Source organism: Mangrovibacter phragmitis, from assembly GCF_040429585.1.
GTDB classification, from domain to species: domain Bacteria; phylum Pseudomonadota; class Gammaproteobacteria; order Enterobacterales; family Enterobacteriaceae; genus Mangrovibacter; species Mangrovibacter phragmitis.
In genome coordinates, this window is sequence record NZ_CP134782.1 from 3,509,179 (window position 1) to 3,621,865 (window position 112,687).

At 53.7% G+C, this 112,687-nt stretch carries 107 protein-coding genes and 8 pseudogenes (2 of these 115 running past the window's edge); 25 read left to right on the forward strand and 90 right to left on the reverse strand.

Features of this window, described 5'->3' with window-relative positions; genetic code table 11:
• On the reverse strand, positions 1-311 hold the 5' portion of the coding sequence (ttrS, locus tag MPHASIOC01_RS16910) for a tetrathionate respiration histidine kinase TtrS (protein ID WP_000948388.1). It extends 1,423 nt beyond the left edge of the window; the window shows 311 of its 1,734 coding nt (coding positions 1-311); the start codon lies at positions 309-311; its stop codon lies off the left edge, out of view.
• 227 nt (positions 312-538) lie between these two features.
• On the opposite strand from ttrS, the gene ttrB reads away from it, so the two are divergent.
• The 7 genes and pseudogenes from ttrB to MPHASIOC01_RS16950 all read left to right on the forward strand — a co-directional run bounded on the left by ttrB (position 539) and on the right by MPHASIOC01_RS16950 (position 8,259).
• Positions 539-1,273: a tetrathionate reductase subunit TtrB gene (gene ttrB / locus MPHASIOC01_RS16915; RefSeq protein ID WP_000378466.1), complete on the forward strand. Its 735-nt coding sequence runs from the start codon at positions 539-541 to the stop codon at positions 1,271-1,273.
• Positions 1,274-2,296: a tetrathionate reductase subunit TtrC gene (ttrC, locus tag MPHASIOC01_RS16920; protein WP_001016644.1), complete on the forward strand. Its 1,023-nt coding sequence runs from the start codon at positions 1,274-1,276 to the stop codon at positions 2,294-2,296.
• A complete protein-coding gene (gene ttrA, locus MPHASIOC01_RS16925) occupies positions 2,289-5,354 on the forward strand; it encodes a tetrathionate reductase subunit TtrA (RefSeq protein WP_000002334.1) in 3,066 nt (1,021 codons plus the stop codon). Before ttrC ends, ttrA begins: the two co-directional genes overlap by 8 nt.
• Before the next feature lie 200 nt (positions 5,355-5,554).
• A complete protein-coding gene (locus MPHASIOC01_RS16930) occupies positions 5,555-6,535 on the forward strand; it encodes an IS5-like element IS5 family transposase (protein WP_000019402.1) in 981 nt (326 codons plus the stop codon).
• Between the two features lie 145 nt (positions 6,536-6,680).
• Positions 6,681-6,830, forward strand: a pseudogene (locus MPHASIOC01_RS16935) (rhodanese-like domain-containing protein); the annotation flags it as partial.
• A 244-nt stretch (positions 6,831-7,074) separates the two neighbouring features.
• Positions 7,075-7,686, forward strand: a complete 612-nt coding sequence (locus tag MPHASIOC01_RS16940; protein ID WP_187973452.1) for a cyclopropane-fatty-acyl-phospholipid synthase family protein — start codon at positions 7,075-7,077, stop codon at positions 7,684-7,686.
• A 294-nt stretch (positions 7,687-7,980) separates the two neighbouring features.
• A complete protein-coding gene (locus MPHASIOC01_RS16950; protein ID WP_187973453.1) occupies positions 7,981-8,259 on the forward strand; it encodes a hypothetical protein in 279 nt (92 codons plus the stop codon).
• Positions 8,260-8,290: 31 nt separating this feature from the next.
• On the opposite strand, the gene MPHASIOC01_RS16955 is transcribed toward MPHASIOC01_RS16950, so the two are convergent.
• From MPHASIOC01_RS16955 to MPHASIOC01_RS16980, 6 genes are all read right to left on the reverse strand, one after another.
• A complete protein-coding gene (locus MPHASIOC01_RS16955) occupies positions 8,291-9,841 on the reverse strand; it encodes a conjugal transfer protein TraG N-terminal domain-containing protein (RefSeq protein ID WP_187973454.1) in 1,551 nt (516 codons plus the stop codon).
• Between the two features lie 10 nt (positions 9,842-9,851).
• Positions 9,852-10,190: a hypothetical protein gene (locus MPHASIOC01_RS16960; protein WP_187973455.1), complete on the reverse strand. Its 339-nt coding sequence runs from the start codon at positions 10,188-10,190 to the stop codon at positions 9,852-9,854.
• Position 10,191: 1 nt separating this feature from the next.
• Entirely contained in the window at positions 10,192-11,616 is a 1,425-nt protein-coding gene (locus tag MPHASIOC01_RS16965; protein ID WP_187973456.1) for an integrating conjugative element protein, read from the reverse strand.
• A gap of 11 nt (positions 11,617-11,627) precedes the next feature.
• The gene (locus MPHASIOC01_RS16970) at positions 11,628-12,593 is read right to left on the reverse strand and encodes a TIGR03756 family integrating conjugative element protein (RefSeq protein WP_277421885.1); all 966 of its coding nucleotides are present in this window, start codon (positions 12,591-12,593) and stop codon (positions 11,628-11,630) included.
• A gap of 2 nt (positions 12,594-12,595) precedes the next feature.
• The gene (locus MPHASIOC01_RS16975) at positions 12,596-13,003 is read right to left on the reverse strand and encodes a TIGR03757 family integrating conjugative element protein (protein WP_187973458.1); all 408 of its coding nucleotides are present in this window, start codon (positions 13,001-13,003) and stop codon (positions 12,596-12,598) included.
• Between the two features lie 177 nt (positions 13,004-13,180).
• Positions 13,181-15,592, reverse strand: coding sequence for an ATP-binding protein (locus MPHASIOC01_RS16980; RefSeq protein WP_353612962.1), 2,412 nt, complete (start codon positions 15,590-15,592; stop codon positions 13,181-13,183).
• Between the two features lie 127 nt (positions 15,593-15,719).
• Here MPHASIOC01_RS16980 and MPHASIOC01_RS16985 point away from each other — a divergent pair, with 127 nt between their 5' ends.
• Complete coding sequence (locus tag MPHASIOC01_RS16985) at positions 15,720-15,953, forward strand: PerC family transcriptional regulator (RefSeq protein WP_187973507.1); 234 nt, start codon at positions 15,720-15,722, stop codon at positions 15,951-15,953.
• A gap of 161 nt (positions 15,954-16,114) precedes the next feature.
• Here MPHASIOC01_RS16985 and MPHASIOC01_RS16990 read toward each other — a convergent pair whose 3' ends face one another.
• From MPHASIOC01_RS16990 to MPHASIOC01_RS17035, 10 genes are read right to left on the reverse strand one after another with little or no spacing between them, the layout of a single operon-like run.
• The gene (locus MPHASIOC01_RS16990) at positions 16,115-16,519 is read right to left on the reverse strand and encodes a hypothetical protein (RefSeq protein WP_007372621.1); all 405 of its coding nucleotides are present in this window, start codon (positions 16,517-16,519) and stop codon (positions 16,115-16,117) included.
• An 11-nt stretch (positions 16,520-16,530) separates the two neighbouring features.
• Positions 16,531-19,329 carry a conjugative transfer ATPase gene (locus tag MPHASIOC01_RS16995; RefSeq protein ID WP_187973460.1) on the reverse strand — a complete coding sequence of 933 codons (2,799 nt, stop codon included), beginning with the start codon at positions 19,327-19,329 and terminating at the stop codon, positions 16,531-16,533.
• Positions 19,329-19,748 (reverse strand): TIGR03751 family conjugal transfer lipoprotein, encoded by a 420-nt coding sequence (locus tag MPHASIOC01_RS17000; protein ID WP_035943490.1) that lies wholly within the window; start codon positions 19,746-19,748, stop codon positions 19,329-19,331. Before MPHASIOC01_RS17000 ends, MPHASIOC01_RS16995 begins: the two co-directional genes overlap by 1 nt.
• A 41-nt stretch (positions 19,749-19,789) precedes the next feature.
• On the reverse strand, positions 19,790-21,313 hold the full coding sequence (locus tag MPHASIOC01_RS17005) for a TIGR03752 family integrating conjugative element protein (RefSeq protein WP_187973461.1): 1,524 nt from the start codon (positions 21,311-21,313) through the stop codon (positions 19,790-19,792).
• Complete coding sequence (locus MPHASIOC01_RS17010; RefSeq protein ID WP_187973462.1) at positions 21,310-22,218, reverse strand: TIGR03749 family integrating conjugative element protein; 909 nt, start codon at positions 22,216-22,218, stop codon at positions 21,310-21,312. Before MPHASIOC01_RS17010 ends, MPHASIOC01_RS17005 begins: the two co-directional genes overlap by 4 nt.
• A complete protein-coding gene (locus tag MPHASIOC01_RS17015; RefSeq protein ID WP_013095173.1) occupies positions 22,218-22,862 on the reverse strand; it encodes a PFL_4703 family integrating conjugative element protein in 645 nt (214 codons plus the stop codon). The genes MPHASIOC01_RS17010 and MPHASIOC01_RS17015 overlap by 1 nt, the downstream gene beginning before the upstream one ends.
• Positions 22,859-23,233, reverse strand: coding sequence for a TIGR03750 family conjugal transfer protein (locus MPHASIOC01_RS17020; RefSeq protein ID WP_007372615.1), 375 nt, complete (start codon positions 23,231-23,233; stop codon positions 22,859-22,861). The genes MPHASIOC01_RS17015 and MPHASIOC01_RS17020 overlap by 4 nt, the downstream gene beginning before the upstream one ends.
• Positions 23,234-23,242: 9 nt before the next feature.
• A complete protein-coding gene (locus MPHASIOC01_RS17025) occupies positions 23,243-23,608 on the reverse strand; it encodes a TIGR03745 family integrating conjugative element membrane protein (protein WP_187973463.1) in 366 nt (121 codons plus the stop codon).
• A gap of 12 nt (positions 23,609-23,620) precedes the next feature.
• Complete coding sequence (locus MPHASIOC01_RS17030; RefSeq protein WP_007372613.1) at positions 23,621-23,866, reverse strand: TIGR03758 family integrating conjugative element protein; 246 nt, start codon at positions 23,864-23,866, stop codon at positions 23,621-23,623.
• A complete protein-coding gene (locus MPHASIOC01_RS17035; RefSeq protein ID WP_187973464.1) occupies positions 23,857-24,174 on the reverse strand; it encodes an RAQPRD family integrative conjugative element protein in 318 nt (105 codons plus the stop codon). The genes MPHASIOC01_RS17030 and MPHASIOC01_RS17035 overlap by 10 nt, the downstream gene beginning before the upstream one ends.
• A 189-nt stretch (positions 24,175-24,363) precedes the next feature.
• Between MPHASIOC01_RS17035 and MPHASIOC01_RS17040 the strand changes: the two genes are divergently transcribed.
• Positions 24,364-25,275 carry a hypothetical protein gene (locus MPHASIOC01_RS17040; protein ID WP_241189564.1) on the forward strand — a complete coding sequence of 304 codons (912 nt, stop codon included), beginning with the start codon at positions 24,364-24,366 and terminating at the stop codon, positions 25,273-25,275.
• Here MPHASIOC01_RS17040 and MPHASIOC01_RS17045 read toward each other — a convergent pair.
• From MPHASIOC01_RS17045 to MPHASIOC01_RS17235, 39 genes and pseudogenes are all read right to left on the reverse strand, one after another.
• Complete coding sequence (locus tag MPHASIOC01_RS17045; RefSeq protein WP_107146965.1) at positions 25,268-25,513, reverse strand: hypothetical protein; 246 nt, start codon at positions 25,511-25,513, stop codon at positions 25,268-25,270. The two genes, MPHASIOC01_RS17040 and MPHASIOC01_RS17045, sit on opposite strands and share 8 nt — an antisense overlap.
• A 48-nt stretch (positions 25,514-25,561) precedes the next feature.
• Complete coding sequence (locus MPHASIOC01_RS17050; RefSeq protein ID WP_187973466.1) at positions 25,562-26,323, reverse strand: TIGR03747 family integrating conjugative element membrane protein; 762 nt, start codon at positions 26,321-26,323, stop codon at positions 25,562-25,564.
• On the reverse strand, positions 26,304-28,421 hold the full coding sequence (traD, locus tag MPHASIOC01_RS17055; RefSeq protein ID WP_187973467.1) for a type IV conjugative transfer system coupling protein TraD: 2,118 nt from the start codon (positions 28,419-28,421) through the stop codon (positions 26,304-26,306). Before traD ends, MPHASIOC01_RS17050 begins: the two co-directional genes overlap by 20 nt.
• Positions 28,418-29,194, reverse strand: coding sequence for a hypothetical protein (locus MPHASIOC01_RS17060; RefSeq protein WP_063436938.1), 777 nt, complete (start codon positions 29,192-29,194; stop codon positions 28,418-28,420). Before MPHASIOC01_RS17060 ends, traD begins: the two co-directional genes overlap by 4 nt.
• A gap of 3 nt (positions 29,195-29,197) precedes the next feature.
• On the reverse strand, positions 29,198-29,572 hold the full coding sequence (locus tag MPHASIOC01_RS17065) for a hypothetical protein (RefSeq protein WP_187973468.1): 375 nt from the start codon (positions 29,570-29,572) through the stop codon (positions 29,198-29,200).
• A 14-nt stretch (positions 29,573-29,586) separates the two neighbouring features.
• Complete coding sequence (locus MPHASIOC01_RS17070; protein ID WP_187973508.1) at positions 29,587-30,231, reverse strand: restriction endonuclease; 645 nt, start codon at positions 30,229-30,231, stop codon at positions 29,587-29,589.
• The gene (locus MPHASIOC01_RS17075; RefSeq protein WP_187973469.1) at positions 30,231-30,761 is read right to left on the reverse strand and encodes an integrating conjugative element protein; all 531 of its coding nucleotides are present in this window, start codon (positions 30,759-30,761) and stop codon (positions 30,231-30,233) included. Before MPHASIOC01_RS17075 ends, MPHASIOC01_RS17070 begins: the two co-directional genes overlap by 1 nt.
• Entirely contained in the window at positions 30,758-31,369 is a 612-nt protein-coding gene (locus MPHASIOC01_RS17080) for a transglycosylase SLT domain-containing protein (RefSeq protein ID WP_187973470.1), read from the reverse strand. Before MPHASIOC01_RS17080 ends, MPHASIOC01_RS17075 begins: the two co-directional genes overlap by 4 nt.
• On the reverse strand, positions 31,348-32,061 hold the full coding sequence (locus MPHASIOC01_RS17085; RefSeq protein WP_187973509.1) for a TIGR03759 family integrating conjugative element protein: 714 nt from the start codon (positions 32,059-32,061) through the stop codon (positions 31,348-31,350). Before MPHASIOC01_RS17085 ends, MPHASIOC01_RS17080 begins: the two co-directional genes overlap by 22 nt.
• 17 nt (positions 32,062-32,078) lie before the next feature.
• Entirely contained in the window at positions 32,079-32,936 is an 858-nt protein-coding gene (locus tag MPHASIOC01_RS17090; RefSeq protein WP_187973471.1) for a plasmid transfer protein, read from the reverse strand.
• 118 nt (positions 32,937-33,054) lie between these two features.
• The gene (locus MPHASIOC01_RS17095; RefSeq protein ID WP_187973472.1) at positions 33,055-34,215 is read right to left on the reverse strand and encodes a tyrosine-type recombinase/integrase; all 1,161 of its coding nucleotides are present in this window, start codon (positions 34,213-34,215) and stop codon (positions 33,055-33,057) included.
• Between the two features lie 500 nt (positions 34,216-34,715).
• Positions 34,716-36,014 (reverse strand): shufflon system plasmid conjugative transfer pilus tip adhesin PilV, encoded by a 1,299-nt coding sequence (pilV, locus tag MPHASIOC01_RS17100; RefSeq protein ID WP_241189562.1) that lies wholly within the window; start codon positions 36,012-36,014, stop codon positions 34,716-34,718.
• A gap of 5 nt (positions 36,015-36,019) precedes the next feature.
• Positions 36,020-36,676 (reverse strand): prepilin peptidase, encoded by a 657-nt coding sequence (locus tag MPHASIOC01_RS17105; RefSeq protein ID WP_187973474.1) that lies wholly within the window; start codon positions 36,674-36,676, stop codon positions 36,020-36,022.
• Positions 36,673-37,152: a lytic transglycosylase domain-containing protein gene (locus MPHASIOC01_RS17110; protein WP_187973475.1), complete on the reverse strand. Its 480-nt coding sequence runs from the start codon at positions 37,150-37,152 to the stop codon at positions 36,673-36,675. Before MPHASIOC01_RS17110 ends, MPHASIOC01_RS17105 begins: the two co-directional genes overlap by 4 nt.
• A 4-nt stretch (positions 37,153-37,156) precedes the next feature.
• Complete coding sequence (locus MPHASIOC01_RS17115; RefSeq protein ID WP_117097761.1) at positions 37,157-37,753, reverse strand: type 4 pilus major pilin; 597 nt, start codon at positions 37,751-37,753, stop codon at positions 37,157-37,159.
• Positions 37,754-37,762: 9 nt separating this feature from the next.
• Positions 37,763-38,878, reverse strand: a complete 1,116-nt coding sequence (locus tag MPHASIOC01_RS17120) for a type II secretion system F family protein (protein ID WP_187973476.1) — start codon at positions 38,876-38,878, stop codon at positions 37,763-37,765.
• On the reverse strand, positions 38,868-40,442 hold the full coding sequence (locus MPHASIOC01_RS17125) for an ATPase, T2SS/T4P/T4SS family (protein ID WP_353612963.1): 1,575 nt from the start codon (positions 40,440-40,442) through the stop codon (positions 38,868-38,870). Before MPHASIOC01_RS17125 ends, MPHASIOC01_RS17120 begins: the two co-directional genes overlap by 11 nt.
• A 7-nt stretch (positions 40,443-40,449) precedes the next feature.
• On the reverse strand, positions 40,450-40,947 hold the full coding sequence (pilP, locus tag MPHASIOC01_RS17130; RefSeq protein ID WP_063436952.1) for a type IV pilus biogenesis protein PilP: 498 nt from the start codon (positions 40,945-40,947) through the stop codon (positions 40,450-40,452).
• Complete coding sequence (gene pilO2 / locus MPHASIOC01_RS17135; RefSeq protein ID WP_187973478.1) at positions 40,934-42,214, reverse strand: type 4b pilus protein PilO2; 1,281 nt, start codon at positions 42,212-42,214, stop codon at positions 40,934-40,936. Before pilO2 ends, pilP begins: the two co-directional genes overlap by 14 nt.
• A 2-nt stretch (positions 42,215-42,216) precedes the next feature.
• Entirely contained in the window at positions 42,217-43,890 is a 1,674-nt protein-coding gene (locus tag MPHASIOC01_RS17140) for a PilN family type IVB pilus formation outer membrane protein (protein WP_187973479.1), read from the reverse strand.
• A 19-nt stretch (positions 43,891-43,909) separates the two neighbouring features.
• On the reverse strand, positions 43,910-44,353 hold the full coding sequence (pilM, locus tag MPHASIOC01_RS17145) for a type IV pilus biogenesis protein PilM (RefSeq protein WP_187973480.1): 444 nt from the start codon (positions 44,351-44,353) through the stop codon (positions 43,910-43,912).
• Position 44,354: 1 nt separating this feature from the next.
• Positions 44,355-45,641, reverse strand: a complete 1,287-nt coding sequence (locus MPHASIOC01_RS17150; RefSeq protein WP_187973481.1) for a TcpQ domain-containing protein — start codon at positions 45,639-45,641, stop codon at positions 44,355-44,357.
• A 232-nt stretch (positions 45,642-45,873) separates the two neighbouring features.
• Complete coding sequence (locus tag MPHASIOC01_RS17155; protein ID WP_007372585.1) at positions 45,874-46,356, reverse strand: GNAT family N-acetyltransferase; 483 nt, start codon at positions 46,354-46,356, stop codon at positions 45,874-45,876.
• Positions 46,347-46,631 carry a DUF1778 domain-containing protein gene (locus MPHASIOC01_RS17160; RefSeq protein ID WP_007372584.1) on the reverse strand — a complete coding sequence of 95 codons (285 nt, stop codon included), beginning with the start codon at positions 46,629-46,631 and terminating at the stop codon, positions 46,347-46,349. The genes MPHASIOC01_RS17155 and MPHASIOC01_RS17160 overlap by 10 nt, the downstream gene beginning before the upstream one ends.
• Before the next feature lie 153 nt (positions 46,632-46,784).
• A complete protein-coding gene (locus MPHASIOC01_RS17165; protein WP_187973482.1) occupies positions 46,785-47,285 on the reverse strand; it encodes a single-stranded DNA-binding protein in 501 nt (166 codons plus the stop codon).
• Positions 47,286-47,360: 75 nt separating this feature from the next.
• Positions 47,361-47,852, reverse strand: coding sequence for an STY4534 family ICE replication protein (locus MPHASIOC01_RS17170; protein ID WP_187973483.1), 492 nt, complete (start codon positions 47,850-47,852; stop codon positions 47,361-47,363).
• Positions 47,853-48,484: 632 nt separating this feature from the next.
• A complete protein-coding gene (locus MPHASIOC01_RS17175) occupies positions 48,485-50,497 on the reverse strand; it encodes a DNA topoisomerase III (RefSeq protein WP_187973484.1) in 2,013 nt (670 codons plus the stop codon).
• A gap of 17 nt (positions 50,498-50,514) precedes the next feature.
• On the reverse strand, positions 50,515-51,237 hold the full coding sequence (locus MPHASIOC01_RS17180) for a PFL_4669 family integrating conjugative element protein (protein WP_013095151.1): 723 nt from the start codon (positions 51,235-51,237) through the stop codon (positions 50,515-50,517).
• Positions 51,238-51,483: 246 nt separating this feature from the next.
• The gene (locus MPHASIOC01_RS17185; protein WP_187973485.1) at positions 51,484-52,722 is read right to left on the reverse strand and encodes an STY4528 family pathogenicity island replication protein; all 1,239 of its coding nucleotides are present in this window, start codon (positions 52,720-52,722) and stop codon (positions 51,484-51,486) included.
• 78 nt (positions 52,723-52,800) lie between these two features.
• The gene (locus MPHASIOC01_RS17190; protein WP_063436959.1) at positions 52,801-53,031 is read right to left on the reverse strand and encodes a hypothetical protein; all 231 of its coding nucleotides are present in this window, start codon (positions 53,029-53,031) and stop codon (positions 52,801-52,803) included.
• Positions 53,031-53,630, reverse strand: coding sequence for a DUF2857 domain-containing protein (locus MPHASIOC01_RS17195; protein WP_149288269.1), 600 nt, complete (start codon positions 53,628-53,630; stop codon positions 53,031-53,033). Before MPHASIOC01_RS17195 ends, MPHASIOC01_RS17190 begins: the two co-directional genes overlap by 1 nt.
• An 84-nt stretch (positions 53,631-53,714) precedes the next feature.
• The gene (locus MPHASIOC01_RS17200) at positions 53,715-54,458 is read right to left on the reverse strand and encodes a DUF2786 domain-containing protein (protein ID WP_187973486.1); all 744 of its coding nucleotides are present in this window, start codon (positions 54,456-54,458) and stop codon (positions 53,715-53,717) included.
• On the reverse strand, positions 54,448-54,705 hold the full coding sequence (locus MPHASIOC01_RS17205) for a TraR/DksA C4-type zinc finger protein (protein ID WP_007372573.1): 258 nt from the start codon (positions 54,703-54,705) through the stop codon (positions 54,448-54,450). The genes MPHASIOC01_RS17200 and MPHASIOC01_RS17205 overlap by 11 nt, the downstream gene beginning before the upstream one ends.
• Positions 54,698-56,404 (reverse strand): ParB family protein, encoded by a 1,707-nt coding sequence (locus MPHASIOC01_RS17210; protein WP_187973487.1) that lies wholly within the window; start codon positions 56,402-56,404, stop codon positions 54,698-54,700. The genes MPHASIOC01_RS17205 and MPHASIOC01_RS17210 overlap by 8 nt, the downstream gene beginning before the upstream one ends.
• Entirely contained in the window at positions 56,401-57,765 is a 1,365-nt protein-coding gene (gene dnaB-PI / locus MPHASIOC01_RS17215; protein WP_187973488.1) for an SPI-7-type island replicative DNA helicase, read from the reverse strand. Before dnaB-PI ends, MPHASIOC01_RS17210 begins: the two co-directional genes overlap by 4 nt.
• Positions 57,758-58,642, reverse strand: coding sequence for a ParA family protein (locus tag MPHASIOC01_RS17220; RefSeq protein ID WP_115465115.1), 885 nt, complete (start codon positions 58,640-58,642; stop codon positions 57,758-57,760). Before MPHASIOC01_RS17220 ends, dnaB-PI begins: the two co-directional genes overlap by 8 nt.
• A gap of 391 nt (positions 58,643-59,033) precedes the next feature.
• A pseudogene (locus tag MPHASIOC01_RS17225) lies at positions 59,034-59,360 on the reverse strand (site-specific integrase); the annotation flags it as partial.
• A gap of 324 nt (positions 59,361-59,684) precedes the next feature.
• A complete protein-coding gene (locus MPHASIOC01_RS17230; protein ID WP_353612964.1) occupies positions 59,685-60,545 on the reverse strand; it encodes an MBL fold metallo-hydrolase in 861 nt (286 codons plus the stop codon).
• A gap of 319 nt (positions 60,546-60,864) precedes the next feature.
• The gene (locus MPHASIOC01_RS17235; RefSeq protein WP_353612965.1) at positions 60,865-61,029 is read right to left on the reverse strand and encodes a hypothetical protein; all 165 of its coding nucleotides are present in this window, start codon (positions 61,027-61,029) and stop codon (positions 60,865-60,867) included.
• Between the two features lie 228 nt (positions 61,030-61,257).
• Here MPHASIOC01_RS17235 and MPHASIOC01_RS17240 point away from each other — a divergent pair, with 228 nt between their 5' ends.
• Positions 61,258-62,055, forward strand: a complete 798-nt coding sequence (locus MPHASIOC01_RS17240) for a sulfite exporter TauE/SafE family protein (RefSeq protein WP_353612966.1) — start codon at positions 61,258-61,260, stop codon at positions 62,053-62,055.
• A 100-nt stretch (positions 62,056-62,155) separates the two neighbouring features.
• On the opposite strand, the gene MPHASIOC01_RS17245 is transcribed toward MPHASIOC01_RS17240, so the two are convergent.
• The 4 genes from MPHASIOC01_RS17245 to dsbG form a co-directional block, all read right to left on the reverse strand.
• Positions 62,156-62,620, reverse strand: coding sequence for an isoprenylcysteine carboxylmethyltransferase family protein (locus MPHASIOC01_RS17245; RefSeq protein WP_353612967.1), 465 nt, complete (start codon positions 62,618-62,620; stop codon positions 62,156-62,158).
• 82 nt (positions 62,621-62,702) lie between these two features.
• Positions 62,703-63,770 carry a TQO small subunit DoxD gene (locus MPHASIOC01_RS17250; protein WP_353612968.1) on the reverse strand — a complete coding sequence of 356 codons (1,068 nt, stop codon included), beginning with the start codon at positions 63,768-63,770 and terminating at the stop codon, positions 62,703-62,705.
• 49 nt (positions 63,771-63,819) lie between these two features.
• A complete protein-coding gene (locus tag MPHASIOC01_RS17255) occupies positions 63,820-64,161 on the reverse strand; it encodes a DsrE family protein (protein ID WP_353612969.1) in 342 nt (113 codons plus the stop codon).
• A 32-nt stretch (positions 64,162-64,193) separates the two neighbouring features.
• Positions 64,194-64,970, reverse strand: coding sequence for a thiol:disulfide interchange protein DsbG (gene dsbG / locus MPHASIOC01_RS17260; RefSeq protein WP_353612970.1), 777 nt, complete (start codon positions 64,968-64,970; stop codon positions 64,194-64,196).
• 127 nt (positions 64,971-65,097) lie between these two features.
• On the opposite strand from dsbG, the pseudogene MPHASIOC01_RS17265 reads away from it, so the two are divergent.
• Positions 65,098-65,503, forward strand: a pseudogene (locus MPHASIOC01_RS17265) (IS630 family transposase); the annotation flags it as partial.
• 287 nt (positions 65,504-65,790) lie between these two features.
• A pseudogene (locus MPHASIOC01_RS17270) lies at positions 65,791-66,045 on the forward strand (sulfite exporter TauE/SafE family protein); the annotation flags it as partial.
• A 56-nt stretch (positions 66,046-66,101) separates the two neighbouring features.
• On the opposite strand, the pseudogene MPHASIOC01_RS17275 reads toward MPHASIOC01_RS17270, so the two are convergent.
• From MPHASIOC01_RS17275 to MPHASIOC01_RS17320, 10 genes and pseudogenes are all read right to left on the reverse strand, one after another.
• Positions 66,102-66,698, reverse strand: a pseudogene (locus MPHASIOC01_RS17275) (LysR family transcriptional regulator); the annotation flags it as partial.
• A 175-nt stretch (positions 66,699-66,873) separates the two neighbouring features.
• Positions 66,874-67,170 (reverse strand): annotated as a pseudogene (locus MPHASIOC01_RS17280) (GNAT family N-acetyltransferase); the annotation flags it as partial.
• Positions 67,165-67,341, reverse strand: a pseudogene (locus MPHASIOC01_RS17285) (DUF1778 domain-containing protein); the annotation flags it as partial. The pseudogenes MPHASIOC01_RS17280 and MPHASIOC01_RS17285, both read right to left, overlap by 6 nt.
• A gap of 54 nt (positions 67,342-67,395) precedes the next feature.
• A complete protein-coding gene (gene mhpT / locus MPHASIOC01_RS17290) occupies positions 67,396-68,592 on the reverse strand; it encodes a 3-(3-hydroxy-phenyl)propionate transporter MhpT (RefSeq protein ID WP_353612971.1) in 1,197 nt (398 codons plus the stop codon).
• Positions 68,593-68,666: 74 nt separating this feature from the next.
• The gene (mhpE, locus tag MPHASIOC01_RS17295) at positions 68,667-69,683 is read right to left on the reverse strand and encodes a 4-hydroxy-2-oxovalerate aldolase (RefSeq protein WP_353612972.1); all 1,017 of its coding nucleotides are present in this window, start codon (positions 69,681-69,683) and stop codon (positions 68,667-68,669) included.
• Positions 69,680-70,630, reverse strand: coding sequence for an acetaldehyde dehydrogenase (mhpF, locus tag MPHASIOC01_RS17300; protein WP_353612973.1), 951 nt, complete (start codon positions 70,628-70,630; stop codon positions 69,680-69,682). The genes mhpE and mhpF overlap by 4 nt, the downstream gene beginning before the upstream one ends.
• Entirely contained in the window at positions 70,623-71,429 is an 807-nt protein-coding gene (mhpD, locus tag MPHASIOC01_RS17305; protein ID WP_353614951.1) for a 2-keto-4-pentenoate hydratase, read from the reverse strand. Before mhpD ends, mhpF begins: the two co-directional genes overlap by 8 nt.
• Positions 71,429-72,304, reverse strand: a complete 876-nt coding sequence (gene mhpC / locus MPHASIOC01_RS17310) for a 2-hydroxy-6-oxonona-2,4-dienedioate hydrolase (protein ID WP_353614952.1) — start codon at positions 72,302-72,304, stop codon at positions 71,429-71,431. Before mhpC ends, mhpD begins: the two co-directional genes overlap by 1 nt.
• Positions 72,305-72,321: 17 nt before the next feature.
• A complete protein-coding gene (gene mhpB, locus MPHASIOC01_RS17315) occupies positions 72,322-73,266 on the reverse strand; it encodes a 2,3-dihydroxyphenylpropionate/2,3-dihydroxicinnamic acid 1,2-dioxygenase (RefSeq protein WP_353612974.1) in 945 nt (314 codons plus the stop codon).
• 1 nt (position 73,267) lies between these two features.
• A complete protein-coding gene (locus MPHASIOC01_RS17320; RefSeq protein ID WP_353612975.1) occupies positions 73,268-74,932 on the reverse strand; it encodes a bifunctional 3-(3-hydroxy-phenyl)propionate/3-hydroxycinnamic acid hydroxylase in 1,665 nt (554 codons plus the stop codon).
• A gap of 189 nt (positions 74,933-75,121) precedes the next feature.
• Between MPHASIOC01_RS17320 and MPHASIOC01_RS17325 the strand changes: the two genes are divergently transcribed.
• On the forward strand, positions 75,122-75,925 hold the full coding sequence (locus MPHASIOC01_RS17325) for a DNA-binding transcriptional regulator (protein WP_353612976.1): 804 nt from the start codon (positions 75,122-75,124) through the stop codon (positions 75,923-75,925).
• A gap of 503 nt (positions 75,926-76,428) precedes the next feature.
• Positions 76,429-77,781 (forward strand): glycosyl hydrolase family 28 protein, encoded by a 1,353-nt coding sequence (locus MPHASIOC01_RS17330; protein WP_353612977.1) that lies wholly within the window; start codon positions 76,429-76,431, stop codon positions 77,779-77,781.
• Between the two features lie 247 nt (positions 77,782-78,028).
• On the opposite strand, the pseudogene MPHASIOC01_RS17335 reads toward MPHASIOC01_RS17330, so the two are convergent.
• Positions 78,029-79,306: pseudogene (locus MPHASIOC01_RS17335) on the reverse strand (OprD family outer membrane porin).
• Positions 79,307-79,940: 634 nt separating this feature from the next.
• Here MPHASIOC01_RS17335 and MPHASIOC01_RS17340 point away from each other — a divergent pair.
• Positions 79,941-80,108 carry a DUF4223 family protein gene (locus MPHASIOC01_RS17340; RefSeq protein ID WP_064600315.1) on the forward strand — a complete coding sequence of 56 codons (168 nt, stop codon included), beginning with the start codon at positions 79,941-79,943 and terminating at the stop codon, positions 80,106-80,108.
• Positions 80,109-80,216: 108 nt separating this feature from the next.
• Here the strand turns inward: MPHASIOC01_RS17340 and ggt are convergent, their stop codons facing one another.
• The 5 genes from ggt to MPHASIOC01_RS17365 form a co-directional block, all read right to left on the reverse strand.
• Complete coding sequence (gene ggt / locus MPHASIOC01_RS17345; RefSeq protein ID WP_064600317.1) at positions 80,217-81,980, reverse strand: gamma-glutamyltransferase; 1,764 nt, start codon at positions 81,978-81,980, stop codon at positions 80,217-80,219.
• A gap of 221 nt (positions 81,981-82,201) precedes the next feature.
• Complete coding sequence (locus MPHASIOC01_RS17350; RefSeq protein WP_064600720.1) at positions 82,202-83,002, reverse strand: ABC transporter permease; 801 nt, start codon at positions 83,000-83,002, stop codon at positions 82,202-82,204.
• 59 nt (positions 83,003-83,061) lie between these two features.
• Entirely contained in the window at positions 83,062-83,895 is an 834-nt protein-coding gene (locus tag MPHASIOC01_RS17355; RefSeq protein ID WP_064600319.1) for an ABC transporter permease, read from the reverse strand.
• Between the two features lie 66 nt (positions 83,896-83,961).
• Positions 83,962-85,086 (reverse strand): extracellular solute-binding protein, encoded by a 1,125-nt coding sequence (locus MPHASIOC01_RS17360; protein ID WP_369937221.1) that lies wholly within the window; start codon positions 85,084-85,086, stop codon positions 83,962-83,964.
• A gap of 61 nt (positions 85,087-85,147) precedes the next feature.
• Complete coding sequence (locus MPHASIOC01_RS17365; protein WP_064600323.1) at positions 85,148-86,170, reverse strand: ABC transporter ATP-binding protein; 1,023 nt, start codon at positions 86,168-86,170, stop codon at positions 85,148-85,150.
• A 156-nt stretch (positions 86,171-86,326) separates the two neighbouring features.
• Here MPHASIOC01_RS17365 and MPHASIOC01_RS17370 point away from each other — a divergent pair, with 156 nt between their 5' ends.
• The 3 genes from MPHASIOC01_RS17370 to MPHASIOC01_RS17380 are packed head-to-tail and all read left to right on the forward strand — an operon-like array spanning position 86,327 to position 88,895.
• Positions 86,327-87,091 (forward strand): ribonuclease Z, encoded by a 765-nt coding sequence (locus MPHASIOC01_RS17370; protein WP_353612978.1) that lies wholly within the window; start codon positions 86,327-86,329, stop codon positions 87,089-87,091.
• The gene (locus tag MPHASIOC01_RS17375) at positions 87,088-88,137 is read left to right on the forward strand and encodes a LacI family DNA-binding transcriptional regulator (RefSeq protein WP_353612979.1); all 1,050 of its coding nucleotides are present in this window, start codon (positions 87,088-87,090) and stop codon (positions 88,135-88,137) included. Before MPHASIOC01_RS17370 ends, MPHASIOC01_RS17375 begins: the two co-directional genes overlap by 4 nt.
• Positions 88,134-88,895 (forward strand): inositol monophosphatase, encoded by a 762-nt coding sequence (locus tag MPHASIOC01_RS17380; protein WP_064600329.1) that lies wholly within the window; start codon positions 88,134-88,136, stop codon positions 88,893-88,895. Before MPHASIOC01_RS17375 ends, MPHASIOC01_RS17380 begins: the two co-directional genes overlap by 4 nt.
• On the opposite strand, the gene mrdA is transcribed toward MPHASIOC01_RS17380, so the two are convergent.
• Entirely contained in the window at positions 88,892-90,814 is a 1,923-nt protein-coding gene (gene mrdA / locus MPHASIOC01_RS17385) for a penicillin-binding protein 2 (RefSeq protein WP_064600331.1), read from the reverse strand. The genes MPHASIOC01_RS17380 and mrdA overlap by 4 nt on opposite strands.
• Positions 90,815-91,181: 367 nt before the next feature.
• Complete coding sequence (locus tag MPHASIOC01_RS17390; RefSeq protein WP_064600333.1) at positions 91,182-91,859, reverse strand: hypothetical protein; 678 nt, start codon at positions 91,857-91,859, stop codon at positions 91,182-91,184.
• Positions 91,860-92,396: 537 nt separating this feature from the next.
• On the opposite strand from MPHASIOC01_RS17390, the gene MPHASIOC01_RS17395 reads away from it, so the two are divergent.
• Positions 92,397-94,058 (forward strand): methyl-accepting chemotaxis citrate transducer, encoded by a 1,662-nt coding sequence (locus MPHASIOC01_RS17395; RefSeq protein WP_353612980.1) that lies wholly within the window; start codon positions 92,397-92,399, stop codon positions 94,056-94,058.
• Between the two features lie 494 nt (positions 94,059-94,552).
• Entirely contained in the window at positions 94,553-95,302 is a 750-nt protein-coding gene (locus MPHASIOC01_RS17400) for a hypothetical protein (protein WP_064600336.1), read from the forward strand.
• 8 nt (positions 95,303-95,310) lie between these two features.
• On the opposite strand, the gene MPHASIOC01_RS17405 is transcribed toward MPHASIOC01_RS17400, so the two are convergent.
• The 4 genes from MPHASIOC01_RS17405 to MPHASIOC01_RS17420 all read right to left on the reverse strand — a co-directional run bounded on the left by MPHASIOC01_RS17405 (position 95,311) and on the right by MPHASIOC01_RS17420 (position 98,327).
• The gene (locus MPHASIOC01_RS17405; protein ID WP_353612981.1) at positions 95,311-95,910 is read right to left on the reverse strand and encodes a dienelactone hydrolase family protein; all 600 of its coding nucleotides are present in this window, start codon (positions 95,908-95,910) and stop codon (positions 95,311-95,313) included.
• Positions 95,911-95,920: 10 nt separating this feature from the next.
• Entirely contained in the window at positions 95,921-96,880 is a 960-nt protein-coding gene (locus MPHASIOC01_RS17410; protein WP_353612982.1) for a glutathione S-transferase family protein, read from the reverse strand.
• A 27-nt stretch (positions 96,881-96,907) separates the two neighbouring features.
• The gene (locus MPHASIOC01_RS17415) at positions 96,908-97,318 is read right to left on the reverse strand and encodes a DoxX family protein (RefSeq protein ID WP_064600342.1); all 411 of its coding nucleotides are present in this window, start codon (positions 97,316-97,318) and stop codon (positions 96,908-96,910) included.
• 109 nt (positions 97,319-97,427) lie between these two features.
• Positions 97,428-98,327 (reverse strand): LysR family transcriptional regulator, encoded by a 900-nt coding sequence (locus MPHASIOC01_RS17420; RefSeq protein WP_064600344.1) that lies wholly within the window; start codon positions 98,325-98,327, stop codon positions 97,428-97,430.
• Between the two features lie 183 nt (positions 98,328-98,510).
• Between MPHASIOC01_RS17420 and MPHASIOC01_RS17425 the strand changes: the two genes are divergently transcribed.
• Positions 98,511-99,491 (forward strand): sensor domain-containing diguanylate cyclase, encoded by a 981-nt coding sequence (locus tag MPHASIOC01_RS17425; protein ID WP_064600346.1) that lies wholly within the window; start codon positions 98,511-98,513, stop codon positions 99,489-99,491.
• On the opposite strand, the gene MPHASIOC01_RS17430 is transcribed toward MPHASIOC01_RS17425, so the two are convergent.
• The 3 genes from MPHASIOC01_RS17430 to MPHASIOC01_RS17440 all read right to left on the reverse strand — a co-directional run bounded on the left by MPHASIOC01_RS17430 (position 99,465) and on the right by MPHASIOC01_RS17440 (position 102,237).
• Positions 99,465-100,220 (reverse strand): substrate-binding domain-containing protein, encoded by a 756-nt coding sequence (locus MPHASIOC01_RS17430; protein WP_064600348.1) that lies wholly within the window; start codon positions 100,218-100,220, stop codon positions 99,465-99,467. The two genes, MPHASIOC01_RS17425 and MPHASIOC01_RS17430, sit on opposite strands and share 27 nt — an antisense overlap.
• A 1-nt stretch (position 100,221) precedes the next feature.
• Positions 100,222-101,280, reverse strand: a complete 1,059-nt coding sequence (locus MPHASIOC01_RS17435; RefSeq protein ID WP_405027779.1) for an ABC transporter substrate-binding protein — start codon at positions 101,278-101,280, stop codon at positions 100,222-100,224.
• A 75-nt stretch (positions 101,281-101,355) separates the two neighbouring features.
• Entirely contained in the window at positions 101,356-102,237 is an 882-nt protein-coding gene (locus MPHASIOC01_RS17440; protein WP_064600350.1) for a LysR family transcriptional regulator, read from the reverse strand.
• Positions 102,238-102,335: 98 nt separating this feature from the next.
• On the opposite strand from MPHASIOC01_RS17440, the gene MPHASIOC01_RS17445 reads away from it, so the two are divergent.
• Positions 102,336-102,842 (forward strand): phenolic acid decarboxylase, encoded by a 507-nt coding sequence (locus MPHASIOC01_RS17445; protein ID WP_036105768.1) that lies wholly within the window; start codon positions 102,336-102,338, stop codon positions 102,840-102,842.
• Positions 102,843-103,013: 171 nt separating this feature from the next.
• On the opposite strand, the gene MPHASIOC01_RS17450 is transcribed toward MPHASIOC01_RS17445, so the two are convergent.
• Positions 103,014-103,442, reverse strand: coding sequence for a molybdopterin-binding protein (locus MPHASIOC01_RS17450; RefSeq protein ID WP_064600352.1), 429 nt, complete (start codon positions 103,440-103,442; stop codon positions 103,014-103,016).
• A 295-nt stretch (positions 103,443-103,737) separates the two neighbouring features.
• Between MPHASIOC01_RS17450 and MPHASIOC01_RS17455 the strand changes: the two genes are divergently transcribed.
• Positions 103,738-103,980, forward strand: coding sequence for a hypothetical protein (locus MPHASIOC01_RS17455; protein ID WP_064600354.1), 243 nt, complete (start codon positions 103,738-103,740; stop codon positions 103,978-103,980).
• Positions 103,981-104,043: 63 nt separating this feature from the next.
• On the opposite strand, the gene MPHASIOC01_RS17460 is transcribed toward MPHASIOC01_RS17455, so the two are convergent.
• Entirely contained in the window at positions 104,044-105,414 is a 1,371-nt protein-coding gene (locus MPHASIOC01_RS17460; RefSeq protein WP_064600356.1) for a uracil-xanthine permease family protein, read from the reverse strand.
• A 302-nt stretch (positions 105,415-105,716) separates the two neighbouring features.
• Here MPHASIOC01_RS17460 and MPHASIOC01_RS17465 point away from each other — a divergent pair, with 302 nt between their 5' ends.
• Positions 105,717-106,142, forward strand: coding sequence for a universal stress protein (locus MPHASIOC01_RS17465; RefSeq protein ID WP_064600358.1), 426 nt, complete (start codon positions 105,717-105,719; stop codon positions 106,140-106,142).
• Here MPHASIOC01_RS17465 and MPHASIOC01_RS17470 read toward each other — a convergent pair.
• The 3 genes from MPHASIOC01_RS17470 to MPHASIOC01_RS17480 form a co-directional block, all read right to left on the reverse strand.
• Positions 106,139-107,224 carry a mechanosensitive ion channel family protein gene (locus MPHASIOC01_RS17470; RefSeq protein WP_064600360.1) on the reverse strand — a complete coding sequence of 362 codons (1,086 nt, stop codon included), beginning with the start codon at positions 107,222-107,224 and terminating at the stop codon, positions 106,139-106,141. The genes MPHASIOC01_RS17465 and MPHASIOC01_RS17470 overlap by 4 nt on opposite strands.
• A gap of 159 nt (positions 107,225-107,383) precedes the next feature.
• On the reverse strand, positions 107,384-109,159 hold the full coding sequence (locus tag MPHASIOC01_RS17475) for a sodium:solute symporter family protein (protein ID WP_064600362.1): 1,776 nt from the start codon (positions 109,157-109,159) through the stop codon (positions 107,384-107,386).
• A gap of 556 nt (positions 109,160-109,715) precedes the next feature.
• Positions 109,716-111,728 (reverse strand): heparinase II/III family protein, encoded by a 2,013-nt coding sequence (locus MPHASIOC01_RS17480; protein ID WP_353612983.1) that lies wholly within the window; start codon positions 111,726-111,728, stop codon positions 109,716-109,718.
• A gap of 459 nt (positions 111,729-112,187) precedes the next feature.
• Between MPHASIOC01_RS17480 and MPHASIOC01_RS17485 the strand changes: the two genes are divergently transcribed.
• On the forward strand, positions 112,188-112,687 hold the 5' portion of the coding sequence (locus MPHASIOC01_RS17485) for a TRAP transporter substrate-binding protein (protein WP_064600366.1). The gene runs 490 nt beyond the window's last position; only the first 500 of its 990 coding nucleotides appear in the window; its start codon is at positions 112,188-112,190; its stop codon lies off the right edge, out of view.

The window sequence follows — 112,687 nt, forward strand, 5'->3', positions numbered from 1 at the left end:
GCGCTGCCAATCACGTTACTGGTGGCTTTCCCACCACGGGTGGATCGTAACGACGCCAGCCAGCGTAGCGCTGAGCGGCTGTTAAGCTGGACAAACTGCGCCGGATTGGTGACCACAAAGTGTACCGTTCCACGATTCACCGCCTCCTGCATCTGCCGCAGGTCCAGCGGTTGAATATGAAACTGCTCACCGGGGATTTGCTGATTCAACAAGGTTTCCAGCGGCTGCCAGTGATTACGTGTAGAAACCTCCCCGCGCATCGCCAAAACGCCAATGTTCCATGTCTGCGCCCTGACCGCGCCACTTAGCATCCACAGCGACGCCAGTACCGTCAGACATCTTACTACGTTGCGTCCCACTCAATTGTCCCTGTCAATTATGTTGTTTTAGATCAACAACAAGCCGGGTATGTGGTTAACCACAATAGAGTATACCCCGTCACGATTTTTACACTGTAAATCATTGAGATTCTTTATTCATCACACGCAAATCAACGGCGTGACCAATGTTTCGTTGTTGCATCGTGACGGGAGAAAATATGGACAGCAGTAAACGGCAGTTTCTCCAGCGACTGGGCGTCCTGACCGCTGGCGCATCACTGGTTCCGCTGGCTCAGGCGCAATTTCCCTTTTCGCCTGAACGCCACGAAGGCTCACAACAGCATCGCTACGCCATGCTGGTTGACCTGCGACGCTGTATCGGCTGCCAGGCCTGTACCGTCAGTTGCGCCATTGAAAACCAGACGCCACAGGGCGAATTTCGTACCCTCGTCAACCAGTATCAAGTACAGATTGAAGGCCAGCAAAGCGTTACCAACGTCCTGCTGCCGCGACTGTGCAACCATTGTGATAATCCCCCTTGCGTGCCCGTTTGCCCGGTACAAGCCACTTTCCAACGCGAAGACGGCATTGTGGTGGTCGACAACACACGCTGCGTGGGCTGCGCCTATTGCGTGCAGGCCTGCCCTTATGATGCGCGATTCATCAACCATGAAACGCAAACCGCCGATAAATGTACCTTTTGCGTTCACCGCCTCGAAGCGGGGCTGCTCCCGGCCTGTGTGGAATCCTGCGTCGGCGGCGCGCGCATCATTGGCGATATTAAAGATCCGCACAGCCGCATTTCGCAAATGCTGCATGAGCACCATGATGCCATCAAAGTCCTGAAGCCGGAAAGCGGTACGTCTCCTCACGTGTTCTATCTGGGGCTGGATGAGGCGTTTGTTACCCCATTGATGGGACGTGCTCAACCCGCTCTCTGGCAGGAGGTTTAAATGAACCATTCACTGATTATCGACGAGGTTCTGGCCCATCCCCAGGACGTAAGCTGGTTACCCTGGGCCGTACAATATTTCTTTTTCATCGGCATTGCCGCCTGCGCCGCGCTGTTCGCATGCGTTCTCCACTGGCGCAAAAAAGAAACGGCAGACCTGGAGAATCTGACGCTGCTAATCGCCCTGACCTGCGCGATTACCGCGCCGCTGGCGCTGACTGCTGATCTACACCAAACCGCCCGCGTCTGGCACTTCTATGCGTATCCGACGCCATGGTCCTGGATGCCGTGGGGCGCGCTGTTTTTACCGCTGTTTACCGGTTTTTTAGGTCTGTGGTTTCTGGCGCAGCATGTGAAACGGCTAACGCTAAAAAGTTACAGCGTCACAAAATGGTTAGCACTTGGTAGCGCGCTGTCCGCCATCGGATTGCTGGTTTACACCGGCCGTGAAGTGTCGGTGGTACAGGCGCGTCCCATTTGGTTCAGTTACGCCTTTCCGGTTGCGATGTTCCTCAGCGCGCTGCAAACATTTCTTGCCCTGCTTATTGCCACGACAAATAGCAAGGACGCACTACCGCGTAAGCTAGCGTGGGGGCAAATGGTCACGTTGATCGCGCTGGCTATCGTGGTGGCGATCTGGGCGAGTGGGAATACGCTTTCCGGTTCGGCTATCCGTCAGTGGCTGGATGTTGCCTCTTCAGCACAACACTACGCTATCGGTTGGGTTGCGCTATGGCTTGTTTCGCTTGCTCTTTGCGGGTTGGTTGTACGTTACCCCTTATCGCTACCGCTGCGCATATTACTCGCTTTTAGCGCTATGGCGCTGTGCTGGCTAATGCGCTGGACGTTACTCATCCAGGTGCAGACCGTACCGAAATTTAACGCGCAGTTTAATCCCTATACCCTGCCCGGCGGCACCGATGGCTGGCTGGCTATTGTGGGTACCTTCGGCCTGTGGATAGCACTGATTATTATTGTTCGTGAAGCCCTGAACGCGATCGCAAGGAGAATGCAACATGGCTAATTTAACCCGTCGTCAGTGGCTTAAAGTCGGCCTTGCCGTAGGTGGCATGGTGACTTTTGGCCTGAGTTATCGGGATGTGGCAAAGCGCGCGATAGACGGTTTGTTGGACGGAACCTCGGGCAAAATTACCCGTGACCGCATTTTTGCCAACGCGCTCATCCCCGAAGCCAACGCCCGGCCTCACTGGCAGCAAAACCCGCAGCAGGTGATCTCGATGACGCAGTGCTTTGGTTGCTGGACGCAGTGTGGTGTACGGGTTCGCGTTGACACTGAGCAAGGCAAAGTGCTGCGCATTGCGGGCAACCCTTATCATCCGTTGTCGCACGAGCACCATATAGACGCCTCTGTCCCCTTTGCCACGGCAATGGAACAGTTGACCGGGGAGTCAGGTCTTGACGCACGTTCTACCGCCTGCGCCCGTGGTGCAACCTTACTCGAAGGTCTGTACAGCCCGCTACGTATTCTGGAGCCTATGAAGCGCGTCGGTAAACGCGGTGAAGGAAAATGGCAGCGCATCAGCTTCGAACAGCTGATCAAAGAGGTGGTGGAAGGTGGGGATTTGTTTGGTGAAGGCCACGTTGATGGTCTGAGAGCTATCCACGATCCCACTACACCGCTTGATGCGAAACATCCCGGCTTTGGCCCAAAATCCAATCAACTGCTGGTCACCAATACCAGCGATGAAGGACGTGATACCTTTTTACGTCGCTTCGCACTGAACAGTTTCGGCAGTAAAAACTTCGGCGCTCATGGCGCTTACTGCGGTCTGGCCTATCGGGCCGGTTCAGGTGCGTTAATGGGCGATCTGGATAAAAATACCCACGTAAAACCCGACTGGGATAACGTCGAATTCGCGCTGTTTATGGGCACCTCTCCGGCGCAATCCGGCAACCCGTTTAAGCGCCAGGCCCGCCAGCTGGCCAGCGCCCGTTTACGTGACGACTTCCGCTATGTTGTGGTGGCGCCAGCCCTGCCATTAACCACGGTGCTGGCTGACGATCGCGGCCACTGGCAGCCCGTACGACCGGGAAGCGACTCCGCGCTGGCTATGGGGATGATAAGCTGGATTATCGATAAACAACGCTATAACGCTGATTATCTCGCCATTCCCGGCGTGCAGGCCATGCAGCAGGCAGGAGAAAAAAGCTGGACTAATGCAACGCATCTGGTGATTACCGATGAAATTCCAACGCTTGCCGGACAACACCTGACCCTCGCCCATCTGAGTGCAAACGCAGCCCAGGAGCCGGTGGTCGTCAACGAGGCCGGTGAGATTGTCGCCGCCAGCAGTTGCCCGCGCGCTCAGCTGTTTGTTACCCGTGAAGTGACGCTGGCCGACGGGCAGACAGTAACGGTAAAAAGCAGCTTCCAGTGTCTGCGTGAGTCCGCAGAGAAACTGTCGCTAACGCAGTACAGCCAGCAGTGTGGGGTGTCAGAAGCAGACATTGCCGTTCTGGCCGACGCATTCACCCGCCACGGGCGTAAAGCGGCGGTGATCACGCACGGCGGAATGATGGCAGGCAATGGATTTTATAACGCCTGGTCGGTGATGATGCTCAATGCGCTTATTGGTAACCTCAGCCTTGAAGGCGGCGTGTTCGTCGGCGGCGGCAAATTTAATGGTGCCACCGACGGTCCGCGCTACAACATGGACAGCTTCGCCGGGAAGGTAAAACCGAAAGGGTTAAGCATCGCGCGCAGTAAAACCGCTTATGAGTCTTCGGAAGAGTACCGCAATAAGGTGGCTGCCGGGCAATCGCCCTTCCCGGCTAAAGCGCCGTGGTATCCGTTTGTCGCCGGTCAGCTTACCGAACTCCTCGTCTCGGCGCTTGAAGGTTACCCTTATCCGCTGAAAGCCTGGATCTCCAACATGACCAACCCGTTTTACGGCATTGCGGGGTTACGCGGCGTGGCGGAAGAAAAGCTCAAGGATCCTGCTCGTCTGCCGCTGTTTATTGCCATTGACGCCTTTATGAACGAAACCACGGCGCTGGCAGATTACATCGTGCCGGATACCCACAACTTCGAAAGCTGGGGATTCAGCGCTCCGTGGGCGGGCGTGGCCAGCAAAGCCACCACCGCGCGTTGGCCAGTTGTCAGATCGGCGACCAGCCTCACGGCTGACGGTCAACCGGCCTCGATGGAGTCTTTCTGTATCGCAGTGGCAAAGCGCATCGGGCTACCTGGATTCGGCGACAATGCAATTACCGATCCGCAAGGTAATCACTATCCGTTGAACCGTGCGGAAGATTACTACCTGCGTCTCGCGGCCAATATTGCGTTTATGGGCAAAGCTCCGGTTGCTGAAGCACAGCCGGAAGACATAGCGCTGACCGGGGTCCAGCGGATCATGCCTGTGATGACCCAAACGTTGAAAACCGATGAAATCAGCCGAGTGGCGTTTATCTACTCCCGCGGCGGGCGCTTTGCGCCGGACAACAGCGGGCGAGTTGATAACCGCGTCGGCAATGCCTGGGAAAAACCGCTCCAAATCTGGAATGCGAACGTCGCCGCGCACCGCCATGCGATTACTGGCGAGCGCTACAGCGGCTGCCCGGCCTGGTATCCATCACGTCTGTCAGATGGACGTGCGGTCGAGGAGTTGTTCCCGGAACAAGAGTGGCCGTTGAAGCTGATTTCCTTCAAATCCAATACCATGTCCAGCGCCACGGCGGTGATCCCACGCCTTCATCATCTGAAGCCGGTTAATCTGGTGGCGCTCAATCCACAGGATGGTCAGCGGTATGGTTTAGCACACGGCGATATCGTGCGTATCACCACCCCTGGTGGTCAGGCGCAAGCGCAGATAAGCCTGCTGCATGGCGTCATGCCGGGTGTCATCGCCATTGAACATGGTTACGGACATAAAGAAATGGGCGCGGCACAGCATACCCTCGACGGTGAGCCGATGGCGTTTGATGAGCAGATTAAGTCGGGGATTAATCTCAACGAATTGGGTTTTGCGGACCCAACCCGACAGGTAGCCAATACCTGGCTTGACTGGGTGTCGGGTGCGTCGGTGCGTCAGGGGTTGCCAGCGAGAATTGAGCGAGTGTAGCTCTGGTGCCGCATGGCATCGCGAACGCGTTTTACCCGGCCTACAGGACATCGTAGGCCGGATAAAGCACTGCCGCCACCCGGCAAAAAGCAGATTAGTTGTTTACCGGGATCACCGCACCTTTATATTTAGGGAAGGTGCGAACAAGTCCCTGATATGAGATCATGTTTGTCATCTGGAGCCATGGAACAGGGTTCATCATGAGTCATCAACTTACCTTCGCCGACAGTGAATTCAGCAGTAAGCGCCGTCAGACCAGAAAAGAGATTTTCTTGTCCCGCATGGAGCAGATTCTGCCATGGCAAAACATGGTGGAAGTCATCGAGCCGTTTTACCCCAAGGCTGGTAATGGCCGGCGACCTTATCCGCTGGAAACCATGCTACGCATTCACTGCATGCAGCATTGGTACAACCTGAGCGATGGCGCGATGGAAGATGCTCTGTACGAAATCGCCTCCATGCGTCTGTTTGCCCGGTTATCCCTGGATAGCGCCCTGCCGGACCGCACCACCATCATGAATTTCCGCCACCTGCTGGAGCAGCATCAACTGGCCCGCCAATTGTTCAAGACCATCAATCGCTGGCTGGCCGAAGCAGGCGTCATGATGACTCAAGGCACCTTGGTCGATGCCACCATCATTGAGGCACCCAGCTCGACCAAGAACAAAGAGCAGCAACGCGATCCGGAGATGCATCAGACCAAGAAAGGCAATCAGTGGCACTTTGGCATGAAGGCCCACATTGGTGTCGATGCCAAGAGTGGCCTGACCCACAGCCTGGTCACCACCGCGGCCAACGAGCATGACCTCAATCAGCTGGGTAATCTGCTGCATGGAGAGGAGCAATTTGTCTCAGCCGATGCCGGCTACCAAGGGGCGCCACAGCGCGAGGAGCTGGCCGAGGTGGATGTGGACTGGCTGATCGCCGAGCGCCCCGGCAAGGTAAGAACCTTGAAACAGCATCCACGCAAGAACAAAACGGCCATCAACATCGAATACATGAAAGCCAGCATCCGGGCCAAGGTGGAGCACCCATTTCGCATCATCAAGCGACAGTTCGGCTTCGTGAAAGCCAGATACAAGGGGTTGCTGAAAAACGATAACCAACTGGCGATGTTATTCACGCTGGCCAACCTGTTTCGGGCGGACCAAATGATACGTCAGTGGGAGAGATCTCACTAAAAACTGGGGATAACGCCTTAAATGGCGAAGAAACGGTCTAAATAGGCTGATTCAAGGCATTTACGGGAGAAAAAATCGGCTCAAACATGAAGAAATGAAATGACTGAGTCAGCCGAGAAGAATTTCCCCACTTATTCGCACCTTCCCTAAAGATAAAGAGATTTTTATCGGTTGTCAGAGTGGCCTGCGCGGGCATGTGGCATACCGTATTCTGCAGGCACACGGCTTCCGGGCATATAATCTGAGCGGTGGTTTTATAACCTGGAAAGCGGTTATGGCGTCGATGAATCAATAAGAGATGACGTGCCATATATGGCACGTCATCTTTCCGTATTCATTGAAAACGCATTATTACCATTGCATAAGAGAGCCTTTCAGGGCTGGGGCAACTCCAGTTTTATGGCAGTCTCATCCTCTGCATATTGCAGGAACAAATCTCTGGAAGATGTGCACAGACATCGTGCTTTTTATCGGCCCAGTCTATTGCTGGGTGATACCTGTCTATCGTGAAATGTTAGTAATAAAAAAGGAGTAGCAGAATGAATCTATGGGATGAACGTTACAGCCAGAGTGGTTATGCATATGGCACTGAACCAAGCCAATTTTTAGTTGAACAAATAAACTGGCTAAACCTGAAATCGCCACTGAGCATTCTGAGCCTGGGAGAGGGAGAAGGACGCAACGCAGTCTACCTTGCTACACTGGGTCACCATGTTCACGCTGTCGATGGTTCTGCTGTGGCATTATTGAAAGCACAAGATCTTGCCGCAAGTCGCGATGTTCGTATAGAAACTCAACTCACTGATCTCTCTAACTTCGTTATAGAAAAGCGCTATAATATAGTGGTAATGATTTTTTGCCACTTACCCTCGACTCTTCGCCATAAAATCCACAAAAAAATTGTTGATGCTCTTGCACCTGGTGGGGTGCTGATTTATCAGGCTTACTCACCAAAGCAACTTGGCTATGGAACGGGAGGACCGGAACAGCTGGATCTTCTGGTTGATATTACTGAGCTGAAAAACTGTTTTAACGGTATGGAAGTAATACATGAAAATATGTATGAAAAAGAAATTATTGAAGGTAAATATCATACTGGCCTCGCTGCAGTGACAGAGTTTGTTGCGAGACTAAATAACTTCGCAGAATAATAGATCACGTTAAGGGAACTCAGTCCGAGTTGAGCGAGCTGATCAATCGCCAAACCAACCATAATAACCAACTGGACTGAGCGATGCCGATCATAGCAGCAATTTCTAATAAAGAACGACGACTGATGCGTAAAGAAGCCCGACAAACCCGGGATAAAAATTATGCCCGGCGGATTATTGCCATGTTGATGCTACATCGGGGTATATTAATCAATAGGGAGCAGGTCACGACCATTTGCGTATTCAGATGATTTTTAGTAGCTTATTTATTAAACGAAATGAGGAGTTGTGACCATGAGTGAGGACGGTTTCAATAAAGATGACCTCAGCAGCACCTTTGCGCGATTCACCTCGAAACGCAGTAACATCGTTTATGATGAATCCAAACTGAAATTAAAGAAGACCGAACCTATGTCATTACCTAGTGCGACAAGTTCCTTAGGTGGTGCGGTACTATCAGGTGTTGCATCTGCGGTTGTTGCTGGCTCGCCTAAAAAAATTGACGACAAAGAGTTCAGGAAAGACAGGCCTTGGCTTTGGTTCAGTTGGGAACGGAGAGAGGATTTCGAATAAAAAGGAGGAAAATTTCCTCCTTTTTTTATGTTTATTTTTTTAAAGCCTGATTAACTCCAGCTTTAAGTCCACCCGATGCTGCGTCGATTGCCATTCCCTGAGCTTGTTTTCCCGCCTCAGAACCTGCCTGCATAGGCATTTTTGAAGCGTTACTCATCAAGCTTGCCATAGAACCGAGTTGAGCTCCGGCCCAACTAAACATACCAACCCAGAACATTGGGAATACCACATACATCATCCCCAGCACCAGATTCATGATCCAGCCGTCATTGGTTGAGCTGATAAAATTCGCAAAAGGTACAGAACTGGCCAGTCCCTGCTGGGCCATATTATCGTAGAGGATGGTGATCAGACGATCATCGAGCCAGCCAGCCAACTCCCACCAGAAAGTAATGAACTGCAGCGCAAACAGCGCAAATGATATGGTCACCACCGTTTTGGGCTCATAGGCACTGAACATCATCAGGACCGGTATTACCGTAATAATCATCATCTGCAGCAGTGCCTGAATCATCGGAAGCGCCTGTTTCAGCGCATCAAATCCCGGCAGCGCTTCCGCCTGCTTGAGGCCAAGCCCGATGGTGGAGGTCAGTCGTGTCATATTACCGACCACGCCGCTCACGTTATCAGAACTTCCCACAGCATACGTCGTTCCGTCTCCGGAGAGGCCGGCATTACGCGGGCTGACCAGCCAGCGCAGGGCGACCTCTTCCCACTGCGTCCCCGGGAATGATCGCTGCATCTCCTTACGCGTGTTGTCACCAAAGCTGGCCAGTACCCGCTTGCGCAGCCCGGACGAGCCATCTGACCACCACGTTTTACAGGTGGGATAGCCTCCCTGCCCGGTATCCGGATAACCGCTGTCGCGCGTGCTGTCATACGGCCACTGGCTCCGCGGTGTGGAGGCGGTGTAATAATCGTAATAGCCGGACGTATTCAGAAAATAGTCGCTGCCAATCCAGCCCACCGAGTTGATGGTGGCATCACTGAGCTGGTTGTTGCTGTTCTTGAGACGAAAGTACGCTCTGGAGTAACACTGGTTAGCAAAATCCTGTACCTCCTGAAGCAGTACCGGGTCACGCAGCTTCGTGTTCTGCACGTCAAACCGCATCTGACGCAGCTCCGTACCGCAGGGGATGGACGCAATCATCGCCTGTGTGGTGCCTTTCGACATCATATGCAGCAGATACCACCAGATGGGCACCTCGGCCGTGCGCCCGTCAAAGTCGTTCACCAGTCCGCTGTAACCGGAGTTCTGTGGCGCGGGTACACTGACACCGCACTGTTTTGCCCGGGAACTGTCGAATTTAATGGTACTGATATCCACCGGCAGCAGCGGAATGCAGCAGAACAACATCACCACAAACGACACGTAAAGCGCATGCTCGATGCGTGGCAGTGCCAGCAACCCTTTGTTGCCTTCGTCCGCGCCTTCCTCCCGGACCTTCAGCCACACACCCATCACCTTAAAGACCAGCGGCAGGGCGAACAGCCCCGTGCTGCCGAGGATGGTCCACATGGCGTTGTTCATCACCCAGCCGAACAGGATGAGAAAATACTCCAGAAAACTGTTCGCAGTCATTGTCCCCTCCTCAGGCCACGCCTGCCCAGGCCACGCACTCAGTGGCCACAATAAACAGCACGCTGAGCAGCTCCGTGCGCGGCAGGCGGGCCCGGACCTCCGGCCAGCTCGCCTGCATCTGCGGCCGGACCTTCATCCGCCAGGCTACCGCGATGCCGGCATACATGAACAGCCGCCAGGTAAACAGTGCCCAGCGGCTGTCATGCAGCCAGCGACGTGTCAGGTGGCCATCCGGGTCATACGCCATAAACACAGAGGCCAGTGCAAACATGGCCACGGTTATAAGCAGTAAGGCGGCGATCATCAGGACAATGCGGCCCGTACGACCGCGAAGAAAAGAGCGCTTCATATCACTGTGCTCCTGAGGATTGCGTCTGGTTCATCTGGCTGAAGCCCTGGTCCTGGTTGCCGGATTTCTGCTGCAACTGGTTATCCTGATTACGGGCACCCTGACGTTCCAGCGTAGTGAGCAGGCTGTTGTTGCTAATCGCCTTACGCAGCTCCATCTCGTTACGCAGGGCATTCAGTTCCCGGTCCAGGGCATCGATGCGGCGGTCACCCTCGGCAATCGCCTCTGGCTGCTCGGCGGCATTCGGTTCAGACTCACCGGTGGTCAGCATGCGGCGCATGGTGAGCGCGGTCTCGACGGTGTCGGCCATCGCCAGCTCACCCGCCAGACGCTGCACCAGAGCAGCTTTATCGGGGTCATCGCGCAGCGACTGAATGACGCCGCGTGTCACCACCAGACTGCCGGTTTTGAGCACCCCCAGATTATCCGCTGTGGGCTGGAGCTGGCCGCCGACCAGCTTATCCAGTTGTTCCAGGTTGGTTTTCGTTGCATCCTCCAGCACCGGCGAGAAACCGGTGCCGGCAACGGTGCTGCCGGGCTGATTATCCGTGCCACCACTGGTACATTCACTGGTCTCACGGCAGGTACGGATGGAGCGGTCGCCCAGCACTTTCACCACCGCAGTTGCCGCATCATCCGACGACTTCCAGCGTTGACAGACCGTGCCGTTGCAGCTGGCGGAGCCCACGCTGCTGTTGCTGGTCACCGGCAGGCTGTTCATCATGTTATAACCGGCTTTCGCCAGGTCCCGGGTGGGCTGGATAGCCTGCTGCCCCTTACCACCGCGCTTCTGGCCGCCGACCCAGGTGACACCTTCTTCACCGGTGGCCTTCTGCAATTGCTGGTCGCTGGAGACCGCATCCCCGCCGCTGGACGCCACGATATCCTTGTACTCCTCAGATACAGCAGCCTGCTGCCACTTGCTGCCCACAGTGTAATCGGCGAGTTTTTTCGACATATTCTGGCAGTTCAGCAGGGCTTTGTCGTAACTGAGCCCCGCCTGAAGCACCCCGTTGGTGAGCATTTCATACAGACCCGGGTTGGCACGCTGAATGGCCATTGCCGGCATGCTCATGACAGCCCCGGTCGCCCCCTGAATCACATTGCCCATCAGGTCTTTAAACCCACTGGTGATACCGTTAAGCTGGTTGCCCACAGTGGTTTTCAGGTCGAAGTTGCCGCACATGAGGTCACTGCTCCAGCCGCCGTTCAGCCCCAAACGCGACATGTTGCTGCGGCTTGGCGGCGGAGAAATCACTGAGCCACCACCGATGGAATAAAAAAGGCCGTCATTGATGGCACCGCTGACCGAGGCACCGTCGGACGAAAGCGCGGTATTCACGGCCAGTGCCGGCAGGGAAAGAGCGGCAAAAAGCGCCAGTGTCGCCAGTGGGCGGCGCAGCCGCTGCGGATATTGCTGTTTCATCTGCATAATCCTCATGAGAAATCGGTGCTGTAAAGGAAGGTCTGGCCACGTCGTTTGCAGCAACTGTAGGGCTGCCACAGTGCCCAGGCATAGTTGCCGTCTTCAGCCGTCAGTCCGCCGGTGTCGGGGAACACCGCGCAGCTCTGCGACAACTGCGGAGAGAGGCGCTGCCACTTGTGATTTTTCGTGCCGGTATTCTCCTGCACCGGCTCAGGTGGCCAGTACCCCGGTGATCGCTGGCCGGTAAGCGGGCTGTAAACATGCAGCTGTCCCTGGCGGGTGATGATGTCGGCCACGCGCTGCACCACGACGGCCGCCGATTTGTAGCTGTCGGTCTGGGTGACAAAGCCACTGCGGGGGTAGACATTGCCCCACATATTGCCACTGGTCGTGCTGCCGATTTCACGCTGCCCCGGGATTAACGCCTCCGGGTAGAGCGATTCCGGCACGCCGGTGCGCCAGGCCAGCGCATCGAGAGCGCTTGTGAAGTAAGGCATAAAGGGCGTGGCGGCACTGTCACAGGAATAACCCGGGACCATCCCGCCGATGAGCCTGGTGGCCGGATGGCCATAGGCGTCACCATAGTAAAAGTGCAGGTTCTGCTTGCGCTCACCCGGGGCTTTCATCTCCTGACGGCCACCGCCGGTGGCCACACCGGCCGCACTACCCAACAACGTACTTTCGGCACCGTCGGCCAGGCTGCTGACGCCGGACATCTCCGTCCAGGGATTGGCCCCCGGGCTGAGGTAGGCTGAGACCACGGCTTCAGGAATAAAATGCGTGACCTTCACTGACGTTTTTACCGAGCAGCCGAACGGCGTACAGAACAGCCAGTAACAGATACCGCTGATGCGCCAGCTGATACAGTCCGGACTGGCGGCACTGGAGAGCAGGCTGGCGGTATTGACGCTGGCCATCGTGCCCGTACAGACCATTAACGTGGCCAGCGCCAGCCGGCGCGGGCGGGAGAAAGACATTTTCACTGTGCCTTCTCCTTCCATACGTTCAGCTTCTGTGTGGCAACGCCGACGTCAGAGGTGCCGTAAACCACCCACTTATCGTCAAACACCACGGCGGGGTATTTCTCAAGACCCAGCGACCAGGCACGCGTGAGGCCGGCATAAGCCCCGGCAAGGTCCTGCTGGCGTCGCTGAAAATCCGGTGAACCGATAACCGTCCGCGCCTGCTGCTCAGCCTGCGCCGGGTCTGCCGGCAGCGGCCCGAACAGCTGCGCCTGCAGCCGGTCAGGGGCATCGAGCAGAACGACGGTCACGTCAGGACCGGGGTTGCCCGTGACCGGGTGGGTACTGTCGGTATAAATGACGGTGCCGGCACGGACGCCGGCGGTAAGGAAAAGTGCTGCGAGGCAGCAGACAGGTAATTTCATGAAGAACACTCCCTGAGTGAGTAACCCGCTCAGGGTGCGGTCAATGATACAGCTGGTCAGTAATTAACTCTGAGCCCGGTGCCGATAATTTATTATCCGTATGACTGGTTGACAGAAAGCAAAATCCACACCACCCGGCCGGCTGACAAACCCTGTATTATGCACAGTCAGGGAATGTCATCGATGGCGCTGTCGCGACGCCAGATAATCCATTTCCCGGATAAACCCGGCCGCTGCCGCGTTACGCTCTATGCTCCATCGTGTTTCGCCCTCCTGCATAAGCGGAAGCCAGTCTGCCGGGACATTTTCCCCAAGTGGCTGATCAAAATCCTGTTCATACAGGTCATCAGCCTCACTGCACGACGTGGTATTTCTGGCATACCACTGGTCACTGTTTTCCCAGGCCCGCATGGCCCAGGCGGCCAGTTCCTCCTCTTCTGAATCGGTCATATAAGCAAGAAACGCCACAGCCCTGTCATTCAGATTTTCCTCAGTTGCCCCGGGTAAAATGGACAGATAATGCAATTTACGGGACTCCAGCCACATTTGCTCTTCGGCTTCATCTGCCAGTTGCTCATCCGTCAGGATATCGGTCGCATCTTTATCTGAAGCGTACCATTCCTCCAGGGCCTGCTGCTCACGTAGCCGCGCGAGCTTATTTTCACGCGTCTGCTCAATACCTGCGGCCACCACATTGTTCCAGTCGGTCTCCGCCGGTGCTGCCGTACCCGCACCGTTCAGCTGCAGGTTGAAAAAGCGGAGCCGGGCTGCATCTTCCGGCTCAGACGGTGCGTTCACAGCGTCCTCAATGCCTTCATGGCTGATGACACCGGGAAGCCCCTTTTTCTCCCGGCCGGTACTGGCTCGCTCGGTCAGGTAACGTTCCCGCCATGCAGTGCCGTTGGCACGCTTGCTCTCCGCTTCCAGACTGGTGGTGTATTTCATCAGCCAGACGTGCATATAACGCTGCCTGTCGGGGGCGCACAGGGTACTGATGTCATGAAACCGCTGGTAAAAGGCCTCATCATGGCCACAGTCCAGGCTGTCACCCTCATGTGCCACCTCATGCTCCGTCAGGCTGAACAGCAGGCTGGCGGTACGCAGCGCATCAGGCTTCAGCCGACGCACGATATCAATGTTGTAGGCAATATAGGTTTCACCGTCCGTCCAGGCATCGGACGACGTGGACTCACCCAGCAGGATCTGGAAGCATTTGCCGTCGTAAGAACGTGACTGATAACCCGCCTCACCACCCGAACAGACGGCAGCATACTGGGCCAGGCACCATCGCAGCGCCGTCCACGCCCGCCGGGTCTCCTTATCCAGTTGTTTCTCACTGACCATCTGCGTGCTGTCGATAAAGTTTGCACTGAGCGTCTCAAAATCAACGAGTGCCAGTTCTGACAGCCAGCCGGAGCCCCATCGCTGCTCCCGGGGCAGGGGTTCCCGGTACGCCATGAGGTTTACCCGGACACGGCTCAGGCACTCCATGAACTCTTCCGGCTCATAACAGCCAAAACGGGAAAGCGTGACCGGATGCACCACCGGTGCGATCCCCGCACGGGCAATGAGTTCTCCCCGGGGCACATCACCGGCATAGCGGATGAGAGTGAAACAGTTTTTATCCACCGCAGAGGGGTAATGGCAGCATTTACGGATGAAGTGCTCCAGCGTAACATGCTGCTTTCCGGGCAGCAGGGTGATGACCTCTTCACCATTGAAAAGACTCTGCATGTCTCCCTCGCCGGACAGCAGCGATCGCGCCGTTTTCTCCCGTCGGGCTTCCGTTTTACGGTGTTTACCCTGATTGTCAGAAAAAGTGGCAGTAAGCCGGCCAAACCGGGCCGCAATCGATGTCCACACAGGGTAGGTCTTGCGCAGGATTTCGGTGCGTGAGACGTTCAGCGCGAGCGGCTTTTTACTGACGATAAGGCCACCCACGCCCCAGATATGAGCCGGGTCATGTCGTACCAGGACGCCCTGATTGTAAATGGATACGGCACCGTCTTCGCGCAGGCGATACCAGGCCTCATCGTCCTCCATATCCCACTTTTCCAGCGCTGGCTTGCGGGTAATGATGGTGCCGTTGAGATGTACCGTGACGGGCGTATAGCGCACCAGGTCGCGGATTTCCTGGAGGCAGGACATACGCTCCTGGCTGGTGAGCGGCTCATACCATTCACCGCTGATGATGCATCCCTGAATCGGCTGAGTCAGTTCTTCCAGATCATAGTGATACCCCATTTCGCGCGTATCAACCGACATCTGCCATCGCTGCGAACGCCACAGCGTCCGGGCATGTGCCATAATCTGCCCCCGCCCGAGCCGGAAACGGCCGTAAGTGGCATCGCCCTCCTGGTGCGGGGTGCCGAACCGGCCAAAGTAGCGCTTAACATCATCGTATGACGCAAAACCCCGGCCATCATCCCGGCAGGAGAAGCCTTCCGGGGTAATATCGATAATCACCGCGCCGGCGCCGGCATCGACGCTGTTCATGATGAGTTCTATCACGGCCTTGCCGATGGAACCGGCCTGGCTGTAAATGATGTGATGGATAATCTGTGGATCGAGTTCAAAGGGATAGCGCATCAGAAGTCTCCGTTATGGGGGTTCAGATGCCATTTTCCGGAAGCGCGCTGAGGGTTAAATAAAGAACTGTGATTGCGTCTGTGGAAGAATAGCCGGCAATGTCATGACTGCCTGGCGATGGAGATATATGGAACTGAAAGACAGTATTGCTGAAAGTCTGGAACACCGGGGGAAGTGGCGCCGTGCCGCCCGCCGGTGGCTGGCTGTGATGGACCTGTCGGACGACGATGCCGTACGGGAAGCCATTGTCCGTCGCAGGGAACACTGCATCAGTATGGGCGCAAACATCGCACCGGACGGACGACGAAATGAAACACGACGCCTGTATAAAATGCAGAGTCGCTACAACAATGGCTACTGACAACTCGGGACTTGCATCGAAGAGGCAGACTGTAATGTTTCAGACACGATATTCCCGAAGGACTGAAAGGCAAATCAACGCGGGCTCTTTGCCGCCCGCACCCGCAGCCTGCGTATTTGTCAGACAGCAGACTGCGCTGTCCGACAAACACGCAGGTCCTGTTAACTGCAGATTTCCCCGCCCGTAACTCTGTCAATCTCCTTCAGTACCCACAGCAGGTCGGTGGCGTCGGGTACGCAGACATTCCAGCGCAGGCCATTTCTGAACTCCGCTTCACCGGGCCACAGCGTATTGCCGGTCACGGTGATCAGAATATCCAGTTTTTTTTCATTCTCATCCGTCAGGTGTACCGCCACGCAGCTGCGACGGCCAACACGGTGCGGGTAAACCGACAGCAAAAACGGTGTTTTCAGACGTTTCAGTATTTCCCGCAGCAGCGTATCAAGCGACACGCTGTCAGACTGCCCTATCGAGGCCATACCCTGCGGCGGTACGGTAAAAATGACAGACGCAATCAGCGCTTTGTCCGCAACGACCATCGGCGGTGCCATAGTCAGTTTCTTCATGAATTCCCCTGTCAGATACTCAGTCCGCGATTTTCGTCAAGCCGGCGCGCAACATGAAACGCAGCCTCAAGTTCACTGCACTGTAATTCATTCATAATGAGGCGTCTTTCAGCTTTCTCTTCTTTTTCTGTCATACCCAGAGCAAGGTAGAGGCTCGGGGGCACGGCACGGAAAAGGGCCTGCACCTTACGTGACAAAATAACGCCTTCCGTATATTTTTTAGGAAGTTTGGTGGCAGACAACAGCATCGCCTTCTGTTCACTGTTCAGCGTTTTAAAACGCGCTATTTGCTCCACTTCATCAGGGGGCATCACCAGACAAATCCACCACTCCGCCATATTAAGCATCTTTTTGGCCGTATCCGGAAAGTCGGCCAGGTTCTGCGTGAACAGCCAGAGCCAGGCACCCAGCTTACGCCACATTTTCACAATCTTGGTGGCATAAGGCCCCATCAGGGGATTTGCGGTCACGATATGCGCCTCATCGATCGACACGATAATATCCCGGTCACTGTACTGCTCGCGCTCAGCAATATTGTTGATGGTGTTGAGCAGGGAAATCACCGCAACGGCCATCTGCGCCTCATAGCCTTCGCGCGCCAGCGTACCAAGGTCAACGATGGTCACATCAGCCTCCGGCCACGGCGTACCCGGACGGTTAAACAGCTCACCTTCAAAGCCTTCGGTAAACATCCGTAACGCTTCCGACATTTCCTCAGCACGGGCCCGGCGCGCGGCCGTACGCCTTTCGCGCCCGTCCTCACCCATCCCGGCATCCCGGGCGATGCCCTGCAGCGCAAACATCAGATCTTCAGGCAACATCTGCCGTCCGGCCTCAAACGTACTCCGCGCAGCGATCATGATGGCCTCCCGGATCATCCCGCGATCGGCGCGCGTCATTCTCTGCTCCTCCGCTGGCTCGCCGCCGGTAATCATCAGGCGTGCTGCAATCTCCATCTCACCCAGCACATCACGTTTTTCATCCTTGTCCTCATCGTCATCAATATCCGGCAGGGCGTCTTCGCTGATAATGAGTTCATCCGGTTTTTCCTGCATCAGCAGATGCGAATCGCCGAACGGCGCCAGCGAGATGGCCTTACCGGGCTTGATGCTGACACGATGAACGGTGAGCCCCAGGGACTCAAAGTAATCTCCGGCCAGCCCGAAGCTGTTACCGGCTTCCAGTAAAAAGATACGTGAACGGTAAATGGCTATCATTTGTGCCAGCTTATCAAGTGCGGTAGCCGATTTACCTGCACCGGTCGGCCCAAACAGCAGGAGGTGGGCGTTCTGCGTACGGTCATTTTTGTTGAGGGGATCGACGGACAGCGGACCACCGCCCCGGTTAAAAAAGGTAAAGCCCGGGTTGCCGGTGCCGGTATCACGCCCGTACACCGGCGCCAGGCAGGCAAAATGCTGCACGAACATCAGACGGGTATACCAGTTGTGCCGGTCCTGCTCCGGATTAAAGCACATGGGTAATGCACGCATGTAGGTGCTGAGCGGCCCGATATCATGCTCCGGGTTTACCGGCTCCAGCCCGCAGTTCAGTAGCTTACTGCTGAGGTCGAGATAGCGACTGTCCAGTGAAGGCAGGTCGTGGGCTTTAATCAGCAGGGTAATGGCCGCGCGATACAGTTTATGCTTATTACCCAGGTAAGTGCGGGCGGTGGCCGCATCCTCCCGGGCACGCAGCGAATCCACGTTCTCCCCCATCGAGTCACGACTCAGCCGGGCAAAGTTTTCCTCCAGCTTGTCCTGCGGATGGATAACCAGCGTCATGACGAGCACCGTACCTTCCGGCAGCAGGTCCATAATGGCGTTGATATTATCGCCACGGCGGACCTCGCCGGTCAGGTGCCCCGTGGTGGGTGCGCTGCGCAGACGAGCCACCGGCACCGCCCTGTGCGCCACGTCATCAAACCACCATACGCCTTTCTCCGCATCACTGCGGGGGCGGGTGAACCACAGGCTTTCACTGAAATCATTCAGCAACGGCAGTTCGCCAGGCGCGTCGTCAGTATGTCTGGCACAGCGATACAACGTGGCCTTATCCACCCACGTTGGTTCAGGGTTGAACCAGCGCAGCAGCCAGCTGTGGATCTGCTCGCCGTTCTGGCGCTGGCACTGAATACCGGCACCGCTCATAGCGGCCGTCAGGCGATCGCAGACCTGCTTCAGCAGCACCTCTGGGGCCATCGGATCACGATACGGTGACTCCACCCAGCGGTAGATGACCATACGCGTACGACGTATCTGACCGCGCCACGGCGCACCGGTGACGGCCTCATCGACAAACAGGCCCTTTTCAGTGGCCACATTCTGCAGGTGACGGGCCTGTTCCTTCAGCCAGGCGTCGGTGAAGTCGGTGCCCTGCGCCCGGGGCTTCACATATCCCCGGATCTTATCCATATACACCATCAGGTCAGACTCGTCCTGACAGTAGAACTGCACCACCCACTGATGTGTATCCAGCTCCGGCAGACTGTCCTGCAGGGCGTTTTCGACCACGTCGCGAATTTCCTCCAGGCGAGAATCCGGACGCCCCTCGGTGCCCACCGGGATGATTTCGTAAACTGCCCCGACCGACACGCCGTCATCAAGCAGGATGCACTGATGTTCAGGGAGATATTCCCCCCAGGGAATGTGATCGATGATGGACGGAGCCGTCTCATACAGCTTCGCTTCCTCGCTGCGGGTCAGACGTCCCTCGCGCGTCAGGGGTTCATGGCCGTTAACAGAAAACGGCCCGTCACCGTACTGGTGTGCTTCCTGCGCTTCAGCCCTGCGACGGAAAAGTGAAAAGGCCATTACAAATCCTCCGTGCGCTCGCCGGGCAGCGCGTACTGTACCTGGCTGTAGAAGGGAAATACGGTGCTGTAACCGGGCACCGGTGTGTTGCCGTCGGCCAGATGCGGGAAGACGTACATCACCAGGTCGGGGTTGGGCAGGCGCGGAAACGTCTGCTGGATTTCATTCTCCTGGGTGCGGCTGTAGCTGTCCCGGGTCTGCCGTGAAATAACCCGCTCACTGTCCGTAACCGGACGGCGCAGGGTGGTCCGGCTCTCACCGGTTGCATGGGTGGCTGAAGCACCATCATTCCACAGTTCCAGCATGGTGCTGTCACCCGGCGGGAGCATCTCATCTTTTGATGTGCTGCAGCCGGCAAGCAGCAGTGCCACGGCTCCGGTCAGGAAAAGCGTGACGGGACGCAGACTGCGCCACCTCATCACAGCGGTATCAGGGATATCGTTTTGCATCAGTCTCTCCGTCAGTCCATGCCCGTGCCGCTGCCGGCCAGGCTGAAATCGTATTTAACCCTGCGGCCTTTTTCCTCGTAATCGATGGCCAGCTGGCGCGTGATATGCAAAGCCACTGTCTGACCCGGCGGCACGTAGATGGCATCAAACGTCAGGCCATAGCGGGCCTTCACCCAGTCAACGGTCTCACGCATGCCGCCGGAGAGCGCTTTACCCAGTACGGCCTGACCGGCATTACCGGTGAGCGTTGAGGTCACGCCACCGTAAGCGTTGGTCTGGCCGGTACTCTGGTTTTCCGCCACGGCATCCCCCGCCGCACTGGCGGCCGCAAGTGCGGCGATGGTCGGCAGATAGGTCGAAGCATTGCTCTTGCGCGTCCCGGAGATGCAGGGAATACCGTTATCATCGGACAACCAGCCAATACTGCTGTTATTACCGCCCTGACTGTTCTGATTACTGCTGTTTCCGTTCTGCCCCTGACCGTCAGGCGAAGGCAGCGTCCTGACCGTGCCGTCGCTGAAGACAAAGGTGATGCTGGTAATGGAGCCCCGCACGCATGACAGCGTCCAGTCGCCCGTCGCCGTGCCGGAAACAATGGCCCCCTGCACGTCGGGCAGCTCAATGCCGTTTGCCGTCAGGTTGTCTTTGCCAATCATCACCTTGAAGGGATAGGGGTCGGTCACTTTGCCATCCACGGGGATACGCCCCAGCAGTGCGGTCATCGCGCGACTGCCAACGAGGGTGGAATTCTCCGGCAGCGTGTACACCGGGTCGGTGGCCTTCTGTGCATCCGTAAGCTGCGTCTGTACCGCCGCTGCGGTGTTGCCGACGGCCTGTTTACCGGCGTCAGCGGCATCAGCAAACGACGTGGCAAACGAGAAGCCGGTAGCGTTATTCCTGTTGCTGTCAGTCACCGGCCGACCGCTGGCATCCACGGAGACACCGTCTCTGGGTTCAACCCACTGCAGACCATCGGAGGAAGATGAGACACCGGAAGCGCCGCTGTTCAGCCCACTGTCATAGCCCAGCCCGATCGGAATATCACTGCCGGAGCCGCTGTTTTTTCCGGATTCCGTGCCGGCACCGCCATTCCGCAACTGGTCCATCAGCTGTTTGACCTGGGTACTGAGATCGGTGACCTCTGCACTGAGCTGCTGGCGTTTCTGCGCCTCCTCGGCACGGGCATTGCTTACTGCCTGATTAATCTGCGTGTCCACATTGCTGTTGGTGGTTTTCAGGGCTTTATTTTCGTCGCTGAGCTTTTTGTTATCGTCCGCGAGCGTATCGAGACGGTCCTGCACTTTGCGGAAATTTCCCACCACCGTGCGCAGTGTGTCCTGCGGCGTGTCACCTTCAATACCCAGCGCCTTGAGGTCTTCCGGCGACAGGTCCTTCAGCGCAACATTGCTGGCGGTATGTGGCGCAGCCGTCTGATGTTCCCCCCCCGAGCAGGATTTCACGCCCACCACCACCGCGCTGGCCAGTACCACCGGAACGGCGACTTTCACGAGAAGATTTGAGGAGGGTGCCTTCATTTTTTCGCTCTCCGTTTACGTCCGTCAGCGGGCTGCAGCGAGGGTGGCTCAGCAATGAAGGCACCCTCCGGGCGTCCGGCCGTCACCAGATAGAGGACCGTTGTATCCTCCGGTGTGCCTGCGCGCCCCAGCCAGCGGTGCTGGAAGGTGGCCGTGGTAAACTGACCTTCCAGCGCGCGGGGATCAAGAATAACCTTGCCGGCAGAACGGTTACGGACCTGCAGCGCGACGACGCTGCTGCCCTGCAGACTCCAGGCGGCCATCGGCGTGACGGTGACCGGTTCAGCAGGCATCAGTGTTGTGATGACGGAAGGCAGCTTCAGTGACACCGGGCTGATACCCGGCACCGGTTCAACCGTACGCAGCGGGCCGTACATGTTCTGGGCCGCATAGCGGGTCAGGACCACCGGCTGCGGTGCATTCAGTTTCGCGGGCTTACGGTCCGGCTTTGTGGTTTCCGTATCAGCCTGTTGAGCACTGCGGCCGGTGCTGTCACCCTCGCTGCTGACGGACTGCCTGTCACTGGCGGTTGCGGTGGCCACTTCGCCGTCATAGACAATTTTCACGGGTTCACGCGTGGTTTTTCCCGGTGCGGCTGATACATCGAGCAGAATAATTTCCCCGTTTTCCTTGTTCTGCAGCTCAAGCCGCGTCACCGGAAACGCCTCACTCGCATCGAGATACACCACGCCGCCGGTGCTCTGAATACGCAGCTTATTGTTAAGCGCGGGTGGAAAGCCGACACGCACGTTTTTATTCACAAAAACGATACGCTCCTGACCCACCGTCAGGGGAACCTGCAGCGGGATACGTTCCCATTTCATCAGCTCCACAGCGTCTGCCGCGCCCGACAGGATCAGTCCGGCGAGCAGGAGCAGACGGCATTTTTTTAACGGGTTCTTCATCACTTTTTCTCCGGCTCAGGCAGCGTGACGGCCTCCAGCCGCTGCGGGGTGGCCGCATAACAGTCCAGAGCAAGTCCGAAGGGATTGCGTTCCGGATCACCCTCCCAGCGCACCACTTTCAGCGGATAGCGGACCAGCGCACGTTTTACCGGCTCAGTGTGGTAATACTCATCCGCCACCAGATCGAGCTGTGCTATCCAGTGGTCCTGATCGAGAATGGTGACGCTGCGGCTGCTGTAGCCACGGCGCGGGATCTCATACACCACGCGCACGCGGTCCCGGAGCTCGTCGCTGTTTTTACGCATCTCCGCGTCTTTATTGAGAAAATCCTGGCAGGACGGCGTCAGGTAAGGACTCATCTGGGCAATTTTTGCCGGATAATCCACCTCGCCGTTCTTTGGCCAGGAATTGAGCTGCTGAAAGATATAGAAGGCAAAGCTGTACACGGTGGAAGGCGGCACTTCCCACCATTTACGGGTGCTGCCTGAACGCAGATCCGGCGGATTGTGGATGGTAAGTTCTGACGGTGCACGCATCCAGCCAATACCGGCCATCAGCATGCCGGCGAACAGCAGCGCACAGGCGATGCGCAGGGAGAAAATATGATTATCCCGCGCGGTCATGCCATTGCGGAAACGACTCATGACAGACCTCCGCGTTTTATCGCTGTGGTACGTTTCATCTCCCATGCCCGGCTGTTGAGGATCAGGGCACGGGACAGACCAGTACGACAGCGGATTTCCTCCAGGCGTTGCCAGATATAATTCTCCGGCTTACCGCGCTTGTAACCCGCAATCCAGCCCCCGCCGAAGAAGATGACGAACATCGGCATCAGCAGCATACAGGTGGGAAAGGCCAGCCAGCCGATAAAAGGCACCAGAGCCAGCGGCACCGCCAGCGGAATACCTGCAATGACGCCGGTGATGGCCGCCAGAAGAAATTCACCGGACGTGAAACCTTTCCACACCACAGGCGGGTTGTTCAGACGGTCAGGAAGGAAATCGATGACGGCCATAGAGTCTCCTTACAGAATGTCTGACGCTTTGGTCGCCAGAAAAATAACTACAAGGATAAGAATGATGCCCACCACACCGTAAAGCAGGAATTCCGTCCAGGAGCCTTTGCCCTTGCGGATATCATGGAAAGACGTGATGACAGCATGCGCCACGGCCAGAAATGCCCCCACACTGACAAGCAGTCCGAGTGCGAGACCGCCCATTTTTGCGTAACCCATCATGGTGTTGTACGTCCCGCCACCGCCGCCGGTCGTGGGTTGTTCAATGGGAGGAAGGTCAGCCAGCGCATTACCGGTAATAAACAGCCCGCTCAGCATCAGATGCTTTGCTCGTGTAGTCGTGGCGCGATAAAGCCTGAGTAACATGGATTTCATTAGATTGTCCTTTCAGTGGAAAAACAGAAACAGCATTGCCAGGTAAAGCACGATCAGTCGCACGGCAAGCTCATTGAACTGACGAAATGTCACGGATTTCGAGGCAACCCCGCGATAGGCCTGAACCAGCGCCCAGGCGCTGAACAGGAGGATGACGACCGCGAGCGTGCCGAGGATGAGCGTGTTCAGTTGCGAAGGCGTGAGGCTGCTGCCGGTGCCGGCGCTCCAGCCATTAAGCTGTGCACCGTTCATCGCCATGCCGGCGCCTGTGCGCGGTACTGTCCGGTGACAGAAGACGACGGTGACACAGGCTGCGCGCGGGAGGGTTCCAGATAGGTTGAGATCCCCTGCTTCATGGTGGTGATATCGCGCGTCGCCTGCTGGTAATCGAAGTAAAAGCGGGCATCCTGGGTCTGGTTCGCCACCACGCGGGCGCGGTCCAGCCCGGCCTGCACCTGGTCGAGCTGACGCATGACCAGCGCGAGTTCATCTTTCTCTGAGGCGTGGCACTGCAGCGCGGGCAGGACGGCCATCAGCAGGGCTGTGAGGATTCGGGTATGAGGCATTCTGCGGCTCTCCGGTTAACGGGTCGTCGGGAGAGTGACGCAAAGGCGTAAGTCTTACAGCAGGAAATTATTTATGCTCCAACGAAAATAACCCCTTAACGGCATCCTCTTTAATCGCAGATGTTTAAGACACCAGAACAGGTATGTTATAAAAATGAACAATATGACTGAGAAAGGACGCGCTGGAAGGTGAATGTTTATAAGCTCGATGTAAAAAAACAGGGATACTGGTTACTCGATAAAGATGGTTACGAACAGCGCACTGCTCGTCGTTCCCCCTGGTATAAAGTAAGTGATTCTGGTTCCCCCCGTTATTTTGCAGTCTGCCCGGCCTGCAATAATCCGATCCAGATAATAGGTATCTACAGGCTCCCCGCCAATGTCTCCGCTCCCTATGCAAAACACTATAATACGGCACTGCCTGGTGTAGGGATCTACGACAGGGAAGCATACGAACATTGCCCTTATGCCGACAAAACTAAGAGCTCTGGCTCAGATAAAGGCAAAAGAGCACCTGGCGCACTTTCACGGCTGATACTTCAGTTGCTTATCGAACATTTTGATAAAGTGATCTGGCTGCTAAGTAAAACTATCGGCATCAGAATTGATGAGAAACTGGCTGTGTCCATGCTTCGGCAGTACGCCCGTGAGGAAGGGTGGCTGTATTCCCGGGCAACGTTAATGAACATTCCCTGGATATTCGCGTATATGGCAGACTGGCAGGATATTTTTTACAAAAAACTGGAGAATAAGGAGATGGCTCAGGCACTGATGGTCGCTGAGCCGGAAAGGCTTTTGTTGAACGAGAATGGTTTTCTTGTCAAAGTCCCGTCCTGCATTGATTACCTGACTCTTGGGACCTATTACACTTGTCACAGCGCTGTTGTGACCAACGATGTGCTCAGCGAGACAATGGATATGGTGGTCACGCTAAAGTGTGGTTATGAAGCCCCGCGTGAAATTTACCGTCAAAAAATAGATTTCGACTTTAACTATTTCAATAATATCGTGAATTTTTCTGAGTGGGAAAGCTCAGCTGCTGGACAGAAACTTCTTGCACACGCGGCTGACATTCTGGGTCCACACCTGCTCACTAACTGATTTCAGGGTATTTGCAGTTCAGCAGTGACCACCATGCCTCAGGAATGACTGGTACCTCGCCCAGTTTCTCTGCTTCACGCAGGCATCGCAGGAGCGTTTCCAGTGGCATCAGCACAGTGTGACACCTGTCCTGAAGAACAAAGTGCATCTCCTGCATCTCTGGCGAAGGTCTGATAGCTGCCACTGGCCGGGCCTGATTCGGTTCAGACAGGTTGCCAGCATTATTTTTGTTCATCATGTGTCCTCGCAGGTATTTCCTGATACAGCTCCGTACAGCATAAAGGCGCTATAAATATTTCTTGAAGGTTGCGGTTGTGATGGCCAGAACAGCACCAACCAGCAACGCTGATGGCAGCAACAGCAGATTCGGCCATACCGCCGTGGGCCATGCCAGATAGAGCATGCAGGGGCCATACAGCGCGGGTTTGATAAAGCGTTTGGCATGGTGATAAACAAAGCTCGATTCATACCCCGCGCCGTAGCGCCGCAGGTCACGCCTGACTAGCCCGTCCACCACGCCCGTGATGACAACCAGCGCGAACAGCGGCAGGCTGAGAAAAAGGATCATCACCCGGATGAAGAAAATCAGCGTGACCCAGACCGTGGCCTGAAGGTACACACCCAGCCAGTTCACAAGCGTGGCACCGACTCCGTTCAGCGCCGGAATAAGCCCGCTGCCTTTTTCGCTCAGGGATTTAAATGACTGCAGCCAGCCACTGAACCCACTGTCCACAAACAGCCACTGCCAGGCAACGTGCACCCACCGGCTGACTGTCTCAACCGGGGCGGCCATCAGCAGGCTGCGCGTATACCCTCCCGAGAGCCAGTGGCTTTCTGCCACCATCACCTGATAGCTGTGGGCCGCGCCTTCTTCCGGCCACAACAGCGCTATACAGACATACTCGATAAGCAGGCTGACCAGGAGTGAACCGAGCAACACACCGATAAGGCCCATCGGGAAATCCCAGAGCAGCAGGCCAATCGGACCGGACTGTCGCTGTCGGGGCGTCGCGCTGCGCTGCCCGTTCTCACTGTCCTGCTGTGGCATCCGGCCCTCCTGCATACGTTATGTCACCACCGGTCCACCAGGTTTCACCGGTGTGGTAGTTTTTCTCCATGCTGTCAGCCAGATGCGTCAGGCTGGCCGGCATATGTGGGTCGTTGTTATCCGCCGGCAGCGGCATACGGATTTTCCACAACCGTCCGCCCTCCAGCAGTGCAAAGGCCTGCCCTTTCGGCAGGTTGATGATATCGGCGGGCCGTATCATCGGCACCTTCACCAGACTCACCTGGTCGTTAACGTTGCTGTTAAAGTCCGTGCCTTCCCCGGGACGCGAGACGTCGGTGACACCCGATGTCAGTGTCTTCTGGTAGACGTCCACTTCCGGGAGCTGATCGGTGAGCAGCATGGCGGTGTTTTTCTCGCGCACGCGCAGCATCACCAGAGTGTTGAAGTTACCCACCACCTGGTTCGCTTTGGCCGTACTGCCGATGCGGGCCTCGATGTCAGAAAGCGTCTGGGTGTAGGCTGTCACCTGAAAACCGGCACCACCGCCTTTGTTGATAAGCGGGATGAATTCATCCCCCATCAGCTCGTTAAACTCATCGCAGTGAAGGTTGATGGCCACCTTTGCGGATTTCCCCTCTTCCTCATCACCGAGACCGAACTTATAGATGTGGCCTCCCTCAGACACGAGGTCTGCGAACATGCTGTTTCCAACGGCGGCGGCCACCACCGGGTCGGAGAGCGCATCGAGGCCCACGTACACCACGCCGCGGGACTTGATGATATTGTGCCAGTCGAGAATCGGACGCGGATCGTCCAGGTCGGTGTAGTCTGGGGCGAGAAGCGCGGCCGTTTTGCCGGTAGTGAGTTTCTCCAGGAGCGGCAACAGGGATGCCACAATTTTATCGAAGTAGGTGCGATCGTACTGCACCGCGCTGCGCAGGCCGTCCAGCACCGGGTCCCAGAGTTTTTTCCCCTCCGGGCTGCCGAGCACCTGCTCTGACACCCAGATTTTCACGCCGTTAGGCCGCCCCTGCAGGTGACGCGGCAGGTCCTTATCGCTGATCCCGCTCTGCATCATGGCTTCCGTTGTATTCATCAGCTGCGGCGCCTTTTCGCTCAGCAGGTTATCCACGTAAGTCTCATACAGCTCACCGATATTGGTGACATACCGCAGAATGAGGCCGTAGTCCGGGCGTTGTCCGAGGGCGACCAGCGCGCGGGTGATGATATTGACGAACCGCCAGGCAAATTCACGGAATGCCGCGGAGTTACCTTCCCCCGAGAGCTGACCGGCCACGCGGGAGGCCACCTCGGAGATACGGCTGAACCGTCCGACGGCGTTATACCGGGCGCTGATATCGGGCCAGCCGAGGTGGAACACCCAGAAGTTATCCTGACGCCCCGCGCGGTGCGACTCTGCGTACATCCGCCGGAGCAGGTCCGCGTCCCCTTTGGGGTCAAACACAATGACCACCTCGTGTTCACCGGCAGCGTTTGTGCGGCGGATATCCTGGGTGATAAGCAGCTCCGCCAGTCGGGTCTTGCCCACGCGGGTCGTGCCGATAACGAGCATATGCCCGACGCGTTCGCCGAGATCGTAGGTCACCGAAGTCTCATCAGGCTCGACACCGTGATACACCGGGCTGCCCCCGACCGGGGGTAAAGGGCGAAAAGGGTTGAGCGCCGAATCCGTGCGGGTCAGCCGGCACAGCCAGGGGAGGCTGTACTCCATCTTCTTTTCCATCTCACGCGCCATGCGGTACAGCACGGAGGGCTGCACATAGATTTCGCACTCCGGTCGACGCGCCTCCATCAGCCGCTGGGTATGACGCACAGACCACTGAAAACCTTTCCCCAGAAACAGATGGTGCCGGCTGACCGGTATCTGTTCGCTGGTCAGCACATAACGGGACAGACGGCGGATATTCTGCCGGTAGCGCAGGATTTTCATGCCCTGTCGGGTGCGCTTCAGGGCCAGAACGCCGAAACCGGCGGCAGTCACCCAACTGACAGAAGGCGCGAGTGCCACCGCCCAGGGGGCGGTCAGGCAGATACAGGTCGCACTGGCCGCAACCGTTGCGGAATACAGTTCCACGGCCGGGCGCAGAAGGGATTCCATCACATAACGATCGCTCATGTACGCCCCCTGCAGGTCAGCCGGCTGAAAAATCCGGGACGTTTTGTTGCAGTACGCTTATCCCGCCATGCCATCAGAGACACAAGCAATTGCCATCCCTCATCCGGACACGAAAAATCACGCGGGGCTGCCAGTGCGCTGATGTCCAGGTTGTCAGCGTGTTCCCTGCACCATGGCCCCACACTGAAATACAGCGACGTGGAATAGATATCGGTTTTCCAGCCTGCGGTATCCTCCCGGGCGCGATGAACGCGGTTGACATTCAGGTCCATGTGAAAGCCCTGTGCCGCATGCTGGCTCAGTTCCTCACGAAGGGCCAGATACACGGCCAGCAGGGGTTCATCGAACTCATAATGGTTCAGATGCACACCGTGCAGATACGCCATTTCCCGCTCATGAAACAGAAACCGTGCCAGACCGCTGCGGTGATTACCGTCAGCACCGATATACCAGTCAATACCGTCATAGCTGTTGTAATACATGGAAGGTTTTTTACGGTCAGTCTCCAGGTAGTAACCCGGATTACGCTCCAGCATCGGAATGTTCCGGTCCATGCGCTTACCCCGGTGCAGAAACTCATGCCAGGTCAGCCCCTGATAGTCAGGATGGTCGGTGCCTTTTATGCAGAACACATTAATACTGCCCTGATCGGTCCAGTAATGCCGGCGGAGAAAACCGCCATACAGGCGCAACTTATGGTCATCCCATTTGCCGATAACGTCCCCCGCCCAGTGTGGCGGATTAGCGTCCATTCTCGCCAGAAAATCACTCATCGCTTATCTCCCTTTTCGCTGAGCCGCGTTATCCGGCCAGAAATCAGGCAGAACCGTAAAACGGCGAATCAGGTAAACCAGTTCAGACAGTGCACCGGCAACGCACAGCGGGGTATACGCCCCGGGGAGCAGGTGAATCACCCGTAAGAGGCCCTGAGCCAGCACATCCGGGGTGAACGACGGACTGATAAAAACCGCAACAGGCACGGCGGTCAGTACCGCGAGTACCATGCAGCAAAAGATAATGAGGGGACGCAGAATAAATATTCTGAGCACACACTGCACGAGAACGAAAATGACCATCGGGGCCGTTTTTACCGCCTGAGGGGTAACCAGGTCGACGATGCGGTCTGTCAGGGAATACAGCATTCTGGGCATGACAATGTTCCTTCTTAATCGCGGATGACGGGGGATGGTGCCGGTGCTTTACGTTGACTTTGTGGGGTGAGGGAGCGGTGTGGCGGTCTGGTCAGTGTGTCCATCCAGCGCCGGTCACCGGACAGCAGCCAGAGCAGACGCTGCCCGCTGATAAGGATGATGCCGTCATAGCGGCGAAAGGCTTCCCGGCTGACCTCGCCGGTCCGGCCGGTGTGAACGAACAGCCCCGGACACCCCTCGCGCTCTGTCAGTAACCCGAATGCCGAAACGTGTGCGGCACTGATGGTGGCGCTGTAACGTTTGGCCTGAATCAGCCAGCGACGACCGTTAATCCAGACCTGACCGTCTGCACCGTTATCACCGCTGTAACGGGCGTTACGCTGTATGCGCAGGCCCTGCCGGGAAAGTGCCGTCAGCAGCATTTCCTCGAACACATACGGGTTCATCTTACGCAACCAGGCTATCCTTGCCGCCTCGTCGCGCAGCTGTGGCAGGCGAAGCAGCGCCCGTGCGGCCTGTTTCTGATAGCGACGATGGCGGCGCTGACTGACAGTGCGCGGTTTTAATACCAGGAACGCCAGCACAACCGCCCCCGTCATTGCCAGGACAGACAGTCCCCTGTGCGGGTTCAGCAACTCAGCGATAAGGGAGGCCGGCATCACTGTGATATCCCCGTTGCGGTGATGAGGGCAGGATAATGCGTCAGTGCCAGGCGCCGGGCCAGGTCACCGCCGCTGACAGGTACCATTGCCACCCCCGGTGCCAGCTGACGCAGTGCGTTTAATCCCTGCTCATCCCTGACACTGATAACCATGCCGGTTGCCTGCATGCGGCTGAGCGTGGTGGCGTGCTGCGTGAGCCACTGACGGGAAGACGCATCGTCACCCAGTACAAACACCGGCGGCATACCGGGGAGATTCAGCGACCGGGCGGCGACAGCGCCTGGTGACATTTCAGGCGTGCTGACCGGCAGCATGTCGGACAGGGAAAGCGATGCCGGCGGTGTCGGGAGAACGGGCGACTCCGTTGCAGACTGACCCGGACCGGCATTGATGGCGTCAAACAGCGGCCCTGTGGATTCACCGCCGAGGTCGCCCACCACGGTCAGCGTGGAAGAGGCACTAAAGGCACTGGTCAGCAGCCCTGAAAAAAGCGTGAAAACAAGGGAATAACGAAGAATATTTTTCATTGCGGTTCAATCCAGGAAAGAGAATTTCGGGCCAGTAAACCGGGCTGGCCGACGGCCGCCGGTGTACCGGTTATGGCTATCTGACTGAGCTTGCGTCGCACAATGGTCATATAGGTTGCCGCGTGCGCACCGCCTGACGGATGGTGGTAGCAGCCCGCCGCACGAAGCCAGCTGCCGGGGCGGGCGTCATAGCAGGCCCGAAGGATACGGGCCGCTGCGCGAAGATTGGTGTACGGATCAAACGCATCACGGTACGTCGGGAAAAAATGCCCGTTCCAGCCCAGGTTCACCTGGGCCACACCGACATCAATATTTTTCAGCGGCCAGCGCTGCATAAACCCGAGCAGTGCCGTAAAGGCCTCTTCACGTGTGCTGTAATGGTAACCCCTGCCTGCAACGTTAATGGTCCAGGGCCACGGCTTCGCACCCCAGGCAGTTTTGCGGGTGCTTTCGGCCATTGCCAGCGAATACAGTGACTCCGCCGGCACCCGCTCAGCGGCGGCTATCTGCCGGTACGCATCAGGAATAACCTGCAGGTCTGTGGCGCCGGACGCCGCTGTTGCAAACAGAATCCCGGCACCCAGCATCAGAATGCGGCGAGCTGCCATCCGTTTTCCCCCTGCTGCAGAATCACCGGCATCTGGCCCTGCCCGTAGCGCAGCCACAGGCCACCGTCGTGGTTGAGCGTTATCTGGCGGCTGCGGACTTTTTCCACCGGGATGTTGTGACGGATGGCCCAGGTACGGATGGCCTCATCGCTGTTTCCGCCGACCAGATAAATATCGACGGGCCGGTCGTCGGCGAGCACGGCCGCCAGACGCGCATCGCAACGCGAGCAGTTCTCTTTCACAAACAGGGCGAGACGCCCCTGCGTGTCGTGCGCGATACCCGCCGCATTGCTGCCCATGTTGACGGCCAGCGTCTCCGGATACAGTCGCAGCCAGGCAGCATTGATTTCGCGCTGAAAGGCCAGCTCCTTTTCGCTTCGCTGGTATTCGTGCCTCACCCAGAGTTCAGCCAGGCGACGGCGTTCAGCACTGTTATCGGTTTCCACACCCAGCGCCGTCAGCGGGTCAAGGCCCGGTGACATAATGCCGCGATCCCCCTTCATCAAGGTCTGATAACGGCTCCAGTCGCTGTCAGACAGTCCCCACTGCTGCGCCTGCTGCTGCGCACTCAGCACGCCGGTGGAGGACTCCTGCAATGTGGATATGCTGCTCTGCGCGGAGGATGTCCTGACCGTGGCAGCGGAGGTCATGAGCGGCACCAGAAACAGTGAGGCCATCAGTGTTTTTCTCATCAAAGCGTTATCTCCGTTTATTCAACCTGAATCCGGTGCTCGCGGCCGTTGACCAGAAAGACAGCAGCACCGCTGCCCTCCGTTGAGCGCAGCGTCCAGCCCAGCATGGAATCCCCCGGTGAGAGCAGGCGCATGGCAGATATCTGCGAGACACCGCGGGGAATGACGACGGCGAAGGTCTGACCACCACGGCGTTCAATGCCGGTCAGCACAAACGGTGCAGCCGGCGTCACCGTACGCCTGGCTGACCGGTCAGTCTTTTTTACAGCGGCGCCCACCCGGGGGATCACTGCACCAGTGCTGGTCCGGGGCTTTTCAGGCGCCGGCGTTTTCTGCGTCAGTTCCGCCTTACGGTTAATCTCATCAAGCACGGCCCGGGACTGCTGTACATCGTGTTCAAGAGAGCCCACGCGTGACTGCAGCTGAGTCACCGCCCGGGTGTTGTCGTTGCCGGCCTCCTGAAGCTGACTGACGGATGTTCTCAGGGCGCTCTGCTGCTCATCGGCCGACTGCATGGCAGCAGGAAGTGAGGCAAGCGTGGCCGCCTGCTGTTCGAGCGTCTTCAGGCGCGCTTCCATCGCTGAAACATTTGAGGTGAGCTGGCCTATCTGGCCGCTGCGGAATGCCGCATCAAGTGTGTTAACACGTATTGTCAGGTCTGAAACCTGACGCCCCATGACAACCAGCGCGATCAGGGAACCCGTCAGACTGACAGTCAGCAAAATGATGCTGCCAGTCTGAAGAATTTTTCGGGGGCTGAACGGAAGCCGGATACGTGGCTCAACCGCAGCAGCGGACTGCACCTCCGGCGCACTGGCCTGATGTTCAGGAGCTTCAGGGAGCAGGTCATCGGGCGAGGCATGACTGAGTGACATACAGGGATTCCTTATGGCTGCACAGCAGAACGGCCATAAGGTGCTAAAACACGCCGTGAATGGCGATGATTAACTCATCAGCCATTTTTTAAAATTATTCCGGGGAGGGGATCACCGATTAAGTCCCGTTATCAGTGCCTGCTGCCTCTCCCCCTTTATGGAAGGGATTAATCAGTACGCGGTGAGCTTCCCGGACGCCAATTTCACCCGGTGGCGGAAGCCTTTTACCGGCTCGCGCTGCCAGAGCCTGAATTCGCAGAAGATGTGAGGCTGCATTTGCCAGGGCTTCATCACGATTTACTGCGGTAATAGCCGTGTGCTCCAGGTCACTGAACTGCACCCGGTACAGGCCGCCGGATTCTGAAATCTCTGCCGGATAGGGAACAAATAACGTTGCCAGCTTCTGTGCCTGACGGCGTCGGGCATCCAGTTTGCTGACCAGCTGAGAGGCCCGAAGGTGTGTATACCGTTTCAGCATATTCATACTCTTATGGCCTGAGATCGCCGCCACCTCCATGACATTCAGCGTCCCGAGCTCGAACAAGCGGCTGACCGCTTCATGACGTAGATCGTGAAAATGGAGATCATGTATCTCCAGCTCAGCCAGAAGAACCCGCCATGCGCTTTTAAAACCATTTGAGGTGTAATCAAAAACCGGCCCCGTCATCGGCCCCGCAAACTCTTTCAGGACCTGTCGTGCTTTCCATGACAAAGGCACATCACGGGCGGTGCCATTTTTCGTGAGCGGCAGGTGAGCAATACCCAGATGAAGATCCACATATTCCCAGCGCAGGGACAGAATTTCCCCCTGACGCATGGCTGTTTCCAGCGCCAGATGAAAAATGGCGAGAAGCTGTGGATTTTTCTGGCGGAGGGCGCGCGCAATCCGACGCTCTTCGGTGGAGGTCAGCCGGCGCGTACGCCCGGGGGACGCCGCAGGTTTACGAACGTGTTCGACGGGATTGTGTGAGCAGGTCCCCCATTCGATACGCGCAAGATTATACAGCGCCGAGAGTAAGGCCAGTTCAAGCCTGACCGTATTGGGGCTCACAGTACGACCTGTACGATCACTCACCGTATTCAGCCTCATATCACGGTAATCAGCGATATCCACGGAGGTAATCTCATCCATGCACTTCAGTGACAGCGCTGAACGTTTGATAACGTTGATACGGTAAAACTCCTGAAGATGACCACGTTTGTGGACAGAGACTGCACTGAAATATTTATCCAGTGCTTTTGCCAGTGGCATTTTTTTTATCCGATTCCTGAGCGCCATCGTATTCCCCTGAAAAATCAGGAAAGATATCACACTGCTGTCAGACATCACTGTCAATCCGGTGTGTGGGGAAGTAGCAAAGTCAGTACGATTATTAGACATAACTCTGGATATGAAAGCATCTCTGTTAGCTGTTCAAGTGATGAGTATTTGACCGGAGGAGGAGCTCAATGTGATCCCGGAAGTCAGGAAAGACTGAAATGGTCAAATCCAAGCGGAAATGGATGGACCGCAGCCTGTCCCCGGGAGAGCCTGACTGTGTTCGCTATATGTGCCACTAATTAACTGACAGTTAGGAGAAAGGGCAGCAGTAGGCGTCTACATGTTCATCGTCAACATAGGATGGAATCTGAAACCAACGTACAGACTGAACAATCCATCCTGTAGGACAGGAGGCTGTTTTATAACCAGCAATGTCATCATTTGCATTTGGAGCTGATACCCATTTACAGGACGAATTATTAATTTTTCCGGCCCCCGTCCACACACCGGATTGACAGTCAGTTGATGCTGCAGAAAACAGGGGTTAACCAATTCATGGAATATCCACCGGCACACCCCTCTCCCAGGGTGTTCCAGGATGACCAGTCTCCATCATGGTTAACTTTTCCAACTTCCAGCGGCCATTTCCCTCCACAGTAGTTTGCACACACCCTGAGGCCTGATCCTCCACTGGATTGCCACACACCGGATTGACAGGAAAGTATTGCGCCAGACGCATCACGGCTTACAAGCCCGTTTGGTGAACAAGTTGCACCCGCTGTGTTCACCCCATCGAGCTGCAGAACCTCACCGGTGGACAGGCGACCATCTGCCCGTACGCTACCACCGCGAACCTGACCGGCGGTGTAAATATTCTTGTTATTAACAACCCGTACCCAGTCATTATCGGACATATAAAAACCACCGCCATGTGTTTCATCCACCCAGCCTTTCCCGTCCCGCGTAATGAACCAGCCATTATTCGAACGGATATCGTTATTGGCTGTAATGGTATTGCCGGCGGTAACATTTGTCCCTGCAGCGACGTTCTGTCCCGTTACCGTGCCGTTTGCCGTCATATTGCCACCGGCGGTCACGTTGCCGCTGAACGTCCCCGTTACGGCATTGACGGTTCCGGTATTGTTGAGGTTGTTGCCGCCCATATCGATGCTGGTATGCATGGTGTTGAGATCGGGCTTGCCGGTGACCGAAAAACGGTAAAGCCGATCACTTTCACCGCGTGCCACCCCCAGTTCATCCGCAGTCAGCAGTGTGGCAATATGCCCCTGCGTGCTGCTGACACCAAACTGTGCAAGAGGAACAGTCCAGCTCCCCATTGCACCGGTGGCGATACCGGACGTCCAGATGTAGCCCCCCATGCCGGCAGAGATATCCATTGATATCTGACGCAGCGCGAGAAACGGCAGCGCAGATCCGTTCTGCGTGTAGACCATCGCCTGCAGCTGGTCGGTGTTGGTGGCATTGCGTATCACCGCAGCGGAATAAGCCTGACCGTCAAGGGTGGTCTCACTGAAGCCCTGCTCCAGAAAACCGGTATTTTTCAGCATAGCGGGGGTCACAATGACCGGCGCGGTGGTGGTGGCACTGGCGAGCAACGTATCGTAATAACGCCCGGTATAACTCTTTACGGCCTGCGTGAAGCGGGACACCTGCGCGGAGGTGTTCATCCAGGTCCGTCTCTGCATCCAGTCGCTGATAAGCGAATATCCCCATACGCTGACCAGCAGCAGGATCACTAAAGCCGCACCTGTGCTGAGAATAGCCCAGCCACGATCGGTTGTTTTTGTTACGTTCACTGGTATCACCATGTAATAAGTGGCTGATAAAGTTTAAGCAGTGTCACTGACATCGCACCGGCACACAGCCAGGGGCCCATCGGCCCGCCCTCGCGGATGCGACGCACCGTTAACTGCCACAGGACAAAGAACATCACACCGGTCAGCAGGGCATAAAGCCCGCTGGCTCCACCGAGCCATGCGGCAATGGCACCAGCCAGCCACACATCGCCAAGCCCCAGACACTCGCGCCCCTGAATCTTCGTTGAGCCATATCGCCAGCCGCCGAATATCAACATCGCGGTGACCGCAGAAAGGAGATGTTCCGTAAACCCCGGGTGCAGAAGTGCGGCAGCAAGCCCCGCAGTCAGACAGCTCACCGTCATTTCGCGGGGGAGCAGTCCCGTCAGCGCATCGGTCAGCGTCATTCTGAAAAGAAACAGGCTGAGGAAAAAGGACAGCAGGCGGAGCATCGCCGGTGCAGGCGCCAGCAGCATAACACTGACAGCAGCGGCATACAGCCAGACTATCGCCGGAGGCACGGGAGAACTGCGCCCGTTCCGGTGCCCCGATTTCACCAGGTTAATACGGACGAGGATCGCCATAACATTGAACAAACCGAGGCTCAGGGGAAAAAGGATGCCAAGCGTTGGCCACGGCATACTCAGCGTCAGCAGCGTCACAGTCTGATCCCCCGCTCTTTCAGTAAAAGGCGCCGGTAAATGGCATAAATCCGGTTGGCGTAGGATTCGCGCGTTTCATGGCGATCCTGACGAAAGCCGGCGTTGTAAGAACCCAGACAGTTCCAGCTGATACCGCATACCTGAAAATGTTTCGCCAGAATCCAGGTGCCAATCTGCACATTGAGACAGGGACGGGTCAGCAGATCCTGCGGGCTGCGGATAACCCCCTGAGCCATCAGCGCCGGGATGTGTGAGGAATTGACCTGCATCAGCCCGTAATCAGTGCCGAGCGCACGCCCGGTCTTTTTATCGCGGTTAATATTCGTAATCCCGGGGCGCAGACTGCTTTCGCCGGTGGCAATAGCCTGAATCAGCAGCGGATCGATGTGGTACTTTGCCCCGGCTGCGTCAAAGCAGAATGCCCCCGCACGGGGGCTGAGCAGGATAAACAGCAGGAGAACTGTCAGGCGCAGCATGTCATCAGCCGTTGTGCGTGAAGACCAGGGTGTTGTTACCCGTCATACCGGTGTCAGCGGTACAGGCTTTGCCGGCATCCTCGGCGCTGACCAGACCGTCGCTGTAGTCGGTGCTGTTGATGCTGATGGCACTGAACGCGCCACCGGAGCCGAGCTGGGTGGCAATGGAGATACAGTCGGCCTGCGGCACTTTCTGCGTGGTGACTGAGAAACCATTATTGAATCCGTTTGATGCAACCGGTGCCATGACAACCTGACCGCCGTAGCTGTTCCACATCGTCCCCGTGCCGGAACTGGCCGTCCCCTGAATCGTCCAGCCAGCTTTTGGCGCGCCTCCCTGCTGAATCAGCGTGCCGGTCATGGTGGTGCCGCTGGTAAAGTTATACCCGCCCTGGGTCTGCTTGAGCTGCTGGGCATTGGTCACAACGGTCTGGATATTTGAGGTTTCCACCGCAACAGACTTTTTGCCAGAGAGACTCCAGACAAGCGCCCCGACAATGCAGATGACGATAACCGTAAACAGGGCAATGCTGCCGTGCTCAAGGATACCCCAGCCCCGGTCTGGCTGGCGCTGGTGATAATGTGATGTCTGAGATGACATAGTCGTTCCTTAATGTATGTTGAAGGTGTTCATGTCCTGAATCTGCATCACCATCAGCAGGATGAGTAAGAAGAAACTCATAATCAGAACGAGAGAAAAGAGTTTGGTGACATTCGCTTTACGGGCAACGCGTGTCAGCGCCTGTTCGAGCCAGCGGTCGGCATAGTTAGTGATGAGTGACCCGGCGCTGTTCCCCTTATCCAGCAGCGAGAGGTAGTTCACCGCCTCGCGGCTGGGGAAGTCGTAACCGCTCTGGCGCAGCGCCATGCCCAGCGAGTCCCCCTCGCTCATACACTCCATTGCCGCTTCGATACGCTCCTGCAGCCAGGGCGGAGCGAACTCGTTGAGGATCTGCAGCGCCTTAAGCTCCTGCACGCCGGCCCCCAGCAGGGCCCCGATATTCATCAGGAAAACCGCCCCCTGTAGATCCTGGTAAACCGACCAGGGCATCAGAAAATCGGCAACACGACGCATCCGGCCTCGCCAGCGCGGCAATGACCAGAACGCCAGAATGACGCCCCCGACTGTCGCACCCGCTGCGGTCACCCCCCACGTATCGGTCCACTGTGCCATGCCGTTCATCAGCCCGAGTGCACCGGTCCAGCGTGCCGGGTCAGACATTTTGCTTAAGGTGGGCACCAGTGCCATGTTGTTGGCCAGCAGCAGCCCCGCGCTCAGCAGGGCCAGCGCTGACGGAAAGACCGAGGCAAAAACCACCTGACCGAGGATGCGCCGGCGGGCGACAATCAGCTTGTCAGCCTGCATCAGCGCACCGGGAATGTTGCCGGTTTCCATACCGGCGCTGATAAGCGCCGCCTCTTCATAAGGTGCCCAGGCAGCCAGCACATCCTTCAGGGAGCGGCCCTCGCGGTTGTCTTTCACACCCTCAAGGCAGTCCTGCACCAGTTCATAATAGGGGTGCCAGCGCCGGCCAAAGTCGGTATGCACCTCACCAATCATGGTCAGCGCCTCTTCCAGTGCTTTGCGATTTTCCAGCAGAAAGCGCAGGGTTTCGTAAAACGGCTGGCGATACTGTCCGGTAAACGTTGCCCTGACCACGCGATACCGCAGCTTTTCCGCCAGCGACATATCGCGCTCAGGCGAAAAACGTGTCTTAACCAACATTTGGCACCTCACACTGCATGATGTCGTCCTCGTCCAGCGGACAGATAAGATCGCCTTCCACCGGATCAACGCGCCCCTGCGCGAGATAACGCAGCAGATGCATACGGCGGGTGATACCCCCCTGGTTTACCCAGTACTGACGGGCAACGGCCGGGCCGTGAGACAACCAGAGCTGCATCAGACGGGCATCCGTTCTGACGACTTCGGCAACAGCCGTACGTCCGGTTACGCCCCGGCTGATGATGCGGCTGGTCAGCGGCACCGTCTTCTGGCAATGCGGACAGCCATTGTGATTACGGAAGAAGAGCTTGCCGGTGTCACACATACCCTCCACGGTGCAGTATTTTTCCAGGCGCGCGCGGGTTTCATCGTCGAGCTCAGGCGCTTTTACCTGCCAGGGAATACGGCATTTTTCACATAGCAGTGGGACGAGCCGCTGACCTACCAGACCCGTTACGAGTGAAGCATCTGCAAGAAGATGGCGATCAATGCCAAAATGTTCCATTCGACGTAGTGCACCTATTGCACTCTGTGTATGGGTCGTGGACAGAAGCAGATGCCCTGTTTCACTTGCATAGATGGCTGCAATGAGCGAATGCAGGTCGCGCATCTCGCCGTTCAGGATGGCATCCGGATCGAGTCGTAGTGCGGAAGCATTGGCATTATTCCAGGCGCGGCTGATGGCCTCTGGCGAGTTATCAGCCGGCATGACCGGCGTCTGGATGGCGCCGGGAATACGCCCCTCGGGCGGGTTTTCCAGTGTCAGCAGGCGCTTTTTCCCGCCGGTCAGTTTCAGCCAGATATCACTGAACACACGCAGTGTGGCGCTCTTCCCTGAACCGGTAGGCCCGGTCAGCAAAACCATGCCTTCCGGCAGTCGAAGGATCTGCATAATAAGCCTTATCTGTTCCGGCAAGAATCCCAGCTGCGGCAGCGTCGGTATGTTGTTTCCGTCGTCCGGGATAAGACGCATTACGACGATAAGGCCATCGGGTGTGGGGCGATGTTCATAACGGGCACCATACAGACCGGCACGGCGTGCGAACTTAGCATCGATGCGCCCTGACTGCTCGCGGCCGGCAAAGAATGACTGCTCGCGCACGTCGCACATGGAAAGATAAGAGGTGGATGCCAGTGTCATCCCCTCCACATCTTTCACTTCATCCACCACTTCCAGCTCGCCGTGAATCCGCAACTGGACGATGCTTAGCTTACGGTCGGCGCTGATTTCAATATGGATATCAGACGCACTGAACTCGTTTCCCAGTTTCATATAACTGATGACCTTATCCTGCGACACGCTGATATCACGGCTGTTCAGATCACTTTCACTGACGCTCTGAGAGAGGGCCAGACCGCGCTGCTCTGCCACTTCGCGCCGGCGGTTCAGCTCGCTCAGCGTCACAAACTCGGTCTTTGCCGTCGGATACTCACGGGTGACATCCATCACCCAGCGCTGTATAGCCGGTTCTTTTCGCCGGTTACCGTCTATAAGCAGTGTCACGCCGCCGGACGGATGCTGTTCGGCAAACACAAAATCCATAATGTCTTTATCGGGCGTCATCGTTGCCTCAGAAGGAAAGTTCAGAATTGTCACTGAGGCGCACGAGCGTGGACGTGACCTCCGTGACCCGTTTTGCAGTGCCGGGGATCTGGTCACCTTTCGCCACCTCGGTAACGCCCCCGTCCGGCAGCACAATGCGGGCGCGCAGCTGTGTGCCGCGACCGTAAATCTCCTGCAGGCGCACACTGCCGGCACGCTTCTCCGTGCCAGACGTAGCGGCCGATTGTGACGGGACGGGTTGCGTCATGAGCGGGGCTGACGGTTGCAGGGATGTCGCCAGATAATTACGGTCGGTACTCTGCCCGGACTGGCTTTCGCGCAGCTGCTGTTCCAGACGGGCGGTCTGGACTTTCTGCTCCAGAATCAGGTTCCTGGCCTGTGCGGCTTCCAGTTCCCCGAGGGTGACGTTCGGTGGCAGCGCATCGGCGGTGGTGGCTGACAGCGCGGGCCCGCTGAGCAGAACGGACAGCAGCAGCCCCGTCCGGGCGGGATTAATTCTGCGCATAAATGCTCCCCTTCATGGTGTATCCGAACTGCCCCTGCGGGCTCATGGTGATGGACACGCTGGTCAGGCGAAGCCCGGCGGCATCAAAATCCTGCAGCAGGCGCTCAGGCTGCAGACGCGAGCTGACGGAGAAGGTGAATTCCCGCCAGTCCTGGACGGGCGTGTTTTTTTCCTGACCCGGCGCGACGGCAGGCGGCTTCACCTCCGTGAATTTCACGTCCAGGTTGCGGCGCTGCAGGTGAGAGATAAACCGCATCAGTTGCGCATCGGCACCCGGCAGCGCTTCATCGGTGTACTCGCCTGCGAGGTATTTACGGAAGGGAATGAAAACATCACCATTTTTCCCGCCTTCCTGCAGGTTAAAAACGGCCGCATGCCCCAGCAGTTCACGGGCGCGGCGGGAGAAGTCTTCCACTGTTGAGCCGGGGGTGGCGACAAAGCGCAGCCGCAGTCCTTCCGGCACACACTCACCGTCGGTAAAACGCCAGCCGGCCACCGAGGCAAAGACCGGCTCCCGCGTCAGCCAGCAGTTTCTGAGCAGCACTGACACCGGAGGCTGTGAGGCCCACGGATGCGGTGCACGGGCCGGGAGGGCAGGTTTATCGTGTTTCGGCGCCACACGGGAGCGAGAAGCCTCCATCGCCTTATCCCGGTCTGCCTGCTGCTGCACGGTATCGTGCCAGTAAACGCCGGCAGCCGTCGCCAGGGTGAGCACGACAGCCGGCAGGATGAGCGACATCGGTGCCAGGCGTTTTCGCAGGCGGCAGCGCCTGAGCTGTGCACCACTCAGCCTGTCCGTGAGCGTGGTGGCATCGCGGCCATCCTCAGCCGTGGCCGCACAGCGCAGGCCCGGCGCATCAGCATCGTTAAAGCGCAGAAAATTCTGTGCGGCTGACTCAATGAATGCCCGCGGGCCGGTCACGTCGCCCATCACGGAAAGCTGCCCCCCACTGGCGGCAAAGAACACCCACAGGTCTTCATCGCGGCTCAGACGGTAAATGCCCCAGGCATTACCGCCTTCGGACAGCTGAAAAGCCACGGCAAGAGCATAAAGGCGGTGACGCACGCGTCCCGGGGAGACAACGCCCGCCATGGAAGCGCTGCCTCTGCCGGCCGTCACGTAGTGGGTGTCCGGCGAGGCCCTGCCCCGCAGACGAACACTGAGTACGCTGTGCTGCGGTGCCCAGTGAAGACCGGCCATCCAGTCGCGCCGGTGGTGTGTGAGACGAATACCGGTGCGGCGTGCTGTTTTTTTCTGTGATGACATCGTTACCTCAGCAGAACAGGGGTGATCATGATGACGAGCGTGGTACGGCCCCGCGAGCCGGTCTGACCGCCGCCCAGGATAAAGTTGCCCGGCGTAAAGGTGCCCTGCTTATCCGCCGAGACGTTCTGCTGTTCAGAACCGGTCAGGACCAGTGTCTGGCCCGAGCGCAGGTTGACCTTACGGGCGAGCCCTTCGGTAGAGGTGTTTGCGGTATCATTGCGGGTATTACCGTCCCGGCTGACAAAGCTTTTGATATCCGGCGGGCTGGTATAACTGAAGGCAAACTGCAGCTGCACATCACCGTTTTCCTGAATGAAGGGCAGCATGGTCATGAACAGACCGGTGGTGACGTTTGTCGTGGTCATCGTTGACGTCACCCCCACGTTGGCGGTGGCCGTCGAACTGGAGCTGGTCAGCATCCCTGTGGATTTGGAGAGCTGATAGGCCACCGGCGTCAGGTTGGCGGTCGGGTCGGTCTGGTTCAGCGCCATGCTGACGTTGCCCTGCTCAGACAGGGCATGAATGAGCAGGCTGGAGCCGGAGAATTTAGCAGCATTGCCGCTGGCCGTATCAAGAATGGAGATACCGGCGCTGGCGGCGGATGAGGAGGCGTTCGCCATTGAACCGGTCAGGCTGGCACCCACGTTCTGCAGCGATTTATAGACCAGTCCCCAGTCCAGTCCCATCTGCTCGTTACGCGTCTGGTTGACGCTGACAATCTGGATATTAAGCTGGACCTGACGGCTCAGAACCTTGTTCTGGTATTCGATATAGCGACCGATACGATTCAGAACATCGGGCGTATCCGTTACGCTGAGCGTACCGGTGGCAGACGACAGCCAGAAGCGGCCGGATTTTGGCGTCACCATCTGTTCAACCGTTTTTTTGATGTCATCGTACAGGTCGCTGTTCATGCCATAGTCGGTCTTCTGGTTCGAGCTGATGTCGCCGGTGGTCCCCCCGGATGTACCGCCACCGCTGCCGAGCTGGTTACCGGAGCCGGAGTTGATGGAGGCACTGCTGTTCACCTTCGTATTGAGGATGACGAGCTGAAAGGTACGCGTATCCTGCTGGTAGAAATACACGCCGCTGCTGTCGCTGCGCCATGACAGTCCCAGACCGCTCGCTGCCATATCCAGCAGCCCGCGGATATCGCCCTGATATTTCAGGCCCCGGATAAGCGAAGGAGATGACTGAACGGAGACGGGCTGCGCAGACGTGGTGCCCATCTGTGACAGAGGCACGCGGCCATTATCATCCGGTGCCGGCAACTGACCGTTCATCTGCGACGTCACCACGCTGCCGGTGGAAATGCTGCTCAGTGCGGCAAAGGCATCCGGCGTGATGGAAACGCGGATGCCGCAGAGCGCGGTGATACGCTGCCCCAGCTCCGGCAGCGAAATCCCCTCCGGCCGGTTAATCGTAATCTGGCAGGCGGGCAGGTTCTTCTCATCCGGCGTGGAGATGACCGGCGTGACCGGCTGCAGGTTCACCCAGGGTTTATCGGACCAGACAACGGTGGGCTGAGTCAGGGTCTGGCGACTCTGCAGTACGCGCTGAGCGGTATCGGCCTGCCCCGAGGCCTCCTTGTCCATTTTGCTGATTTCATTCAGCGAACATGATGACAGCGCCAGCGCGGCGGCCAGCGTTGTCAGGCAGAAAGGTAAACGCGGCATCCGCAGCTCCCTGATGAGGTTAGTTGAGGTAAACAATGCTGCCCTCCGTCACGCCGGACGGCAGGGGCAGGTTCATATCGGTGCCGTCCGCCATCCGCAGCCGCCCGTCGCTGACGGTCAGAGCCAGTGCCGAGGTCACGGACTGTGTACGCAGCGCCGCATACACGCCATCAGTGGCGGGCACCCAGACCCAGAGGCGTCCCCCCTGAATCACGGTCTGGATACGGCTGTCAGGCGCGGGGACGATGCCGGCCTGTGCAGGTGTCACCGTGCCGTCAGCGACCGTCCGCCCATGGCGCCAGTTGTTCACCGCATCCGCGGAGCGCAGCATGTCGGTGGCAAGCTGGTCAGGCAGGGTCTGCTGCAGCGACAGCCGGACGTGTTCAGCGGAGTGACGCTGCGCATCACCGGCCATCAGCGCAATGACCAGACAGAAAACAAAGACGGGCAGCGCATAGCCCATATCAGTGCCCTCCGCCCGTCGGGGTATCGCTCACCGAAATCAGGCACTGAATGCGGTTAGCCTCGGCAAACAGCGGTTTTTCCGCTTTGCGGTAGAGGTCAAAGACCTGTACCAGGACGGATTCGAAGTTGCCGTGAAACACCAGAGGCGCATCAATGCGGTAATCCAGTGATACCGGCCAGATGACCACCCAGTTTCCGCCATTGCTGCACGTAGCCTTTGATGCCCAGCCCGTCAGGGTCTCTTTCAGTGTGGAACCCGGTTCGGCGCGCCACGTCTGGCCAACTGGCTGAGGAGTGACCGGCGCCCCCGGTATAAATGAAGAAGCGGTCTGACCGGAGACGGGGGGAGCCGGCGGCAGTGAGGTGACGGGCCGGACGGGCACAGTCTGCCGGGCAGCGTTCACTGTAGCTGGCTGAACGGTAACCGGATGAACGGCTGTAACAGGTGTTTTCTGAGATGAGGCTGCTTTCGGTGCAGCTGCAGGTGGTGGCACCGGCGGGCGCCCGGCTGGCGACAGCGCAGCAGACTTCTGTGTTGCAGGTGTCTTCGCCACTGTCAGTACCGGTGACGGGACGGACTGGTTCTGCGCCGTAAGTACCGGTTTTTGCACGGTGCCCGGGGTGCTGTTGATACTCGTATCACCGGTAAAGGGATTACGCGGCACAGCATTGACAGTGCCGGCGGCCCCGCCAGTCCGGGTTGGCTGTATGACCGGCGGGAGACTGACGGGTGCATGCTGTGACACCAGTGAGACCGGAGCCGGCAACGGTACGGCGAAGCTGCGATACTGGTCCCGCAGTTCAAAGCAAATTTCACGGTTAACGTCATCCACCTTCAGTCGCCAGGCCGGGCCGGCCACAATCTGCAGGGCTTCACTGAGCCGGACCGGACCGATATCACGCTGAACGGCCGGCAGTGGACGGCTAAGAAGTTCTGAAAATGCGGAGGTTGTGGCTGAGCACAGTGAATATCCGGACTCCAGCAGCAGATAGCGAAAGCCCTCACCGACCGTTTTGACCAGTTGCGCCGGCATGGTGATATCGACAATCTGATTGAGTGGATCGCGCTGTGCATCGTCCGGACGCGTGCTGACCAGCGTATAACGGTCATAGCGAACCACGTCGGGGGCCCGGTTGCGGTAAATATCATCGAAGCGGGTGGGCTGCTGATAGCGGCCGTTTGCAAAGGGCGCGGGATCAGAAACGGCGCTGCTGCAGCCCGCCTGTATAACTGAACAGGCGAAGAGGGCAGCGCCCGTTGCCACACGTCTGGAAGGTACTGCCATCAGGATTCACCCCAGGATTAGTCTTAATCAGGAGTGCTATTCTGGCGGGGATGAAAAAGCGGGCAATGCGAAACTCTTTCCGGAAACTGAAGAAAAACATTGCAGAGCCGGTCAGGCTTAATCAGCTGACTAAGCCCTTCACTTTAATCTGATAAGAAAAAACGCCGGAGAACCGGCGTTGAATGTGATTTCAGGTCCATGTGTTCTACAGATGAATACCTGCATGAGACCATCATATTTTGTAGAAAAGCGTGTTAGCCGCAACTGGTGACTGCACAAAACCAAAGTATTCATAGAACGCTTTAGCCCGCTCATCAATTGCATGCACCATGATAGCCTTGATGCCGACCTGATCCGCCAGATTCGATACGCGCATCACAGCATCATTCAGCAACCATTTCCCGAAGTTATTGCCCTGAGTGGATACATCGACTGCAAGGCGGCCCAGCAAAACAACCGGTACGGGATCGGGCATATTCTGTCGCAGACTACGACTCAAGTCGACATGACTTACTGAGCCAGTCGCGAGGGAATAATAACCCACTACACGCGCAGTACCTTCAGGACAGATGACGAATGTACGGGAAGCATTAAGATGCTGATTCTTCAACGCACGCCGGCGAAGCCAGTCATCAAGTACCGCATTCCCGCAATCGAACGGATGAAGAACATGCTCCTCTGTCAGTAAAGCAGGCGCAGTGACATTTATTTCCATTCAGGTTTTACATCCATCAGTCGCTGACGACCTTCAACATTCTGCACAGGGGCTTCAAGCTGCCTGATGAACGCCTGGTAACGGGCATCATCAAGAACGAACACACGCTGATCCAGAATGATGTTCTGGGCCTCATGCACAGCCCTTTCAATGATGAAATCAGTACGGTTTTTATTAACCAGACTCGCAGCGTAATCAATCACCGCACGTTCTTCATCCGTGGCGCGGATATTGATTTGCTTGTCACGGACGGATTTACGGACTGGAGTTTGCATATTTCTTCCTCTTGGTAACAAATTGCTATACACACAGGATAGTCTGAATGGTAGCAGATTGCTATACATAGTTATTCAACTGAAGCTGAAAAAGAAAGCGCCAGAGTGAACTGGCGCATGAGGGTATATAATTATACGAATCCGTTATGTCATTCAGAACGGTATATCATCGTCAAAATCCATCGGAGGTTCATTCTGCGGATTTCGTGGCGCTGACGGTGTCTGCTGCGGTTGCTGAGGCTGGCCCCAGCCGCCCTGCTGACCTGACTGCGCATTATTTCCACTGGTGTTGGTGCTGTTATTACGGCCACCGCCCAGCATCTGCATCGTTCCGTTAACGCCCACACGGACTTCTGTCGTCCAGCGTTCGATACCATTGGTATCGGTCCACTTGCGGGTGCGCAACTGACCTTCGATATACACCTGTGAACCCTTTCTCAGGTATTCACCGGCCACTTCGGCCAGCTTGCCAAACAGCACGACACGATGCCATTCGGTATTTTCACGGTTTTCACCGGTCTGTTTATCACGCCAGGTTTCCGACGTGGCCACAGAAAGCGTGGTCACGGCCGTACTGTCAGGCATGTAACGAACTTCAGGGTCCTGACCGAGATGACCGACCAGGATGACTTTGTTGACGCCGCGTGCGGACATAATGATTTCCTCTTAAGAATGGTGTTGAGAGGAGCACACCCACCGGGGTGTGTTCCGGTGGTGTGTCCGTGACGCTTAGAACGAATTCGGATCGTACTCTTTCTGAGCCGATGAACCGGATTCCGGCGTCTGGGAAGCATTGGGTGCCTGATAAACGACGTCCTGACCTTTCTTGATAAACTCCACCTTAATCAGGCGGGCTTTCAGGGATGGGCGACTTTCACCGGCGTGATCACCCGTCTGCAGGGTAAACACATCGGCTTTCAGCCCGCTCAGCACAAAGCCAATCAGCACTTTTTCTTCTTCATCAACGGCTTTCTGACAGCGGTTGATGAGTTTGGTGGTCTCCGCACCCGCGATGGTGACATCGAAACGGGTATAAGACGCATTGTCTGTCGGACCGGTGAGGGCATTGATAACGGCGCAGGTGAATTCACCATTACCACCCTGTACATGGCGTATCGAGCTGAGATACCCGATACCATTGACGTTGAGGTTGAAAAACTCTTTTTTCTGGGAGGCAGAAGCAGAGCCGGTTGAAGCAGGGGTAGTGGTAGTTGCAGTCATGATGGTTTCTCCGGAGTAAAACTGAACGGGTTGCGGAGAAACATCTGTCCCGTACGGGAAGTGTTTCCCGCAGGGAGGTCAGCAAGGTTTGCCGACTGGCTGTAATGGTGAAATGGACCTTAACCTGGTTATCAGGTCCCTGTTTGCAAAGGTTAAACAGGTTTGAACCACCCGAAGGCGCCACTCTCAGGTTAATGTGGCATTGGCATGTGATTACCCGAAGGCGCCTGTCTCAAATCACCCAGGCATTGGCAGTTGTCGGAACGACAACGATTAGCCTCTTTATCATTCATTCAGACGCCACGGATGTCAACGCCGCAGCGTTCAAAAAATCATCAGCACACAAAAATAAAAAAAGCGGTGCCGTGCGACACCGCCTTCTGAGGTCTGCACCATCGACCTGAGGTAAACCTGCTTATCGCAGTGGCTCCGCTGGCTGAAAGGGCCCGGCACAGGTTTCACGGAGTTTTTGTGCCTTACCGTCTCCCGTTCAGGTGTGGACGGGGCCGGCCAGACTGTATTCCGGCAGCACATGCATTAGATGCTGACGAAACCCGCAGTCACGGGGTGCGGCTTCAGAGCCGGGGTCACAATAGCAGAGCCCACAACGCCCCGCAATCGGATACAGAGGATTAATTCTTCTTTGATTCAGGAGACTTAGCCCTGCGCGGTCGTTTCTTTCTGGTGCCCCCGATGTTGATGACACCTTTGCATTCCGGCCAGCGCTGGCAGCTCCAGAATTCCCCTTTCTCTCCCCTGCGCAGACGGGTTTTTCCCCCGCAGAGCGGGCAGGCGGGCGTGGGCGGAACCCGGATACGCACCTGCTGCTGTGTGCCCTGACTGACCAGGTTACGCGTCCAGCCAGTCTGCCGCTGCAGGAAGTCGTCGAGTGACATACGCCCGGCGGCGACCTCATCCAGCGCCTGTTCCCACAGCGCCGTCATGCCCGGTTCGGTCAGTTGCGGCGGCAGGGCATCAATCACATCGGCACCCAGTTCGGTCGCCATGATTTTACTGCCTTTACGCACGATAAAGTGACGGTTCAGCAGTTGCTCAACAATACCGGCGCGGGTGGCTTCGGTGCCCAGTCCCGCGTTGTCTTTCAGCACCTTGCGCAGCGCGACGTCGGTGACAAATGCTGCCGCGTTCATCATGGCGCCAATCAGTGTGGCAAAGGTATAGTGCGCCGGCGGACGGGTCATCAGTTGCACCACCTCAGCCCCCGTCACCGCGCAGCGGTCATTCTGCGCCAGCGGCGGCAGGGCAACGTCTGCTTCATCGCCGTCATCAACTTCATTATCACCAGCGTTCTCAAACAGAACCTTCCAGCCCTTTATCACCTCCGTTCGCCCGGTGGCACGGAACAGCTGCCCGCCAATGTCGAACTGCAGCCGTGTGAAATCGGACTCATGCAGGGGGAGGAACTGGGCCAGATAGTTACGGCGGATGAGCATATAGACGTTACGCTCGTTCTCCGTCAGCGCGGACAGCTGAAACGCATTGCGGGTGGGGATAATGCCGTGGTGTGCCGTAATTTTTTTGTCGTTCCAGATGCGCGAGACAAATGTTCTGTCGAGGCGAGCCAGGACCGGCGCACATTCCGGGTCGGTACGGCCGATGGCATCGAGCACACCGGAAATCTCCTCCCGCATGGATTCCGGCAGGTAACCGCAGTCGGTTCGGGGGTAGGTCGTGGCCTTGTGCTTTTCATACAGGCTCTGGGCAGTGTCAAGCACCTGCTGCGGGGACATATCCCACAGCCTGCCACAGGCCTGCTGCAGGGACCCGAGGGAAAACGCCAGTGGCGCGGCGGCTTTTTCACGCTTAGTGTCACATTCGGTCACCACGGCGTGACCTGCCTGCCGGCAGAGCTGTGCCACCTGCTGCGCGATGTTCTGGTGAACACAGCGCTTTTCCTCGTCGGTATACACCTTCGCCGGCACCCACTGCGCCGGAAAGGTGAGGTCACCGGCGGAAATAAGCGCTTTAACCTGCCAGAACGGCTTCGGCACAAATGCTGCGATTTCCCGGTCCCGGCGGACAACCAGCGCCAGCGTGGGCGTCTGAACACGCCCCACGGAGACCACGCCATCAAAACCGGACTCCGCTGCGCGCAGGGTATAAAGACGGGAGAGGTTCATACCTATCAGCCAGTCGGCCCGGGCACGCCCCAGTCCGGCGTGATACATCCCGAGCGTGGCCTGACCGGGACGCAGGTCCTGAAGCGCCGCGCGGATACTGAGTTCATCCAGCGCAGACAGCCAGAGCCGCTGCACCGGACCTTCCCAGCGGCAGTATTCCAGCAGCTCACGCGCAATGACCTCCCCCTCCCGATCTGCATCAGTGGCAATAACCACATCGTCAACCTGTCGCAGCAGCCGCTCGATGACTTTGAACTGATCCTGCGTCTCTTTTTTGACCACAACCTGCCAGGGGGCAGGCAGGATCGGCAGTGCCGAAAGTGACCACGGTTTACCGTATTGCTGACCGTACGCCTCGGGCGGTGCGGTTTCCAGCAGGTGCCCCACTGCCCAGGTGACGGTGACTCCGCTGCCGGTCAGAAAGCCGTCACCGCGCCGGGTGGCACCGAGAACCCCGGCCAGATCGCGTCCCTGCGAGGGTTTTTCACAGATATATAGCCGCATGACCAGCCTCCGGCGACTCAGACTGTCTGATAACGCAGGCGCAGCAGGTTCACGCTCGCTTCATTAACGGGAGGGGAAAATGCTGAACGTTTTTCTCCGAGCAGCACGGCACGATCGGGCTCACCCGCCTCCTGACAGGCTTTCTGCCAGACTTCATTATTCTCTGCTGCGTCCAGGCGTGTCGCATCCACCCTGCGGTAAGAAAGAACCGTCCCGTAAATCTGACGCAGAAGTCGCCCACCTTCACTGAGATAATTATCCCGGCCATTACGGGTAATCAGTCCGTAATGTGACGCCTGAAGAACCTTCTTGGCAAACTGGTCAAACCCGACCAGCAGAAACACACACCGGTATCCCAGAGGAGTACGCGTAAACACATGAATATCGAGTGGTTCGACCGAAGTAACCTCTGTCAGCGTAATACCTGCAGGAAGCATACTCATCTCTTCATCCAGTTGCTTAATAAGCCCGGTCATCGTCTCAGTTGCAGATCTCAGCTTTTCCTCCAGACGGTACATGGCTTCATCTGCCCACGGATTATTATTCAGGGAGTCCTGGTTAATCAGTGTTGCACGCACGAAGAACTGAGGCATCCCGATGATGCCGTGTTTAACAGGAGTATTGTCTTCCTGTTTCTCCCGTTTGCGACCCAGCCACAAACCAATTGCATAATTGGTATGGAGCGCAATTGTCATTTCTGACTGAAGCGAGCCTGTCTTTGTTACCTGTTTATCTGCCATCGTTGTCGTCACCTGTATTCAGTTAAGAAGAGCTCGCATAGTCCTGAATCACACGCATGACCAACAATGTGAAACTCATAATCAGCGACAGGAAATTATCCTTTGTACGTTTTTTAATCTTGCGGCCACAGGCAGCAAGGTGATTTTTTAATCAATAGTAAGAGACCCTTTTAACATGTCAGATTTTAGCTGCTCAAAAAACATACTTGCTGCCACTGGCAGCAAGCTCAAATTTTAACCACATGTTTATCTGCCAACACACTGTCGTATGCTCTCGATCATCGCCCTGACCTCATCGCGGGAAGGCCGTCTGGCAGGCTGCACGGGGATGATCGCCGCCGGTACAGCACGCGTACCGGTTGTCGGTGGATTGTTGCTGCCGGAACCGGCAGGGGCAGGTGCTGCTGCTTCCGGCAGGTTCAGCTCACCGCTCCGGGCACGCCGCAGCATCGTGAACAGCCAGCCCACCGGGTTATTCAGCCTGCCAAGCCGCAGTTGCTCACGCAGCATGTCAGCCAGCGTCTTTGCCACCGCCTCAGGCAGTGAGGCCATCTGTTTGGTCAGCATCTGCCGGTCATCGCTGTTCAGTCCGTTCACAAAATCGTCAGGCAGAAAATGTTCCCCGCCCGGTACGTACGTTTTTTTATTCACATTCTGTGTGAAAGAACGTACGTTACAGTCCGGATTCCGGACTCCGGTGTAACTCGTTGATTTCAGACTGAGTCCTGATTCCGGACTCTGTGTTTTATCCACTGACGGGGTACTGAGTCCGTTTTCCGGACTCAGTGATTCCGGGATGTTTTTGGTGCTTTTTTGACTGAGTCCGGATTCCGGACTCCGGTTCACTGCCCGGCGATGACTGACCATCTGCCTGGGTGTGGACGGCGCGCTCAGGCGACTTTCGATAAGGGCCAGGCGACTGTGACGGTGACGCATTCCGGGGTCCTGAAGTATGTCATTCACCACGGCCAGCGCGGTCATGCGGACCGCTTTATTACGGCTAAGGCAACTCTCTTCAACCAGCTTAAGCCAGCCCGGATCGAAGGTTTCGGCGTCACGGTAACCCAGCGGCTCGTCATGCTGCGCGTAAATGTTGCCCCGCACACGCCCGCGGTCATCGCGTACCCGCTTACACAGGCTGAGCCAGCCGGTCAGGCGCAGCATCAGCAGGACGCGGCTGACCGTATCCCTCGATGCCTTCTCTGAATGCGCGGAGGCAAGCTGAACCTGCAGCTCATCGTAAGTCGGGAAGATGGCTCCCTCATTCTGCTGTGCGTAAAGTCTTATCATCACCCAGGCGGTTTTATCCAGCGGTGAAAGGCGTGTATCCAGAAACAGCCTGCGCGGGAACGCATCGTGCACGTTGCCCATGAACAGCAGCCCGCTGCGCTCCTGGCTGACATCGCCGGTATCGGTGCGCCGCTCAAGATTCTGCTGCATTCTGGCGAGCGTGTGCGCCACGATGCTGTCGGCGGGAATGGTCATTTTATGCTCTCCTCTTCAGCCTGAGACAGCACAGTGCCGGGATAAACCCGGCACTGTCTGGTCATCAGCGGCAGTCCGTTACCGCCGTATTTCACGGTTGTAGGTCTCATGGTCCATCAGCCACCACTGCCGGCCGCCATCCTTACTGAGAATGCGCCAGAACGGCCCCACGTCTATCTTGAGGTAGCCGTTCATGGTCAGCCGGCGGAACACCTTCTGTCCACCGCAGGCAGCGCGGAACAGCTGCTGCGCGCGGCGGCGTACTGCCGGTGACACCTGCTGCCGGGGGGAGAAATCACCCATCTCCATCACGCCTCCTTACGCACAGGTATTTCAGACCGGCGGCCTGCGGCATTCGCCTCCCGACACCACTGGCAGACCCGGCTCCATACGGCCGTCAGTGAAAGACCCAGTTGCTCGGCCGCCAGCATCATCGCCTCCAGCGCCTGATGGGAGTCCGGTGATGACAACCCTGCCGCTTTCCACTCGGCCCAGAGCGCGGCGTCCTGTGGCTCTGTCAGGGCCTGGGTTCGGCCCTGCCGGGATTCAATGCCCATCAGACGGCGGCGGGCACTCACCTCCGAAGGAGACAGACCAAAATACCGGTCAATCAGCTCCATCGAACCGCCGAGCTCCAGTGCGCGGTCAATCATCATGAAGCGCTTCTGCTCATTGCGGGCCTGATTCAGCATCAGCCAGAAGTTTTCATGATTCAGGGTGACATCAAGAACGGAAACATGTGACTGGCTGAGGTAATGCAGTTCATCAAGGCTCAGATGACTCAGCGCACGGATTTCCTCGACCGACATACCCAGTGACTCACAGCGGCGGATATTGCCGTTTTTGACGTCCATCAGCAGTGAGGACAGAATGGCCGTGGTGGCCTGAGAAAGATTATGCTGGCTCACAGGCCACCTCCTGATATCGCCCGGTCAGCGATGAGCAGAACATCAAAAAGCCAGCCCGACAGGCAGGCACTCCATAAAAGAACGTCAGTCATGTGCATGCCCTCCCGCTGTTATCTGCCGGGAAGCCTGTGCGCCACTGAGACCATGATGGAGGTCGGTATCGCGACCTGCGAAAAAACCGGCCACCCGGGCCGTTCTGTCACCCCGGCATTTACCCGCAGACCGGACCGACATATCTTCAAGCGGCTCGCCGGCATGACGCTGAGCCAGCCAGCGCTGCAGTACGGCGTTCTCTTCCCCGGAGGGTGAAAAGGACTGCAACACCTGCCAGACGCCGGATACCCAGCCCTCACGAAACTGGTCTGCCCGGCGACGGCGCGTGCGCAGAAGAATGCGCCGATTACGGTATCCAGCCATGTGAACGTCTGTGGCAGCACGCAGCTGCCGCTGGAGAACGGTATAGATGTAGAGCGCCACCTCCGGTCGTTCGCTGAATCCATAAAAGTGCAGTGAACGGCGCACGCTGCTCACACCCTGTGGACTGACATGAATATGCCAGCCAAACCAGCAACGGCAGCCCGTGGCCATACAGACCACGGTTGCCAGCGAGCTCAGCCAGGCCGGCACCTTTTCTGCATCACTGGTCAGGCTGAAACAGACTGACTCACTGACATCACTGAGGGAAAGCATGTCCGGCGTCAGCCCGTGGCGCTGCATCAGCCGCTGTGCCAGCGCCACCGCACGCGCGGCTTCATGCGGGTTGCTGTTGCGGGTGCCCAGCGCCATCAGGCGCCGGATACGGGCAGTGATTTTTGCGTTATCCGACATGGCGCATCCCCCTGCCACCGTCAGCCCGGTGACGGTTTTTCATCTCTTTAACCTCCTGACAACCGGCACAGAGCTCCACGCCCGGAACCGCAAGCTGACGGGCAACCGGAATAGCCGCACCGCAGCATTCGCAGAACGCTTTCGACGGTGTTGCAGAGTTTACCTTTGCCCGGATGGCATCGATGCCGTGCTGGATGAACAGAGCTGTACTGGCCTGGGCCATTTCATCATTCAGATCATCAGACATTTTCCCCTCCTTTCGCAGCGAGTCGCTGCAGCTCACGCAGACGGCGGATAACGCGGATAAGGCGCATTGTTTTCACGACCGTGATATCGTCGAATACGGCCATGTCAGCCGGTGACTGAGAACCGAAGAAATTCAGGCAGAACATAAACATATTGAACTGCCTGTTGGGGAGCGAGCCGGACAGGCCCGCCAGGAAGAGGACAAATTCGCTGCCGGTTTCGGAGACGGCAAAGCCTGCTGACTGAGGGTGTTTATCCTCCCGCACATTGTCCGCGCAGCCCATCACCTCAGCAATCTCGAAGACAAGCCGGTAAGCCATATCCTGCAGGTGCTCAATATCATCCTGGAGTGCCGGGATGTGCCAGATATCACTGACGGGCTCAAGTCCTGTTGCGGCAAAGGCGACCGAACTGACGGACGCTGCCGGGGACGCATTCTCCTCGCCAAATGCTGACATCAGTGTGCCCGGGCTGAAATCAGGGAGAGAAATGCTTTCAGGGTCAGCCGTTTCACCGGAAATGACCGGCCGTCCGCCAAACAGATCATTCTGTACTTCACGACGCGGTTCACTGCCGGCTGTCACCTGCGCGTTCACAGGCAGTTCAGCGTCTGTGTGCAATTCCGGTGCCGGCTCCGGGCGTCCGGGCGTGGTCAGCGTGCCGCTGCGAAGTCCCGTGACCAGCGTTTCAGATGCAGTATCCGGAGGCAGGACAGTCATCTGCGGCTCCGGGGGTTCACGACCTGCCGCTCTTTCCGGTGGTGGTGTCATTGCTGGCAGCGGCGGCGGATCACCAAACTGTTCACGGCGTTTCTGTTCGCGGGGGTCCAGCTCAATCAGCCAGCGGTCATAGTTCAGGCTGGGATGTGGCAGCGCCTTAACCAGCTGACCGATAAACTCATCACGGAATGTCTCATATGCATAACTGTCAGGATCGTCAAACCCCTGGCAACTCGCCTCAAATACCTGATCGAACGAACACTGCGGGGAGGACTCATGCGCGAACTGCGACCAGACCTTTCCTGCCTGGGAACGGATGCGCAGCAGCGACAGCACCTGCAGACGTGCCAGACCACTGTTGAGCAAGGTTGGGAAACAGGGCCATAGATATTTTAATGTATCCTCCATCCTACTGATGGTCGAATTATCAATCGGATAACCTTCATTATTTAATAATTCTGACAGTTCTCTCAGTGTCACAGGGCGCCCCATCAGCTCTTCCTGAATGGCTCTGGCACTGTGTACACCAAACGCTTTATCTATATAGGTAAGCTCTCCACGGACCTCATTTTCTGCCAGGTGCCCGACAAGACATTTCAACCGGCCAGGCCAAGGTTTAAAAATGGTGTGAACACGATAGAAACGCTCATCACCGGTTTCCTGCCACAACTCACACAGGATCTGATACCGGGTATTGCCTCCGTCACTGAAGATATAAACGTCTTCACCGTCCGGATCGCGTGTCACCTTGGGAATGGAATCCAGTCCGCGTGCACGAACGGAGGCTTTGATCTCCTCATACCGCGGATTACGACCTTTACGCGGGTTATCCGGGTTCGGTCGCAGCTGATCGAGCGTGAGTACCATCGCCATTTCGCTGACCGGCAAGGGGACTGCGGCGGGAATCGCATCACCCTGAGCCGGGGTTTTGCCGCGCTGCAGCATGGCCGCGCCAAGATTAAGATTACGGACGTTGCTCATGCGCTCCTCCCCGGTCGGCCCGTGATGTCAGAAAAACGGGTAAAACGACCTTCATACTGCAGGCGGATCGTCCCCGTGGGTCCCTGGCGCTGTTTACTGATAATGATTTCAGCAATCCCTTTATCCTCGGTGTTTTCGTGATAGACCTCATCGCGATAAATAAAGACGATGACGTCAGCGTCCTGCTCCAGGGCACCGGAATCACGTAAATCACCGTTGTTGGGGCGCTTATCAGCGCGGCTTTCAAGCTGGCGGTTCAGCTGTGACAGTGCCACCACCGGACACATCATCTCTTTGGCCAGCGCTTTTAGTGACCTGGAGATTTCCGCAATTTCCTGCGTGCGGTTTTCCTGATCCGGGCACCGCATCAGTTGCAGGTAATCGAGCCCGATAATCGACGGGTGACCGTAGCGGCGGGCATTGCGCCGGGCGCGGATACGCAGCATCGCCGGCGTCAGTGAGCCGGTATCATCAATGATGAGACTGTCGTTGAGATCACCCATCAGCAATGCCGACGCGTCTGTTGCACGAGCCCAGTCCTCATCATCCATCAGCCCGCTTTTAAGATGCGTGAGGTCAATACTGCCAAGCGACGCGAGCATACGCATCAGGATCTGTTCGGTGGGTTGCTCCATACTGTAAAGCTGCCCCTTTGAGCCGGATTTTTTCATCAATGAGTTCAGTAGCAGGCTAATGAGAAGCGCTGTTTTCCCCATCGAGGGACGAGCCGCAATAAGTACCAGGTCACCCGCCTGGAGACCACTGGTCATGGCATCAAGTTCTTCAAAACCTGTTGGCGTACCGGTAATACCGTCAGGCACATTGCATCGCCGCTCCAGTTCTGGCAGCAGCCTTTCCATCCCTTCAAGCAGCGTGACGCCCTGCTCTGGTTCAGCGCGCTCTGCCAGACGGGTAATTTTCTGCTCGGCGGTCTCCATCACCCTGTCAATATCGGTGCCAGGTGTCCTGACTGATTCGGTGATTTCAGCGCCAATGGAGGCCAGTTGCCTTGCCCGGCTGGTTCTGGCCACAATGTCACAGTACGCAACGATATTTGCCGCACTCGGGGTGTTTTTACTGAGCTCAGCCAGGTAGGCAAAACCACCGAGTTGCTCAAGGGCATCTTTACCGCGACTTTCGATACTCTCCGAGAGCGTAATCAGGTCAAGCGGCTTTCCTGCCGCAACCAGACGGGTCATTTCCTGATAGATAACTTTATGGACTTTCTGGAAAAAATCATCAGCACTCAGACGGAGTGCCACTTCATCCCAGCGGTCGTTATCCAGCATAAGACCCCCGATGACAGACTGTTCAGCATCAGGGGAATAAATCCCCGGAATATTTCTGCGATCGTCAGACACGCTCACCTCCCTTTGCCAGCGTATCGAAAAGGCTTACCCATTCAGGGAACAGTTCGCAGGCGAGGCCATGCATAGAATCAAATGCGGAATCGCTTTTACGGCTGGTTTTCTTCTCAAGGCGGTGCACTGGCTGACCTGCTGCATGCCCCTGCTTATAAACGTCCAGGTCATAAATGCGGGTCTGGAGCATATCAATGACGATCTTATCTGCATGCTGACTGTAATCGCCGCTTACTATGATGTTTTCGGCCTGTTCAACTGTGGTTTTCGCGAGCAGCGTATAATCCATACAATTAACCAGCATATGTATGCGTGGGAGACTGATACCAAAAGCCATATAGGGGAGCAATTCTTCCATCAGAGCTACAGTTCCACGCATAAATTCACGAACATCCGGCAGAACAGGTTTAACCATCCCAATCATTTCGCCGGTAGCGGCCAGAATAATCAGTTCGGACATCACTGAACGTGAACCCTGTGAATCAATCAAAATGACGTCATACTGACTGAAAACCTGATTTGACAGTGCATTGCGAAGACGCACGCGTCCGTCAGGAACATTGAGCATATAGGTAGGTAAAAGGTTTCGGGGGTCATTGGAGACGATGACGTCAAGGTTATCGATCGTGGTGCGGGAAATAATATTTTCGGCTTTTGATAGGTCTACGGTCTGCATGAGCAGTTCGTATAGGCCGCAGGGTGCTTCATATGCTAACGGGTAGATACTGCTGGCGGTAGGCTGAGCATGGTCGCCGTCAATAATAAGGGTTTTTATGCCTGCATCGGCGAGAAAACCACCGAGATTAGCGGCCTGGGTTGATTTCCCCTCGCCACCTTTGGTAGAAACTACGGGTACAACTTTCGTTTTTGAATGCATTTCGTCACCTGAATAACATTATTCAGATGAGAACGATTGCTCACTTCACCGCTTTCCAAAAACACGGGGATTGAAAATCCCCGTGTCCTTGGTTCGATTCCGAGTCCGGGCACCACTTCTTCAGAGCCTGTTCGTTAAGAGATGAGATCCTTAACGGGCAAGACAGCGGTCCCCAGCGTGATGTTGGTACTTTGCTTACCACACCAATGTTGAACACGGGACTATTAAGTCCAGAGGATGTTACAGCACCCTCTGGACTTCTCACATCCATAAAAAACACATCATGAAGGTTTTTACCCTCAGAACATTTTTCTGTCAATCTTTTGTAAAGAATCTCCCCTTATTTTTCCTTTTTTAGAATCATCCACTTAGATTTGACTTAAGAATCATCTTAGGCTGCATCGAGCTGTTCGAGCACACTTCTGACTTTCTCTATATCACTTTCAACGTATTGCAAGGTTACTGTTGGTGTGGAGTGTCCCAGTAAGTCCTGTGCCATTTTCAGATTTCGGTCAGGCATGCTCATCAGACTGGTAGCAATGGTATGGCGGAACCTGTGAGGGCGGACCACAAAGCCACACTCGTTTGAAAGGCGCCGGAAGAAAGCACGCAACGGCGGATTGTCATAATTCTCACTGCTTTCCTTTCTACGACCGTCGAATCGCGACAAATTAAACAGTTGGTCTTCCATTGCTGCATCACGTTCAAGAGAGCGGTTAACTTTTCAGATATATGAAAAGAAAAGGCCACATCGATTCGTGGCCTTTTGTTCAGTTTGAGCTTTCATGCAACGGCTGCACTCATTCTCGTCTGCGGCAGGAAATTGGCGAATAAGATCTAGCAATTTATTACGGGAAACTTTACTGTCAGATGTAACAGTCCCATTGCCCATCCAGACTCAGAACCGAAGACAGATTTATCCAGCCAGAATGATGCCGATGACTTTTATCGCGTAAATAATGCAGTACCTCTGAAAAAAGAATACTCAGCATGAGGTTAGCAGGACTTGCGCTGAAAAAGAGACACCCATCACATCACTTGGTTACAGCCGATTTAAAGGAATTTTCAAATAACAAACGCCATTATCTTCTGCTGGCGGAAATTTACCGGCACGGATATTGACTTGAATGGACGGTAACAGAAGTACCGGAGCAGACAAGGTTTTATCCCGCGCCTGCCGAAGCGCCACAAATGTGGCCAGATCGTTTCCATCATGGACATGAATATTAGTAGCCCGTTGTGTGGCTACGCTGCTCAGCCATTGGGGTTCCCGGCCGGCTGGAGGATAATCATGGCACACATATAAACGAGTCTCCGCCGGAAAACTGAGGATCTTGCGGATGGAATGATAAAGCTGCTGTGCATCCCCCCCCGGGAAATCACAGCGCGCGGTACCCACATCAGGCATGAACAGAGTGTCACCAAGGAAAATTGCATCAGCGACCTGGAAAGCCATATCAGCTGGTGTATGGCCCGGAACCTGCAACGCCTGTATGGTAAAAGCTCCCAGCTCCAGGGTTTCACCATCAGTCAGCAGATGATCAAACTGTGACCCATCCAGTGCAAAGGTTTGTTCGAGGTTAAAAACGCGCTTGAATATCCGCTGAACCTCAACAATCTTTTCGCTAATAGCGATGTTGCCACCAATCTTCTCGCGCAAATAATGGGCTGCCGAAAGATGATCAGCATGAGCGTGAGTTTCCAGTAGCCACTTGACGGCCAGTTGTTGCTTTGCCACGTAAGCTATCAGCCGATCAGCCGAGGTTGTCTGAGTCCTGCCGGATTTTGGGTCATAGTCCAGAACAGGATCAATAATTGCCGCCGTCCCCCCTGTCCTGTCGGCCAACACATAACTGACAGTCCCGGTTGCTGGATCGTAAAAACCCTCAATAAGTGGTGTCATGGTTAACGCCTTCTTATCTGTACGCTGAATGATGTATCTTCACAGCCACTCTCTTTAATTATACAATATTATATTATATTAAAATGTAAAGTTTATCGTCGGAGTAGATCAGGATGACAAAGAGAGCTTATAAATCACGCTTATTGCCCCCCTAAAAATGCGTGATGTAGCCAGAGCAGCCGCTGTATTGCCTGCTCTGGCAAATAATGATCGCCTGATGCTGTGCCACCTGAGCAAGAGAGAAGTTTCAGTGGGGCAAATGGCATTATGACAGAAGTTGGAAGCCATTTGACGTCAGCAACTCGCCACTTCCTGTGTCCTAGGTTTCTGCTCCCTGGCCAGTTCTGATGATCACCGGGTTGCTGGTCGGGCCCGGAACCCGCTGCAGTTCGGGGTGTACCAGCGGCCATGAGGTTTGCGCTCTATCGCGTTTATCCTCCCATTCTCTGGTGGCTACGTTGACGTTTATGAGTGTTGCTTTCATAACCGCCTGGATGATGGGATTGAGGATTTAGTCAAGCCGGCTCGCACAGTAAATCGCTCAAGGGGACATGTATGAACCTGTCTTTTTCGCTGTTGGCAGGTGTGATATTCGGCGTTGGATTAATAGTCAGCGGCATGCTGCTTTTTGAACAGATTGAACGTAAACGAGCAAAGCGTCAGGCATCGTAATTCTGCTCCGGACGTTATCAGCCACACATCAGGAAAGCCTATGGTCATTTCGTTACTGTCAGGTCTGCTCGTGGGAGCAGTGCTCGGTATCACAGGAGCGGGTGGTGGCATTTTTGCCATTCCCACCCTGGTGATGGGTATGGGATGGGCGCCACAACAGGCTGCTCCGGTGGCCCTGGTCGCCGTCGCCGGGAGTGCGGCGCTTGGGACCTTTGAGGCCTTGCGCAAGGGGCTGGTGCGCTACCGTGCCGCTATTGTGATAATACTGGCGGGCGTGCCCATGACGAGCGTTGGGTTATGGGTTGCCCACCAAACTTCCCCTGCGTTGCTGAACCTGCTGTTTGCGGGGGTGATGCTAATCGTAGCGTGGCGATTGCTTCGTGCCCCCGAGATGGTTGCCAGGCACACTTATCCCGTAAAACTGGATGAACACACCGGACGATTTATCTGGGCTATAAACACATGGTTGCTGTTTCTCACGTTAGGGGCTGTGACCGGTTTTATGACCGGGCTATTAGCCGTGGGGGGAGGATTTATTATCGTCCCGTTATTGCGGCAATTTACCCCCCTGCCTATTCATAGTTGTATCGCAACCTCACTGATGATTGTTGCATTGGTAAGTATGGGCGGGATTGCCGTGGCAGTGATACAGGGTGCGACACTGCCCTTGCCTTTTACTCTCTGGTTTGTGCTTAGTACTGCGACAGGGATGTTGATTGGTCGAAGGCTAAACCAGCATTTACCTGAACATATTGTGCAGAAGGGGTTTTCCGGACTACTGATCGTCGTTGCCCTGGGGATGGCATTTAATGCCGTTATGATGAAACTAAATGGCTAAGATTAATATGATTACCGACAAAAATATCAAAACTCAAAGATAATGAATTCTTCGCTTTATTGTTTCGAACTTATCTGTCGCCTGCAATACCATGGGAACGTTATAACCAGCGACGAACCCGCTGCATATAGCATTCCCATTCCACCCCAAAACGTTTTCGAAGTTGTTTCTCTTCAATATCGATATGCAATCTGGCAACTACAAACATAAACAACGGAACAGCAAATATCTCCACCAGGCTGCCAAAGCAGAGAGCAAGGGCTAACTGAAGTCCGCTCATTCCAAGGTAAATAGGGTTACGACTCCAGGCGTAACAACCGCCAGTAACCAGCGTGGTGGTTCTATCCGCATGAAGCGGATTAAGCGTCGTGCGCTTCATCCTCATCTGCCAGACGGTATGGAGTATCATGGTGATACAAACACAGGTTAGTAACACGCTTAACCCCATATTCACAATATCGAAGGTAAAACGCGGGATTGCAGTCAACATATCAGTGACAAAAAAGAGCAATAAGATGAGTGGTGGCGGAAACCATACTCTCAATCGAGTCAGGACATTACGCATTACTACAGACCTACCTCTGAACTAAGCAGCCCGAGGGCTGCAAAATGAAAACCCAGTCCCTATTACTCGGTGAAAACCAGACTTATTTGGTTCGGGATAGCGGTGCTTTGAACTTACGCCCATCAGCGTCAATCATCATCAGGGTCATCTGACTATCAGGAAGTGTATTCGCAACGGACGGAAAAATCAGCGTGGCGGCTGCACCGACAATTGCCTGAATTCCGTAAGGTCCTGAGACGAATTTGTTATAAGCATAGTCATTATCAAAACTGTTTTTTGGTAATGCGGAGAGTTGTTCTGTATCCCAGTGTGCAATTTTATTTCCCTGAGCATCCAGCAACCATACATCCATAATATGCATGGCCGCTTCCGGAGTGCCTGCATCCAGATAGGCGTGAATGCTGACACTGCCATCTTCATGTACCTCACCGCGGCTCAGAGAGATATGGTGGATACTGGGATTCACAGGCCCCTGATGGAAAGGTGTAACGACTGACCCCCGGTAGTAACTGTAGGTCCCGACGTTAAAGATAACGACAAATGCGAGTAACCCCAGTGCCAGTTTTTTATAACCTGATGGCTGAAGCGGTACCGGCAGTGCACCACCAACCCAGCGAAACAGGGAGCTTTCTGACCAGCGGGGGTATTTTTTGAGAATGAGATTATCCAAAGCATACTGGCGGGATCCACACAAGAAGATTGTTGTTCCCATCGCCAGATTACAGGCTGCCATGGTCCATTCATCGATACAGGTTGCCCCCTGCCAGCCGAACATCAGCATTAGAAGGACAGAAAATCCCATAGTAAGAAACGCACTGAGGCGGGTAAACAGACCTAACATCAGGAACAACCCGGCAATCAGTTCAGCAGCACTAAAAAGGATCACGCCAGTGAACAGCAACCAGAAATGCTGGAGCATGAAAGATATGACCTGCTCAAATCCAAGCAGGGCACCTGGCATAGCCGTCTGAAACTTATAGGCCATCCAGTGAGGCGCTTCCGGGTTGATTTTATCCGGAGCATAAATAAACCTCCGGGAGCCCCCGCCCCAGTAAATAAATCCCTGGATAATACGTACGGCCAGCAGGCCCAGACCAGATATCCAGGCATTATCTTCTGTTACATGATGTTTTGCGGCAGTGAGACCCATACACGGTTCCTCTCAAAATGGTCAAAACTATTAAATTAAACAGCCGTCATTAAGGGCGCAGGTAAATCCAGCCTTCATTCTGCAGCGTGACCAGCGTCAGAATAGCGGAAGGCACAATGCTGATGGGCCGAATGAGGCTTTCAGGGAGAAGGCCCATCCCCCGGAGTGAATTGCTACAAACATCTAACTGAATGTTATTATGTTTTTCGGCTAAATCTTTCCACTGGTCGGCACTCTCTGTTTTGTCAACCAGGCTGTTAACGGCATTCCCATTGAAGACAATCCGGAATTTATCTGCATCCGTATCGACGGCTTTCAGGTAATTCCTGACGTTATTCAGACAGGGAGTGACACGCGATAATTCAGGAATGTGGAACAGGATATTCATCATGATGCCTTACTGATGTTGTAGTGATTATGGCGTCAGGGTTTGCTGCCCATGATAGTGTTCATAGTGTCATCATCAGGCGGTACCCCCTGCTGCTGCTGTAAACGGCCTTTAGGGTTGAGGTAATAAATAGCCGGCGTGGCGTCGCTGCCCAGGTTTTCCATCAGCTGAAGGTTACTTTTCAGTGCGCTGGCGACTTCCGGGTTGACTGTTTCAGGGACAGATGGCGATGTTTTCCCGTGTGTATTTTCATAATCTTCCAGTGCCTTAGACGGGTCTTTCGCCATCATAATTGCGGCAGCGCGGGGAGTACTTTCCGGACGAAGAATACCGACCAGCAGGACGCGCAACTGTACATTACCCGAATCCAGCCAGGGACGAGACTTCTCCCAGAACTGCGCACAGTAAGGGCAGAAGGGATCGAAAAATGCGTAAACAATACGCGGTGCTTTCTCATTACCGACTGTAATCCAGCGGCTACTTTCAAGCCGGCTCCACATTTGTTTTCCCATCGGGGCATAGACATATTTCTCTACCTGCGGATCGCTGAGATTATTGCCGCTGCTGTCAATCAGATTACCCACAATTGCGTGCTGCTTATCGGGCGTGAGGAATACAGTTGAACCCTGCCCCTGATACTGGACCACATAGCCATGCAGATTTGGCCCCGCATCAAATTGACCTTTGAACTCAAGCCCTTGTTTCTGTAATGCCTGCAATGGCAGAGGAAGCTTTTCAACGGCCCCCTGCGCCGACATGCTGAATAGCGGTAACAGAAAACACAGAAAAGATAAGTAGTTAGGGGTTATCATTGTTTCTCCGGAAAATCAAAATCAAATATTTAGCTCACATGCAAGTAATTATTGCCATTATCATATACAAGTTATTTATATGTTATATTTTTTAGTTATATGCAAAACAGGACAAGTAATATAGGAAAAGAATGAAAAATATTATCTTGCCGGAGCCTTACACAGCGGCACGGGAAAGGTCAGTTACGTTGGAGGTAACAGCAAAGCTCGGGACTGTTTATCAGTCTGCTGAAGCACCTTGAAGCCACATATCGACGGGCAAAAACCGTCACACTCATCGTGGATAATTACATTATCCATAAAAGCCATGAAACACAGCACTGGCTGAAAGCGAATCCAAAGTTCAGTGTCATTTATCAGTCGGTTTACTCGCCGTGGGTGAACCACGTTGAGCGGTTATGGCAGTCGCTTCATGACACGATAACCCGTAATCATCAGTACCGCTCAATGTGGCAGTTACTGAAAAAGGTCCGCCATTTTATGGAAACCGCCAGCCCATTCCCCGGAGGAAAAATGGTCAGGCAAAAGTGTAGCGGTATTAGACGCAGCTATTTAATCATTAATTATATGTTTTTATTTAGTTATTCCTGCTGATTTTTAATGAAAATTCCAATCAGGACTTTTTCTGTTACGCCATGTATTCACGCATATCACTATAAATAATAAAATCAGTTTTTCCTTGATATACTCTTAGCGAAAAACTCATATACAGGCATTATCTCCCCACTTAATATCCCGGCCAGCAAAGATATAAAGCTCGATATCATTAAAATAGGGGAATCAAGTGATTACCATTATGTCTGTATTCCTGTTGTCTGGAATGGTGAAAGGTGTGATTGGGCTGGGACTACCGACGATATCCATGGGGTTATTAACCATCGTTATGGCACCGGCTAGCGCAGCCAGTTTGTTAATTATCCCTTCTCTGGTAACAAATATATGGCAACTCTTCATCGGCCCCGCATTTCTTAGTTTAATTAAAAGATTATGGGGATTTATCGCAGGAATTTTCATTGGTACGCTTTTCAGTGTGTTACCCGGCTTAACGTCTACATCCTCATGGACTGAAGTAGCGTTGGGTATCGTGCTTATTATGTATGCCCTTTGGGGCTTATTGCCACTAAACTCCCATCCCCGGGTAAATCCGATAAATTCAGTCATGACGATCTCTTCAAACGTCGTGCTTTCGGTATCATGCCAACGGCCTTTTGCCGGTGCAAACACCTCCAGTTCGTCATCATTGAAAGGGAGTGAGGCCAGCCCATTCAACTGGGTCGAGTCAGCAACGATACCCAAATTCGCCATTTGATTCTTAACTGCCGCGACAATGTCGTGGCTAAGCATCTCTTTAACGGAAATAGAAATATTGGGATTACTGAGTAAATAAGGACCGATCAGACTGGGTAAAAATTCGCTTTGTGCCGAAGAGTTACATAACAGATTGATATGTCCACGCAGCCCTTTGCCATATTGGTGCAATTCACTACGCATATGGTCAACCTGCTGCAATACAATATTGGCATGGTTGACCAACGAATATCCCGCATCTGACAGCTTCACACCTTTTCTCGAACGACTAAACAAAGGAACACCGAGCTCGCTTTCCATACCGCGAATGCGCTCGCTAGCTGACTGCAACGTAAGATGGGACAATGCAGCACCGCCGGTAATACTTCCCGCCTTATAAACATTCAGAAACAGACGCAAATCGATGATATCAAATCGCATAAAAAAACAGGCTTCCTCTGATATATAGCGCTTTATCCGACCTTTCACTACTGCTTATCCTGAGTCCGGAACTTATCTGCAGTAAAAGCACATAGTCAATTGATATAATTACAATTATAGTATTAGATAAAATCTGTTCTGTGTTACAGGAGCCACCATTCATTCGAAAAGACTTTCAGATACAGGATCGGACTGACCTTCGTTGGGATTGGTGATCTTGTCCACTATTGCTGGGTAAGATCACTACCGGCGATGGCTCAAACCCCACCCGCAAGTAAAATTCTCGTGCCTCATCAGATAATGCATGAACCAACATCCCGCGGATACCAATAGTATCTGCCCCGCAATCCGGTGTCGCGAACCAGCACACGTCCAACCCCTTGACCATGCAGTGATTGATCCACTACCAGTCATCCCAACACCACTATATAGGGATCGGATCGGGCATATTACGGCGAAAACGACCGGGCGCAGCAGTTTGCATAGTTTTGCGCAGTGCAACATTTGCTGCAGGAGCCTGATCCAAACGGGTAAGAAATTCCTGGTAAGCCTCTGGAGCGGCCATAATGATGCGCTGTTCGAGCAACGCTTCCTCTGCGGCAGCCCGAGCAGCTTCCAGCATGAAAGCAGTTCGTTCTGCACCTGAGGTTTCGGGAGTAAAATCCAGATAATGTCACCCGCACCATCTGGACATCATTCAGGCTACCGCCGTGCGTTTCTGTCGGCTCATCAGCCAGAATACCGCTGCGCCTGCCAGCAGAATGCCTGGGGCAGAGGCGGCCATCACCCCGATAGTTCCGGTACCCAGCGCCAGCATTTTTCCGGCCAGTAACGGACCACTCATCGCGCCAAGGCGGCCAATCGCCACCGCCGTCCCCACTCCTGTTGCACGGATTTCGGTGCGATAAAACAGCGGAGCCAGTGCATACAGCACGCTCTGCCCGCCAGTAGCAAACAGTCCGGCGACGAATCCAGAGAACAGCATCGTGCCGAATGACGTCGCGGTGCCTAGCGCCAGCAGCGACGCCAGTATGCCGATATAAATCAGCAGCGACATCCACAGCGGGCTGAGCTTATCCATCAGCGCCCCCAGAAGCAGCGTACCGCTGGCAGCGCCAAGCTGCAGGACAAACATCACTCCCACCGCCTCGCTGGGGCTGAATCCCTGACCGACTAACAGCATCGGCAGCCAGTTAATCAGCATATATACCACCAGCAGCGTGAAGAAATAGCACAGCCACAGCAGCAGAGTGGCTGTGGCGTTGCCCGGCGCGAGGAGTGTGCTTAACGGCACGCCTTCGGCACTGCGCCGGAAGACCTGCGATTCCGGCAGCCAGCGCAGCAACAGCGGCACCAGCAGCAACGGAACAATACCGCCAACCCAGAACACCGTCTGCCAGGCCCCGGTAAGGCCGAAAAAACCCAGCGCAGCCGCCAGCGCCGCGCCGATGGGAACGCCGCAATACATCAGGCTAACCGCCCTGCCGCGAAAACGGTGGCCAGCGGCTTCCGAGGTTAACGCAATCAGATTCGGTAACGCCGCGCCCAGCCCAACGCCGGTCAACAGCCTCGCCAGTAGTAGCGTCGGGAAATTCCACGCCAGCGCGGTGGCAATGGAAAACAGGCCAAAGAGAAACACCGATCCCAACAGAATACGCTTGCGGCCGAGGCGATCCGCCAGAATACCGCCAACCAGCGCACCTGGCAGCAGGCCAAGGATCCCAGCGCTGAAAATCCAGCCCATTTGCATTTTATCCAGCGCGAACGCCTGGGTCATACCGACGGCGGCAATGCCCGCCGCCTGCAAATCCAGCCCTTCCATCAGGGCCACCATAAAACAGAGCCCAACGGTTAACATCAGGCGCGAATTGCTTGCAGTCGTTGTATTGATCATAGGGTACCTCTGCGATATCCGGACAAGCGGAGCAGGTGAATGGCGGCTGATGCTTTGCCAGCCGCTCGTCTCCTTTATTTGCTACGATTAAGCAGATCCAGTGCGACGTCGACAATCATGTCCTCCTGGCCGCCCACCATCCGCCGCTTGCCCAGCTCGACAAGGATATCCACCGCGCTCAGGCCGTAGCGCGCCGCCGCCACTTCGCTGTGGCGCAGAAAGCTGGAGTAAACCCCGGCATAGCCCAGCGCCAGGGTTTCGCGATCAACCCGCACAGGGCGATCCTGGAGCGGACGCACCAGATCATCGGCAGCGTTCATCAAGGCATAAAGATCTGTACCGTGATTCCAGCCGAGCTTATCGGCCGTGGCGATAAAAACTTCCAGCGGCGCATTGCCCGCGCCGGCCCCCATCCCCGCAAGGCTGGCATCGATGCGATCACAACCCTCTTCCACCGCGGCAATAGAGTTAGCGACGCCGAGGCTCAGGTTATGGTGCGCGTGTATCCCGGTGGCGGTTTCCGCTTTCAATACCGCTTTGAGGGCGCGGAAACGATCGCGAATATCGTTCATATTCATCGCTCCGCCGGAATCAACCACGTAAATACAGGTCGCACCGTAGGATTCCATCTTCACCGCCTGCTGCGCCAGTTGATCCGGAGTGGTCATATGGCTCATCATCAGGAAGCCCACGGTATCCATCCCCAGTTCGCGGGCGAAGGCGATATGTTGCGCCGAAACATCCGCTTCGGTGCAATGGGTCGCTACGCGTACCACCCGCGCCCCGGCCTGATACGCGTTTTTCAAGTCGTGCAGGGTGCCAATGCCAGGCAACAATAAGGTGGCGATTTTCGCCCGGCTTACCGACTCCGCGGCGGCTTCAATCCACTGCAGATCGCTGTGTGCGCCGAAGCCGTAGTTAAAGCTGGAACCCTGCAGACCATCGCCGTGAGCCACTTCTATCGAATCAACGCCTGCGCTATCCAGCGCCCTGGCAATCTGGCGCACGTTATCGAGCGAGTATTGATGGCGAATCGCGTGCATCCCGTCGCGCAGGGTTACATCTGAGATATAGAGTTTTTTGCCGTTCATGCTGCTTCTCCCGCCGCGTCGTTCATCGCCTGGGCCATTTTTTCCGCCGTCGCCAGCGCCGCCGAAGTCATAATATCGAGGTTACCCGCGTAAGCTGGCAGATAATGCGCCGCACCTTCGACCTCGAGGTAAACCGCCGTTTTCAGACCGGAAAAGCGACCAACGCCCGGCAGATTTACCGGCTTGTCTTCTGGGATCACCTCAAACTGTACTTGCTGTTTCAGGCGATATCCCGGCACATAGGCCTGCACTGCCGCCGTCATCTCCGCGATCGAAGCGGCAATCGCCTGCTGCGACGCCGCTTCACTCAGTACATAAACGGTATCGCGCATCATCAGCGGCGGCTCCGCCGGGTTCAGCACGATAATCGCTTTGCCTTTCGCCGCCCCGCCAACTTTCTCAATGGCTTGCGAAGTGGTCTCGGTAAACTCATCGATATTGGCGCGTGTTCCCGGCCCGGCGGATTTGCTGGCAATCGAGGCGATAATTTCCGCGTAGTGTACTTTCGCTACCCGAGACACCGCCGCCACCACTGGGATGGTTGCCTGACCGCCGCAGGTCACCATATTGACGTTACCCTCAGCAATATTGGCCTCAAGATTAACTACCGGCACGCAGTACGGGCCGATGGCAGCCGGGGTCAGGTCAATAACACGGATCCCCGGTTTGGCTTCCCGCAATGCGGCGTCGTTTTTCACATGCGCTCCGGCGCTAGTGGCGTCAAAAACGAAATCGATATCGGCAAACTCGGCCATCTGCATCAACCCGCCCACCCCCTCATGCGTGACAGCGATGCCCATGCGCCGGGCGCGGGCCAGTCCGTCGGATTCAGGGTCGATGCCGACCATCACCGCCATCTCCAGGTGCTGCCCGTGGCGCAGAATTTTGATCATTAAATCAGTGCCGATATTGCCGGAACCGATAATGGCGACTTTACGTTTACTCATTTCTGCTTTCCTCTTTGGCGACAAAAGTCGCAGCCACTGAACCTAAACCATCGATATGGGCTTCAACCCGGTCGCCGGCGTTAATCGCCACCATTGGGCCTAACGCCCCGGTCAGCACAATATCTCCCGCCCGTAGCGGTTCGCCGAAGCTGGCCATTTTGCACGCCAGCCACACCGCCGCGTTCAGCGGATGGCCGAGGCATTCGCTGCCGCGCCCGCTGGACACCTGTTCCCCGTTACGGGTCATGCGCATAGCGCAGTTTTTCAGATCCAGCCCGGCCGGTCGCAGCGCCGGACTACCCAGTACGTAAACGCCGCAGGAGGCGTTATCGGCTACCGTGTCAACAAAGCCAATCGACCAGTCGCGGATACGGCTACCGACCACTTCCAGCGCGGGTAGCACCCAGTCGATGGCGGCGTACAGCTCATCAAAAGTGGTATCGGCATGCGGCAGGTCGTGTCTGAGCACCAGAGCGATTTCTGCTTCAACTTTCGGCTGTAACACCCGAATGAACGGCACGTCGGCGTTATCGCCGTAACACATATCGGCAAACAGGGTGCCGAAGTCCGGCTGACCAACGCCCAGTTGCTGCTGCACTTTAGGATGAGTCAACCCCACCTTGCGCCCTACTACCCGGCGGCCATTGGCGATGTGGTGCTGTACGTTAATCCTCTGGATGGCGTAGGCCGCCTCCGCATTATCTACACCGAGAATATCGCGCAGTGGTTCAATAGCCAGGCCACACATTTCGGCCTCACGCAAACGCTGCGCCAGCAGTTCAAGAGATAAAGTTGTCATCATGATTTCTCAGGTCGCGCCAGAAAATCGAGCACCAGTTGGTTGAAGCTCTCTGCATGTTCCCACTGCGCCCAATGGCCGCAGTCGCGATAGATATGCAATTCGGAACCGTTGATCCCTGCCAACAGACGCAGCCCGGCGTCCATCGGCACAAAACGGTCATTGCGCCCCCAGACGATCAGGGTTTGAGCGCAAATCTCGCCGAGACGCGGGCTAAAATCCGGGAACTGTTTCGGATTGGCTTCCAGGCTTTTGACGAAGTTATCCAGATGATCCCGGCGCGATAGCATATTATTGAGGCGCGCTTCGAACAGGGCTTCGGTCAGATCGCGGGTATCGAAGACAAAGATGCTCATCATCTTTTTCAGGTTTTCAATGGTCGGCTCGCGATACAGGCCGTTCAGCAACTTGATGCCTTCCGTCGGCATTGGCGTAAACAGGCTCATCCCGCCGGTTCCGCCGCCCATCAGTACCAGTTTGCCGACGCGCTCCGGCCAGCTCAGGGTAAAAGCCACCGCGCTGTGCCCACCCATGGAGTTGCCCAGCAGATGCACTTTGCTGATATCCAGTTGGTCAATAACGCTTTTCAGTACTCTGGCATTCAGATCAGAACGAGAGCCGCGATTGATGACAGAATCACTTTTCCCCCAACCGGGGCAGTCCAGCAGAATCACCCGGTAGCCCGCCTCGACCAGTGGGTCAATATTGCGGCTAAAGTTGGCCCAGCCGGTGGCACCGGGGCCGGAGCCGTGCAGCAGGACCACGGTTTCATCACCCTGACCGCAGTCATTAAAATGGATGTGTAATGTTTCTCCGCCTTCTTCAACGTTGAGGAAACGGCTGGTGGCGGCTTCAGTTTGCGGCTGGTAGCTCATCATATTCTCCTGTTAATTCAGTTCTGCGTGGTGGCGCTCAGTGAGCCAAATCCGGCAATCCACTCGGGGATAGGTCGGTAATAGCGGCCTTCACAGCGCCAGCGGCCAAACGCGGATAGCGCGGCAAAGGCGGCCACCCAGGTTTTAATTTCGTGCGTCGATTTGCCAGCCATTGCCGACAGTTCTTCGTTACTGACGGCATCGAGTTCCGCCAGCCGTCCCTGCTCCAGCAGGCTCATAAAACGGTTGTCCCAGACGGGGTTGAGCGGATAGAGCGAGTTCTGGTCTTCGGTAAACTGTTTCGCCGCGTTAATGACCCGCTGCTGGCGAAGCTCCCGCTCGTCCGCCGGCAGCTGCTTACCGCTGCCCAGCAGTCGGTCACGCATATGGGCATCGGCCTTCGTCAGCTCCGGCACAGGCGGTTGATGCGACAAGCCGCCAGAGCCAAGGATTAATACCCGTTTATTGAGGGTGCTAAGGAAAAGGCCAATAGCTTCACCCAGCATACGGGTACGCTTAAAGCCCGGCAGTGGCGATGCGACGCTGTTGATAAACACAGGCAGAACCGGCAGCATATCCAGCCCACCGAGCAGGAACTCCAGCGGTTGCGCAAAACCGTGATCCACCTGCATACAGTAAGAAACCGCCAGGTCGATCCCGTCCTTTATCACCGCATGGGCGCAGGCCTCCGCCAGCGCCGTCGGTACTGGCAGAACGCCACTGGCACTGCTGAAATCACCGATAGAGGTCGCCCCGATGCCTAAACAGAAAGGCGGCATCACATCGTAGAAAAAGCCGTTGTAGTGATCGGGGGCAAACAGCACCACCAGCTCCGGGTCGAAGGCGGCAATGCGCGTCCGCGCGTCGGTGATCACGCCATTGACCTCATCCAGCACCGCCTGTTGCGGGTCAACGTAGCCCACCAGCGGGGTATGCGAGAGGCAATGAAGATAAGCGTTCATATCAGGCCACCTGTTCAATCGGTGCTGTGGCCTGTGCGGCGGCCAGTTGCATTTTGCCCGCCAGCGCGTCAAGCTTTTTGCTCAGGGTTTGCGGAATAGCCACGGTAGCGACGAAGCGATCCGGGCGCACAACGGCAATGGAGGTATTGTGCTGCGCGAACCAGCTTTTCAGGCGGTTTTGCGTATCGCCGACGCGGGTGACACCAGGCACGTTGTCCTGTGCGCAATGAATCTGCACTTCCGGCACGACCCGGATAAACTGCACTCCGGCTGCGCGCCAACGGGCAATCTGTTCGTCGTTGAGTCCCCACAGCGGATTGCAACCCCAGGCGATAATGGCGAACCTGGCGCCAATCACCTCATCCAACAACGTCACCTGCCCCCCTTCAAGCGTGACCTTCGGCTGGATAAACATTTTGCCAACCGGGGATGTTTTCCCTTCGCCTTCTGCCAGCAGTGCACCGTCGTGATATTGCGGCATGGGCTTGAAGCGCATTTCAAGAAAGTAGCGTTTGACCGGTGGAAGATAGTTCAGCAGCCAGGAGATACCATCACGCACCGCACCATGCCAGCGTTTTGGCGGCGCCAGTACGTTACCGGCGGTGACCGACAGGTTGATCATCGCTTTGGCATGGTCCCTGCGCTCCTGCTGGTAACTGTCCAGCAACGATTCCCCGGCTTTACCATTAACCACCAGCACCAGTTTCCACGCAAGGTTAAAGGCGTCGCGCATGCCGCTGTTGTAACCCTGCCCCTGCCAGACCGGCATGATGTGCGCGGCGTCACCCGCCAGCAGTACACGATCCACGCGGAAGCGTTCGGCGATACGTGCGTTATGGGTGTAGACGCGCTGGCGGATCAACTCGACATTGTCCGGATCCGGCAGCACTTTGCTCAACAGTTGGCGCATTTTGTGCGGCTCGCTAAGTTGGGCCTCGGTTTCACCCGGCATCACCATAAATTCAAAGCGCCGTATCCCGTGCGGCAACGCGGCGGAGACATACGGGCGCACCGGGTCACAGCACAAATAGACATGCGGCGTCGCCAGTGGGTCGTTGGCGATATCGATAACCACCCATTGATTCGGCGCGGTTTTCCCTTCGAAGGGAATATTCAACGTGCGGCGAATAAAGCTGGCTCCGCCATCGCAGGCCACCAGCCAGTCGGCGCGAACGGTTTCCCGCTCGCCGTCGCTGCCTTTTATGTTCAAAGTGATACCGTCACTATCCTGGCTAAAAGCTTCAACTTCACGGGAAAACAGGCAGCGCACGTGGGGAAAGCGGCTGAGGCCGTCGTACAGCACCGCATCGACCTGCGGCTGAATAAACGCGTTACGGCGCGACCAGCCAAACTCATCGGTCATCGGCTGAATATCGGCAAAGCAGCGCCCTTTCGGGGTGAGGAAACGCATAGCATGCCATGGCGTGATATGCGGCAGCACCTTGTCCACCAGCCCCACCGCCTGCATCGCCCGTAGCGCCTCATCGTCGATACCGATGGCGCGGGGATAATCAATCAGCGACTCCAGCTTCTCAATCAGTAGTACGCTTACGCCCATCTGTCCAAGGTAGTTGGCGATCAACAGGCCAACCGGGCCTGCGCCCGCAATAGCGACCTGAGCAGTATCCTGTACGGACGGTTGGATATCAGGATTAGATATTGTCATTTTCAAGACCTCACGCTGCAGACAAATTGCCGCCCTTGCAGAGAATTCAACGGGGCATTTGTTAATTAAATGTAAATATATTTTTATTGTGAGGTCAGTATAGGTTCGGTAATTTGCGCTACAATAAAAAAATCATCCAGAGTGCACCTGGTGCACTCTATTGTTTAAGCTGATTTTTATTGAAAACGCATGAACGAAAACTCGTCAGCAGATTACAAAACGGTTCGCGGATTAAGCCGTGGATTATTGTTATTAAATTTGTTAAATAAATTCGACGGAGGCGCGACGGTCGGCACTCTGGCCGAGTTTAGCGGCCTGCATCGCACTACCGTCAGGAGGCTACTGGAAACACTACAGGATGAGGGGTATGTTCGCCGCAGTCGCTCCGATGACAGCTTTCGGTTGACGATTAAAGTTCGTCAGTTAAGTGAGGGATTTCGTGACGAACATTGGATTTCTGCCCTCGCCACGCCACTGCTTGGCGAGCTGTTGCAGGAGGTTTTATGGCCCACCGACATCACCACCCTTGATGTCGATGCGATGGTGGTGCGCGAAACAACCCATCGTTTCAGTCGGCTTTCCTTCCACCGGGCGATGGTTGGTCGCCGCCTGCCACTGCTGCTGACCGCCTCCGGATTGACCTGGCTGGCCTTCTCTCCGGAACATGAACGAAACCCAATAATCGAGATGCTGGCGGCCCGCCCGGAAGTGGAGTATCAGCTGGCGCGCGAGCCGGAAAAACTGGCCGCCATTCTCGAACGCACCCGACAAAACGGTTATGGTGAAAACTTTCGCGGCTGGCAGCAGGAGGAGAGAATCGCCTCTATTGCCGTCCCTGTCCGCCGCCAGCAGCGGGTTATCGGCTGCCTGAGCCTGATATATATAGCCAAGGCGATGACCATCGACCAGGCAGTGCAAAAATATCTTGCCTCGCTGCAGAAGGTCGCCTGGCAGATAGAAGAGCGTATGTCCGATGAAGAGGTTTTTTACTAAATAGCTTCGCAAAATAATAGATCACGTAAAAGGAACTCAGCCCGGATTGTATTACCTGTAAGTATTACGGGCGCTATGCTTTTCTTAGACGGAAGTCAGTGACAGTGTATGTAATGCCTTTTGTGTCAATTGACAGGAGGAATAAGCCAGTTACCCAGGCAGCAACAGCATTGCCACCCCGAAACAAAACATGACAGGGATAATTTTTCTCATCAATTACAATTTCATTATTTTGACTTTTATAAGTTACAACTTATTTTATTACCGATATTTATTAGCTGGTGCTAACCCAATAAACCACATTCACTAATGCCGCCAGCCACAATCAAGCCAGTGACACTATTGCCCGGTAGAATACGCCAACGTTGAGCTATATCCCGCACCTCACCGGAACGTTCACCCCAGATACACGCAATACCAGCGTCAAATGCCAGCAAATTTTCATTAGCCGGTCATGTGCCTGGAATAAAATACCCCTTTCACTATTCTGGACTTGTAATCTTATGCTCATGAATCACCGTAGACTTTTGGTATATGGGTACAGTGTTTATGTCTGGGCAGGATTGCTGGTCAGTGCTGCTGCCGTGGCTCAGGACAGACGACAGGTTGCTGAGCCAACCTTGCCCAGGAATGTCTGCACCACGTTGGAACCTGCTTCTGATTCATCTTCCCGCAACGATACCCTCCGTATACAGGACGCTATCAATCGATGCCCTGCAGGAGCTGCGGTACACCTGGCCAGCGGCCGCTTTATCAGCGGCCCGCTAACCTTCAAATCTGGAGTCACACTCTGGGTTGACCGCGATGCGGTACTGGCTGCCAGCACCGATCCACGGGTTTACGACAAAGACGGGCATTGCGGCAGCATTGACGACAAGGGAAACGGCTGCAGACCTTTTATATTGTTTCGGGGCACACAAGGCGGTGGCATCGTTGGTGAGGGTGTGATCGATGGGCAAGGAGGTGAGACTATGGTCGGGCATAAAGAGACCTGGTGGCAGTTGGCTCGTCGCGCGCAAGCTGAAGGCGGCAGACAGAACGTGCCACGTTTGATCGAGGTCGATAACTCGCGCGACATCACCTTCTACCAAATCACGCTGCACAATTCACCAAATTTCCATGTGGCCCCGAAAGGTGTCGAGGGTGCAACCTTTTGGGGGATACGCATTGATACGCCAGCTGATGCACGCAATACTGACGGCATCGATCCGGGTGCCTCACAGGATGTGACCATAACTCACAGCTTCATCCGCACCGGTGATGACAACGTGGCTATCAAGGCCGGTAGCGGCACTACCTCCCACATATCACTGATCGACAACCACTTTTATTGGGGACATGGACTGTCCATCGGCAGCGAGACGGTTGGCGGTGTCAGCGACATACTGGTACAGAACCTGACGCTGGATGGCACCACCTCGGGCCTGCGCATCAAAAGTGATGTCAGCCGCGGCGGGCTGGTTCGTAATGTACGTTACGAACACATTTGCCTGCGCGACAACCGCCGCCCACTGGATTTCGATACTCACTACACTCCCAACGCACGGGGCAACCAGATCCCGGTCTATCGCAATATCATACTTCGCGATGTCGTCGGCACATCGGGTAACCTGGTACTGCGTGGCTTTGACGCAGCCCATCCTCTGGGCATCATGCTGGATGGAGTTCGCTTCAACATGGACGCACACTGGCAGGTTGAATTCGCGCAGATACAAACCGGACCAGAAGGAACCCGTCCAGCGCTACCCGGAAAGCCTCTGGGTACAAATGTCTACGTTGGTTGCAGCCAACGCTGGGTGCCTTTTCCGGCCAAAAATAAAGAGCAGACTTTCCCGGCAATTCCCATAAAACGGTAAGCTGGTCACGGGGTTGTAGAGCAGGCCGCCTGTATCCGTTGCCAGAGTCTGGCTGAACGAAGAATCTGAAGTGAGTGACCAGGTAACAGTGAGTATGGGGCTGGCAAGTTCTGGAAAACGGGAAGAATACGAGTGAGAGTATTGCTGTGGCTGATGCCGCGCTTTACTGTGCAAAACAGCCATGGCGTATTGAATCCGGGAAGAAGGTACTGGGTGGTTGCATATTTTTGCCGCCACCCAAACGGGTTTACATAACAGAGAACGGATATTCGACAAACACGCGAATTTCATTACCGCCAATGTTGTAATCCGCCGCATCAGAAGAGACGCGCAATACGGAATAGCGCAGTTTCAGTTTCAGGTTTTTGGCAATGCCATTTGGCACTTTGTACTGCACCTGATTGAAGAACTCATGTTCGTGACCATTACTGCTGGCAGAGGTTTTAATGTTGTCACCACGCACATAAGCCACATCGTAACTCAGCCCCGGAGCACCGAGCCCGCTCAGGTCAACCGAATAAGCCACTTGCCAGGAGCGCTCGTCCTCACCATTGAAATCAGACCAGTAAGAGTTAGCCAGCCAAATCGTGTTGCCGCCATCGCCGATACCGCCATTTTTACGATAACCGCCATAATGGTAACCCGTGCTGCCACTGCTCTGTTGCCAGGCGATTTTGAAGGTATGGATATCCCACAACACATAGCTTGCTGCCAGGCTCCAAATCGTATTACTGCGCCCAGTATTCAGGCTGTCGGCATAAGACTGGTCAAGGCGAGAATTATAGCCGTTGAAGTCCAGAATTAATTTCTGGTCATTGGTCAGCGGTTGGGTGAACGTCATGCCAAGATATTGCTTGTTTTGCACATCCTGCACAGATGACGCATAAAAAGCGGCATTAAACTGGTCATTAAAGGCATAACGCGCGCCAGCAAAAGCCAGGCTGTTTAACCCACTGTCATGGCTGTCGTCGCTTTTTTACTGTTCTGCTGTGAAATAGCCTGCACTGATATCCAGCCCCCGTAGTTCCTGCGAATCCAACATGAAGCCAGTAAAAGATTCATACAGCAAACGGGATTCGTCGGCAGTAACAATGGGCAATGCCGGGCGCTGATTACCGTAGCTCAACACAGTATTGGAAAAGCGCATTTTGGCACGCGCGCCAAATTTGGCTAAGTCAGACTTCGCTTTGCCATCCTGATCCTGAGCAAAGAAGTCGATTCCGCCCGCGCCGCTACGCCCGCGACCACCATCAAGGCGCACTGCATACTGAGCAATACCGTCCACACCAAAGCCAACCGGCCCTTGAGTAAACCCGGAATTATATGTCGCAATAATGGCCTGACCCCATTCATCCCGGTCGCGAACACCAACGTCTTTATAATCACGCTTGATATAGGCATTTTTCAGCAATACATCCAGGTTACTATCTTCCAGAAAGCCGTTACTGGTCTGTTGCCCTGAGTCGGCCGCAGCCGCATTTGCCGACAAGACCAGCAAGGCGGCGAAAGGCAGTGATTTTTTCACGTTGTGTTTACCTGTGTTGTCTGTTTGTATAATTGCTTATTTGAATGAAAAACATACACCTCAATGTAACTACAGGTTACACAGGCATACAATTTGTCATTTTTACCAGGCAAACAAACGAAAAGTATTATCAATTGGTGCGATGGTTAGCAGACTGTGTGCTCAATAGTAAGGAAAACAGCAGCTTTGTATAAAAAACAGCCAAAAATTGCTATTTTTCATTTTTTCCTGAATGGCACTGGCAGTAACACCTTTTAAACTAACAATAAACCGGTCGAACAGCGCTTTCGTTCGCCGCGCGATCACTGACAAAATCCGCTTTACCATGGCGGTTACACTATAAGTAATTTCGGCAAGGGTATGCAAAGCAAGAACCCGGAGGAACTTTCCCGGGCAACAGCACAAAGAACACCACGGCCAGGCTGACCATAACTATTTACATTTACAATAAGTCGTTAGTCATTCTCATAAGAATTATAAATAACTTAAAGAAAACTTCCGAAATACTCATTACCGACACCAAATACCCCATTAACTAATTGACAAAAAAATCACGTATATCTATTTTTGTCGCCGTTGAGAAAAGTAATTTCAACAATGGATGAATATTTATCAACTAATATGGATTTATAAAATGAAAAAAACTGCAAAAGTATTTGCTTTACTGGCCGTTATTTCTACCTTAACTGCATGCAGCGGCACTATTCAGAACAAAGAGAAAGACTGCAGCTATGATTACCTGCTGCACCCGGCGGTTTCCATCTCTAAAATTATTGGTGGTTGTGGCGACACAGCAAAATAACCCACTTCGTCTGAAAATAATTATTCCGGCCAACATAATCATATGGCCGGAATAATTATAACTGTACAGCAAAAACTCTTGCTGTAGCTGGTTAATCAACAAGAACCGTTAATAGCCTCTTGCTGAACCCGCCGGGCGGCGTACATCATTTGCCCCATATAAATATCCTTCACGTACTTTCCCTGATACCGCACTATCGTTCCCTGAACTGGCAGTACTGACACCCGCAGCGCCTGGCAGCCCAACCATAATCAACTCCGCCGCGCCCCAGGGAGTTTGTTCCACCATTTTATACCCCATCCCTGCCAGGATTTTTAGTGTATCTGCCGAGACGCCACGTTGCTCATAATAAACCTCATCTGGCAACCACTGGTGATGGATACGTGGTGCATTCACCGCCTCCTGCGGCGCCATACCAAAATCAATAATGTTCAGAGCTGTTTCCAGAGTGATAGTAATAATGCGTGAACCACCAGGTGACCCAAGCACCAGAAAAATTTTCCCGTCTTTAGTGACCAGAGTTGGGCTCATTGAAGAGAGAGGCCGTTTGCCCGGTGCAATACTGTTTGCCGCCCCCTGAACCAGCCCATACATGTTTTTAGCTCCCACCTTAGTAGTGAAATCATCCATTTCATCATTCATAAAAAAGCCAGTACCCGGTGCCATCACCACCGCCCCAAAACGTCCATTAATGGTATAGGTGGTGGAGACGGCATTGCCTGCGCTATCCACAATGGAATAATGGGTAGTTTCCGGTTTTTCATGAGGTGCAACCCCAGGCTTTAAGGATGATGAAGGCGTGGCTTTATCTGCAGGAATGGTTGCCCGGATTTTTGCTGCGTAATCCTTACTGAGCAGTCTGTCCAGAGGGTTTTTAACAAACGCCGGGTCGCCAAGATAGGTATTCCTGTCAAGGTAGGCATGGCGCATTGCTTCTGTCAGAGTATGGATAGCCGCAGCGGAGTTGAACCCCATAGATTTCAAATCATACCCTTCCAGTATATTCAGCGTTTCACACAGCGTGACGCCCCCTGAGCTGGGCGGCGGTGCCGAAACGAAGCGGTAACCCCGGTATGTGCAGGTAACAGGCGCGGTTTCTGTCACCCGATAATTGGCAAAATCTGCGGCTGAGATAACCCCACCGCCTTTTTTCGCCGCGGCAGCCACTGCTTGTGGAATACGGCCTTTATAAAAAGCATCGGTCCCCTGTTTCGCTATTGCTTCCAAAGTCTTTGCCAGGTCACGCTGCACCAGCCTGTCCCCTGGTTGTAATGGAGAGCCATCCGGGCGCAGGAAAATACTGGCGATGTACGGGTCCTTTTTGAACCTCTCCACCGTTGTGTCGAGGACGTCCGTATCCGCCCGGGTGAGAATGTACCCTTCCCGGGCCAGCTTAATGGCCGGAGCCATAACCTGCTCACGCGTCAACTTACCGTACTTCTGGCGCGCCGTTTCCATGCCCAGCACAGTGCCGGGTACACCAGATGCCAGCCAGCCATAAAGGCTCGCCCCTTTGACCAGGTTACCATTTGCATCCTGGTACATCCTGACGCTGGCTCCAGCTGGTGCCATCTCGCGAAAATTAATGAAGGTATCTTTGCCGTCAGCGAGGTGGATTGTCATAAATCCACCGCCGCCAATATTTCCACAACAAGGGTTTACTACAGCTTCGGCGTAACCTACCGCAACCGCCGCATCAATGGCATTTCCCCCTTGCTTTAAAATTGCCAACCCGACTTTGGTCGCCAGGTCCTGAGATGTTACGACCATCCCATGTCGTGCTTCTGTTGCTGGCGCCGAAGCCGCATAAATCTGGCTACTGACCAATAACGCTGCGATGGAAAGCGCCCCTTGCCATTTTCTTATTAGCATTGTTACTCCTTGCCTGTTATGTAAAAAAAGCCTGCAACTTTGCAGGAAGGGTAATCCATTCGTGCAAGAGGCAGGCCAATTTAACTATAGGCAAATCCAGGCTGAGTGCTTATTTAATTATTTATAAAACAGCCAGATATATTCTCAACAGCAAACATTTTAACCATATATTTTTTATGCCTTTATAAACAGATAAAAACTATGCACACCGTCGGTGCAAGCTATTTCCCCAGACGGGATAGCATTTCCGGGCGCATAAATTTATGAATGACCAGCATAAACAGCACCGAAGGCAGTAACAGAATTAACGCGGTTATCGACGATATCTGGTAATTACCAGACATGCTGGCGGTATAAAGCATAATCGGCAATGTCGAAATATCCGGCGCACCAACAAAAAAAGTGCCAGTAAATTCATCCATTGATTCCAGAAAAACAAAGATACTCGCGGCGATTATCCCGGGTGCTGCCTGAGGCAAAATAATGGTGAAGAAAGTGTATACCGGCCCGGCTCCCAGGTTACGGGCAGCTCTGGCCTGCAATGGGTCTGTGGCTGAAAACGCAGCAACACTTATCCAGACGGAATACATTAACCCATGCACACTGTGTACCAGAACCACCCCCAGTACCGTACCATTAAGCCCCCACAGGTAAAACAGGCGGGCAACGTTCATATACACAGTCAGGTTTGGGAATGCCTGTGGGACAAGAAACAGCAACATGAACACCAGGCGTAACGGCATAGTACGTTGAGCCAGGGCATAACCCGCAGGCACAGAGACAACCAGGCAAACCAACACGCTCAGTAGCGCAATTCCGAGGCTGGTAAATAATGAACCAGAAACATCACTATAAGGGCTGAATACCTGAAACCAGTATTTTAAACCCCACTGGCTGGGCAGTGCATGAGGGAAAAACCAGCTTTCCGCCACACTCCAGATAAGTAAATTAACAACCGGTCCAAGCAGAACTAACACCAGAAAAATAACCAGCAGTGTTTGCCAAAACCGCCCACTATACATCTGCAAAATACGCCGAGGTAATTTGACTGATACCGGAACAGGTAACATTGCCGATGCCATTACTGGCCCCCTTTTTCTTTCAGGCTGTAGCGTAAATAAAACCAGGACAACACAGCACAGATTCCCCAGGAAACAATACCCAATGCACTGGCAACCGGGTAATCACCATAAGAGTTCACACGAAAAGCCATATCAACTGTCAACATGCCGGGGGAACCGGTGCCAATCATTAAAGGGACAGAAAGCACAGACAACATCATCACCGTGGACAACACCAATGCCACACCCAGGGTGGGCAGAACTTGCGGCAGAATAATAGTAAATAAAATGCGTATTCTGGACGCGCCCAAATTCCGTGCTGCCTGAATTTGCGCCGGATCTACCGCCGCCATCGCCCCGGCAACTAATAACGTGACAAAAGCAAATTGCTTCCAGACAAAGGTAATAATAATGCCTTTCCACCCTAAAAATGACACAGTTTCCAGTGGGTTAGCCAGGCCGGTCGCCACCAGCGCATTGTTCATTAATCCATTTTTTGCCAGGAACGTTCGCATCATTTGCGCCGTGACAATAAAGGGAATAAACAGCGGTAACCGGTACAATAAGCCCAGTAACCGGACTACTTTTTGCCAGGGAGATAACACAACTACTGCGGAAACTGTTACTGAAATCACTGCCAGTAACACCAGAGAAATCAGCACGATAACTACAGAAAAAACAATATCATGCGAATAGAGCGAAAAGACTTTACGCATTGGCTCAAGGCTGAATTCTGCCTGCTTACCGGTGAATGCGGTAACCAGAGAAGCCCCCATCGGCCAGATAAACAGCAGGCTTATCATTAGTGCGGCAGGTGCGACTAACAGATATAACTGAATGTTTTTATTTCTCATCCCAGGCTGTCCGACTACAGAATTAATGACAAAAATACGCCCGGGTGAGCAACCCGGGCTGAATAATTAATTTGCGACCTGGCTTTCATAACCTTCTTTGATGTCATCAAAATAAGGTGCTATAGGAAAACTTTTGCCGTATTCAGCCAGCGCCTGAGGTGTAATTTCAGCAAACAGCTTTTCCCAGGTAGCGGTATCCAGCTCTGGTTTTACATATTTCGCGTCAATCCCCGGATACCAGTTAAATTGCTTCACAATCCCCTGAGCCTGAACAGACGGGCTGGTTGCCAGGCTGATAAAATCTCGCGCCAGCTCAGGGTGTGCAGCTTTAGCAGGCAGGACATAATACATTGGTTGCCCGGGCATCCCTGGCGCTAACAGCGAAAGTTTAATTGACGGAGGCAATTTGCCCTGGTCTTTCCAGCTATAAAACATATCCACCCACACTGGGCCCATAGCTATCTCACCACGGCTCAGCATGTCGAGAGTACCTGCATTACCCGGTGTAAATGTCACATTCTGATTAAAGGCTTTAAGTTTCTGGAATGCTGGCACCCAGCTTTGCTCAATGGCTTTATCATAGGGACCAGCAGACAGACGCATGGCATCTGTACCGCCCCAGGCATAGATCCACCCCACCACAAAACTGACACCCGACATCCCGTTTTTGATACCGTTATACCCAAAGGCTTTCGGGTGTTTTTCTACCCACTGCACTAACTCGCTATAACTTTTTGGTGGTTTTTTTACCAGGTCACTATTCCAGGCGATGGCCGTCTGGCTCAAAAACATCGGCATGACATAGCCATCGACATTCACACCCAATGCATTTTTCGCATTCTGCGCACTGACCATTTTGCCTTCAGGAATAGAATCCCGGTAACGTGCCAGCAAGCCTTTTTCCACCAACTCACCACCTGCTTTCTGGTGCACCACGGCAACATCCATATCCCACTGTTTTACGCCACTCGCCTGCTGTGCCGATAGCTTCTCCATAATTTTATTCGAACCGGCATCTCCCGGCCCTGTTCCTATAACGTTCACTTTAACGCCAGGATGTGTTGCTTCGAATTTCGGTGCTAAAAACGTTTTCACGTAATCCACCATATTCTGGTCACCGGCTGTTGCCACATTAAGCACTGTATCCCCCCAGGCTAAGGGTGTAAGCAGCCCGCAGGAAAGTGACGCCATTACTGCCAATTTTTTTATGGAAAACATAATTATCCCCAAAATATTAATGAACAATAAGCCGTTACATTGCACGAGCAAAAATGTGCAAGGATGGCGCTGGAATATGGAGTGTTACCGGGGTTTGCTGCGCCCAACAGTTGGGAGCATCAGCAAACAGCATTTGATTATTGACCCGCACACCATGGCGGTAGTTGTGGCCGAGAAAAGCCGACTGTTCGACAACCCCGTGCAGGCACAGCCCGGGACAGGTGTGGTCAGTATGTTCACTGGTAATGGTGACATCCGTGCTGCGAAAATAAATTTCACTTTCCCAGCTTTCCGGCTGTGGCCTGACACAGTCAGGCAATTGATCTGATAACCAGACCAGCCGGTTATCTGCTCCCATAAAGTCGGCAACGAATGCCGTTGCCGGGTGTTGATACACGTTTTCAGGGGTATCGAGTTGCTCAATGGTCCCCTGGTTCATGACCGCGATCCGGTCTGCCATCACCAGCGCCTCTTCCTGGTCGTGGGTAACAATTAACGAGGTAAAACCCAGTTTTTCCTGCAATGTTTTTATTTCATGGCGTACGCTCAGGCGCACTTTTGCGTCCAGATTTGAAAGTGGTTCATCCAGCACTAATACATCAGGTTCAATAGCCAGAGCACGGGCCAGAGCCACTCGTTGCCGCTGACCACCAGATAATGCCGCCACATTTTTATCCGCCATCCCTTCCAGATTGACCATGGCGAGTAAATCCATTATTCGGCGCTGGCTTTCAGACTTGCCGACTTTACGCACCTTCAACCCAAAACCAATATTTTGCGCCACGGTTAAATGAGGCCATAACGCATAACTTTGAAAAACCATGGTGATATTACGTTGTTCAGCAGGCAGCAGTGTAATATTGCGCCCACCAACAGAAATCTCACCAGACAATGCAGGAATAAACCCACATAAGGTATTTAGCAAAGTGGTTTTCCCGCAGCCAGAAGGCCCCAACAATGCAAGCATTTCGCCTTTATTCACCGACAAATCAATGTCACGCAGAATAATCTGTCTCCCGTATCCGGAAGTTAACTGGCTGATTTGTAAATAGCTCATTGCCTTTTAACCTGAGTTCGGTTGTTTTTTTCCTGAATGAACACGTGTTCACTTGTCTGTAAAAAAAATGCAACCTTGGATCGACATGATGTGAACCTACTTTGTCGTGTATTTGTGACACTTTAATTAAGTCGGGAAGAAATTTAGCGAGGCAGAATGAGAATTGATGTTCTGGGTTGTGGCAGCGCATTTTCTTTACACCACACCACATCGGCTATTCGTATTATTGATAACCAGCAGGCACAATGGCTAATTGATTGTGGCCCTACCGTTCCGCGTGCGTTATGGAATCGGAAAGTGGATATCAATGCGATTGATGTAATTTTTTTCACGCATATTCACCCTGATCACTGCGCGGGCCTTGCGGTATTACTTAACCACTGGAAAAGTTTCGGGCGCGTGAAACCACTACAAATTTATTGCCAGTCTGAACAACAGACTGTGCTGGTTAACCAAATCGCGCTGGCAAACTGGCCACACACAGAGCTGACCTTTCCCATTGAAATCCTGGACAGCCAGCCGGAATGGAAGTGGTGTGGCTGGCAGATTCGCACAGCCTTCGCGCAGCATGAAATTCCAAGCCAGGCCATTCGCATTGAGGCCGATAACCATGTGCTGTTTTACAGTGGTGATGGCAGGCCAACAGACGCCACCCAGTCTCTGATGGCTGGCAGTGCGCTGGCTTTTCAGGAATGCGCATCCTGGCAACCTCTGACAACAGATGCTTCCCATGGCGATTACCCTGCCTGCCTGGCATTATGTGAGAAGCTGGCGTTAAACCTGATGGTGTTGTACCACACCCAGGATGCTGACCGGACCGCCATTACCCGGGCCTGCGCACTTCACCCGAATTTACGGCTCAGCAACGACGGTACCCTGTTCGACCTGGAGAAACCAAACTGGCTACAGGCGGCCTTGTGAAAGCACCCAACCCCAATAAACCTACAGTAACGGCGCAGGATGTTGCCCGCCTGGCGGGGGTTTCCCGTGCTGTAGTTTCCAGAGCACTCAGCAACAATGGCAGTGTTTCCCCGCAATCCCGCGCCAGAGTGGAAGCCGCGGCACGCCAGTTAGGTTATCAGGTTAACTTTCTGGCTCAGGGACTTAACCGGCAGCGTAGCCAGTTAATCGGCGTGGTGGTGGCCCGGTTAACTGACCCGTTTCGCAGTACTCTGGTCAATGCCTTGTTATCAGCAATTCAGGCCAGGGGATACCAGGCGCTGGTCACTGAAATTACTGATGAACAAGAAACCGGCCTGTCACTGCGCCGTTTCACGCAATTTCGGGTATCGGGCGTGGTCGTGACCTCAGGGCAACCCCCGGAATCGATTGTGCGGGAGTGTATTGAGCACCATATCCCTGTAGTGGGTATTAACCGGGCACAGAGTGGCCCGTCCATGGATGTTGTCTGTTCAGATAACCAGGCTGGCGCTATGCTGGCAGCATCACAACTCTGTGCGGCAGGATGCCAGTCGTTTATCTGGCTTAACTACCAGGGTTCAACCTGGGCAGGCCGGGCGCGTGGCGAGGCGTTTCGTCATGCACTTACCGTGCAGGGTATCGCGCCAGAATACCTGAGAGAATTGCAGGCACCACAGGACGGGTATGAAGGCGGCTTTTTGGCGGCACAACACAGTAACTTACTACGCCCGCAGGCCACTACCGGTATATTTTGTGCCAATGCGCTGCTGGCTTGTGGTTTTCTGGATAGCATGCGCCAGCAAGGGAAAAACGCTCCGACCGATTTTCATTTAATTGGCTTTGATAACACCCCCCAGACCGCATGGGAGAGTTACCAGCTCACCACGATTCATCAGCAAGTGGATGAACTGGCAGCAAAAGCGCTGGATTGTCTGCGTGAACGTGCAAGGCATCCGGAACGTGCTGCTCAGGTCATCCCGGTGGCGGTGGAGCTTGTCCATCGCCGTACTTCACCTTGCGTAACAGAGCAGACAGACACGTTATGACAACTGATCAAAAACAGGCGTTATTTACCCTGATTAAACACGCCGGGCAGCATGCTCAGGCATTGCGTAACCAGGGTTTGAAAATTGACAGTAAAGGCCAGCAAGATTTTGTTTCTGAGGCCGATATTTGGGTGGAACAACAGTTACGGCACTGGTTAGCACAACACTTTCCCACCGACGGTTTTTTAGGTGAAGAAAGCGGGTTGCAAACGGGTAACGGGCGCACCTGGGTAATCGACCCAATAGATGGCACCACAAACTATATTTCAGGAATGGATTACTGGTGCATTTCCGTGGCTTGTGTTGAAGGCGAACAGGTTGTACTCGGTATTATTTATGCACCTGACCGCAACGAGTTTTTTGTAGCTGAAGCCGGAAAAGGTGCCACATTAAATGGGCATCCTCTGCACCTGAGAGAACCCAACCCGGAACAGGTGGTTATTGGCCTTGGCCGTTCCAGCCGGACCTCTTTGGATGGCTACCTGAAAACATTACAACACCTGGCCGACCAGGGAGTGGAATACCGCCGGTTTGGTGCTGGTGCGCTGATGCTCGCCCATGTCGCCGCCGGGCAGGTGCACGGGTACTTTGAGGCGCATCTCAATAGCTGGGACGCACTGGCCGGTTTGCTACTGATTCTGGAAGCTGGCGGTCAGGCTAACCCTTTTCTGGCTCACAATGGCCTGATACAAGGTAATGTGATGTGGGCGGCGACACCGCGAGTATGGCAGCGGTTATCGCCTTTGTTGCTTGACTAGCCCCCCGGTGATACCGGGCGGGTAACAGCGCCAGAAGAATCGCCGGGTGGAGTGGGTGGAGGTACATCCGTCTTCCCGGCAAACAGGTAGTCCATGATATTACGCATAATAGGCGCAGCGGTTACACCTTCATCGCCTCCATTTTCCAGAATAAGTGTCACAGCAACCTGTGGGTCGTTATAAGGCGCAAACGCGGTATAAAACACATGATCGCGCAGGCGTAGTGGGATAGCTTTTGCGTTATAGACCTGGTTCTCTTTCAGGCTGAACACCTGCGACGTTCCACTCTTGGCCGCAATGCCGTAAGGTGCCGTATGAAAGTACTTATATCCGGTACCATTAGGGGCATTGGCCATCCCAAACATGGCCCGGCGAACCACGCCCCAGAATGGTGATGCAGGGTCGCCAACTTGTTGCTGCTCTTTGGGCGCCCGGTAGAAAGACACGGCTTTCCCCAACGCCATTTTCGCCATCAAATGAGGAATAATCACATGCCCGTTGTTTAACAGCGTTACCAGCGCTTTTTCCATCTGGATTGGCGTGGCAACCCAGTAACCCTGGCCGATACCAACGGAGATAGTATCCCCGCGATACCACTGTTTTTTGTGAACTTTGAGCTTCCACTCCCGGCTGGGCAGCAACCCCTGGTACTCTTCATGCAAGTCTATCCCCGTGTATTTACCATAGCCGAACTGGCTGAGCATTTTATGGATCATGTCGATCCCCATCATGTTCGCCACCTGGTAAAAAAACGTATCCGACGACTCTTCTATAGCCTGTGTAACCGTAATATTGCCGTGCCCCGATTTTTTCCAGTCGCGGTAACGACGGCTGGTGCCCGGTAATACCCAACTTGATCCACTGAACAGATGGGTTTCAGGCGTGATGACATGGTTAATCAGTGCCGACATCGCCATGTAAGGTTTGACTGTCGATGCCGGAGGGTAAAGCCCTTGTGTAACCCGGTTTATCAACGGCAAGTCCTGATTATGGAGTAAAGCAGCGTAACCTTTGGCACTAATCCCTTCGACAAAAGGGTTCGGATCATAAGAAGGTGTTGAGACCATCGCTAACACTGAACCATCGTGAGGGTTCTCCACCAGCACGGCGGCTCGCTGACCAACCAACTGTTTTTCGATAAATTGTTGCAAAGGAAGATCGAGTGTCAGCCAGATATTTTTACCCGCCACAGGCGGTATCTGTTTGAGAACCCGGACAATACGCCCGTGATTATCCACTTCAACTTCCTGATAACCCGTTTTGCCATGCAGCTGCGATTCGTAATAGCTCTCAATACCCTGTTTGCCAATATCGTGGTCAGCAGCGTAATTCTCAGCTTCCCCTTCTTCACTCAGGCGTTTGAGGTCATTGTCATTAATTTTGGAAACATAGCCGATAACATGCGCCAGCGACGCGCCCCAGGGGTACTGGCGTTCCTGGTAAGTATCAATCCCCACACCTGGAAAACGGTATTGTTCAACCGAAAACCGCGCCACAGCCTGATCCGACAACTCGTCTTTCAGGATAACGGGCTTGTAACGGCTACTATTGTGCAGCGTATGCCAGAAGTTATCGATATCGTCCGGTGTCAGCCCCACCACAGGTGTTAATTCAGCAATCGTGGTTTTGAGATCTTTAATTTTGTAAGGCGTAAGCTGAATATCATAGCGGGTAACGTTTTTGACCAGCGGCGTGTTATTGCGGTCATAAATTATCCCGCGAGTAGGCGCGATTGGCAGCAGTTTTATATCGTTCTGGCTGGATCGTTCACTATAGTAGCTGTTATCCAAAATCTGCAGGCGGTATAAGTTAACAATCAGAATACAAAAACAGACGATCACCAGCGCGAACGCAATGGAAACCCTGTAGACAAAGAGTTTTCTCTCTGCGTCAAAATCACGAATGGGTGTTTTTTGCATATCAATTTACAGTACAGAAATGCTCTTATACTCAAGATAATTCGAGTTGCAGCCAGGCGGCAACGCAGCGGATCCCGGAGCCTACACGGTTAAGTGACCGGGATAAGCGAGGACAGCCAACTCACTTATAATTTGAGATGAAGCGTCCAGGCGGGTTTAAGCCAGCACTCAGCAAACAGGTCAGTTGCTTTTGTGAGGAAACTAGCACACAGTAAGTGATACGCCTACCCTGAAGCTGTACTTTCCATACCTGATTTTGTTTCTATTTTTTTAAGTGTGTCGTGCGATTATGCTCACCCCCGAATAGCATGAAGAATAATAATGCAATAAATACATTAAGATAATGGCACTCTGTACCAGAAATCCTTCAGTGTGGCTTGCCTGCAGGTTTTGAACAATCGAAACACTTTCCCATCATTTTCGCTTCTGGAATTGTTTGCCCTAATTGCCATAACTGAGGTGTATCTACGCCATTGAGCACCAGTATACTCCCGCAATCCGTTATCTTTTCAGCCACAACAGCCAACGCTGGCGACATGACGTACTGTTGGTAAAATGCGGAGGCCAGCACAGTGACGGCAAACATCCCGCTACACACAACAGAAAATGGAATAATACCAGCACCGGCATCGCTCAGCCCCAGATGCACATCCGCCATTAACGCATTCAATAGCGGGTTATCCTGGGCATCAGCCAGATTCGGGAAAGACTCATTGACCATTAACGTCACAAATGGTGTTAGTGAGAGTTGACGCAGCAATTCTGGTGAAGATACCAGGTAAGCAGCCTGTTCAAAATCCATATGCAACAGATAACACAGCCCTCGGTGGTTAAACACATGGGCAGCCCGGCTAATAAAATTCAGTTGATTCTCAAACCAGTTTATATTGGCATGCTCTTTTGAAAACGCTGCCGGTAAATATCGCCCTGGAGGTTCTCCTGACATTATCCCCCATAATTTCCCGGTTTCACCAATGATGGCCGCTGAGCCACCTGGCACAGAAACCTGTTCCAACCGGGCAAGTGCTACATTGTATTGTTCCATAACTGACATCCTTGTTTAACACTACTTAAATGATCGGTAAAACCAATTAATACAACATTTTTGATCGATTAAATACGTGTTAATGCCTATCAATTCATGCGATTTGATCGATATAAACAGGTAATAATCCTATTGTTTTTTTATAGTTAATCATGTAATGGTCAATTTTTACCCATAAGGGAAATTTCATCGTACTACAGCGAACCGTCAACACATCAGCATATGTTAAGGCCACCAACCTTCTTTGCAACCACAAAGCTATTTTATTCGAAAATGCCATTTAAAAATAAAGGAAAGTGCTTTCATTTTTCATGGTGAATAATAAAAACACCCACTCACTGATAATAAAGCATTAGAAAAATACGCATTCTCCTACCAAATATTAATGAATACAAAAAAGAAGAAAAAATACACCAGTTAATATATACAAAAAAATCAAAACGTTAGTTATTTAAGTAATTTTTACCGAATAAAGTTTTAGCAGCACTTACCGATAAATTCACTATCTCTTGGTATATTCAATAATGGATTACAGACATGATAAAAAATCTGAAAGTCATAACCGGTATCATTGCAATATTGGTGATATTTTCGGTACTACAGCTGGTTACCAGTGGTTTTTTTTACTCCGCGGTTAATAATGATCGCCATAACTTTCAAAACTCAGATGTGCTGAACTACCAGCAGTCACAACTTACTGACAGTATTCTCACGCTTATCAAAACCCGTGTGACTATTAACCGGGTTGCCATTCGTTTTCTGAAGAACCAAAAAGACCAGGCTGCCATTGATGGAATGAAACGGTTGCTGGACAGTGCAGCAAAATCACTGATCCAGACAGAAGGTTCTTTTGCTAAATACAAAGGGTCACAAAACATCAGTGGGCAGGATACAACCCTTGCCAGCCAACTGGAGCAAAAGTACCAGGCCATGCATGATGTAATGAAGATGTCCATTCAGTATCTGGGAGAAGGTAACTACCCGGCATATGGAAATCTGGATGCACAGCAGGCACAGGATGAGCTGGAAGGGATGTACAACCAGTGGCGTAAACAGAATGCCAGCCTGTTACAAAATGCCGGACAGGAAAATCTGAACAGCTATAACAGTATGAAATGGACGCTGGGCGTGATTCTGCTATTGGTGGTGGTCACTATTGTCGTTTTGTGGCGTGGCCTTCAGGTTATTTTGTTACACCCTTTACGCAAAGTAATGGAACATATCCGCGCCATTGCTGATGGCGATCTGACACGTAGTATCGACGCAACTGGCAATAATGAAATGGGGCAACTTTCTGCCGGGGTTAAAGCCATGCAGGGGTCGCTGGTTCGTACCGTTAGCGCGGTGCGTGAAACGTCAAACTCTATTTTCACTGGTGCCAGTGAAATCTCTTCTGGTAGCCACAATTTGTCTTCACGTACTGAAGAACAAGCCGCTTCCCTGGTGGAAACTGCGGCCAGTATGGAAGAACTGACAGCAACCGTTAAACAGAATACCGACAATGCGCGCCAGGCGGCGCAATTAGCGAAAACGGCCTCAGAGACGGCACTCAAAGGTGGTGAAGTGGTCAATACCGTCGTGCACACAATGAGCGCCATTGCCGACAGTTCACAACAAATAGCCCATATAACCAGCGTTATTGACAGTATTGCTTTCCAAACTAATATTCTGGCGCTCAATGCTGCCGTTGAAGCAGCGAGGGCAGGAGAACAAGGCCGCGGTTTTGCTGTTGTTGCCGGAGAAGTACGCACCCTGGCACAGCGCAGTGCACAAGCGGCAAAAGAGATTAAGGAGCTTATCGACAACGCAGTTTCCCGGGTGAATACCGGTTCCGGTCAGGTCAGGACCGCGGGCTCCACCATGCAGGATATAGTGCAGGCTGTTACCCGGGTAACAGATATTATGGGGGAAATAGCTTCCGCATCAGACGAGCAAAGCCGTGGCATTGAGCAGGTTGGCCTGGCCGTCGCACAAATGGATGGAGTCACTCAGCAAAACGCCTCCCTGGTTGAAGAGTCTGCTACCGCTGCAGCGGCACTGGAAGCGCTGGCAGGCAAGCTCCACCAGGTGGTGGATGTGTTCAGGATTAATGGTATGCCGAGCCCAACGACTTCCTCCCGCCCCACCCCACCCACTGCACGCGCAGCAACTCATGCCTTGCCGCCTGCTGGCAGCGATAATAACTGGGAAACGTTCTGATTTCCCTCCCCCTCAGGAATGAGAGCTTTCCCCACCCAACGCAGCGAATCACCGGGAGCTTACATTATAAGTGACCGGTGTGAGCGAGGCAGCCAACACACCTGTAGTGCGAAGAATGACGCACCAGGCGCTAAATTATTCGTGCTACAGGAAGGCGGCAACGCAGCGAATCTGCCTCGAGCTTACATTAGTAAGTGACCGGTGTGAGCGAGGCAGCCAACACACCTGTTAGTGCAAAAAACGCCCCGCCAGGCGCTAAATTATTCGTGCTACAGGAAGGCGGCAACGCAGCGAATCACCGGGAGCTTACATTAGTAAGTGACCGGTGTGAGCGAGGCAGCCAACACACCTGTAGTGCGAAGAATGACGCGCCTGAACACATTTGTTTACCCTTAGCCTTAGCCTGAAACCCTAACTTTGCACTCTGCTGACTGTGGCTGGTACGCAGAATGCCGTATTATGTGGAGGCGATAATGTAGTGTGAGCCTGGGGTTATGTCTTTTCATCTTAAATGTTTGGTCGCTTTGGTGCTTACGGTTTCGGCTGGTGCGCAGGCCGATATTACTGAGGCGAGAATTACTGCTGATTGCGCTAAAGTGAGTCATTATGCGGCTGATGGTAAGGCGGCGTGGGCGGCAAATAAGTTTGCTGCTGCGCGTGCTGCATTTGAAGAACAGGTAAGCTGGAGCGAGCAGTGCGACCTGCCTGATGACCAGATTGCTGCGGCTTATAATGCGGTAGCACGCACTTATATACAGCAGGCAGATTACCACCGGGCGAAGGCGTGGCTGATGCTTGCCCCTGGTTACCCTGAATCTGTGCAAAACCTGGCTTTAATTAAAGACAAACTGGCCGCTGAACCTTTTCCTGACTCGCCGGATGGAGTGTGGTGGAAATACGCCGGGCGGGGTATCTGGCAAAGCATCAAAGTATCGGGGGCCAGGAATAACAAAATAAAAGTGGATTTTGAAGGGTATGCTTTTGGGCTGATGGGCCTGTATAACGGGCCAAATATGGGGCATTTCGTGCGTACTGTTGCCTTGTCGGGCGACCACGCGACGGTGAAATTACGCGATGATGACGATGACATCACCGATAATGACACCGACAGTGATTACAGCATTCACTGCAATATTCATCTGCAGTTCACGCCAGACCAGTTAACGGTCACCACCGACAGGCCGCGACAGTGTGGTTTTGGTCACAATGTTACGGCCAATGGTACATGGATTCGGGTACAGTAACAGGCGAATTACACAAGGTGTTTAGCCAGAAACTCACCTGCTTTATCAACACCTTGTTGCGTTATCGTGTGGCCTGCTGTGGCATCCCAGGCAACCTGTGCCTGAATACCCAGCGCCTTTAGTTTTTCCTGTGCCTGCTGGCTTTCCTGCCAGGGAATGACCGGGTCACGCTGCCCATGTACCAGCAATGTGGGCACACTGCCCACGGGTTTTCCCTGAAACGTTGCCAGCCTGCCAGAAAACGCCACCACCGCGGCCAGCGGCCAGCGGCCCGATACCAGCGCGTCCAGTGCCATAATCGAACCCTGAGAAAAACCCACAAATGCCAGTTTGTCCTGTGAAGGGTCTACCCCCTGTTGCTGGCAAACAGCCTGAATAGTGCGGTCGAATTCCGGGCGAGCCTCAACAATTCGTTGTGGGCGGTTCGCTTCTGTAATGCCATTAAGACTGAACCACTGCCAGCCACCACCCTGCCCAAAGGCCTGCGGGGCATTTGGAGCGCTGAAGTGGGGGTCGGGTAAACGTTCTTGCCATAACGGCCCGAGCACAGCCAAATCCGCACCACTACTGCCCACGCCGTGCAGAAAAATCACCAGTTTCTTCGTCATGTCCGGCTCCTTACAACCCATAAGCGCTCATATCTGGCCCTGCCGGAACAATTCCCGGTGGATTCAGCGCCTTAATGGAATAATAACCATGTTTGATATGGGCAATGTTCACCGTATCGCGCACCCCCGGAATATCAAGTACCCGCCGCATATACGGGTTGAGGAATGCATATTCACGCACCGGTTTCAGATTGCATTTAAACAACCCGTAGTAAGCCACATCAAAACGAATCAGCGTAACGAACAGGCGAATATCCGCCTCTGTCAGTTGTGTACCACACAAGAATGGTCGCCCATCGCTCAGGCGTGACTCCAACTGTTCCAGCATAGTGAAAACATCATTAAATGCGTCTTCATAGCTTTCTTGCGTCGTCGCGAAACCGGCACGATAAACACCATTATTCAGCCGTGGGTAGATAACCGCATTCAGCTTGTCTATCTCTTCACGCAATGGTTGTGGATATAAATCCCATGCATTACTGGCCAGGTCACCAAAGCCGCTGTCCAGCATGCGCAGGATATCGGCGGATTCATTATTCACAATGGTACCGGAAAGCTTATCCCACAGAACGGGGACCGTTGCCCGCCCTGTAAAATGCGGATCAGCCCGGGTATAGAGCTCATGTAACCACTCAGCCCCATTCAGTTCATCAAGGTTCGCACCAGGAAAGTGCCCAAAGTGCCAGCCCTGGTCAAATAGCTGTGGTTCCACCACACTGACTGAAATAACGGACTCCAGCCCTTTCAGTTTACGCGCCATCAGCACCCGGGATGCCCAGGGACAAATATACGCAACATATAAGTGGTAGCGCCCGGCCTCAGCCTTAAATCCCCCGTCTCCGGTTACGCCAGGCGTACCGTCCGGCGTAACCCAGTGGCGGAAACTGGAGGTTTGCCGGACAAAACCGCCTTTCTCATCGGTTGCCTGAACCGGATGCCACTCGGTGGTCCATTTGCCATCTACCAGCATGGTTACCTCCTGATTACAGTAAAAGGTTTATTTACGGCCAAATGGTGTCGGTTTCAGTGCCAGTGCACCATCGCCAGTCAGAGCCAGCACAATCAGGCCAATTATCCAGAACCCGGGGAATTCCCAGCCACCGTTAGGGTTGGTAAAGAAGAACCCGGCCGGGCCATGCACGGTAAAAATCGCGCCAAGTAACACCGGAATCAGTGCAACGGCGGCAATACGGGGCCAGATACCCAAAATTAATGCCATCGCGCCAACCAACTCCCAGGCCATAGTGATATAAGCCAGCCCACCCGGTAAGCCCAGTGAAATAAAGAACTTCGCGGTACCAGCCGGAGTAAATACAAAGGCTTTTAAACCAAAGTGAGCTAAAAACAGAATACCCAGTGCGATACGCATTACCAAAGCAGCCCAGGGCGCAGTACGGTTATCAATCATGGTCTTTTCCTTTATCAGCAGAACATATATTGTCGATAAGGCAAGACTACGTTATTTCTGATTAAATGATTATCCGGGCAAAGTGAGATTATTTATTTCCGTTTCTGCACTAATCAAACCAGGACTGCGCAGCGAAAGCAGTGACCAGATAATCAATAAACGTCCGGGATTTATGGGCAAGATGGCGCGATGGTGGATAAATGGCATACAAACCCAGTGGCGGTGTATCCCACTGAGCAAGCAGTTTTACAACTTCTCCGCGGTGGATAGCATCACCGGCGACAAAAGTAGGTAACCTGGCGATACCTAAACCCGCCACCACTGCACTCAGGCAGGCTTCGGCATTTGAAAAACGTAACCGTCCTTTTACGGGAAAAGGAATGAGCTGACCACCTTCATGAAAATGCCAGTGATTTGGGTCGCGAAAGTTCGAGTCAACAATACAATCGAAATCTGCCAGTGACCGCCAGTGTTCAGGTGTACCGGCGCTGGCAAGATAAGTGGGTGATGCAACCGTCGTGATATGTATATCGCACAGTTTGCGGGCTATCAGACTGCTGTCTTCCAGGTTACCGATACGCAACGCCATATCAAACCCTTCTTCAACAATATTCACCCTCCGGTCTGAAAAACTGACATCCAGTTCAATATTGGGATATTCACGGGCAAAATTTACCATCACAGGCGTCAGTTGGCGCGTGCCAAAAGTAACCGGTGCAGAAATCCTCAACTTACCGGAAGGGTCACGGGCCGTATGGCGTACATCTGCATCCAGTGCTTCAAAGGCATCAATCAGCACTTTCACGCGCTCGTAATAAGCCAGCCCCACATCCGTGGGTGCCAGAGAGCGTGTGGAACGCTTAAATAACTGGATCCCCAGTTCTTTCTCCAGCCGTGAAATCAACCGGGATGCCTGACCATGGCTGGTATTCAGGCGTTGCGCTGCCCGGGCAAAACTACCAAGCTCCAGCACCATTACAAACATACGATCACAGTCCAGACGATCCATCTTATTCTCTCATGCAGTTTTATTACTTACTGGCTATGAAACCATAGCAGGACACATAAATTATGTTACCTGTCTGGTTCGAATGGTTGATATCTTAGTAATATGTATTTCGAGTAAATTATGTTCTGTTTGAGATTTGTCTCAAGACACAGAATTAAACTGCGCATCTGAGATAGCTGACTTATGTCGGAAGAAACATTAAAGCAACAAATACAAAATCTCAAAAAACATAATGCCAGATTAAAGCGTATTGCCCACGATGCCAGAGATAAATTAAGTGCGGCGCTGGATGGCACAGGGTTATGTTTATGGCAACTGGATATTCCCTCCGGAAAACTGGTTATTTTTAACCGCCGTTGGGGAGCCATGCTGGGGTTTCAGCCAAAAGAGCTAAATGCACATTTTGAGGTCTGGCGCGATCATCTGCACCCGGATGACCGTGATTTTGTGCTGGCTGCCTTTTATAACCATATTGAAGGCAAAACTCCGTTCTATGAAGCATTACACCGCATGAAAGCCAAAAATGGATCTGTTACCTGGGTGCTGGACAGAGGCAGAGTCACACAGTGGGATGACGAAGGGCGGCCATTGAAAGTGACGGGCACACATATTGATATGACGAAAGAAAAACAGTATGAACAACAACTTGCCCGTCTTGCAAACCACGATCCGCTCACCGGGCTGGCAAACCGCCACGCACTGACCAACCACTATAAGAAGCTACAGAAACAGTCAGTCTTTTCCATCGCATTTATCGACCTGGATAATTTCAAAACCGTCAACGATACTCTGGGGCACCGCAGTGGTGATAATCTGCTGGTACAACTCGCCCGGCGCATTAGCGAGATATGCCCATCAGATTGTGTTGCCGGTCGGCTGGGTGGAGATGAGTTTTTGCTGATTCTTCCCTGGAGCGTAAGCCAGCCTGAAACGCTGCATCTTGCCAGGCAAATTCTGGATGTCTCAATGGTACCATTTGAGCTGGATAACGGCGAGGCCACCATTGGCGCTTCAGTTGGTTTGGTTGATGTTGGCAGTCATGAATCATTTGCCGATGCGGTTTTACGTGCAGACGAAGCTATGTACTCCATTAAGCACAATGGTAAATCAGGTATTGCTGTTGGCAGCCCACCACCGTCACCGGCACCCAACCGCCGCCGGTAAGTTCGCGAAAATTTCATCGCCACCCGGCCCAAACCCCGCGGCAATCAGAATTTTTTGTGCCAAAGGCGAGCCCAGAAACACAGCCAAACATTCCGCCTGCATATCCAGTAGCGCCAGCGTATATTGCGCCTGTACACCCATATCTTCAGGAATATCCAGAACTGTCAGCCCGGTGACACGACGCAGTCTGGCGGCATAGCTGGCATAACCGATAAACATATCAACGCGCCCCTGGTTGATCAGCCAGCCTGCAGCTGTTTCTCCTGGAGGAACAGACAGTGTTTCACTCCCGCCAACCAGGCATTGCGCACGTTGTTGAATAGCCATTCCCTGACCGGGATAACGCCATTCGATCTGGCGGAATAGTTGCCAGGTGTAGTCACCGGAAGGATCGCTGACCGGGGTGGATGTCCCCAGGCGCAGTTCAGGCCGGGAGAGCACGGAAAGCCAGGTGTCACCAGGTATCAGGCAGTCTGTTTTTACTGTCAGGCATAAACGGTTGGTGGCAAAGGGCATCACCTGGTGCGCTCTGCCAGCCATAAACAGTGAGAGCGGGTGATCAAGGTTTGCTGATGCAAATAAGTCACAAGATTCACCTTGTTCAATGCGCATTCGCAGAAGGCCTGCCGGGCCAAACCCGGTATCCACGCGCTCACCACTCAGCTCATAAAATGCAGCCATTAACGGCTGCCAGACAGCCCGTAAACTCCCGGCAACAAGTGCTTTCATGTTAGTGTTCACCCTGGTAATGAGTACCATAAAACCGCAGATACCAACGATTAACCTCTTTGTTGATATCAATATCGCTAAAGCGTTGCGGGTAAAGCTTTTTCGCCATCCATAATTCGCCCAGCCCTACAGCTTCCGGCATCGGGTACCCCCAGGCTTTGGCATACTCCGGCATTAAGTAAACCCGGTGGTGTTTCACAGCATCAATCACCTGCCACTGAGGTGAGTGAGTGATGTCAGACACCACCTGTGGGTAACGCGCCTGGACAAAGATAACCTGAGGATCCCAGTTAATCACCTGCTCCATGGAAACCTGCTTATAGCCTTTTACTGTACTGGCAGCGACATTCACAGCACCAGCGCGGGACATCATCAGCCCGGTGTATTTTCCTGAGCCATAAGTGGTTAAATCCGGGTTTGCCATATAAGCCCGTACTTTTTCGCTTGCCGGGATATCTTTCAGCCGGGAAGCCACTTCTTTGCGGTATGCAAATGCCGCCTCATTCAGTGCGCGGGCATCCGCCTGGTGATTAACTATCTCGCCAATCAGGGTAATGCCTTCACGCAACCCCTGGTCATACGCCTGTTCATCATTGGCAAGGGTTGGGTTCAACCTGGAGGCGTCTGTAGGTGTCGCGTCATGACGCAGCGAAATAGCAACTACCGGAATCCCCAGTTGTGTAATGCTGTCTATCATTGCTGCTGGAGCGTAATTCGTCACAAACACCACTTGCGGGTGAAGCGCTACCAGTTTTTCGGTATCCACATGTGTGAGATCACCAAGCCCCGGTGTGTTTGCCAAAAAGGGGGCCAGGCGCAAATAATTTTCACCTAATTGCTGTTTCCAGTTTGCCAACACACCAACAATTTTGTTCCCGGCATGCATTTGTACCAGCAAATTCAGTGTTTGGTGTTGCAGCACCACAACCCGGTCCACCTGGTCAGGAATTGTCACCTGCCTGCCTAACTGATCCGTTACTGTGCGCGAAGCCTGTGCAGTAAATGTCAGGCAGCAAAAAAACAAGGCTGCCATCCAGCCTGTAATAGTGGCGTGTTTCATCATGTCCCCTCAATTCGTTATGTAAAAAATTATATAACGAATGAATTACCGATGAACAGACAAACTATACGGCTTTTAACACTCCGGGCCGGAAGTTGCCTGTTTGAACAAGGCGGTTAATGTCTGTACGACTTGATCCGGCGGTGTGAGATCCTTTTTCACGATCAAATGCAAAGGGGTGGCGCGTTTTACACCATGAGGCAATGGCAATATTTTCAGGATACCGGCAGCAAGGTGCCCGGCGATGCGCTCTTGTGGCAGCCAGCCATAACCTACCTGGTACAATACAGCTTCGATGGCTGCTTCAAAGGTGGAAAATGTCCAAAATTCAGTTGCTGAAATCTGGTGTGTATCCTGAGCGCCGTCGAGTTCTGCGATGCGTACCTGAGGGTAACGTGACAACGCGTCCTCCCCGGGGAAAGGAGTGACCTGGTGTAATGGGTGGTCGCGGTGAGCAACCGCGACAAAATCAATATTCATCAGCCACTCACCACGACCGGTTATATCCTGGCGGCGGGAAAGGATCATGACATCAGCATCTGTGTTGATATCCACATGGTTTTCCAGCACTTCGGTGAGGTTAACCTGGGTATAAGGATGGCGTTGCTGGAACTGGCGTAATACTGAAAACAGCAGTGCGCGGGGAAAAATGCTGTCTACCACCAGGTCTAACCGGCTCCTGATACCACTACGCATTGACTGAGCGCGCGCCTCCACATAATCAAAAGCACTCAGCAGCGGCCTCACCTGAGTTAACAGTACCTGCCCGGCAGGCGTCAGCTCTGCCCGGCGCCCCACCTGACGCAATAACTCCACCCCGAGGCGGCTTTGCAGTAACCCCAAATTATAACTGACTGAAGACTGACTACGGCTGGTTGCTTCCGCGGCTTTCGCAAAACTGCCCAGCCGTACCACCTGGTCCAGCAACCCCCACTGTTCAAGTGTTGTTTTGTGCATAACCCATCCAATTTTTAACTCAATTTAATGCAAAATTAGCGTTATTCATTCAAAAAATGAAGATGTAAGCTGTATTCATTCCACAGAGGAGAGACAAAATGAGCACCTTTGATAAACACGATTTGCAAGGTCTGGTAGGAAAACACCTGGTTTATACTTACGATAATGGCTGGAATTACGAAATTTACGTTAAAAATGATCGCACTATGGATTACCGTATTCACAGTGGGATCGTCGGTAACCGCTGGGTGAAAGATCAACGTGTCTTTATCGCCCGTGTGGGGGAAAGCATTTATAAGATCTCATGGACCGAACCAACTGGTACCGATGTCAGCCTGATTGTTAACCTGGCGGATCGTCTGTTCCATGGCACCATCTTCTTCCCGCGCTGGATAATCAATAACCCGGAAAAAACTATTTGTTTCCAGAATGACCATATCCCGGAAATGGAAGCTTACCGCGCTGCAGGCCCGGCTTATCCTACCGAAGTCATTGATGAATTCGCGACCATTACCTTTATCCGTGACTGTGGTGAAAATAATGAAAGCGTCATCGCCTGTGCAGCCAGCGAACTGCCGAAAGATTTCCCCAATAACCTGAAATAAGGTTAATAGCGCAGTTCAGTGATTAACAGGGTATGCCACATACCTGCATAGCGTAAAAGAGGGAACAACGTTTCCTTCTTTTTGTATATGAATTAGAAAAAACCGGTAACCACGTCATCAAAAGCAGACATGCTTACCGGTTTCAGCCAGGCGGTGGGCACAAACAGGCGGTTAAGCTTTAACAGCCAGTACCACACTGGAGGCCTTGACCAGAGCAATAACCCGGCTCCCAGCCACTAATCCCATCTCATCAGTACCTTCATTAGTGATAACGGAAATCAGGGTAAAACCGGCATCAGTCTTAACATGAACGGTGGTATTCACTGCGCCTTTTTGCACGGACTCCACCACGCCAGCAAACTGATTACGAGCTGAAAAAATTAGCCCGCTGTCTTCAGATGCCAGAATAACCCAGGGGGCTTTAACTAACGCGACCACACTTTTGCCCACGGCCAACCCCATTGCCGTTTTACTGGTATGAGTGACAACCGCGACAAGTTTAGCGCCGCTTGCAAGGGTCAGTTCAACTTCATCGTTTACCGCGCCATCGGCGACCAAAGAGACAACACCGGCTAACTGGTTACGTGCTGAAACAGCCATATCCTGCTCCTGTATGTGATAAACCGCACAAAAAAGAATACCCACACAGAATGACAGGAAATAATCACAACCGACAATAGATAAAACTGATAATCATCAGAATGGGGTAAGACGCAGCCCGGAGACTGGAGCAGTAACCCGGAGGTACTGAAAGATAATCATGGAACCCCCCTACGTAAGCAGCAATTTTAGCGTTCTGTCCTGACTTATGAGAAATCTGTCGCCTCCAAAGATAAATTGCTTTGCTACGCTTTACTGGCAGTCCCCAATAAATTTTTAAAACAAGGAACTGACTATGCCACGCAAACCCGGCCAACATATTGTTCATGTTGATAAAGCAATCGACTTCATGGCATCAACCCAGGCTTTCCTGGAGTACCTGAATAAGCAGGGCAATCCTGCAACACTGACTCATGATATTCCGCCCGAATATCAGGATTTTTTTGCCCAGCGCCTTGCGTGGTACCGTAAACTTTACCGCCCGGACCCTATTAACGGTAATCAGGCTGTATCTGAAAAAGAACATGGCGCAGGTTAATGCTGCGCCATTCAGCAAGATACGCTCTAAATGCTCAGGAGACGGGAACATTCAGCGCGTTAATCAGCGCGCAGAGGTTGCCGCACCAGCTTTCACTATTTGTGGTTCATCATGTGGCATTAACAGGTTAAGTACCATTGCTGCAATCCCACCGCTGGTAACAGCATGACCAAAGATATTGCCAATAATTTTCGGAAACTGTCCGAGAACTTCGGGCACCGCCTCAATACCCAGACCAATACCAAACGAAATGGCAATGATCAGCATTTCTCTGCGGCCTAACGGGTTTTGCGTCATGATCCGAATACCTGCCGCCACTACACTGCCAAACATCACCAGTGTCGCGCCACCTAAAACCGGAGCCGGGATTTGTTGCAGTAACCCACCAACAACCGGGAACAGCCCTAACAGTAATAAAATCACGCCGATATACATGCCAACATAACGACTGGCGACACCGGTCATTTGGATAACCCCGTTATTTTGCGCAAACGTGGTGTTAGGGAAAGACGAGAACATTGCAGCAACCATACAGCTTACGCCGTCAGCCATAATCCCGCCTTTCAGGCGTTTACGGAACGATTCTCCTTCAATTGGCTGTTGTGAGATCATGCAATTCGCCGTCAGGTCACCTACGGCTTCGAGAATGGAAATAAATGAAACCAGCGCAATAGGGATGAAAATAGCCCAGCTAAAATGAAAACCAAAGCGGAATGGCTGAGGTAAAGCGAACCACTGTGCTGGCAAAGGCTGGATGGCCAGATGCCCGGTTACCGCAGCAGCGGTACAACCCACCGCAATCCCAATTACAATAGCTGACAAGCGCAAAACCCTGCTACGAGAACGGTTCAACGCGATAATAACCAGTAAAGTCAGTGCACCCAGCCCCAAATTGGCAGGCGAACCAAAATTAGCGACACCATGCCCGCCGCCCCAGTCAGTAATACTGACTTTAATCAGGCTGATACCAATCAGTGCAATGACGGTGCCGGTCACCAACGGTGTCAGAACCCGGCGCAGTGAATCAAAAAAACGGCTGACCAGTAATGGGATAAATGCTGCGACGAAGTTAACGCCAAAGATCATCGCCAGCACATCTTCAGAACTACCGCCCTGGCTTTTAACTAAAAAGCCTCCAGACAGAATCACCCCAAGGAAAGCAAAACTGGTGCCCTGCAGGCTAATCATACCGGCACCCACTCCCCACACACGTTTAGCCTGAAGAAAAGTGCCAATGCCTGATGCCAGCAATGACATACTGATGAGATATGGCAGGTAAGCATTCAGCCCCAGAACTGAACCAATAATCAGTGGTGGTGTGATTATTCCCACCACACTGGCCAGCACATGCTGAACTGCCGTCAGGAGTGCGGCCCAGGGAGAAATGCGCTCCTCAAGCCCATAGATCAATTCTTTTTGGTTAGTTTCTGACATGGTAAGCATCCTGATCCGTTGAGTACCAAAGTAAAATGCATAAACCAGGCCAGGTATGGTGGAACCAGGCTTTTTACCACCTTTCGCGTGCAGAGTGGGTGTTGAACCGTTTTATTGGCTGCACCAGGTGAAACCATAAAATCGCATATGCACCATATTGTTACTTTCGTTTCACCAAAAGCATCACAAAACCTCCTTTTGCACAACATTGATGCAACAAACAGAAATGCGCTTTAGCGCACAGCGATAACCTGAAAGCACTGGCTATAGTTAGCATCAGAGGGAGAGCACGGGAGGGTGATATGAAACACTATCAACATATTTTGGTGCTGGTTAACGATGAACAGGATGGTCCACTGCTGTTACACCGGGCAAACCAAATGGTTCACCAGGATGCCCGGATAACCCTGGCGCATATTATGATTGATTACCGGGCCATGAATTATATTTCCGACAGCATGATGAACGATGCAGGCTCAAACCAGGTTATTGAAATCAAAGCATTACTTAACCACCTGGCAGCCAGTAGCCCTTACCCGGTAACTACCCGGGTGATTATCTCGTTAGACAAGGTCAGGGCTCTGGCAACATTTATCCGCAAACAGGAGGTTGACCTGGTGATTATTGGCCACCATAACCGGTTGTTTGGTGTACTGACCTCACGCTCCATGGCCTTTATCAACCACCTGGATGTGGACTGTTTTATTTGCCATATTCCGCCGGACTAGGCTGCAGCACGGTCCTGATTATCCTGAGGGATAATCACCCGGCAAGGGACAGCCAGGCTGACATTGATTTCATTCAACCGCTCAATCAGGCGAATATTAATCTCCTGCTGAATATCCATATATTTGTTGTAGTCAGCAGTATCGACAATATGCACCACTTCAAAAGTCAGCCGGTCCTGGTCAAACGACAGAAAATGCCCACGGTCAAATTTCGTCCCGCCAACCTGTTCAATAACCTCTTTAAGCAGTGGGCCGATTTTGCGTAATTGTGCTGCGGTGGTGGAGTAAGAAACACCAAAGGTAAAGACAATTCGCCGGGTATTCATGCGCTTGTAGTTATGAATTATCTGCTGCAACAGTATTGCGTTGGCACAAACAATTTGTTCACCACTCAGGCTGCGTATCCGCGTGGTTTTCAAACCGATATGTTCAATACTGCCCGCGACATTGTTGAACACAATGAAATCGCCAATCTCAAAGGGCTTATCAAACCCAATCGCCAGTGACGCAAACACATCACTCAATACTGTTTGTACCGCCAGAGCAATTGCGATACCGCCAACCCCCAGGCTGGCAACCAGTGCGGTAATGTCTACCCCCGCATTGGCAAGGATAGAGAGCAGCATGATTGACCAGACCAGCGCCCGTAATATCAGCCCCAAAATGACCAGTGTGACCGGGTTACGGGAGGTGCCAGGAGCAAAAAGCAACTTTTTCATCCATGACTGGATCCCCTGGTCAAACCAAATCGCAATCTGCAATGCCAGGACCAGAAACCAGGCATGGGAGATTGTACTGTGCAGCGTATCAGGCAAGGCAACGAATTGCAGGCTGAAGAGGAATGCGGCAAACAGAATCAGTAATTTTTTGGTTTTATGTAAAACTTCAAAAAAAATGAAGTGAAACTGCGTATTGTGGGACGTGTTTTGCGACCAGGCATCAACCCGGTGGTGAATAAACTTTATCAGGCGATTAACCAGAAAATAGGTCACCAGCGTTATCACTATCACTAATGCCACATCGGTCCAAAAAGGCAAGGACGTCAGCAAATTCAGGTAGTTTGTTCGTTGAAGTATCTCCATGCAGACTCCATAGCAGAAATGTGAAGTTTGCGTATAAGTATAGTTGCTCGAGCCAGTACGCCTGGTTTTCAGGCTTTAATGCAGTTTTTTCCTGGCCCTTCTGTAATGAAAATGGCCAGTCTTTAGTGACTGGCCTGCAAGTTTAATAACTTGATAATATTATGAAAGTTGTTTTTTCAGTTGTTCCACAGGTTGCTGTACTTCGCCGCTGCGTTTGAGTAAGTAACCCACCAGCAATACAGCTAACGCACAACCCAGGAATAACATTCGGCCCCACAGTGGGTTGGGCAATAAAACCATCAACAACAGCCCGGTTCCCATCATCAGAGTGATACGGCCCAGTTTGCTGCGTTGCAGGCGGTCAAATTCGTCCTGACCTTCTGCAGCCACAACTGGCGTATCCACGTTTTTAAAGAAGGTATCGACGTTTTCTTTCTCTTCTTGTGTCAAGGAAGACTCTTTATAGAACAGTGCCGTCAAGGCAAAGAAGCCGCCAGTTAACACCAGGTGCGCCGCAACTGTCAGTGTAGTGGTCAGTTCCGAACGCTCACGCGCGGTCAGTGTGATACCAAACAAGTCAGCACACCACTGAGCAGTAAAGACATTCATTACCAGCCAGGACACCACCATACCGAAGCAGACCGTTGACCATGCCGCCCAGCGCGGCGTTTTACGAATAAACATACCGAAGAACAGTGGAACCAGAATCGGCGATTGCAACAATGTGGCCACTCGCATCATCAGTTCGAACAGACTCAGACCTTTAAGTTGGGCAAACAACTGCGCAATCAGAATGACCAGGATGCCATTGACCACGGTGACAATCTGACTGGTACGCAGCAATTGTTTTTCTGACCGCACTTTGTTACGGCATACAATTGGCGACCAGAAGCTGCGCACAAAGATACCCGAGTTACGGCACAGAGCAGAATCCATGGAAGACATCGTGGCGGCAAACAGACCTGCTACCAGCAAGCCGACGGTTCCTGCTGGCATCATTTTCTCTGCAAACACCAGGTACACGGCGTCGGACGCTTTGTTGCCAAGTTCAGAATGAGACGCTGCGGCATCCGGTAACAGAACAGCCGCCGCCCAGGGCGGGATAAACCAAATAATAGTACCCACCACCATCAGCCCCATTGCCAACAAAGCGGCTTTGCGGGCGTTGCCGGAATCTTTCGCGTTCAGAAAGCGATAAGAGTCCTGCATGTTGTTGATACTTTGCATCTGTTTCACCAGGAAGAAGATAAATGAGCCCACCAGCAACAGGCCGTAGTTCATATCCGGGCCCATCATGAAGTCGCCAGGGAATTGCTCAAGCATGTTGGTCGGGCCACCAACAGCCACCAGTGCAACAATTGCGCAGGCTACCGAAATCACTGCGACAACCAGTGTCTGAACAAAGTCACTGGCCACCACCCCCCAGGCGCCACTGAGCATAGAAATAAGCAGTACAGAGATCCCGGTAACCCAAATAGTGGTTGCCATGTCGTAGCCAAATACCGCGCCGACAAAAATAGCCAGGCCATTCAGCCACACACCACCATTCAATATACTCAGGGGGATAATCGCCCAGGTGAAGAACTGTTCATTACCCTTGCCAAAACGAGCACGAACACCTTCTGTTGGTGTATCAACACGCATCTGGCGGAAACGCTGGCTGAACCACCACCAGGAAGCCATGTAACCCAAAATATTACCGAAGAATACGAAGGTAACAGCAAAGCCATCTGTAAATGCTTTACCAGCAGCACCGGTAAAGGTCCAGGCGGAGAACTGAGTCATAAAGGCTGTCGCCCCGACCATCCACCACAGCATGCGGCCACCACCTCGGAAATAGTCACTGGCCGACTGGCTGGCCATTTTTTTGAAAGCGAGGCTTATTACGACCATCAGGACGAAATAGCCTGTAATTACCAGGATATCAATACTCATTTAATTACCTCTGAGCCACCTGCTTTTGCTCTGGCAAACGCAGTCTCACTGAAAAAATCACCCAATCCATGAAATCTGCATAAATTATAAAACAGTGTTTTAAAAATAATGTGACGTGGTTTTTATTTGTGGAATTATTATGAAACAGGTCACACTTATTTATGATCTCAATCACATTTAATGCAGGCTGAATGGTTTCAGTAATGGCGAGAAAAAGTAACTCAAATGGGGAAAAGATAACTTCTTAAATTTCATAAAGATAAAGAATCAGAAAAGTAACGGTTAGTGGATAAATAATTATCATGATGGCTATTTTTAGGATTTTTCATTCGTCATTTTTGGTATTTTTAGCACCAGAAAGATGACTGCTGTATAAACACACCCCAATACTCAAACTGGATATAAAGCAACATAGCGGGGCTACTCAGCACTAACCAACAGGTAGCAACACAAACACGTATTCGGACTTCAGAGATAAAGCCCTGGTGAGAATCAATACCGGGGAGGAATAAACAGGCGGTATACCCGAAGACAGTACCGCCCGGATCAGGGCTGGTTAATCAATAATCTGCGGAGTCCCTTTGTTCCACGGAAGGGTCATCACCTGGCGTGCCCCGCACTGGTTAATGTGAAGCGCCACGCTTCCTGGTTGCCATGCAACATCAATAAGCGAAATACTGTTTCTCCCGCTTAAATCATACAGCGTGATCAGGTGGTAACGAGTCTGGTTGCTACGCACCACCAGGTAGCTGATATTCCGGGTTACCGGGTTCGCCGGAGCCAGAGCTGTGTATAAAGCGGTTTCCTGCTCACTCGCCAGCCACACCGGTAACTGTTTATCTTCGTGGTGAAAATGAAGTGGTATCACCCCATTCAATGGGCGACGGGTGACAGAATGAAAATACGCATCCACTCCTTGCCCGGGCCATTGGCACGCCTTGCCCGCAGGGCTTTCAGCCAGGCTTGCGTCCACATGCAGAGTAAAGTCCAGTTCCTGCTGGTGCGGGTTCTCAACTTCAACCACATCCACAGCCATACCCGCTAACCACAAGATATTGCGGCGAAAAACAACCCCCTGCCAAAGTTCGGTATCTGTTGCGGGTGGGTAATGGCTGTCCAGCGGTGGCAACACACCTTCCCAACTCACTTTGGTTTGTAACCAACAAAAAGCTGGCTCTTGTTGCCAGTTGATAACCTGGGGTATAGCAGGAGGCTGATTGGTTCGCCCAATACTCAGTGTGTTATGGGTAGCACTGTTTTTATAATACTGGTAATGCGCAGGTGCGCCATAACCTGTTGTTCCCAGGTCTGGCAACCAGTGGTGGCCCTGGTTGAACAGCATGATTCCCAGACAGTCATGGTGATCATGCTCACCTCCAAATGGGGCGTGTTTTAGCAATAACGCCTGGTCAGAGCCAGGCTGGCGCAGTAGTGTCAACCCGGCTCCCGGTGCATGGAGGGTTTCGCCGGGAACCAGAGCCGGGAAGGTATCTGGCAGTATGCTGACGCCATATAGCAAGGCATCCAGATTATTACGGGGTTGCTTTTGGTAGATAGTGTGAAGCACTGCACCATAACGCGGCTTGCCGTATACCGCATAGAAAAACTCATAAATATGGGAATGCGTGAGTGCTTGCTGGCCGGTAATACAATCATTTATGGGTGGGAAAGTGCCGTCAGGCAGCAGTAAATCCAGCGGAAAATCAAGCATCTTTTGGTAGCTGGGTAGTGACAACAAACTCCAGCGGGTTCCACGGGCCAGTTTTTCAAAAGCACAGAAACCTTGCAGTGCATAAAAATGATAATGGACCGATCCCTCGAACCACAATCCTTCATCCAGTAACCCGTGCTCAAGTTGATAACGCAACCCATAATCACTGTTAACCGCGAACTCCAGGTAGTCTGTATCCCCGAGAATTAAACCAATAACTCCCACTGTGGCACTGATTTTTACTTCATGGTTATGTAATTGCCTGACGCGGTGCGCTATCAGAAAATCAGCGCCTTCCCGCAACAACCGTTGTTCAATATAGCGCTGTTCTTCATGGCTAAGCGCATCACGAATGAAGTCATAGCCCAGAGCAAACTCCAGGTGACAATTCGCTTCACACAATGTTTGGGCATTGGCTTTTCCAGGGCCATTACAGGGAATGCCACCATGGACTTCATAGTCCGGATAATATTTGGCGTAACCCAGCAATATCTGGCGTACTTTGTCGAGATATTCCGTGTCCCCGGTAAGTTGCCAGAGTAGCCCTAACTGATAACAAGCTTTTGCATTAAGACCATTAAGCCCACGCCACCATGCGCCATCCCAGGGTTGGCCACGCCATATTTTGCCATCTACCGGGCAGCAATGTGCGTCTGGAGACTGGCGGTTCCAGTTAAGCCGTACACCGTGTTCCGGGCAAAAATAGTAAAGGTTCCATGTCGCAATTGCGGTTTCAGGCACCATTACTGGCCAGGACAAAATAGCGTGGTTATCTTCACGAAGAGCCTGAATAAACCCAGGGTGACCCTGAAAGCGCGCCTTGCACGTCGAAAAATCTGAGTTACTAAACTGAATCACTTCTGCATCCCTGTCGGCGTTTTTTTTATTAGAACAATTTCCCCTAATAAAATAAACCAATGTTTCATTTTTATAATTTAAAGCAGAGAACCATCAATACTCAGGTTTCCCACTGGCAACAGACCAATACAAGAAGTTGTCATACCTATTTCAAATAGCACTTTTAAGTAACCAATTAAAACACACTATGACATGAATAAAGCAGGAAAATATTGCGGACTGATAAGTGTCATCAGTAACTATTGCACCGCGCGACAGGCTGAAAACTGAATAACCTGATGAAGTTAATTCAGGTGATCTCATTCACAGAAATAGTCATCCAGGACTTTCATCCGGAAAAATGTGAACCAAACTAACAAATGCTATCCGACAAGTAAGATAAGATGTCATACATCAAAACCAATAATTACATTTTATTACACAAGCGTTACGCCTTAATTATCCTTCGGAGAATGTGTTATGAAACTGACCTCTTTTTCCCGTAGCCTGCTGGGCGCAGCAATTTTGACCCTCTGCGCCGGCAATGCCAGTGCTGCAGAAAAAGTTACGCTTAAACTGGCTCATAACCTTGAGCGCAGCCATGTGGTTCACAAAGCCTTTGAACAGATGGCGAAAGAAGTCAAAGAGCTTTCCCACGGCAATATGCAAATCCGTATTTACCCCAGTAGCCAAATGGGCAGCGCCAGAGAAACCATGGAGTTACTGCAAAATGGTGCGCTGGATATGACAAAAGGTTCAGCCAGCGATCTGGAGTCATTCGACAACGTATACGCCATCTACAACCTGCCTTATCTGTTCAAAAACCAGCAGCACTTTAACAATGTCGTCTACGGTGAAGTGGGCAAAGAAATCATGAACTCCACCAAGGATAAAGGCTTCTTCACCATGGCAGCCTATGTTGCCGGAACCCGTAGTTTCTACGCGAAAAAACCCATTACTAAACCTGAAGACCTGAAAGG

What these genes read in the sequence shown, in the direction of transcription:
- MPHASIOC01_RS16985 (WP_187973507.1), top strand. Translation starts at nt 15,720, where the DNA reads ATGGAACTGAAAGACAGTATTGCTGAAAGTCTGGAACACCGGGGGAAG.
- MPHASIOC01_RS17410 (WP_353612982.1), bottom strand. Translation starts at nt 96,880, where the DNA reads ATGCTGGTAGATGGCAAATGGACCACCGAGTGGCATCCGGTTCAGGCA.
- MPHASIOC01_RS17240 (WP_353612966.1), top strand. Translation starts at nt 61,258, where the DNA reads ATGGTCATTTCGTTACTGTCAGGTCTGCTCGTGGGAGCAGTGCTCGGT.
- MPHASIOC01_RS17245 (WP_353612967.1), bottom strand. Translation starts at nt 62,620, where the DNA reads ATGCGTAATGTCCTGACTCGATTGAGAGTATGGTTTCCGCCACCACTC.
- MPHASIOC01_RS17200 (WP_187973486.1), bottom strand. Translation starts at nt 54,458, where the DNA reads ATGTCGGATAACGCAAAAATCACTGCCCGTATCCGGCGCCTGATGGCG.
- MPHASIOC01_RS17070 (WP_187973508.1), bottom strand. Translation starts at nt 30,231, where the DNA reads ATGCCGGCCTCCCTTATCGCTGAGTTGCTGAACCCGCACAGGGGACTG.
- MPHASIOC01_RS17390 (WP_064600333.1), bottom strand. Translation starts at nt 91,859, where the DNA reads ATGGAACAATACAATGTAGCACTTGCCCGGTTGGAACAGGTTTCTGTG.
- MPHASIOC01_RS17010 (WP_187973462.1), bottom strand. Translation starts at nt 22,218, where the DNA reads ATGAAGAACCCGTTAAAAAAATGCCGTCTGCTCCTGCTCGCCGGACTG.
- MPHASIOC01_RS17330 (WP_353612977.1), top strand. Translation starts at nt 76,429, where the DNA reads ATGCTCATGAATCACCGTAGACTTTTGGTATATGGGTACAGTGTTTAT.
- MPHASIOC01_RS17235 (WP_353612965.1), bottom strand. Translation starts at nt 61,029, where the DNA reads ATGAAAGCAACACTCATAAACGTCAACGTAGCCACCAGAGAATGGGAG.
- MPHASIOC01_RS17360 (WP_369937221.1), bottom strand. Translation starts at nt 85,086, where the DNA reads ATGGCGTCACTTTCCTGCGGGCTGCTTACACCCTTAGCCTGGGGGGAT.
- MPHASIOC01_RS17160 (WP_007372584.1), bottom strand. Translation starts at nt 46,631, where the DNA reads ATGCAAACTCCAGTCCGTAAATCCGTCCGTGACAAGCAAATCAATATC.
- MPHASIOC01_RS17125 (WP_353612963.1), bottom strand. Translation starts at nt 40,442, where the DNA reads ATGACGCCCGATAAAGACATTATGGATTTTGTGTTTGCCGAACAGCAT.
- MPHASIOC01_RS17370 (WP_353612978.1), top strand. Translation starts at nt 86,327, where the DNA reads ATGAGAATTGATGTTCTGGGTTGTGGCAGCGCATTTTCTTTACACCAC.
- MPHASIOC01_RS17095 (WP_187973472.1), bottom strand. Translation starts at nt 34,215, where the DNA reads ATGGCGCTCAGGAATCGGATAAAAAAAATGCCACTGGCAAAAGCACTG.
- MPHASIOC01_RS16970 (WP_277421885.1), bottom strand. Translation starts at nt 12,593, where the DNA reads ATGTCTTTCTCCCGCCCGCGCCGGCTGGCGCTGGCCACGTTAATGGTC.
- MPHASIOC01_RS17185 (WP_187973485.1), bottom strand. Translation starts at nt 52,722, where the DNA reads ATGACCATTCCCGCCGACAGCATCGTGGCGCACACGCTCGCCAGAATG.
- MPHASIOC01_RS17420 (WP_064600344.1), bottom strand. Translation starts at nt 98,327, where the DNA reads ATGGATCGTCTGGACTGTGATCGTATGTTTGTAATGGTGCTGGAGCTT.
- MPHASIOC01_RS17150 (WP_187973481.1), bottom strand. Translation starts at nt 45,641, where the DNA reads ATGGCAGTACCTTCCAGACGTGTGGCAACGGGCGCTGCCCTCTTCGCC.
- MPHASIOC01_RS17165 (WP_187973482.1), bottom strand. Translation starts at nt 47,285, where the DNA reads ATGTCCGCACGCGGCGTCAACAAAGTCATCCTGGTCGGTCATCTCGGT.
- ggt (WP_064600317.1), bottom strand. Translation starts at nt 81,980, where the DNA reads ATGCTAATAAGAAAATGGCAAGGGGCGCTTTCCATCGCAGCGTTATTG.
- mhpE (WP_353612972.1), bottom strand. Translation starts at nt 69,683, where the DNA reads ATGAACGGCAAAAAACTCTATATCTCAGATGTAACCCTGCGCGACGGG.
- mhpD (WP_353614951.1), bottom strand. Translation starts at nt 71,429, where the DNA reads ATGACAACTTTATCTCTTGAACTGCTGGCGCAGCGTTTGCGTGAGGCC.
- MPHASIOC01_RS16930 (WP_000019402.1), top strand. Translation starts at nt 5,555, where the DNA reads ATGAGTCATCAACTTACCTTCGCCGACAGTGAATTCAGCAGTAAGCGC.
- MPHASIOC01_RS17085 (WP_187973509.1), bottom strand. Translation starts at nt 32,061, where the DNA reads ATGAGAAAAACACTGATGGCCTCACTGTTTCTGGTGCCGCTCATGACC.
- mhpT (WP_353612971.1), bottom strand. Translation starts at nt 68,592, where the DNA reads ATGATCAATACAACGACTGCAAGCAATTCGCGCCTGATGTTAACCGTT.
- MPHASIOC01_RS16980 (WP_353612962.1), bottom strand. Translation starts at nt 15,592, where the DNA reads ATGCGCTATCCCTTTGAACTCGATCCACAGATTATCCATCACATCATT.
- MPHASIOC01_RS17115 (WP_117097761.1), bottom strand. Translation starts at nt 37,753, where the DNA reads ATGTCATCTCAGACATCACATTATCACCAGCGCCAGCCAGACCGGGGC.
- MPHASIOC01_RS17405 (WP_353612981.1), bottom strand. Translation starts at nt 95,910, where the DNA reads ATGACGAAGAAACTGGTGATTTTTCTGCACGGCGTGGGCAGTAGTGGT.
- MPHASIOC01_RS17090 (WP_187973471.1), bottom strand. Translation starts at nt 32,936, where the DNA reads ATGTCACTCAGTCATGCCTCGCCCGATGACCTGCTCCCTGAAGCTCCT.
- ttrB (WP_000378466.1), top strand. Translation starts at nt 539, where the DNA reads ATGGACAGCAGTAAACGGCAGTTTCTCCAGCGACTGGGCGTCCTGACC.
- MPHASIOC01_RS17065 (WP_187973468.1), bottom strand. Translation starts at nt 29,572, where the DNA reads ATGCCCAGAATGCTGTATTCCCTGACAGACCGCATCGTCGACCTGGTT.
- mrdA (WP_064600331.1), bottom strand. Translation starts at nt 90,814, where the DNA reads ATGCAAAAAACACCCATTCGTGATTTTGACGCAGAGAGAAAACTCTTT.
- MPHASIOC01_RS17190 (WP_063436959.1), bottom strand. Translation starts at nt 53,031, where the DNA reads ATGGAGATGGGTGATTTCTCCCCCCGGCAGCAGGTGTCACCGGCAGTA.
- MPHASIOC01_RS17015 (WP_013095173.1), bottom strand. Translation starts at nt 22,862, where the DNA reads ATGAGTCGTTTCCGCAATGGCATGACCGCGCGGGATAATCATATTTTC.
- MPHASIOC01_RS16955 (WP_187973454.1), bottom strand. Translation starts at nt 9,841, where the DNA reads ATGACTGCGAACAGTTTTCTGGAGTATTTTCTCATCCTGTTCGGCTGG.
- ttrC (WP_001016644.1), top strand. Translation starts at nt 1,274, where the DNA reads ATGAACCATTCACTGATTATCGACGAGGTTCTGGCCCATCCCCAGGAC.
- MPHASIOC01_RS17435 (WP_405027779.1), bottom strand. Translation starts at nt 101,280, where the DNA reads ATGAAACACGCCACTATTACAGGCTGGATGGCAGCCTTGTTTTTTTGC.
- MPHASIOC01_RS17320 (WP_353612975.1), bottom strand. Translation starts at nt 74,932, where the DNA reads ATGACAATATCTAATCCTGATATCCAACCGTCCGTACAGGATACTGCT.
- MPHASIOC01_RS17075 (WP_187973469.1), bottom strand. Translation starts at nt 30,761, where the DNA reads ATGAAAAATATTCTTCGTTATTCCCTTGTTTTCACGCTTTTTTCAGGG.
- MPHASIOC01_RS17080 (WP_187973470.1), bottom strand. Translation starts at nt 31,369, where the DNA reads ATGGCAGCTCGCCGCATTCTGATGCTGGGTGCCGGGATTCTGTTTGCA.
- MPHASIOC01_RS17430 (WP_064600348.1), bottom strand. Translation starts at nt 100,220, where the DNA reads ATGAAAGCACTTGTTGCCGGGAGTTTACGGGCTGTCTGGCAGCCGTTA.
- MPHASIOC01_RS16940 (WP_187973452.1), top strand. Translation starts at nt 7,075, where the DNA reads ATGAATCTATGGGATGAACGTTACAGCCAGAGTGGTTATGCATATGGC.
- MPHASIOC01_RS17140 (WP_187973479.1), bottom strand. Translation starts at nt 43,890, where the DNA reads ATGCCGCGTTTACCTTTCTGCCTGACAACGCTGGCCGCCGCGCTGGCG.
- MPHASIOC01_RS17205 (WP_007372573.1), bottom strand. Translation starts at nt 54,705, where the DNA reads ATGTCTGATGATCTGAATGATGAAATGGCCCAGGCCAGTACAGCTCTG.
- MPHASIOC01_RS17220 (WP_115465115.1), bottom strand. Translation starts at nt 58,642, where the DNA reads ATGCATTCAAAAACGAAAGTTGTACCCGTAGTTTCTACCAAAGGTGGC.
- MPHASIOC01_RS17380 (WP_064600329.1), top strand. Translation starts at nt 88,134, where the DNA reads ATGACAACTGATCAAAAACAGGCGTTATTTACCCTGATTAAACACGCC.
- MPHASIOC01_RS17455 (WP_064600354.1), top strand. Translation starts at nt 103,738, where the DNA reads ATGCCACGCAAACCCGGCCAACATATTGTTCATGTTGATAAAGCAATC.
- pilO2 (WP_187973478.1), bottom strand. Translation starts at nt 42,214, where the DNA reads ATGTCATCACAGAAAAAAACAGCACGCCGCACCGGTATTCGTCTCACA.
- MPHASIOC01_RS17350 (WP_064600720.1), bottom strand. Translation starts at nt 83,002, where the DNA reads ATGTATAGTGGGCGGTTTTGGCAAACACTGCTGGTTATTTTTCTGGTG.
- MPHASIOC01_RS17355 (WP_064600319.1), bottom strand. Translation starts at nt 83,895, where the DNA reads ATGAGAAATAAAAACATTCAGTTATATCTGTTAGTCGCACCTGCCGCA.
- traD (WP_187973467.1), bottom strand. Translation starts at nt 28,421, where the DNA reads ATGAGCGATCGTTATGTGATGGAATCCCTTCTGCGCCCGGCCGTGGAA.
- MPHASIOC01_RS17460 (WP_064600356.1), bottom strand. Translation starts at nt 105,414, where the DNA reads ATGTCAGAAACTAACCAAAAAGAATTGATCTATGGGCTTGAGGAGCGC.
- MPHASIOC01_RS17045 (WP_107146965.1), bottom strand. Translation starts at nt 25,513, where the DNA reads ATGATGAACAAAAATAATGCTGGCAACCTGTCTGAACCGAATCAGGCC.
- MPHASIOC01_RS16990 (WP_007372621.1), bottom strand. Translation starts at nt 16,519, where the DNA reads ATGAAGAAACTGACTATGGCACCGCCGATGGTCGTTGCGGACAAAGCG.
- MPHASIOC01_RS17180 (WP_013095151.1), bottom strand. Translation starts at nt 51,237, where the DNA reads ATGGCAGATAAACAGGTAACAAAGACAGGCTCGCTTCAGTCAGAAATG.
- MPHASIOC01_RS16960 (WP_187973455.1), bottom strand. Translation starts at nt 10,190, where the DNA reads ATGAAGCGCTCTTTTCTTCGCGGTCGTACGGGCCGCATTGTCCTGATG.
- MPHASIOC01_RS17415 (WP_064600342.1), bottom strand. Translation starts at nt 97,318, where the DNA reads ATGATTGATAACCGTACTGCGCCCTGGGCTGCTTTGGTAATGCGTATC.
- MPHASIOC01_RS17445 (WP_036105768.1), top strand. Translation starts at nt 102,336, where the DNA reads ATGAGCACCTTTGATAAACACGATTTGCAAGGTCTGGTAGGAAAACAC.
- mhpF (WP_353612973.1), bottom strand. Translation starts at nt 70,630, where the DNA reads ATGAGTAAACGTAAAGTCGCCATTATCGGTTCCGGCAATATCGGCACT.
- MPHASIOC01_RS17060 (WP_063436938.1), bottom strand. Translation starts at nt 29,194, where the DNA reads ATGAGTGATTTTCTGGCGAGAATGGACGCTAATCCGCCACACTGGGCG.
- pilP (WP_063436952.1), bottom strand. Translation starts at nt 40,947, where the DNA reads ATGCGCAGAATTAATCCCGCCCGGACGGGGCTGCTGCTGTCCGTTCTG.
- MPHASIOC01_RS16995 (WP_187973460.1), bottom strand. Translation starts at nt 19,329, where the DNA reads ATGGCCTTTTCACTTTTCCGTCGCAGGGCTGAAGCGCAGGAAGCACAC.
- MPHASIOC01_RS17340 (WP_064600315.1), top strand. Translation starts at nt 79,941, where the DNA reads ATGAAAAAAACTGCAAAAGTATTTGCTTTACTGGCCGTTATTTCTACC.
- MPHASIOC01_RS17005 (WP_187973461.1), bottom strand. Translation starts at nt 21,313, where the DNA reads ATGAAGGCACCCTCCTCAAATCTTCTCGTGAAAGTCGCCGTTCCGGTG.
- MPHASIOC01_RS17450 (WP_064600352.1), bottom strand. Translation starts at nt 103,442, where the DNA reads ATGGCTGTTTCAGCACGTAACCAGTTAGCCGGTGTTGTCTCTTTGGTC.
- MPHASIOC01_RS16950 (WP_187973453.1), top strand. Translation starts at nt 7,981, where the DNA reads ATGAGTGAGGACGGTTTCAATAAAGATGACCTCAGCAGCACCTTTGCG.
- MPHASIOC01_RS17050 (WP_187973466.1), bottom strand. Translation starts at nt 26,323, where the DNA reads ATGCCACAGCAGGACAGTGAGAACGGGCAGCGCAGCGCGACGCCCCGA.
- MPHASIOC01_RS17395 (WP_353612980.1), top strand. Translation starts at nt 92,397, where the DNA reads ATGATAAAAAATCTGAAAGTCATAACCGGTATCATTGCAATATTGGTG.
- MPHASIOC01_RS17255 (WP_353612969.1), bottom strand. Translation starts at nt 64,161, where the DNA reads ATGATGAATATCCTGTTCCACATTCCTGAATTATCGCGTGTCACTCCC.
- MPHASIOC01_RS17475 (WP_064600362.1), bottom strand. Translation starts at nt 109,159, where the DNA reads ATGAGTATTGATATCCTGGTAATTACAGGCTATTTCGTCCTGATGGTC.
- ttrA (WP_000002334.1), top strand. Translation starts at nt 2,289, where the DNA reads ATGGCTAATTTAACCCGTCGTCAGTGGCTTAAAGTCGGCCTTGCCGTA.
- MPHASIOC01_RS16975 (WP_187973458.1), bottom strand. Translation starts at nt 13,003, where the DNA reads ATGAAATTACCTGTCTGCTGCCTCGCAGCACTTTTCCTTACCGCCGGC.
- MPHASIOC01_RS17440 (WP_064600350.1), bottom strand. Translation starts at nt 102,237, where the DNA reads ATGCACAAAACAACACTTGAACAGTGGGGGTTGCTGGACCAGGTGGTA.
- MPHASIOC01_RS17470 (WP_064600360.1), bottom strand. Translation starts at nt 107,224, where the DNA reads ATGGAGATACTTCAACGAACAAACTACCTGAATTTGCTGACGTCCTTG.
- dsbG (WP_353612970.1), bottom strand. Translation starts at nt 64,970, where the DNA reads ATGATAACCCCTAACTACTTATCTTTTCTGTGTTTTCTGTTACCGCTA.
- MPHASIOC01_RS17020 (WP_007372615.1), bottom strand. Translation starts at nt 23,233, where the DNA reads ATGGCCGTCATCGATTTCCTTCCTGACCGTCTGAACAACCCGCCTGTG.
- MPHASIOC01_RS17465 (WP_064600358.1), top strand. Translation starts at nt 105,717, where the DNA reads ATGAAACACTATCAACATATTTTGGTGCTGGTTAACGATGAACAGGAT.
- MPHASIOC01_RS17025 (WP_187973463.1), bottom strand. Translation starts at nt 23,608, where the DNA reads ATGAAATCCATGTTACTCAGGCTTTATCGCGCCACGACTACACGAGCA.
- MPHASIOC01_RS17170 (WP_187973483.1), bottom strand. Translation starts at nt 47,852, where the DNA reads ATGACTGCAACTACCACTACCCCTGCTTCAACCGGCTCTGCTTCTGCC.
- mhpB (WP_353612974.1), bottom strand. Translation starts at nt 73,266, where the DNA reads ATGAACGCTTATCTTCATTGCCTCTCGCATACCCCGCTGGTGGGCTAC.
- MPHASIOC01_RS17250 (WP_353612968.1), bottom strand. Translation starts at nt 63,770, where the DNA reads ATGGGTCTCACTGCCGCAAAACATCATGTAACAGAAGATAATGCCTGG.
- MPHASIOC01_RS17230 (WP_353612964.1), bottom strand. Translation starts at nt 60,545, where the DNA reads ATGACACCACTTATTGAGGGTTTTTACGATCCAGCAACCGGGACTGTC.
- MPHASIOC01_RS17120 (WP_187973476.1), bottom strand. Translation starts at nt 38,878, where the DNA reads ATGTTGGTTAAGACACGTTTTTCGCCTGAGCGCGATATGTCGCTGGCG.
- MPHASIOC01_RS17035 (WP_187973464.1), bottom strand. Translation starts at nt 24,174, where the DNA reads ATGCCTCATACCCGAATCCTCACAGCCCTGCTGATGGCCGTCCTGCCC.
- MPHASIOC01_RS17425 (WP_064600346.1), top strand. Translation starts at nt 98,511, where the DNA reads ATGTCGGAAGAAACATTAAAGCAACAAATACAAAATCTCAAAAAACAT.
- mhpC (WP_353614952.1), bottom strand. Translation starts at nt 72,304, where the DNA reads ATGAGCTACCAGCCGCAAACTGAAGCCGCCACCAGCCGTTTCCTCAAC.
- MPHASIOC01_RS17210 (WP_187973487.1), bottom strand. Translation starts at nt 56,404, where the DNA reads ATGAGCAACGTCCGTAATCTTAATCTTGGCGCGGCCATGCTGCAGCGC.
- MPHASIOC01_RS17155 (WP_007372585.1), bottom strand. Translation starts at nt 46,356, where the DNA reads ATGGAAATAAATGTCACTGCGCCTGCTTTACTGACAGAGGAGCATGTT.
- MPHASIOC01_RS17110 (WP_187973475.1), bottom strand. Translation starts at nt 37,152, where the DNA reads ATGCTGCGCCTGACAGTTCTCCTGCTGTTTATCCTGCTCAGCCCCCGT.
- MPHASIOC01_RS17325 (WP_353612976.1), top strand. Translation starts at nt 75,122, where the DNA reads ATGAACGAAAACTCGTCAGCAGATTACAAAACGGTTCGCGGATTAAGC.
- MPHASIOC01_RS17365 (WP_064600323.1), bottom strand. Translation starts at nt 86,170, where the DNA reads ATGAGCTATTTACAAATCAGCCAGTTAACTTCCGGATACGGGAGACAG.
- MPHASIOC01_RS17400 (WP_064600336.1), top strand. Translation starts at nt 94,553, where the DNA reads ATGTCTTTTCATCTTAAATGTTTGGTCGCTTTGGTGCTTACGGTTTCG.
- MPHASIOC01_RS17000 (WP_035943490.1), bottom strand. Translation starts at nt 19,748, where the DNA reads ATGAGGTGGCGCAGTCTGCGTCCCGTCACGCTTTTCCTGACCGGAGCC.
- MPHASIOC01_RS17030 (WP_007372613.1), bottom strand. Translation starts at nt 23,866, where the DNA reads ATGGCGATGAACGGTGCACAGCTTAATGGCTGGAGCGCCGGCACCGGC.
- pilM (WP_187973480.1), bottom strand. Translation starts at nt 44,353, where the DNA reads ATGGGCTATGCGCTGCCCGTCTTTGTTTTCTGTCTGGTCATTGCGCTG.
- MPHASIOC01_RS16965 (WP_187973456.1), bottom strand. Translation starts at nt 11,616, where the DNA reads ATGAAACAGCAATATCCGCAGCGGCTGCGCCGCCCACTGGCGACACTG.
- MPHASIOC01_RS17175 (WP_187973484.1), bottom strand. Translation starts at nt 50,497, where the DNA reads ATGCGGCTATATATCTGTGAAAAACCCTCGCAGGGACGCGATCTGGCC.